Here is a 113,079-nt window from a genome sequence, read left to right as displayed (position 1 = left end):
GCGGCGAGGATGTCGCCGCCGAGGTCTTCGACCATGCGCAGCGCCCAGACCAGCAGCGGGCCCATCGTGTGCTCGGACAGCGGTTCGGTGCTGTTCTCCCCGCCGGTCGTGGTCGCGGCAGGCAGGTAGTCGTCGATGCCCCGGTCTTCCCAGGGCGGGCGGCCGATCCGGCAGGGCCGGGCGCTGAGCTGGTCGAACGCCCACAGCCGCGTCAACGCGAGCAGCAGCTCGTGCAGCCGCGGCCACACCCCGGCTTCGGTCCAGTCACGCAGCCGCCGCCAGCACGTCATGCCCGACCCTTAGCCCAGCTCCTGGGGCAGGAACTCCCACTGGATACCCGTGTAGAGCACGAACAGGATGCCGCACAACGCCTTGCGGTCGTCCAACCGCCGACGACCGGGATACCGGAACCGCCGCTCGACCTTCGGCAACAGCGGCTCGACCAACTCCCACAGCTCGTCCTCGACCTCCCACGGCCGACGCCGGGCCACACCAACCTCCCACCGGACAACACCACATCCGACAAGATCAAAGCATAGCCAAGATCATTCTGTTAGGACCTCTAAAGAACTTGATCCACAGGTCTTGACGATAGCTCCCGCCGAGAATGGGTTGAGGTGCGGTGGCTGGATGCCGATGGCGTTGGGTAGCGGACCTCGTTGGGGGAGGCGGCGCTGGTGCTGTTCGGAATGTGGCCTTGCTTGTGTTGAGGATGAACCGGCGACTTTCCGCAGTTGTGCGGTGTACGTCAGCGGACGAGCCGGGGATGGTATCTCCGTGGGCGGCACGTGAGCCTGGATGGATTGGGGTGAGTGACCGCGGACGACTCCAATGACGATCATGTAGTGGCCGGTGTGCGGCAGGACTCGACCGTGCTTGGGTCCGGGTTGTCGGTGCAGGCTGGCCGAGACGTGACGGTCGTTCATCAGGCGGTTCCGGTACGGGCGGCATGGCCGGTACGGGTCGGGCTACCGCACGCGCTGGCGGAGCACTATCAGGAACGCCGAGCTCACGCGGTGCTGATTGAGACGTTGGAGGCCGGGCGCGCGGTCGTGGTAGTCGGGTCCGGGCGGCGCGCGGATGTGGTGGTGTCGGGGTTGGGCGGGGTGGGCAAGTCGCAGTTGGCCGCTCGCCACGCCTGGTCGGTGTGGTCCGATACGGAACTGGACTTGGCGGTGTGGGTGTCGGCGTTGTCGCGCGACGCGGTGGTCACCGCTTATGCCGAGGCCGCAGCCCGGGTGCTGATCGAGCAGGATCCACAGATCGCCGACCGGCCGCCGGAGGATGCGGCGCGGCTGTTTCGGGAGTGGCTGGCCACGACATCGCGTCGCTGGCTGGTGGTGCTCGATGACGTGCAGGACCCGGCCGACCTGCGCGGTCTCGACCCTCCACCCGGTGCCGGCGGGCAGGTCGTGCTCACCAGCCGACGGCGCGACGTGGGGTTGGGACGCGGCGGACACCGGGTGATCGAACTGGATGTGTTTGCTCCCGACCAGGCCCTGTCCTATCTCACCGAGGCCCTGGCCGGCACCACTAGTAGTGCCGACCGGGAGCAGTGGCAGAGGTTGGCTGAGGAGCTGGGGTGGTTGCCGTTGGCGTTGAGCCAGGCCGCCGCGTACCTGGCCGATCAGCCACTGCTGACCGTCACCGCCTACCGGGCGATGCTGGCAGACTGGCGCCGAACTCTCACCGACCTCACCCCACCCGAACACACCCTGCCCGAACACCAGGCCACGGTCGCCGTGACCTGGTCGGTGTCCATCGACCGCGCCGACCGGATCGGAGATCCGGCCCGGCCACGAGGCGCGGGACTGGCCCGCCGACTGCTGGAGATCGCCGCCCTGCTCGACCCCAACGGCATCCCCCACGATGTATTCACCGTCCAACCCATGCTGGACTTCCTCACCACACTCGCGGGCAGGCCGGTCGCCCCCGATGACGTCTATGACGGACTGACTCGACTGCACCGGTTTAACCTCATCACCCTCATCCTTGACCGACCGGCGCGGGCGGTGGCGGTACACGCCTTGGTCCAACGCGCCGTCCGCGACACCCTCACTTCCGGTCACCTCCACCATCTCGCGCACACCACCGCCAACGCGCTACTCGCCGCCTGGCCTGCCAGCGAGATCTTCTCTCGAGATCTCGTTCAAGCCCTGCGGTCGACCACCACAGCCCTTCACCTTCACACCATCCCCGCCCTGCTTACCCCCACTCTTCATGACGTGTTCGATCGTGTAGGTGGATCACTGAGTTTCAGCGGTCAGATCCAGGCCGCAACTACCTATTGGCGCACGCTGCACGACCACGCCTGCACCCATCTGGGACTCGGCCATCCGGTCGCTCTGACCATCCGACGACAGCTCGCGTTCTTACTGAACGAGGCCGGCGATCGGGTTGGTGCGGTGGCCGGCTTGGAGGCCTTGCTGGCAGACCGCCTACGGGTGCTGGGACCCGAACACCCCGATACTCTGCCCACCCGGCACGGCCTGGCCCGCTGGCGCGGCGAAGCCGGTGATACGACGAGTGCGATCGCCGACTACGAGAGCTTGCTCGCAGAGGTGCAGCTGACGACCAGTCATGATTTTCACGCTCTCGTGGTAATGCGTCGCGGAATCATTCACTGGCAACATTGGCGACACGGAGCGCACGTCGGTGATCCGGCGGACGCGGTGGCCGCCTTTGAAGTCCTGCTCGCAGACCTACTCCAGGGTTCAAGCCCCGACGAGCTTTCCACCATGCATATCCGCCGCGAGCTAGCCAACTGGCGGGGGCGGGCTGGCGACCCGGCGCGTGCGGTGACTGAGCTTGAATCATTACTTGCCGAGGTGCCGCACGTTCAAAATCCCGACAATCCCATTGCCTTCGCTATCCGTCGCAAACTTGCCGGCTGGCGGGGCGAGGCTGGTGACCGGGCTGGCGCAGTGGCAGGGTATGAAGCGTTATTGCTCGATCAGCTGAGAGATCCGGGACCCGACCCCGACCACCCCGACATTCTGACCACCCGCCACAAGCTCGCCCGCTGGCGAGGTGAGGCCGGTGACACGGCCGGCGCGGTCGCTGAATTCGAGGCGGTACTGCCCGACCAGCTACGGGTCCTAGGCCCCGACCACCCCAACACCCTGAACACCCGCAGCAACCTCGACCGATGGCGAAATGCTCTTGAGCAGGAGGGCGTCGACACTGAGACCTGACGCCTGCCGTCGTCGCAGCCGTACGACATGGTCGAGCCACTGCCACTGCCACTGCCACTGCTGCTCGGCGTGAGGGAGGGGTGGACGGCCTGGCGGGAACGTTACGACGACACCGACGTGTGTCTCCTCGGTGTACCGGCGAAACCCCCGTCGACTGCCCGAACAGACCTAGCACGATGTCCGCCCGATGATCCGGAGTAAGGAAGATCGGGTCGCTGGACTGCACCCGACCTCGTCCTCACGTACCACCAGGTCAGCCCAACCGGTCACCAACCCCGCCCCGAGCCGCACCCCATGGCACCCAGAACACACACCACTCCGCCACGTTGCGATTCCCTCTCGACGTGCACCAAAACGCACATCTAATAGGGAATAGTCGTGCTAGACCTATCGAGTCCTTCCGCGCCGGCGGTGGTGACGGGAGGCGGTGGTTCGGCCTCGCCCGGCCGGCGGCATGATCGCGCGGGTCATCGCGGCGGCGTGGCCGGACCACCAGTACGGCGCCTCAGCGGGTCGGGTGCGGGCGGTGTGTTCCCCTCTCAGGTCGGCGTGTTCACCATTCGGGAAGCGTCGTCACCAGGTGGGTGACGACGCTCATGCCCTGGCGCGGCGGCCGGTCAAGGCGTGAGTCGTCGTTTCGTCAGCGGTGCTGGACGTCGGAGGCTTGCGACAGATACGCGCCTGGCAGTGGCGGGGAGCACCGCTTGCAGCGCGGGTCCCTCGCGTTCGGGTTGCGGCGTTCGAGCCGGGCCGCGATGTCGGCGGCGGTCATCCGGCGGGTCTTCGTCCAGCTCTCCCAGTGCCGTTCCAGAAGCCTGTCGATGCTGCCGCAACCGTCCAGTTCGATGGCGTAGGCGTGCAAGGTCGTGAGGTGGTTGACCGGGTTCGCCGTGCTCACGGTCGGACAGTCCCAGGCGTGGATCAGGCTCTTGTTCAGCAGGTACGGGTGGGAGTCGGGGGTCATGGCGTCCTGCTCGTGGCGCCATCGGGAGATCAGGTCGTCCATGAGCTGCCTGGCTTCGGCGTGGCTGTCCACGGCCCAATCGCAATAGGCACAGCAGCCCGAGGTCCAACTGGTGGCCGTCCGCATCCAATCCCGTGCCTGCGCGGCGTCGATCTCGCCGTCGGCGACGCGGTCCAACAGCCATTGGGTGGCCTCGGCCTCGATCAGCCACTGCGTGTCGTGGCTGCGTGACCACTGGGCTTGCACCTCCATCTCGCGCGGGAAGCGATGTGGGCCGATGTGCAACTCGACGTGGCGAGTCGTTCCGATGGACATGACGCGAGATGATCCCATCAGGGTGGCCGCCGTCTGCGCGGCGAGCCGGCTCGATGGAGGTGGTGGTCCGGCCTCGCCCGACTGGCGGCGTGGCCGGACCACCGGTACAGCGCTTCCGCCAGGCGGCGCGCCCGGTCGGTCGCGGTGATCGAGGGACGGGGACGTCGTGGACGTTGCGGTGGCCGACGACGGCGAGCACGACCCGGATCCCCGTGGTTGGCGCGTCGGTCAGTCGGCGGGGTAGAGGCGGAGTTGCTCGTCCTGGTGGCCGTGCCAGGGGTCGGTGTGCTGGCCGGGCGGGGAGATGCGGATCTCCCCGCATCCGGTGCACCTGGTGGCGGTGGCGGTCTCGGGGATGTGGAGCGGTGCGGGGTGGTGGTCGGTGGGATGCTGGCGGAGTTCGGCGCGGGCTTCGAGCAGCGGCACGGGTTCGATGGAGCGGGCCTGGTCGCGGTCGTTGCCGGTGGCGGCTTTGTGGGCGTGGAGCAGGGCCTGGTCGAGTAGGGTTTTGCAGGCGTGCCACTCGTGGTCGCCGCCGTGGGGGACGTCCGTGGCCGCGGCCAGGGCGCGGATCGCGCGCCGTGCTTCCTTGGCCGCGGTGGCGGGGCGGCATCGGGGCAGGTGTTGCAGCGGTAATTCCATGCCGCGCACGGCGTCGGCGGTGAAGTCCGGGTAGCAGTTCTCCAGCAGGTCGGCCGCCGCTTCGGCCAGGAACAGCACGCCGGGTCGTGCGGCGACCTCGGCCAGCGCGAGGGTTGCGCCCGAGATCAGCTTCCGCTCGTTGTCGTAGGCGATGCCGCTGTCGAAGGGCTGGTCCTCGGGTTCCTCGTAGTCGAGGGTGGCTTCGAGGTCTTCGGCGAACTCGACCATGTCCGCGCGGCGCAGCGCCGCGGCCAACCGTCGGCCCGCCGCCTCGGTGTCGAAGATCCGGAACCCGTCCGGGGGTGGCGCGTCGGTGGTGGGGGTGGTGGTGAAGTCGCGCAACGTCTCGGTGTACTTGGCGTCCTCGGTGGCACGGACGTAGGCACGGGCCTTGCGGGCCGCGGTGGACTGCTTCCTGGGCATCGCCGTGTGCTTTCCCGGACATCCCGCGCCTGTCCGCGAGGGCGTGCGGAACCAGGGACGTGGGCCCCGAGAGACCTTGACCGGTGTCGCCGTGCCGGGCGCGGGCCGGGCGGGCGTCGGTGAGCGGCGTGCACGTCCTGCCGCGTGGCCGACACCCTAACCGGTCCGGCCCCTCACCGCACGATCACCCCGACGAGCCGGGTTCGGGGCGGAGTCGTAGCCCTCGGGTCGTGCGCGGCGGTCGAGGAGCAGCCGGCGCGGCTACGGCTGCCCCGCCGGCCTGATCACGCAGGTTCGATCCGAGTCGGCCCGGCGGACTTCCCGCCGGGCCGACACGGCGTTCAGCGGCCGATGCGCCGCAGCGCCGCGTCCAGGATGGGCACCAGGTCCTCGGGCAACGTGTAGTCGTGCACGGTCTGGGACCGCGGCGCGTTCGGGTCGGGGCGGGGGATCGCGACGCGCAGCCGTTCCCCGCTTCCGTCTTGGCGGCCTCCCAGCACCCGGCGCGCGGAGGTGTTCACCGTCAGGGTCATGTGGTGCAGGTTGTGCTGGCCGGTCAGCTCGCGCAGCCGGGCCGCGGTCGCCGTGCCGCCTTGGTCGATCAGCACTCGCAGGAACGTCGAGCCGGCGGGCCGCGCGCCCCGCAGAGCCTGCTCGGCCAGCTCGACCGTCCACAGCACGCCCTCCACGTGCCGGGGCTCGATCCGCTCGTGCGACAGCGTGGTCGGATCCGGGTGTCCATCGACCGCGTCGTGTCCGGTCCCGGGCGTGCCCTGGTCGATCCGGTCATCGTGATCGAGGGCGCGCACTGTGAGGGTGTGTCCGGTGAGCACCAGACGGGTCAGCACCGGGCCCGCGCAACGTTGGCACAGCCGCTGGTCGGCGCCGTTCGGGTGCCGGTGGTGGACGGCCATGTCCGCGTCGAACTGCCCGCAGGAGTCGCAGTCGTCGTGGGCGTGCGGGTAGGGCCGTGGCATGGCGGCATTCTTCCGCGCCACCGCGTCGCGCCGTCCGGCCACCGGACCGTCCGACGCCACGACCGGGTGGCCGCACAGTGTGCCGTCGTGGAGGCGCTGCGGCAGTTGACGGGCGAAGTGGGCTGGCTGACCAGGCTTCCGGCGACGATGAGCACCGTGTTGATCGTGTCGGCCGTGGCCACGTTCGGCGGGAGCCGCGTGCGGAAGTGTGGGCTCGTACTGCGGCACCGGCGTGGTCGGGTGCACATCGGTCACCGTGCCGAGCGGCGGGCGGGTGTCGGTGGCGACACGAACGATCTCCCGGCCCTGACCCTGAGGTGAGGAGTTCTCGTGTCTGGCACGGTCGCTGATCCGGTCGCCTTGGAAGCGGATGCCCGCGCGCGGTGGGCGTCGTTTGAGCCGAGGACGTTGACCGGTGAGGACCGGGACGGGCGGCGGTTGGAGATCCCTCCGGGGGAGATCCTGGCGCCGATCCTGCGGCGGGCGCGGCTGTTCGGCGCGTCGACGTCGTTGTGCGAGGCGGTCGTGGCGCGTCTGGTGGCGGCCGGGGTGGAGGCGGTGGTGGACCGGACGCGTGAGGATGTGCGCGAGGACGACGCGCTGGTGGTGGACGGGCGCGGTCCGGTGCAGGTGATGGCGTTGCGGGCGGGGGAGCGGGTGGTGCCGGTGCGTCCCGGTGCGAGTCTGCTGCGGGTGTGGGCCGTGGACGGAGCCGGGGATCCGGCCGACCCGCCGGTGGCCGAGGTCGTGGTGGACGTCGACGCGGACGGGTGGGTGCCGGCGGGTCGGATCGCCGAAGCGCTCGCCCCCCACCTGGCCTGACCTTCCCGGCACCGGGTGGGCGGGGTGACGTCGCGGCGGTGGTGGACCCGGTGGTCGTTGTCGGTGGTGCTCGCCGTCCGCACTGGCGGGCGTGGCGGGCGCAGCCGACAGCCGGCTCCGCGGTCGACGGGGTGCTCGGCCGTTCAGACCGGCGCGGGTGTCGGCCGGCTGTCCATGCGTGTCGCCTCGGTGAGGCGGTCGATGCGGGGGACCAGAAGTACGCGTCGGGTGCCGGTGAGCACGATCCCGGCGTCGCGCAGTCTGCTGAACGCCTGCTCGGCGGTGCGGGCCCGCATTCCGGCGATGGAGGCCAGCTCGATGTTGGTCAGGTGCAGTTCCAGGCTCCACCGGCCGTCGGGGGTGCGGTGGCCGTACCTGCGCACGAGGTGGTCCAGCACGAGGGCGATGCGGGACTCGGCGGGCAGGGGCACGGCCTGCCGCAGCCGGTTGGCCCAGCGCAGCTCGTCGTTGTTGTCGCGGGCGATGTCGAGCAGCACCTCGGGGTGACGCTGGAGGAACCGGCGGAACTCCTGCGGCGGGATGAGCCGGGCCACGACCTCGCCGCCGGCGATCACGGTGGCCGAGCGGGGGCGGTCGTCCAGCGCGGCCATCTCCCCGACCAGATCACCCGCCGCCCGCACCGCCAGTAACGCCGGGTCGTCGGGTTCGCCGGCCTGGATCTTGACCGCGCCGCGTAGCAGCAACAGCGCGTGGCGGTCCTCACCACCACGGCGCAGGAGCTGCGTGCCGGGCGGGTAGCCGATCGGGTGGCCCAGGGTCAGCATCGCCTGTGCGACGTGGTTGTCCAACCGGCCCAGCAGACCTCGATCCGGTAGATCCTCTATTGCCTTCACCCCCCGACGCCCCGCATCCTGCCCGGCACCGCACACCCCGTTGCCCTGGTGCCATCTCATCACCCGCGCGGGTGCGCGGGGGACACGGTTGCGGAGCGCCGGTCGTGCGGATCGGTGACCGGGGGACCGGGGAGGGGGTAGGTGTGATCGGTTTGACCTGCAAGTACACGCGGGTGAGAATCCCTCGCATCTTCTGGAGTGGCTGATCTTCCCCGTCGGCCGTGGCGTGCGCGGACGGGTTGTCGTGGTGGTCGACGGGTCGGCGGATTCCGCCGTCGGGGTTGTGGCGCGTGGCGGGCGTGTGCACGCGCGGGACGGCTACCGGCCGCCGCAGGACGTGGCCGGGGCGCGGGTGTTGTCGGAGCGGCCGGTCGCGCGGGTGCCGTTCGCCGAGTTGCACGTGCACTCCAACTTCTCTTTCCTCGACGGTGCGAGTTATCCGGAGGAGCTGGTGGAGGAGGCGTCCCGGCTCGGCCTGGACGCGATCGCGTTGACCGATCACGACGGGTTTCACGGGGTGGTGCGGTTGGCCGAGGTGGGGCGGGCGTTGGGCGTGCCGACCGCCTACGGAGTGGAGATGAACCTGGGCCTGGTCGACGGCCGGGCGGGGTCGGCGGACCCCGGCGGCGAGCACCTGCTGGCGTTGGCACGGGACGCGGAGGGGTACCGGCGGCTGTGCCGGGTGGTGTCCGCGGCGCATCTGGCGGGGAGGGCAAGGGTAGGCCGCGCTACGACCTGGAGCAGGTGGTGGACGAGCTAGCCGGGCACGTGCTGGTGCTGACCGGCTGCCGCAAGGGCCGCGTGCGCCGGGCCCTGACCGTCGAGGGTGCGCAGGGCGCGCGGCGGGAACTGGCCTGGCTGACGGACAGGTTCGGGCGAGGGCATGTGGCGGTGGAGCTGGTCGACCAGCGGCTGCCGGGGCATGACGCGGCCAACGACGTGCTGGCCGGGTTGGCGGAGGACTTCGGGGTGCCGCTGGTCGCCCGGGGGCGGGGTGCACTACGCGCACCCGCGGCAGGCGCGCCTGGCGGGGGCGATGGCGGCGGTGCGGGCGCGCGCGAGCCTGGACGAAGTGGCCGGCTGGTTGCCGCCGGGCGCGACACGGCACCTGCGCAGCGGGGAGTTCGCCGCGCGCCGGTTCTCCCGGTTCCGCGGCGCGGTGGCCAACGCGGCGGTGCTGGGGTTGGAGTGCGCGTTCGACCTGCGGCTGGTCGCACCCCGCCTGCCTCCGTTCCCGGTCGGGGACGGGCACACCGAGGACTCCTGGCTGCGGGAGCTGACGATGCGCGGCGCACGCGACCGCTACGGCACGCCGCAAGGCGAGCCGCAGGCCTACGCGCAGCTGGAGCACGAGCTGACCGTGATCGCGCAGCTGGGGTTCGCCGGCTACTTCTTGATCGTCGCGTCGTTGGTCCAGTTCTGCCGGGAGCGGGGGATCTACTGCCAGGGCAGGGGTTCTGCGGCGAACTCCGCGGTCTGCTATGCGCTCGGGGTGACCACCGTGGACCCCGTCAAGTGAGACTTGATGTTGGAGCGGTTCCTCAACTCCGAGCGGCAGGGCTCACCACCGGACATCGACATCGACATCGAGTCCGACCGGCGTGAGGAGGTGATCTAGCACGTCTACGACCGTTACGGCCGCCAGCGGGCGGCGCTGGTGAGCACGGTGATCACCTATCGGGCGCGGTCGGCGGGGCGCGACGCCGCGCGGGCCCTGGGTTACGCGGCCGGGCAGGTGGACACCTGGACCCGGCGGATCGGGCTGTGGCAGCTGCTGTCCGCGCTGACCGGCGCCGACACCCCGACGACCGCCGGTGCGGCCGACGGGAGCGGCGCAGGACGGGAGGGCGGCGTGCGGGACGACGCGCCGCTGCCCGAGGCGGTGCTGGACCTGGCCCGCCAGTTCGAGGACGTCCCGCGGCACCTGGGCATCCACCGCCAGTAGGCGAGGTTGTCGCGGGTGGTCAGTTGTAGGGGTGGCCGGGGCCCAGCACCCGATGGAAGTCGTCGAGCAGCGTCCGTAACTCGGTGGCGGCGCCGACCGGGTCACCCGCCTCACCCCGCCAGTGGGCGAGGTGCCTGCGGGTGTACAGGGTGTCAGGATGGTTGGGGCCCAGCACCCGACGGTAGTCGTCGAGCAGCGTCCGTAACTCGGTGGCGGCGCCGACCGGGTCACCCGCCTCACCCCGCCAGTGGGCGAGGTGGCTGCGGGTGGTCAGGGTTTCGGGGTGGTCGGGGCCTAATACGCGGAGTTGGTCTTCGAGCAGCTCTTGGCACTCGGTGGCGGCGCCTGCCGGGTCACCCGCCCCACCCCGCCAGCGGGCGAGGTGGATGCGGGTGGCCAGGGTGTCAGGGTGGTCGGGGCCCAACACCCGGAGCCGGTCATCGAGCAGCGTCCGGAACTCGGTGGCGGCGCCTGCCGGGTCACCCGCCTCACCCCGCCAGGAGGCGAGGCCGTTGCGGGTGGTCAGGGTGTCGGGGTGGCCGGGGCCCAGCACCCGACGGAAGTCGTCGAGCAGCGTCCGGAACTCGGTGGCGGCGCCTGCCGGGTCACCCGCCTGACCCCGCCAGCGGGCGAGGTGGCTGCGGGTGTACAGGGTGTCGGGGTGGTCGGGACCCAGCACCCGACGGTAGTCGTCGAGCAGCGTCCGAAACTCGGTCGCGGCGCCAGCCCAGTCACCCGCCTTACCCCGCCAGGAGGCGAGGTGGCTGCGGGTCGCCAGGGTGGCGGGGTGGTCGGGACCCAGCAGCCGACGGTAGTCGTCGAGCAGCGTCCGAAACTCGGTCGCGGCGCCAGCCCAGTCACCCGCCTCACCCCGCCAGCGGGCGAGGTGCCTGCGGGTGGTCAGGGTGGCGGGGTGGTCAGGGCCGAGGTGTCGGGTGGTGTCCTCGTAGAGACGGGCGAAGTGGGTGACGACGGCGTGGACCTGGCCTGAGTCGCCGAGCGAGTGTCCGGCGCGAAAGAGCACGACGTGTGCGTCGGGGGTGAGCAGGGCGGGGGTGGTGGTGTCGTGCAGCGTGGTGGTGGCGGAGCGCAGGGCTTGGGCCAGTGCGACGTCGCGGGTGTCGATTTCAGGCCAGGCTTCGACCAGGGCGGTTGCCGCGATGAGGGCCAGTTCAGCGGTGGTGTCGTCGGTGAGGGCGTCGCGGACGGCCCGTTGCAGCAGGGCGTGCATGCGGATCGATCGGTCGGATCCGATGGTGGCCAGGCTGAGTTGGTGCAGGACACCCAACGCGTCGGCCACATCGTCGGAGGTGACGGTGCGGCTGACAACGGTGGCCAGGTGCTCGCGGATGGCGGTGGTGGTCAGCACTGTCAAGGGTGTGCCGTTGGGGTCGAGCAGGCTGAGCAGCCGCAGCACCGGCCGGGCGAGACCCTTGGGTCGCAGGGTGTCGGCGTGTTCGATCGACAGCGACCAGGTCGCGGCGACGGTGTCACGGTGGTGGTCGGGCAGTTCACCGGTGGCAGGCATGAGCTCGGCCAGGGTGCGGCGGCGGTCGGCCAGCCGCTCCCGGTATCCGGCCACGGTAAGCAGGGGGTTGTCGTTGATGAACGCCGCGGCCTGGGCCAGGGCCAGCGGCAGCCCGCCCAGGTCACGGGTCAGCCCGCGCAGGTCCTCGGGGTCTGTGTCGGGTAGGACACCGCGCAGGTAGTCCTCCGCCTCGGTCTCGGTGAACACGTCCAACTCGACGACCACCCGGCCCTGGCCCAGGGCGCTGTCGCGGTGTCGGGTGGTGACCACCACCCGACCACCCCGATGGTGCCGCGGCCAGAGATCTCGTAGGTCGCCGGGGTCCTGGAGATCGTCGAACACGATCAGCCACTGGCGGTCGGTGGCGGCCAGCCAGTCCCGCAGCAACCGCGCCGCGTCCTGCGGGGGCCGCGTGTCGATGTCGGGGTGCCGTTCGCACAACACTTGTTTGGCGGTCTCGGTGTAGGCGGTGAGCACCGCGTCATGGGACAGGGCGCTCACCCACACCGCCACGTCCAGCCCGGGGTCCTTCCACAGCGACCAGGCCAGACGCGCGGCGGTCTGGGATTTGCCCACCCCGCCCTGACCCCGCACCACCGTGCCCGTGCCGGTGGGGGCTCCGACCAGGACCGCCGCGTCCCCGACGGCCAACGCCGCGGCCACCGCGGTGTCGGCGTAGCGGGGTTGGTAGTGGTGGTCCACCGGCGGCGGGGTGCCGACACGGACCGGCCACGTCACCGTCCGCGCCGGGTAGGTGGTGTGCTGGTGGTAGACGTTGGTCTGCGTGTTCCCATTGCCGGCCAGGACTCCCTGGCCGCCGTGCACGACCGTCGACGGCCTCCAGGGTGACTGGTCCGGCTCGTCGGGTTCGGTCATCGGGGCTGGGAGAAGGTGTTGTGCTGGATGTTCCCGTCGCCCACCAGGACTCCCTGGCCGCCGTGCACGACCACCCGGTACTTCCCGTTCCCGGCGCCACTGGGGTCGGCCAACTCCAGCAGTTGCCGGGCCGCCGCGAGCAGTTCGGGGTCGGTGTCGGCGCTGACCCCGTGGAGGGCCGCCGTCAACTCCCCGGCCTGCCCGCCCGTCGCGACGGCGTCGTCCTCCACAGCCCGCACCACCTCACCCGCCACGGACCCGTCACGACGCAGAACACCCAACACGCCTGCCTTGAGGCTCAGGTAGGCGTCCTTCACCGCCGTGGACGCGGTATCGGTCAACCCCGCCGCCGCTCCCGCCGCCAACGCCGTGACCAGTAAGTCCACCGACTCGATCACCGAACCCGCCCCTCATCGCACGTCGACCTTGTTCACCGGGGTGATCGTCGCCACCCGTCCGCCCGCTACACCGGTGACGATCATCGCCCACACCGCCACCGGACGGAAACCACCCGGACGCAGACACACACCGACCGCTAGACCCCGCCGAGATCTTCACCGGCCAACCCGCGACCGGCGTTAGTTCAGAGAAGCAGGCGTGTTCGTGCTTGCAGGGGGTGCCGTAGGGGCGGCCGCATTCGCCGAGTTCGAGCTTGCGGGCCTGGAAGTGCTGCTGGAACTCGCGCCACTCCTGCTCGGTCGGCTACGCACTGCCCGGCACCACCGGCGTCGCACCCGCCCCCGCCCTGCCCGGCATGACCGCGCTGGAGCTGCTGACCGCCGACGCCTGGGCACCGGCATCTCCCCCGACTCCCACCCCGTGAGCCTGCTGCGCGCCCACCTGGCCAAACGCGGCGCGCTGACCACCGCCGAGCTACCCGAGGTCGAGCACGGCACCTGGGTGCTGGTCGGAGGGGTGGTCACCCACCGGCAGCGGCCACCGACCGCGGGCGGCGTCACGTTCCTCAACCTGGAGGACGAGACGGGCATGGCCAACGTCATCTGCTCACCGGGCCTGTGGGACCGCTACCGGGTGCTCGCCTCCTCGGCGACCGCGCTGCTGGTCCGAGGCCGGATCGAGTCCGACCACGGCGGCGCGGTGGTCAACATCCAAGCCGACCAGCTACTAGCGCTCGACCTGGCCGCCGTGCTCTCCCGCTCCCGTGACTACACGTAGCCGAAGGCTTGCTTAATGAACCCCTGGTGCGGTGGACTTGCCGCTAGCGCCCGGGTTTAGAGTGAGAGGGCCGGAACCGGGACGCCACCCGGCTCCGACCACTTAGTGGATCTAGGTGAACAGATCGAATACGGTGTAGTCGCCGTTCTTGACCTGGCTGTACAGGCGCACCAGCCTGAACATCCAGTGGAGCGTCGGCTGCCACTTAGCTGAGAGCCTGGCCGCCGCTGCACGGATGGTGGCCAGGCTCTCGCGCGCCTTGAACGGTGTGGAGTTGGTCTTGACGGCGGCGATCGTTCGCCGATGCTGCTGCGTTCGCCGTGTGCGTTGAACGCGTGCCCGGCGTTTCTTGCGTGGCCGCTTCGGCACCGGGACTCCCTTCTCTAGTGATCTTCCGGTGACGAGATCTCGTCGCCGCAAGTTATGCTGCCAGATCCTGGTTTGGGCGTAAATATTCCGGCAGGGAGCGTTTAGGGCCGCTCGTACCTTGGGGAGCGTTGGGCCGCTCGTCCCTTCTGACCTGGGCGTTCGGGTTCCGCAGCGTGTAGCCGTAGGGCGTGAAGGCTGGTGCATTGCCACGCGCAGGCACGGAGTTGATCCGGTAACAGATGCCGCGTTCACGGTCGCCGTCTTCGTATGCCCGATGCTGGGGATCATGTCGCACACGTAGTAGGGGTAGCGGCGTCGACACGTGGAGTGGCGAAGCAGGGCCGAGGAGGCCGGGTTCGACGTGAGAGTCAAGGACGTTGGCGACGTCGCCGCAGCGTGTGCGTGAGGTAGTCGGTCATCCATTCTGGGCGTCGACGTCGGTGTGGATAGCAGGTTGACGCCGCACGGCGGCCATTGGAACGAGTCCGGCGAGGACCTTGGCGGGGTAGCGGTGGGTGAGGCCTTCGATGACCCATATCTCGTATCTCGGCTTCGTGGAGGGAGTCGCGGGTGGAGTGGAGGTGGCTGGGCCAGTCGGGGTCGCGGTCGGATCGGACGGGGACCATGTAGCGGCCGGAAGGTGCAACCTGCCGACGTGAACCGACATGACGAGGGTGTCGCCCGTCGCGGTCGTGCTGTGACGCCGGGTGGTGGCATGGTCAGGGTCGGACGTAGCCGGTGTGCGGCGGGCAAAGGGGTGGCTGTGGGGGGTCGGAAGGCGAAGGTGTGGACGGCTGCGGGTGGGGCGCGGGCGGCGCGGGAGGCGCGGATCGGGACCGCGCGGTTCCTGGGTGAGGCGCCGATCGCGCGGGCGTGGCAGGCGTCGCGGTTGATGTCGGACTTCGAGGTCAAGATGGAGACCTTGAGCGCGCAGACCGACGCGGGGACGGCGCGGTCGGTGGCCATGTCGTTGCTGCTGGGCGGTCTGGGATACCCGATGTCCTGGCGGCCGGGGCACTGGATGGAGGTCGCCGAGCGGGTGCTGGCCGACGAATCGCGCTGGTTGGGCGAGGCCGATCTCTACATCGTGAGTCCGGAGATGTGCGACGTGGTGGTCGCCGCGGCGCAGACCCTCACGCTGGAGGACTTGAGCCTGCTGTCGGCAGACGACCTGCCCAGCCCGTCGGGTGTGCTGGTGTTGCCGCATCCGTTGCTGGTCCGGGCGATCAACGGCAACCTCGGCGACGACCGCGCCTACCACTGGCATTCGCCGGTGGAGCTGGCGGTGCCCGACCCGGCCGTTGGCGGGTTCGAGCGCAAGCCCGCGGTGCGGTTCTCGGTCTACCACGACACCCACGGCCCGGTGCGGCCCGACTCGTTCCTCGATGTCGCGGCGATGGCTCGCGCTCAGGGGACCCCGCTGCCGCCGTTTATGTTGGACGCCATGCGCTGCTGGGCCTTCGGCCAGACCACGACCGAGGAGCAGCGCCGTGCCCTGGCCGACTTCGGCGAGATCGCGCGCCGGACCGGGCGGCAGGCGCGCGAGGAGGTGCAGGAGCTGGGGTTCGAGGAGGAGCGGGTGATCGGCGAGTACACGCCGGGCAGCGAGATCGACGACCACGACGACACCTTCGCCATGCGGTTCCTCTACGCGTTCTGGCGGCTGTGCGAGCAGCGCATCGTGGTGACCGACCCGGCCGAAGTCCGCCACTCCGCGCGGGTGGCCGCGGCCAAGGCGGGCGTCTCGCCCGAGGTGCGCGTGGCCCGCCTGCGCACCACCGCCTCGCCGGGTGAGGCCGACTCGGGCGCGGGGGAGCCCGGTCGGCAGTGGCGGCACCGCTGGGTGGTGCGGATGCACAAGGTGCGCCAGTGGTACCCCTCCGAGCAACGCCACAAGGTCATCTACCGCGGCCCGTATCCCAAGGGGCCGGCCGACAAGCCGCTGTTGGGCGGTGAGGAAGCCATGACCTCCCGGTGGGACCGTCGGGTCTGCTCCAGTCCGCCGTAGGCCGAGCCGAGGAACGGGACGTCGTCGGTGACGTAGGTGCTCGGCTCGGTGTACTCGGTGCGGACGGTACGGGCGCGGGGCCAGCGGGCGCGGGTGCCGCGGTGGCGGCGTGCCACGGCGCCAACCCAGTCGGTGTGATCGCTGCGCAGGCTTTCCCAGCGGCGTTTCCACGTGCAGGTGGCCTCGGGGGAGGTCTCGCGGGTGGCGGTGAGCACGGCCTGGACGGTGTTCAAGTCAGGCAGGGTGGGGTCGATGAGGAGGTTGGTGAACAGCGCCGGGGGCGCCCGGTGCGTCGGGAGAACTCCTCGGCCGTGAGGCGGCCAGATTGTCGATGAGGTAGGCAAGCGCTGATGCTGTTACTGCGGTGTTCGCACTGAGCCCTTTCCAACCTCATCCGGCGGCGAGGTGGAGTGCGAGAACGGCTCGGGTCAGGTTGGTGATGCGGGTGGTGGAGCAGCGGAGTCTGCGCAGTAGTCGCCAGGTCCTCAGGGTGGAGACGGCTCGTTCGCCGAGTGCGCGGATGCGGGCGTGGGAGCGGTTGACCGCCTGTTGGCCGGGCGAGAGGTTGTGCCACCTGCCTCGGTAGGGCACGCGGATCGGACCGCCCGCGCCTCGATAGGCCTTGTCCGCCCAGCACGGGATGTCCGCTGTGGTCAGGGCGTCGACGATGCCGTGGGTGCGTGCCGCGGTCAGGTCGTGGGCCGAGCCGGGCAGTGCGGGCGAGGTCCACAGCAGGCGTCCGGCCGGGTCGACGAGAACCTGGACGTTCATCCCGTGTCGCTTGTGTTTGCCCGAGTAGTACGGGCGGTCGGTGGCGACTCGGTCGATCCGGAGCAGGGTGCCGTCGAGGATGACGTAGGCCTTGCGCGCGGCGACGTGCACCGCGTCGGCCAGGTCCGGTGCCAGTGCGGCCAGGAGTTCGACCGCTTCGTGGATGTAGCGGCAGACGGTGGCCAGGCCGATGCCGAACCCGGCGGCGAGACGGGTGTAGGTGTCGCCGCAGCGTAAGTGGGCCAGGACCAGCAGGGCTTGGCGTCCGGGATCGAGGCGGCGCCACCTGCTGCCGATCCGGCGCCGATGCACGGTCAGTTCCCGGGCGAGGAAGCGGAGATGCGAACTGGACAGGTCGATCGCGGATGGGTAGACAAGCACTCGAAGCTCCTGGCGATGGCCTTGCTCTTGGTCGAGAAGTCATCTACCAGGAGCTTCGCCACGTCTCCAACCCGCCACCACCAGGTTGGAAAGGGCTCACTGCCTCAGCATCCAGCCGGTTACGGCCATGGAACGGCACCCGCGGCGCTGTCGCGTGAAACAGGAACATGTGCACCGCTTGGGCTGTGGCCTGGTCGTCATGTTGCCGCCAGGTATTCCCGTAGCAGCGGCGGAGAGCTTTTGCTTGGAGTGAGTGGCCAGCCCTCGGTTCGACTGAGGTCGCGGTCGGGGATGACGCTCTCCGCGCGCCGAGGGCTGGCGCGGTGACTCTACCTGCCGCCGACGGCGGCGCATGGCGGCACAACCGCCGTGTGGACGTCGCGGTCACCCTAGGCGACGGCCACTGAATCGCCGTCGAGGTGCAGGATTCAGCCATCGGCGTCGAGGAGGCGAAAGCCCACACCGGGCTCGACCGCCGCCTGGGTTTCCTGGGCGTGTTGTGGGTGTTCACCGTCAAGCGCGCACGCGCTCTGCTCGCCGCCGCGCAGCCCCCAGCTCGGACAAGTACATCGAGGTCCGTGTCTCTAAGGAGATGCTGTCGGTGAACAACCGCTTCAAGCAAGGCGTGTTCGTTCTCGACGTCGATGCTGGCGAAGTATGGCACCTGCGGTTGGGCTCCGCGGTCGAACGCGAGGGCTGTGACCAGGACAGGCAGGCCCACTACTACCAACCCCGCACGCTCAAGCACGTCACTTACACGCCGGCCAGGTTCTACCTGGGCACCCGGCTCGAATGCTACGACAAGGAACGGGCGGTCATCTTCGCGCCATCGTGATCGCTAACCGCGCGCATCACCCGACCAACAACACTCTATCCATTGCCGTGGGACCTGGTCGGCTTTGCTGCGGTTGGATCGGGCGGTGACTGCCCACAGCGCGTCGGGTTCGGCGAGAAACCTAGTAAAGACCGCAGTGCGTTTTGGCAGGGTGTCTCAGAGCGGCTTGGGGGCGAGCGGGTGAGGGTCGCCGGTCAGCGCGGCCAAGGCTTCGGCTACTTCGCTGATGCCGGCGCGTACGTAGGTGGTGGTGACGCCGGTGCGGGTGCTTGAGGCGGCGTGTCCGGCGTAGGCCCGCGCGACGGCGTAGCCGAAGTTGCGTTCTACCCAGGTGAGGGTTGTGTGTCGTAGCCAGTGCGTGGTGATGCCGAGGGTTCTGACGGTGTCGATGTGTTCGCCGATGCGTTCCCAGAGATGGTCATAGCGTCGTGCCGTGATCGGCTTGCCTTTGCGGTTGCGCAGGATCGGGGTGTCGTCGTCGCGGTGGCCGCGGGTCTGTGTCAGGTGTAATAGGTTGGTCATCAGGGTGGGGGAGACCGGTTGCCAACGAGTGATGTCCCCTTTCTCGCGGAGTCGGATCAGTGACCGTTGCGGATCGAGGTCACGTGGTCGGATGCCGAGTCCTCCTGCTCGACGTGCTGCGGTTTCCAGGTGCAGGCGGATGATGATCGCGTCCAAGGCAGGATCGTTGCCGGTTGTGGATGCGACGTCCACGATGTCGCTGAGCAGGCCGTTGTCGATCGCGTGTCTAGTGGATCTGACGGTTTTCGGCTTGGTCACGAGTTCGGTGGGATCGTCTCGTGGGTCGAGCACCCTGTTCCAGATCGCGTATCGGTAGAGGCATCGCAACGCGCGGTAGGCGTGTAGTGCGGCACTGTGCCCTCCGCGGCTGGAACGCCGTACGACCGCGGTCGTACGGGCGTGTCCGATGAACCAGTTGATATCGGTGGCGTTGATCTCGTCGATGCGTACTGCACCCCAGACATGGACGAGTTTGTGCCAGTACGGTGTGTAGGTTCGGCGGGTTCCGGCTGGCACCGCGCCGCTGACGGTCGGAACGAATTCCGCGATTGTGGGCGCCGTCGGTCGCGGATCGGTGTAGGACAATTCTTCGAGGGAAATGCCCATGCGTTCGAGGAATAAGCGCGCCATGGCCAGTTCGTCAGTTGTGGCCAAGAGAGGTCCTTGTGTGTACGTCGTGGTGAATCTGGGACTGGTGGAACCCTCGGGCCATCTCGGCGAGGTTCTGTTGTGGATGGACGATGAGCATGTCATGTTCGACTGCGGCGATCAGTAGAATCTGCCGATTTGTGCTGAGTCCGCAATAGTGCAGCAGGTTGACCGGCAGCAGCAACCGCCCGCGCTTCCCGACGATCAGTTCACCGTCCGGGTCCGGGCGGAGCAGAAGATAGTTGCGCCCCAAGACGGCTGCGAGGCCCTGACCCGTCTGCCAGCCCAAGTGATTGAAGATCTGTTGACTGGCCAGACGTCCACGGTGGTCCGCTGAGGACAACGCGAAGCGCAGTGTGGAGTCGTTGACCCTGGCGTACAAGTCGCCGACATCGAGTCTTCTTGATCGGGCGCGGGATCGACCGGGGAGAACCGCTGGTAGCGACAGTGCCCGGATGACGACGTCTTCGGGATCGGAGTTCGGTAGTGTCATAGGCGTGGGTTGATCGTGAAATGTGTCGGTCCAATTATTCATGCCTCTCCGCTGGTGGATAAGTCGCCGTACGATCTCGTCCGTTCCATAGTGAGACCGTTGGGTGCGATTGGGATGCTTGTGTATCTGCGAGAGGTTGCGGCGGGTGTCAGGCCGGGCGGCGTGGTCGTGATAAGCAGACCGTGCGACTAAAGGCCCGCGCTGCCTGATTCTCCAATGTTGCGGTGCTCCCACAGGAGGTGCGTGGATCGTGCGGGTTTCGCGGCTTCGGAGCCTCCTGTTCGTTCGTCGGGGCAGATACGTCCCTGAGGCGGTCGACTCCGTGCTGCTTTGGAACGGAAGTTTGAGATCATGACTCTAACTGATCCGGTGCGGGTTGCCAAACTTTTCACGCTCTGAAAAAGCGGCTTTCAACGGTCGAAACAGATTGCTGCGTATATTTCGTGGAGTGGAATGGCGGGACACCTCAGGGGCTGGTGAAAGGTCGCAGAGCGACGGTCATCGAGGGTGCCCATGTCAGTCTTGTGGGCGCTCGAAGCCTGCAGGTCAGCCGAAAAGTAGAACGTCATAGGACGTAACGGGTGGCGTAGCTGTGCTCCACCACATCGGCACGCCAGACCGGCCGGGAGCACTGTCTTCGGACGCCGCCGCTGGTCTGCTGACAGTCGACGCGGCCAGCCCGGGCGTTGCGGTACCCGAACCAGGCCATCGTGCCTCCTCTTCCCCCGCCTGGCGCTCACCGCCCACTGGCTTGGTGCCCGTCCCTTGACCCGCCACCAACCTTCCACGTGCCCCTCTCTCCCTGCCGGTCGCCGTCCTGGACGGATACCTTCTGGTCTCCACTCTCGACCTGCTCCAAGACCTTCTCCGATCAGCGACGATGCTCGACGCGGCTCCGGCATAGCGCTGACTGGACCGCCGAGCAGGCTTAATCGCGGCTGTGCACGGGCCGGAGGACGAACTCGGTCGGGATGGAACGCTCACTGGCTCGCACACAACCGTTCGACAGAGTGGGCCCGCAACGTGACAAACAGTCGGTCAGTGGCCTCGCGTCGGACGGTGCGGATGGACCGTTCGGCGTCCGCCTGGCGAGTGGAGACCGGCATGCCCGCCGCCGAGTACCTGGAGCAGCTCGTCGAGAAGCAGCTGGAACTGCGCAACGGCCCGGCGACGGCCGAACGCGTACGCCGGCCACGGTACGACGGATGTCCGTTCGCCAGCCATAATCACGAGTGGCCCGATACTCATGATTACTTCAGTGCTAACTAAAACCTAACTCGATCAGACGGCGCGGATCCGGAGCGGAGTGACCGGGAAGCGGAAACGACGCAACGCGACATCGAGCCGCCCCACAACGGACCCGGAGGTCATGTGGGCGCGGAATTCTTCTTCAGCCCGCAAGGTCGCCGAAGGTCGCCGAGCTCGTCGCGTGGCCACGCAACCAGCCCGATACCCAGGGGTGTTGCGCTGGACCTGTGCCCGATCGGTCCCGACTGCGACGAATGAACCATCTCGCCGGTCAATCAGCCCGCACCCCTCTACAGGCTCGGATGTCCGCCTGCGCCAACCGCACCGCGTGAGCCGTCTCCCCGGTCGCGTCGATCAAAGCACGACGACCCGGCCAAGGCCTCCCCGCCCGCTCGGCCTCCCGACACAACAGTCGGACCCGTTCGACCAGAGCACGTTGCCTCTCGTCCTGCCCCCGCTCCCGCGCGGGCATGTTGAGTCGGGCGAGTGCCCCACGCACAGCAGAAACCGTCACCCCGGTCGCCTCGGCCAACGCCGCCCGGTTCGGCCGAGGCATGCCGGCTGCCTCGGCCTCCTCGCGCAACCGGCGAATCCGCTCGACCAGATCGTCCTGCGCCCGCCGCCTCAGGGCATCGGCGACCTTTCTCTGCGCCGCCCGCACCGCGTACACCGACGCCCCGGTGATCTCGACCAGGACATCACCGTCCGGCCGCGGCTTCCCGGCCCGCTCAGCCTCCTCGTACAGCGCCAGAACCCACTCGAACAGACTCCCCAGCCCGGCGGTCCGGGCATCCTCGGCACGCAACCACTCACGCAACCCCACACGCTCCCGGGAACCGTCGACCACACGCGGCAACCCGACCGCGGTCGACACCCCCTCCACCGCACCCGCCGAGTCCGCCGACGGCGCCAACGGATGACGCTCACCGGTCAACGCCTGCACCGCCGCGGCGACCTCGCCGATACCGGCCTTGACGTAGGTCTGGGTGGACCCGTGCAGACTCGACTGCGACACCACATGCCCGGCGAAGGCCCGGGCCACCGCGTAACCGAAGTTGCGTTCCACCCACGTCAACGTCGTATGCCGCAGCCAATGCGTGCTGACCTGCGCCACCCGCACACTCTCCAGACGCCCGCGCAGCCGATCCCACAACGACCCGTACCGCTTCCTGCTCATCGCAGCACCGTCGAGGCGACGGAACACCTTGTCCCCGTCGTCCCGGGCACCCCGCCGACGCGCATGCTCGAGCAGATGCCCCATCAACGTCGGCGACACCGGCTGCCACCGCCGCGTCCCGCTCTTCTCCCACAACTGGACCAACGACTGGTCGACATCCAGATCCCGCACCCGCAACGCCAACGCACCACCCGTACGCGCAGCGGTCTCCAGATGAAACCGCAACAGCAACACGTCCAACTCCGGATCCACACCCGTCTCCCGGGCCACCCGGAAGATCTCCGAGATCAACTGCGGACTCACGGCATGACGCCGCGACGACTGCTTCCTCGGCATCTCCACCTGCCGCAACACCACCTGCCGCTCACCGATGAACCCACGCTGCACCGCATGCCGATACAGATACGACAACGCCTGATAGGCATTGCGCATCGCGTTCGACCCACCGGTGTTCGACCGCCGCACCACCACCGTGTCCCGCACGTGCCCCAAAAAGTCGCGCACGTCCTCCGGCCGCACCTCGTCCAGACGACGTGACCCCCACACGGCCACCGCCTTGGTCAGATACGAACGGTACGACCGACGCGACGCCTCGCTCGACACCGCCCGCAACGCCTGCGGCACCAGCTCCGCGAACGTCGGAACCCTCGGCGCCACCACCGCACCGACCAGATCGGCCGGCGTCAGCCCCATCTGCTCGAGCACCTGCAGCGCCACCGACACGGCGCCGGGATCGGCACGGCCCCCGGCCGCGACGCCGCCGACGGACCCCACCTCAGTCACCGGCCACCTCCGGCTCACGCCGCGCACCGGCGCCGGCCGAACCGGTCGGCAGGTCCCCCAATTGCTCCCGGACCGGGGACGCCTCCGACACCATCCGCTCCGCGTCGGGCAGCAGCCGGTCCACGACCTCCAGGCCGTGCACCACCAGCGCCGACAACGACGGCACCGCCACCAGCAAGACATGCTCCCGCGATCCGAACCCGCACCACCGCAGCAGCGGGGCAGGCACGGCTACCATGACCCGCTCGGTCAGGGCGGAGCCGCCGTCCGGATCGCGCCGCATCACCAACACCCCGCTGTCGTGCGCGTGGATCGACACCGGCGTCCCGCGATCCCATCCCAGCAATCCGAACAGCGGCCGGTCGGCGATGCGGCCTTTGCCGTCGAACGCGCGCACGGCGTAGCGACGGACCGGCGGTGTGCGCGGTCTCGCGAGAACGCCGGGGCCGGGCGCCTCGGTCCGGCGCAGATCCAGTTCGCGTCGTCGCGGGGTGGATCCCTCGACGTGGGGGAGGGGAGCACCGTCGGGATGGCACCGATTCCCGGGGACGTCGCGGTCGTGACGCGCTGCCGTGGGGTACGGCGGTGGTGCGCCGGCCGCCGGCTCGGGCCCGGAGCCGAACGTGAGGCTGGGGACGATCCGGTCACCCACCGTGGCCCTCCGGAGGGGAAGCGTCCCACCGGGGAGCGGGGGAGTGGGCCGGTCGCGGCGTGGCCGGGACGGTCGGCCGGGCGGCTATCTGGCGTGGGAGGAATCCCACATCGGCGTGTTCGATATCGAGTAGTCGGCCAGGTGGTGCTCGCCCAACCCGTAGAAGCCCAGGTTCAGCTCGTCGGCCAGCTTGATCCGTTCGACGGTCTGCGCGAGCTTGTCCGCCACCGACACGCGCTCGCCCGTCACCGGGTCGGGGTGCCGGTCACCGAAGCTGTAGACGCCGAGCTGCATTCCCTTTGTGGACACGTCAACAATCTAGCGGGCACATTGATGACACGTCAACATGTTGCTAGCGTGACCCACATGGGCGGACCGCGGTGGCTGGACGAGCGGGAGGCGCGGGTGTGGCAGGCCTACCTGGCACTCAACCGCGAGCTGCACAGCGCCGTCGAGCGCCGGCTGCTGCGCGACTCGGGGCTGTCCAACGCCGACTACGCCCTGCTCGTGCCGCTGTCGGAGGCGCCGGACGGCGTGGTGCGGTCGCGTGAGCTGGGCGCGCTCGTCGGCTGGGAGCGCAGCAGGCTGTCCCACCAGATCGGCCGGATGGAGAAGCGCGGCCTGGTCGTGCGCGAGGAGTGCGCCGAGGACGCGCGCGGATCGATGGTGCGCCTGACGGCCGCCGGACGCGCCGCGATCGAGTCCGCCGCACCGGGCCACGTCGCGACCGTGCGCCGTTACGTCTTCGACGACCTGACGCCGGAGGAAGCCACCACCCTGGACCGCGTGTTCCACCGGGTGCTGGACCGGATCGCCGCCGACCCCTGACCGGCCACGACGTGCGGCCGCCGTGCGGCCCGACTCGCTGGAGCGCGCGGACAGGGCCGCGACCAACCCGTTCACCACCGTGCGCGTGGTGCTCGAACCGGCCGACCACCACCCCGACCTGCCGGTTCGCCGGGACCGTGCCGAGCCCGGATCACCCGGTCGGGCGAAGCGTGCAACCTCGGACAACCCGAACCGCATCTCTCACGTTAGCCGGAGAAAACGGCCGGCCCGGCGGCGTCCAGGGCCCGGACCGCTCACGACCCGGACCGCTCACGACCCGGACCGCTCACGACCCGGACCGCTCACGACCCGGACCGCTCACGACCCGGACCGCTCACGACCCGGACCGCTCACGACCCGGACCGCTCACGACCCGGACCGCTCACGACCCGGACCGCTCACGACCCGGACCGCTCACGACCCGGACCGCTCACGACCCGGACCGCTCACGACCCGGACCGCTCACGACCCGGACCGCTCACGACCCGGACCGCTCACGACCCGGACCGCTCACGACCCGACCCGGACCGCTCACGACCCGGACCGCTGACAGCCGACCATCCGGGCCGCCGGCCCCCGGGCGGCCCTCTGGCCCTCGCGCCGGCTCGGGCTCGGGCGAAGGGCTGCGGCTCGGGTGGCTTCCCCGGGCGGGCAGCTCACGCGGCGGGTGCCGCGTCGAGTTCACGCGGCGGGGGTGGCGTGCACGCGGGCGCGGTTCGGGCGTCGGGGGACGATGAGTCCCCGACGGCGGGCCAGCCACAGGAACACCACGGTCAGCGCCGCACCCGCCGCCACGGCGTACACGCTGCCCTCGGGGCCGAAATCGCCGCCGGTGAGCCAGGTCGGACCCGAGAGCGTCGCGTCCAGCAGACCGGTCGCCGTGTCGTTGCCCGACACGTCCGCCCCGAAGACGCCCGCGAGCGCGAAGTTCCAGCCGAAGTGCAGCCCGATCGGCAGCCACAGGGTGCGGGTGGCGGCGTAGGCGGCGGCGAGCATGAAGCCCGCCTCGATCGCGATGGCGGTCGCGCCCCAGGCGGTCGCGTTCGGGTTGGGCAGGTGGGCCAGGCCGAACACCGCGCCGGACAGCGCGAGCGCGACCCAGGTGCCGGTGCGGTGCTCGACGATCCGGAACAGCACGCCGCGGAACAGCAGCTCCTCCGTCACGGCGGCGGCGGCCATGAAGCCGAGCACGGCGGCGGCGCCCGTCAGGGAGCCGAAGCCGTCGATCCGGTAGCCGCCGAGGAACGCGAGGTTGGCGATGACGGCGCCGCACATCGCCAACCCGATCAGCACCCCGCGACCGGTCGCGGCGGCGCCGCCGCCCGGGGCGATCTCGGCGGGCGCGCGGTGTTCGGTCCGCCGCACCACCCAGGCGTAGGCGAGCACCGCCAGCACGGCGGTCGCGACGCCGAGCACCAGCGTGAGCCACGGGTTGCCCGCCACCGCGGCGACGGCCTGGTTGCCCGCGAAGGCGACCGCCGCCACGACCACGAGCTGCAGCACCAAACGCATGAAGACCTCTCCTCCCGGTCCGCGACCGTTCGGCCGCGGACCGGGAGGACGCTACGGATCCGACGCCCTCGGCGCGTCACCGTGCGGTGGACACTCGCGTGTAGCTCGCACGGGGGACAACGCGAGCGGGGCTCAGTCGGCCAGGCCGGCCAGCAACGTGATCAGCTGGTGCCGGCTGGTGATGTCCAGCTTGCGGTAGATGCGGGTCAGGTGCGTGTGCACGGTGGCGGGGGAGATGACCAGCCTGGTGGCGACCTCCGGGTTGGACAGGCCGTCACCGACCAGCCGGGCCACGTTCCACTCGGCCGGGGTCAGGCCGCCGGGGCGGAGGTCCGGAGCGGCGGGCACCTCGTCCAGCACGACGGCCAGCGCCTGCTCCACCGACTCGGCCGGACCGGCGTACGCGCGCGCGTACTCGTCGTCCCCGAGCACCGCCTTCGCCCGTGCCACGGCCTGCGCGGTCATCCACGCGAACGGCACCAGGCCGTCCACGCGCACCCCGGTCACCCGGTGCAGCCCGTGCGCCAGCCCCAGCATCCGGGCCGCCGCGGACCCGTCGCCGGCCCGCGAGTGCGCCCAGCCCAACGCCTCGATCGACCACAGCGGACCCCACTTGTCGCGGATCTCCCGCTGCACGCGCAGACCCTCGATCAGCACGTCCAGCGCGCCCACCGGGTCACCCCACCGCGTCTGCACCACACCGCGGCACCAGTGCGCCCAGCTGATCCCCCACTGCGCCCCGAGCCGCTGGCACTCCGCGTGGAACTCCTCCGCCGCGGGCTCGGCCTGCTCACGCGAGCCGAGCAGCACCAACGACACGGTGAGCATGATGTGCGCGAGGTGGTGGTCCACCGCGAACGCCGGCCCGAGCGCCCCGAACTCCTCGTGCGCCTGCCGCAACAGCTCGACCCCGTCGACCGCGCCCAGCGCCAGCACGGCGTAGGCGCCGCGCACGAACGTCACCGCGGGCACCGGCCCGCCGACCTCGCGCGCCAGGGCGTCGGCCTCGTCCACCCGCCGCGCGACGAGTTCCCGCTCCACGCCCAGGCACAGCGCGATCCACGCGTCGAGGGCGATGGCGCTGGCCCGCAGCGGGTCCGCGGTGGGCGGCGTGGCGGCCAGCGCGCGGCCCAGCCACAGCCGTTCCTCGGGTAATCGACCGGCGTAGGTGTACCAGCGGGTGCGGGCCAGGTCGACGCTCATCTGCAGGCCCGCGTGCGCGGTGGCGGGGTCGCGGATCAGGTCGTTGAGCACGACGCGGTGGTTGGCCATGTCCGCGTCGACCGCGGCCAGCAGCGCGGCCTCGTTGTGCCCGGCGAACGACTCGGCCAGCCGGGCCGCCTCACGCCGGAAGTGGTCGCGGTGCCGCTGCCGCACGCCCTCCTCTTCGCCGGCGGACCGCAGTCGGGCCGCGCCGTGCTGCCGCAACGGCTCCAGCAGGTGGTAGCGGCTGCGGTCGGCGGACGGCAGCGCGATCGACTTGTCCAGCAGCCCGGCCAGCGCGTCCGCGACCTCGTCGGCGGCCAGCCCGTCGCCCGCGCACACGTCCTCCGCCGCGGTGAGGTCGAACCCGCCCTCGAACACCGACAACCGCGCCCACAGCAGGCGTTCGGCGGGTGTGCAGTGCGCGTGGCTCCAGTCGATCAGCGCGGCCATGGTCTGGTGGTGCTCGACCGCGGTGGTGTCGTTGGCGGTGAGCACGCGCATCACGTCGTCGAGCCGGTCGGCCAGCAGTGACACCGGCATGGACCGCATCCGCACCACGGCCTGCTCGATCGCCAGCGGGATGCCCGAGACGCGGCGCAGCACGCGCACCACGTCCGGCCAGTTCTCCGGCGTCACGCGCCAGCCCGGGACGCTCGCCTCGGCCCGGTCCACCAGCAGCGCCACGGACTCGTGGTCCAGGTCCAGCGGCGCGTCCTCGGCGGGCACGTCCAGCGGCGGCACCATCACGAGCACCTCGCCCGGCACCCGCAGCCGGGCCCGGCTGGTGGCCAGCACCCGCACACCGGGCGCGGCGCCGAGCACCGCGCGCACCAGTTGAGCGACCGGCTCGACCAGGTGCTCGCAGTTGTCCAGCAGCAGCAGCACCTGCCGCGGCCGCAGGTAGTCCACCAACGTCTCCAACGGCGTGGTGGTCGCCTGGTCGGGCACGCCGACGGCGCTCAGCACCACCTGGGCCAGCAACTCCGGGTCACCGCCGCGCGCGGACGCCAGCTCGACCACCCGCACGCCGTCGTCGTACGCGCGGTGCACCTGCGCGGCGAGCTCCAGCGCCAACCGGGTCTTGCCGCCGCCGCCCACGCCGGTGAGCGTGATCAGCGGCGCGGCCCCGATCCGCCGGCGCAGCTCGGCCAGCAAGTCCTTGCGTCCGATGAACGAACTCAGCGCCCGCGGCACCGCACCGCCTCCCGCTGCCCGCTCGGTCATCCGGACACCGTACGACATCCGTCCGTGCGCGGTCCGTGAGATCCGGGAAGCGACGAACACGCGGGTAATCTTGCAAAGGCTTGCAAAGATCGCTCGTCATCAGGCCTCGTCAAGCCGTTTACACCTGCGTCGCACCGGGTCTAGCCTGCAAAGAATTGCATTACCTTGCGCAATGGAGCGTGACGGGAGCAGTGATGCGAGCGAGATCGCGACGACTGACAGCTTTACTGGTGGCCTTGGGCCTGGCCGGTGCGACGTGGACCGCGCCGGGCGGTTCGGCCGAGGACCGGGCGCCCGAACCGCCCGCTGTGGCGGCGGGCAACACCACTACGGTCTTCTACCGCCTGCCTTCGGGGTGGCCGGTGGCCAACATCCACTACCAACCGCGCAACGGACCGTGGACGGCTGTACCGGGTGAGCGCATGGAACCGGCGGCGTGCGCGGGCTGGGTGCGCAAGTCCGTGTCGCTGGGCGACGCGACCGGGCTGCTCGCGGTGTTCAACAACGGCTCCGGCACCTGGGACAACAACAACGGGCAGAACTACAGCCTGGGCACGGGCACCGCGACCGTCGCCGGGGGAGTGACCGGCGTCGGCGACCCGTGCGGCACGACACCCGGCCCCGAGCCCGGTCCGACCGACCACGCCGAGGTCTACTACTTCACCAAGACCCGGAACTGGACCGCGACGCGCATCCACTACCAGCCGACCGGCGGCACGTGGACGGCAGTGCCCGGCGTGCCCATGGAGCAGGTCTGCGCCGACTGGGCCCGCGCCTCGGTCGACCTGGGCCAGGCGACCGGCCTGAGAGCCGCGTTCAACGACGGCTCCGGCCAGTGGGACAACAACAACGGCGCCGACTACGCGTTGCGCACCGGGCGCAGCACCGTGAAGGACGGCGTCGTCACGCCGAACGCGACCGACCCCTGCGGACCCCCTGCCCCGCAGGACACGATCGCGCCGAGCGCGCCCACCGGCCTGCGCGCCGCCGCGTCCGCGCTCACCGTCTCGTTGTCGTGGACCGCGTCCACGGACAACGTCGCCGTCGCGGGCTACGAGATCACCCGATCCGGGGGAGCGCTGGGCACGGTCGTGCGCAACACCGGCGCGGTGGGCTTCGCCGACGGGCCTCTCACCGCGAACACGACCTACGCCTACTCGCTCAAGGCCTACGACGCGGCGGGCAACAAGTCGACCTCCACCGCATCGGTCTCCGTGACGACCGGCGACATCCCGCCCGCGCCACCGGGCGGCACGCCCCTGGGCGGCGACCCGCGGGAGGACTCGATCTACTTCGTGATGACCGCCCGTTTCAACGACGGCGTCACGGCCAACAACCGGGGCGGCAGCCAGCACGTGCGCTCCGGCAACGCCGCCAACGACGACCCGATGTTCCGAGGTGACTTCCAAGGCCTGGTCGACAAGCTCGACTACGTCAAGGGCCTGGGCTTCTCCGCGATCTGGATCACGCCGGTCGTGCTCAACCGCTCGGACTACGACTTCCACGGCTACCACGGCTGGGACTTCCACCGCGTCGACCCGCGCCTGGAGACACCCGGCGCGACCTACCAGGACCTGATCGACTCCGCGCACGCCAAGGGCCTGAAGATCTACCAGGACGTGGTCTACAACCACAGCTCGCGGTGGGGCGCGAAGGGCCTGTTCGAGGCGAAGGTGTTCGGCGTCCGCGACAACCAGTGGTCCTGGTACTACGACCAGCCGGTGCAGGGTTTCGAGTACGACGGCCTGACCATCGACCCGAACACCGGCAAGTCCTACTACAACGGCGACCTGTGGTCGACCACCGAACCGGCCGGGAACACCTGCGTCGACTGGGGCGAGCCGACCCGGCACAGCAGCCCGGAGGGCTACCGGATCTACAGCTGCCAGTGGCCGAGCCCCACCTCCGGCATGTTCCCGGCGCAGCTCTACCACCGCTGCTGGATCGGCAACTGGGAGGGCGAGGACTCGCGGTCGTGCTGGCTGCACGAGGACCTGGCCGACTTCGACACCGAGAACCCGATCGTGCAGAAGTACCTGATCGACGCCTACAACCGGTTCATCGACATGGGTGTCGACGGCTTCCGCGTCGACACCGCCGTGCACATCCCGCGGGTGACCTGGAACCGCCGGTTCCTGCCCGCCATCCAGCAGCACGCCACCGCGAGGTTCGGCGAGAAGGGCCGTGACTTCTTCGTCTTCGGCGAGGTGGCGGCGTTCGTCAACGACAAGTGGAACCGCGGTTCGGTCAACCACTCGGCGCAGTTCTTCACCTGGAAGGAGCGGCGCGAGTACAGCGCCGACGACGCGGCGGCGTCGCTGGAGCAGTACACCCACGAGCAGGGGATGGGCACCGGCGGGCAGCCGACCAGCCGCAACGCGTTCCTGGACGGCAACGCCTACCACGTGCCGGACCACTCGGAGTTCTCCGGCATGAACATCATCGACATGCGCATGCACATGAACTTCGGCGACGCGAACAACGCGTTCTGGAACGCGAAGGACTCCGACGACTCCACCAACGACGCCACCTACAACGTGACGTACGTGGACTCGCACGACTTCGGGCCGAACAAGTCCAGCGTGCGCTACGCGGGCGGCACGGACGCGTGGGCGGAGAACATGAGCCTGATGTGGACGTTCCGGGGCATCCCGACGCTCTACTACGGCTCGGAGGTCGAGTTCCAGGCGGGCAAGCCGATCGACTGCGGCCCCACGTGCCCGCTGGCGACGACCGGTCGGGCCTACTTCGGGGACCACCTGGCGGGCCAGGTGACCGCGTCGGACTACGGCGTCGTGTCGTCGGCGTCCGGCACCGTCGCCACCACCCTGCAGAAACCGCTGGTGAAGCACGTGCAGCGGCTCAACCAGATCCGCCGCGCCGTCCCCGCGCTGCAGAAGGGGCAGTACTCGACGGAGGGCGTGTCGGGCGGGATGGCGTTCAAGCGCCGGTACACGTCGGGGACGGTGGACAGCTTCGCGCTGGTCGCGATCTCGGGCTCGGCGACGTTCACCGGCGTCCCCAACGGCACGTACCGCGACGCCGTCACCGGTGACACGAGGACCGTCACCACCGGGTCGCTGACCGCGAACCCCGGCGGCAAGGGCAACGCGCGCGTCTACGTCCTGGACCTGCCGGGCAACCCGGCCCCGGGCAAGGTCGGTGCGGACGGCCCCTACCTGAGGTGACCACCGGCGGGTGGGCGTGCCTCTCCCACCGCCCGCCCGCCGGCCCCACCGGACCGGCGGTGCCCGCCGCGCTCAGATCCAGGCCAGGACCGACTCGACCTCGACGTCCAGCTCGGACACGGGGATGTGGCCCAGTTGCTCCACGACCACCCGGCCGTCACGGCGGCGCCACGTGCCGCGCACCTGCCCGTCGACCACGATGTGCGGGCCGGCGGTCTGGACGAGGGGCGCGTGCAGCGGGTCCAGCAGCAGGGTGCGGTCGGTGTAGCCGAGCAGGAACGTGTCGAACGGGCCGAGGAGGCGGACCGTGCCGTCCAGGTCGGTGGCGTCGGTGGTGGGCAGTTGCCAGCCGTGCTTGCCCTCGACCAGGTCGTCGAACGGGAACGCGGCACGCACGTCCGGTTCCGGCACGCCGCTCCACGCGGTGAAGTCCTCGACGGTCGCGGGACCGTAGGCGCGCAGGTAGCGGCGGACCAGTTCGGCGACGCCGCGCGGCTCGTCGTCGGCGCGGGGGAGCAGCCGGTAGGTGGACTCGCCGGCCACGACCACGCCCTTGTTGGCGGCGTAGGCCAGCAGGTAGGCGGGTGCGGCGGTGGCCGGGTCGAGCGGCACGCCGACGTCGGCGAGCCGGGCGACGACCTCCGGCTTGGTCAGCGGTTCGGTCAGGACTTCCCGCAGTGCGCCCAACGCCCGCGCGCACACCTCGTCGGTCAGGCCGAGCTCCAGTCGCCGACGTCGGGACCGGGCCACGTTCACCGGGCCCAGCAACCCCACCAGCCAGCCGACGTCCTCACGGCGCAGCAGGTGCACCGCCCCGCGCATGGCACAGGTCCGCACCACGTCCCCGGCGTCGAGCGCCGCACGCAGGTCGGCGGGCGTGACGCCGGAGGTCCGGGCCCGCACGGCGAGACCGGCGGCGGTGACGTCCTGCGCCTGCACGGCCAGCACGTCGCGCAGCAGCTCGGACAGCGAGCGGGCGGGGGTGGTCAGGCGTTGCGCCCGCATGCGCAGCGCCCTGGCCCGACCGGCGGTCACCGCGGCCCCGCGCCCGTCGACCCGCGCACCACGAGCTCGGGCAGGAAGACGAACTCCGCGTGCGGTGCGGGCGTGCCGCCGATCTCCTCCAGCAGCGCGTTGACCGCGGCCTGGCCCATCGCCTCCACGGGCTGCCGCAGCGTGGTCAGCGGCGGGTCGGCGAACACGATCAGCGGCGAGTCGTCGAACCCCACCACGGACACGTCCTGCGGCACGCCCAACCCGCGCTGCCGCGCCGCCCGGATCGCGCCGAACGCCATCAGGTCGCTGCCGCAGATGATCGCCGTGCACCCCTTGTCCAGCAGCGCCGTCGCGGCGGACTGCCCGCCCTCCACGGTGAACAGCGAGTGCTGCACCAGCGCCTCGGCCTGCTCGGCGGTGTAGGGGAGGGCGGTGCGCATGTGCTGCACGAAGCCCTCGATCTTGCGCAGCACCGGCACGAACCGCCGCGGTCCGACGGCCAGGCCGATGCGCTCGTGCCCCAGCTCCACCAGGTGCGACACCGCCAGCCGCATCGCCGCGCGGTCGTCGGTGGACATGAACGGCGCGGAGATCTTCTCCGTGTAGCCGTTGATCATGACGAACGGGATGCCGCGGCCCGCGAGCTTGGTGTAGCGGCCCATGTCGGCGGTGGAGTCGGCGTGCAGGCCGGACACGAACACGATCCCGGCCACGCCCCGGTCCACCAGCATCTCGGTCAGCTGGTCCTCGGTCGACCCGCCCGGCGTCTGCGTGCACAGCAGCGGCGTGTAGCCGGCGCTGGTCAGCACCTGCTCCACGACCTGCGCGAGCGCGGGGAAGATCGGGTTGCCCAGCTCGGGCGTGATCAGCCCGATGAGCCCGGCGCTGCGCTGCCGCAGCCGGGGCGGGCGTTCGTAGCCGAGCAGGTCCATCGCGGCCACCACCGCCTGCCGGGTGGCCGTCGACACGCCCGCCTTGCCGTTGAACACCCGGCTGACCGTCGCCTCGCTGACCCCGGCCTGCGCGGCGATGTCGCTCAACCGGGCGGTCACGCCGTCCATGTCGGTCCTTTCCGTCGCGGCGACACGCGCACCCGAGGAAAGACCTTGCAAAGCCTTTCAGCAAGACCTTGACAGTCACATTTCGGGCGCCAACCCCGCTGAACCGAGGCAGAGGGCCGCCTGCCGAGCGCCGGCGGCCATCGCCGAGGGCACGTCCGCGCCCGCGAGGTGGGCGACCAGGAACCCGGAGAAGAAGGCGTCGCCGGCGCCGTTGGTGTCCACGATCTCCTCGATCGGCACCGCGGGCACCCGGTGGACGGTCCCGTCGACCAGGGCCAGCGCGCCGTCCGCGCCGAGCGTGGCCACCGCAGGCTTGCCGAGCGACCGGAGGAACGCGACCAGCGCGTCGTGGTTCGCGCTGTGCTCGTCCTTGAAGGCGTCGTCGTTGAGGAACACGTGGTCGGCGGCGTCGAGGAAGTCGCGGTGGAACTCCGCGACGCCGTCGTAGTCGTGCACGTCGCACCACACCGGCACCCCGGCGTCACGTGCGGCGCCCAGCAGTGGACGGGCGTGGTCGGCCAGGTCGATCACCGCCGCGTCGGCGGACGCCAACGCGGCCAGCGCCCGGTCGTCGTGCTCGGCGTGGTGCAACCGGGGGAGTTCGAGGTAGATCGACACCCGCCCGCCGTGGGGGTCCATCAGGTTGAGGTGCTGTTCGGTGGCGGTGTCGACCACCTCGGCGATCACGTCGACCCCGGCCCGGTCGAGCACGTCCAGCACCGACCGCCCGGCTTCGTCGTCCCCGACGACGGTCCGCAGCGTGACGTCCGCGCCGAGCGAGGCGAGGTTCAACGCCTTGCCCGCCGACGTGCCGCCGACGGTCACCCGGTGGCCGCCGGCGAACGTGGTGTGCGGCCTGGCCCGCGGCAACCGGTCCAGCAGCACCAGGCGGTTCCACGACACCGGTCCCGCGACGAACACCTTCGGTCTGCGCATGGGCGCCAGTGTGAGGGGAGATCGACGAACCGGCGAGCGGCGGGCACGCAACCCTGCAAGCGCTGTCTTGCATATCTCTATAGCTTCAGTGTTGACTGAAATTAATCACTCACCGTGGTCCGGCGGACAGCAGGGCAAAAAACAGCACGGACGCCTGAGCCCGCACGGGCTCAGGCGTCCGTGGGAGACTCAGGACTGCTCGGACCACCAGCGGCGGCCCGCGTCGCCCAGGGTGGAGATCGGGTCGTAGTAGGGGTACCGGCGGTCGAGTGCCTCGGGGTCGTCGAGTTCGATGCCGGTGCGGTAGTTCTTGGTCCAGTAGGAGATGCCCAGCTCGCGGTCGTACTCGTGGAGCTGGTGGACCCAGCGCTTGCCGACGTAGGGGACGTCGCAGACGATGCGGGGCGTGGCGTAGCCGGGCAGGTAGCCCATGATCGCGTGCTGGAGTTCCTGGGCCTCCCAGACGGCGACGCGCCAGTGCTCGGCGTTGGGGATCATGTCGCACATGTAGAAGTAGTACGGCAGGATGTTCGCCTCGCCTTGGAGCGCGAAGCACAGGTCCAGCAGGTCGTCGGGGGTGGCGTTGACGCCCTTCATGAGCACGCCCTGGTTGCGGACGTCGCGGACGCCGATCTCGAGGGCGGTGCGGGCGGCTTCGGCGACGAGCGGTGTCACGGACTGCACGTGGTTGACGTGGGTGTGGATGGCGAGGTTGACGCCGCGGCGGCCGGCGGTGCGGGCGACGCGTTCGAGGCCTTCGACGACCTTGGGCTGGAGCCAGTGCTGGGGCATGCCGGCGAGGGCCTTGGTGGCGAGGCGGACGTCGCGGACGGTGTCGATGTCGAGCAGTCGCATGAGGAACGACTCGAGCTGGGGCCAGGGGACGTTGGCGACGTCGCCGCCGGAGACCACGACGTCTCGCACGCCGGGTGTGCGCTTGAGGTAGTCGATCATCCGGTCCTGGCGGTCGACGGGTTTGAGGGTGAGCTTGTGCTTCTGGACCAGGGGGGTGGAGTTGCCGACGAGGTCCATGCGGGTGCAGTGGCCGCAGTACTGGGGGCAGGTGGAGACGAGTTCGGCGAGGACTTTGGTGGGGTAGCGGTGGGTGAGGCCTTCGACGACCCACATCTCGGCTTCGTGGAGGGAGTCGCGGGAGGAGTGGGGGTGGCTGGGCCAGTCCGGGTCGCGGTCTGATCGGACGGGGATCATGTAGCGGCGGACGGGGTCGGCGAGGAAGGCCTCGGTGAAGGTCTCGGGGTCGGGTCCGGCGTCCGGTGCCATGGTGTTGAGCATCTGGGGTGGCACGAGCATGGACATGGTGGCGGTGTGCTGCTGGTCGGCGGCGAGGTCGTCGTAGAACCGCTCGGTGAGCAGGTCGCCCATGAGGGTGCGCAGTTGTTTGGGGTTCTTGACGCAGTTGACGCGTTGCCACTGGGCGTCGCGCCACTGGGTTTCGGTGACGTGGCGCCAGCCGGGGAAGCGGCGCCAGTCGGGTTCGACGAGTTCCTGGCGCGTGTAGGTGTAGGGCTGGAGGTCGGCCCTGTGCTGCGTGGGTGTGACCTCGTGCAGCGCGGTCATCCATGCTCCCTATCGGTCGAGTGGCGTGAAGATATGCTGCCAGATGGCCGGTTGGGCGTAAATATTTCGGCGGGGAGCGTTTCGGGGCGTTCGTTCGTTGGGTGGGGTATGCGCGTGTTGGCGGTTGTGCTGGTGGGTCTGGCCGTGGAGGTCACCGCTCTGGTGGCGGCGTTCGGGGCGTGGGGTCTGTTGCCGACCCTGGGTCTGCTGGTGCTGGGTGGTGTGGTGGGTTCGGTGTTGCTGCGCCGCGAGGGTGTCCGGGCTATGGCGGCGTTCTCGGAGGCGGTGCGGACGCGGCGTGCGCCGCACCAGGAGTTGGCGGACGGTGTGTTGATCGCGGCGGCCGGGGTGTTGATCGTGTTGCCGGGGTTCGTGAGCGATGTGGTGGGGTTGTTCCTGTTGTTCCCGCCGACGCGGCGGTTGGTGAGCGGGCGGATGGCGCGGCGTGCGGCGGAGCGTGAGCGGTCGGTGGTGTTGAACCTGCGGTACGGGCAGCACCCGGCGGCCGGTGGGGCGGTGGTCGACGGTGTGGTGGTGGAGGGTGACGTGGTGGATGTGCGTCCGGAGTCGGTGGAGCGTCGCGAGTTGCCGTGATCGGTTGGTGGGGCGTGTCGGCGGGGGGTGGCTTGGGTATGTGAAGCGGCATGACCGTCATCGGTGTGCACGCTTCGCATGAGCAGGTTCACCCGTCGCGGCTGTTGGCGGCGGTGCGGCGGGCGGAGGAGGTGGGGTTCGACGCCGCGATGAGTTCGGACCACTTCTCGCCGTGGAGTGCGCGGCAGGGGCAGAGCGCGTTCGCGTGGTCGTGGTTGGGTGCGGCGCTGGAGGCGACGAGTCTGCCGTTCGGGGTGGTGAACGCGCCTGGTCAGCGGTACCACCCGGCGATCATCGCGCAGGCGATCGGGACGTTGGGTGCGATGTACCCGGGTCGGTTCTGGGCGGCGTTGGGCAGTGGTGAGGCGAGCAACGAGCACATCACGGGTGGGGGTTGGCCGCGCAAGGAGGTGCGGAACGCGCGGTTGCGGGAGTGCGTGGACGTGATCCGGGCGTTGTTGGCGGGGGAGGAGGTCAGTCACGACGGCCTGGTGACGGTGGACCGGGCGCGGTTGTGGACCAGGCCCGAGGAGCCTCCGCTGTTGATCGGTGCGGCGGTGAGCGAGGCGACGGCGCGGTGGTGTGCGGGGTGGGCTGACGGGTTGATCACCGTGAACGCGCCGACGGAGCGGTTGGAGCGGGTGGTGGCGGCGTACCGGGACGCGGGTGGTCGGGGGAAGTTGCACCTGCAGGTGCACGTGAGTTGGGCGGAGTCGGAGGACGAGGCGCGGTCGGTGGCGCACGAGCAGTGGCGGAGCAACGTGTTCCCGCCGCCGGTGTGCTGGGACCTGGACACGGCGGAGCACTTCGACCTGGTGTCGGAGGACGTGTCGGTGGAGCAGGTGGCGCGGGTGGTGAACGTGTCGTCGGACCTGGGGGTGCACGCGAAGACGATCCGGGAGTACGCGGAGTTGGGGTTCGAGGAGATCTACGTGCATCACGTGGGGCAGGAGCAGGAGCGGTTCCTGGACGCGTTCGGTGAGCGCGTGCTGCCGGAGGTGCGGTCGTGAAGTTGACCAGGACCGCGGATCTGTGGTGGAAGAACGCTGTCGTGTACTGCTTGGACGTGGAGACGTTCCACGATTCGAACGGTGACGGGTTCGGTGATTTCCGGGGGTTGATCGACAAGATCGACCACTTGCACAAGATGGGTGTGACGTGCTTGTGGTTGATGCCGTTCTTCCCGACGCCGGATCGCGATGACGGTTATGACATCACGGATTTCTACAGCGTGGACCCGCGGTTGGGGACGTTGGGTGATTTCGTGGAGTTCGTGCGGACGGCGCGGGACCGGGGCATGCGGGTGATCGCGGACCTGGTGGTGAACCACACGTCGGACCAGCACCCGTGGTTCCAGGCGGCGCGGGATCCGGGGAGTCCGTTCCACGACTGGTACGTGTGGCGGGACGAGCCGCCGGCGGACGCGGCGGACGGGGTGGTGTTCCCGGACAAGGAGAAGTCGCTGTGGACGTACGACCGGAAGGCGAAGCGGTACTACCTGCACCGGTTCTACCGGCACCAGCCTGATCTGAACGTGGCGAACCCGGCGGTGCGGGACGAGATCGCGCGGGTGATGGGGTTCTGGATGGAGTTGGGGTTGTCGGGGTTCCGGGTGGACGCGGTGCCGTTCTTGTTGGAGGCGCCGATCGAGGCGTTGCCGGATCCCCATGATTATCTGGCGGATTTGCGGGCGTTCCTGTCGCGGCGCAACGGTGAGGCGATCCTGTTGGGTGAGGTGAACCTGCCGTACACGGAGGCGATGGCGTTCTTCGGGAAGTCGGACGGTGTGGGCGACGAGTTGCACATGTGTTTCGACTTCATCGGGATGCAGCAGATGTACTTGTCGTTGGCGCGGGGGGACGCGAGTCCGTTGACGCACGCGTTGAGGGAGCGTCCGAATCCTCCGCGTGATTGTCATTGGGCGACGTTCGTGCGCAACCACGACGAGTTGACGTTGGACAAGTTGACCGAGCCGGAGCGGCAGGAGGTGTTCGCGGCGTTCGGTCCGGACGAGGACATGCAGTTGTACGGGCGGGGTTTGCGGCGGCGGTTGCCGTCGATGCTCGGCGGGGACCTGGGGTGGATCAAGATGGTCTACAGCCTGTTGTTCTCGTTGCCGGGTACGCCGGTGCTGTTCTACGGCGAGGAGGTCGGGATGACCGAGGACTTGTCGTTGGAGGGCCGGTTGGCGGTGCGGACGCCGATGTGGTGGGACGCGGTGGCCGAGCAGCGTGGTGATCCGGATTCGTTGTTGGCGTGGGTGCGGTTGTTGGTGGAGCGGTACCGGGAGTGCCCGGAGTTGGCGTGGGGGTCGTTCTCGACGATCGACACGGCGGCGCCGTCGGTGTTGGCGCACCGGTGCGAGATCGACGGCGGGGTGGTGGTCGCGGTGCACAACTTCGCGGGTGAGGACGTGTCGGTGGAGGTGCCGAAGGTCGAGGGTGTGCTGACGGATCTGCTGGTGGACGGCACGGTGGAGCCGGGGAAGGACGGGACGGCGGTGGTGGAGCTGGGTCCGTACGGGTGTCGGTGGTTCCGTCAGGTGAGCCGGTAGCCGTGGGCGGGCCGGTTGGCCATGCCGTAGCGGGGTTGGACCTCGGCCTTGCCGGTGGTGACGAGGTGTTCGAGGTAGCGGCGTGCGCTGACGCGGGAGAGGCCGGCGCGGTCGCCGACTTCTTGGGCGGACAGGTCGTGGTCGGTGGTGCGCAGGGTGTCGACGACGAGTTTGAGGGTGACGGGGGAGAGGCCCTTGGGCAGGGCGGTGCGGGGTCGGTGGTGGAGTAGTTGGTCGACTTCGTCCTGGTCGAGCCAGGGGCCGAGGCGTTGGACCTCGGTGCGGCGGGCGAGGTATTCGCGCATGCGGTCGAGGAAGGCGGTGCGGGTGAAGGGTTTGACGAGGTAGTGGTCGACGCCGCGGGACATGGCCTGGCGGACGGTTTCGCGTTCGCGGGCGGCGGTGACGGCGATGACGTCGACGGGTGGTCCGGGGCGGGCGCGGAGTCGGGTGAGGACTTCGAGTCCGGAGATGTCGGGCAGGTGGATGTCGAGCAGGACGAGGTCGGGGTGCAGGGTGTCGACGGCGCGGAGCGCTTCGCCGCCGCCGTGGGCTTCGCCGATGACGGTGAAGTCGGGGAGTGCGTCGAGGAAGCCGCGGTGGACGGCGGCGACGGCGAAGTCGTCGTCGACGACGAGGGTGCGCACGGGGTGGTGGGTCATCGGGCGGCCTCCGGGAGCCAGACGTCGAACGAGGCGCCGCCGAGTTCGGAGTCGGTGAGGTGGAGTCGCCCGCGGCGTCGGGTGACGACGCGGGAGACGAGGGCGAGGCCGATGCCGCGGCCGTGTGCGCCTCGGGGTGCTTTGGTGCTGACGCCGAGGGTGAAGATGTGGCGGCGTTGGTCGTGGTCGACGCCGGGTCCGTCGTCGTCGACGACGACGCGGACGCCGGTGGTGTCGGAGTGGACGAGGACGCGGACGGTGCCGCCGGGGTCGACGGCGTCGACGGCGTTGTCGACGAGGTTGCCCAGGACGGTGAGGGCGTCGTCGCCGGTGCGGGCGTCGACGGTGGTGGCGGGGTCGAGGCGGAGGGCGACGCCGCGTTCGTGGGCGGTGGAGGACTTGGCGAGCAGGAGTGCGGCGAGGGCGGGGTCGGTCATGGCGCCGCCGATGATGTCGGAGGTGACGGAGCCGGCGCCGCCGACGCGTTCGATGTAGCGGACGGCGTCGTCGCGTCGGTCGAGTTCGACCAGGCCGCTGATGACGTGCAGGTGGTTGGTGAACTCGTGGGCTTGGGCGCGGAGGACTTCGGTGACGGTGCGTTGGCCGTCGAGTTCGCGCAGGGCGTCGTGGAGTTCGGTGCGGTCGCGGAGGGTGAGCACGACGCCGACGGGGCGGCCGTGGGTCTTGGCGGTCATGCGGTTGGCGACGAGGACGCGTTCGCCGGCGAGGACGAGGCGGTCGGCGATGTCGTCGTGGGTGCGGGCGAGGTCGAGCAGGCCGCCGTTCTCGAGGACGGTTTCGGCGGGTTGTCCGGTGGGGTCGTCGGTGAGGCCGAGCAGGCGGAGGGCTTCGTCGTTGACCAGGACGAGGCGTTCGCGGTCGTCGAGGGCGACGACGCCTTCGCGGATGCCGTGGAGCATGGCGTCGCGGGTTTCGAGGAGGTGGGCGATCTCGTCGGGTTCGAGGCGGAAGGTGCGTTTGCGGACCATGCGGGTGACGAGGGTGGCGCCGAGGACGCCGACGAGGGCGGCGGCGGCGAGCCAGCCGATGAGTTCGGGGAGGTCTTCGGCGAGGTCGGCGGCGAGTTCGCTTTCGAGGATGCCGACGGAGGCCATGCCGATGATGGTGCCGGTGGCGTCGCGGATGGGGACCTTGGCGCGGAGGCTGGTGCCGAGGGTGCCGGTTTCGGTGCCGACGAAGACGTGGCCGGACAGGGCGGTGCTGGGGTCGGTGGAGACGGGTTCGCCGATGCGGTCGGGGTCGGGGTGGGCGTAGCGCACGCCGGTGCGGTCGGTGACGACGACGTAGGTGACGCCGGAGGCTTTGCGGAGCAGTTCGGCGAGGGGCTGGATGGTGGCGGCGGGGTCGGGGGAGGTGAAGGCGTCGACGACGGTGGGCAGGCGGGCGACGCTTTCGGCGACGGAGAGCATGCGGTCCTTGTAGGCCTCGCGGATGCGGTCGCTCTGGAGCTTGGCCGCCAGCAGGCCCGCGGTGCAGGTGGTGGCGAGGACGATGACGACCTGCAGGACGAGCAGGGTGACACCGAGGGGGACCGAACGGCGGCGCATGGCAGAGCATTCTGGCCCAGCGCGTGTGAGCGGGGCCACGACCAAAACGACCAATACGTGTTTTACGACCTTTGCCCGCTGGTGTGGTGGGTGTGCTCTTAGCGTTCCGGCCCACCGCGGTGACAGTGCCGCGGTGTCGGTTGGACCGTGGAGGACCCGATGGCAGGACAGCACACCCGACTTCTCGCGGCCGTGGCCGCCGCGGGCCTGGTGCTCGCGGGGTGTGGGGGCGGTGGCGGCGCGAAGGGCGACGACGTCGGCAGGTTGGAGATCATGGCGCCGGCGGACCCCGGGGGTGGGTGGGACCAGACGGCGCGGGCGATGCAGGCGGCGATCGACGGTGCCGGGTTGGCCGATTCGGTGCAGGTGAGCAACGTCGGTGGCGCGGGCGGCACGGTGGGGTTGCAGAAGTTGGCGACCGAGAGGTCCGAGAGCTACCTGATGGTGACCGGTCTGGTGATGGTCGGCGCGGTGGAGACCAACGGGGTGGACAAGCGGTTGGAGGACACCACGCCGATCGCGCGGTTGACCGCGGAGGACGAGGTGGTGGTCGTGCCCGCCGACTCGCCGTACCGGACGATCGAGGACTTGTTGGCGGCGGTGGACGCCAAGGGCCAGGGTGTGACGATCACCGGTGGTTCGGCGGGCGGCACGGACCACGTCCTGGCGGGGATGCTGCTGCAGGCGTTGGACATCGACCCGGGGAAGCTGAACTACGTGCCCTACTCCGGTGGCGGTGAGTCGTTGGCGGCGTTGCTGGGCGGGAAGGTCGACGCCGGGATCTCCGGGGTGGGCGAGTACGTGGAGCAGATCAAGGCGGGCAAGCTGCGGGCCCTGGGCACGTCGGGTCCGAAGGAGCACCCGGAGCTGAAGGCGCCGACGTTCAAGAAGCTGGGCAAGGGCGTGGAGCTGATCAACTGGCGTGGTGTGGTGGCGCCGGGGTCGATCTCGGTGGCGGCGAAGGACCGGCTGGTGAAGCTGGTGACCGACATGCACGCCAGCCCGCAGTGGCAGGAGGAGTTGAAGAAGAAGGGCTGGACGGACACGTTCCAGACCGGGCACGACTTCTCCACGTTCCTCACGGTGGAGATCGGCCGGATCAAGCCGGTGCTGCAGGAGATCGGCCTGGTCCAGTGACCTCTCCCGACACGACCCCGACACCGGGGGCGGAGCGGTCGGGGTCGGCGAAGGCGGAGGAGTACGTCTTCGCCGGCCTGGTGGTGGCGTTGGGCGTGTTCACGCTGGTGGACGCGACCACGATCGCGACCCGGGGTTCGCTGGGCACGGTGGGGCCGCGGGCGTTCCCGTACGCGGTGGGGGCGCTGCTGGTGGCGACGGGGGTGGCGACGATCGTGGCCACCCTGCGCGGCCGGCTGGGCCCGGCCGAGGACGCCGAGGACGTCGACACCTCCGTGCGCACCGACTGGGTGACGGTGGCGAAGCTGGTCGCGGTGCTGGTGGCGCACCTGGCGCTGATCGACGTGGCCGGGTGGCCGGTGGCGGCGGTCGTGCTGTTCTTCGGCGCGGCGTGGACGTTGGGCGCGGTGTGGTGGAAGGCGCTGGTCGTGGCGGTGGCGCTGGCGCTGGTGGTGCAGGCGCTGTTCGCGTCCGGGCTGGGGCTGTCGCTGCCGGCCGGCGTGCTGGAGGGGGTGCCGTTGCTCGATGGGTAGCCTCACCGCCCTGCTGGAGGGCTTCGCGACCGCCGCGCAGCCCGAGTACCTGCTCTACGCCCTGCTCGGCGTCACCCTGGGCACCGCCGTCGGGGTGCTTCCGGGCATCGGGCCCGCGATGACGGTGGCGTTGCTGCTGCCGTTGACCTACTCGCTGGAACCCACCGCCGCGTTGATCATCTTCGCGGGCATCTACTACGGCGGCATGTACGGCGGGTCGACCACGTCGATCCTGCTGAACACGCCGGGCGAGTCGTCGTCGGTGGTCACGGCGCTGGAAGGCAATCGGATGGCGCGTGCCGGGCGGGGCGCGGCGGCGCTGGCCACGGCGGCGATCGGGTCGTTCGTGGCGGGCACGATCGCCACGGTCCTGCTCACCGCGCTGGCGCCGGGCATCGCCGAGCTGGCCGTGACGCTGGGTCCGGCGGACTACGTGGCGTTGATGGTGGTGGCGTTCACCACGGTCGCGGCGCTGCTGGGCGCCTCGCCGGTGCGCGGGCTGGCGTCGTTGGCGCTGGGCCTGTTCATCGGCCTGGTGGGCACCGACACGCTGACCGGGCAGCAGCGGTTCACGCTGGGTGTGCCGACGTTGTCGGACGGCGTCGACGTGGTCGTGGTCGCGGTGGGGGTGTTCGCGGTCGGCGAGGCGCTGTACGTGGCGGCGCGGATGCGGCACGGCCCGGTCCAGGTGGTGCCGGTGGGCGGGAAGTGGATGACCGGCGAGTTCTGGCGGCGGTCGTGGAAGCCGTGGCTGCGCGGCACCGCGATCGGGTTCCCGATCGGCACCATCCCCGCGGGCGGGGCGGACGTCTCGACGTTCCTGTCCTACGCGGCGGAGAAGAAGCTGTCGAAGCGGCCGGAGGAGTTCGGGCGCGGGGCGATCGAGGGCGTGGCCGGGCCGGAGGCGGCCAACAACGCGGCCGCCGCCGGGGTGCTGGTGCCGCTGCTGACGCTGGGGCTGCCGACCACGGCGACCGCTGCGGTGATCGTGGCCGGGTTCCAGAGCTACGGCATCCAGCCGGGGCCGCTGCTGTTCGCCAACGACTCGGCGCTGGTGTGGGCGCTGATCGCGTCGCTGTACATCGGCAACGTGATGCTGCTGGTGCTGAACCTGCCGCTGGTCAAGATCTGGGTGAAGGTGCTGCAGATCCCGCGCCCCTACCTGTACGCGGGGATCCTGCTGTTCGCGGCGCTGGGCACCTACGCGGTGAACTTCGTGGTGGACGACCTGATCGTGCTGCTGGTGATCGGCGTGGCCGGGTTCTTCATGCGCCGCCACGGCTACCCGGTCGCGCCGCTGGTGGTGGGGCTGATCCTGGGGCCGATGGCCGAGGAACAGGTGCGGCGCACGTTGCAGATCAGCGAGGGGGATCCGGTGGCGTTGGTGGCCGGCCCGTTCGCGGCGGTGGCCTACGGGCTGCTGGCGGTGACGCTGGTGGCGGCGGTCGTGCTGCGGATGCGCCGCCGGACCTGACCCCTCCGGCTGCTCGGTGCCCGGCCCGGGCGCGTGTCCCGGGCCGGGCACCGCCGCGTCCGGCGGTCCTGGCGTCCGGGGTTCGTCGCGTTCGGGGTTCGGACGTCCACAGCGCGTCCCTTGCGGAATCTCGCCCGCTCACGTGAAGATATCCGCGTCCTGGCCCTGTAGACCGAAGGATTTCCATGACGTCGCCGTACGGTGCGCACCGCGTCCTCGACCCCGCCGGGGTGCTGCCGCAGCAGGCGCACCGGTTGGACGCCACCCCCGTGTGCGGACCCGACGAGGTCCTGGTCGACGTCACCCGGCTCAACCTCGACGCCGCCTCCTACCGCCAGCTGCGCGAACAGCACGGCGTGCACGGCGTCCGGCAGGCCGTGCTGGACATCGTCGCCGAGCGCGGCAAGATGCAGAACCCCGTCACCGGATCGGGTGGCATGCTGCTGGGCACCGTCCGCGAGGCCGGCCCCGACTCGCCGCTGGGCCTGCGCCCCGGCGACCGCATCGCCAGCCTCGTCTCGCTCACCCTCACCCCGCTGCGCCTCACCGACGGCCTCGCCCGCTGGGACGGCGCCGACGAACAGGTCCCCTGCGCGGGCACCGCCGTGCTGTTCGGCCGCTCCATCGCCGCCGTCCTGCCCGACGACCTGCCCGAACAGCTCGCCCTGTCGGTGCTGGACGTGTGCGGCGCGCCCGCCCTCACCGACCGGGTCGTGCGCCGCCGCCACGCCCCGTCCGTGCTGGTCCTGGGCGGCGGCGGGAAATCCGGGTCGCTGTCGCTGGCCGCCGCCCGCCGCGCCGGCGCGTCCCGACTGGTCGCCCTCGTGCCCACCGACCGCGAAGCCGCCGCCGTCCGCGACGCGGGCCTGGCCGACACCGTCGTCGTCGCCGACGCCCGCGACCCCCTGGCCGTCGCCACCGCCGTGGGCGGGCAGGCCGACGTCACCGTGGTGTGCGTGGACGTGCCCGGCTGCGAACACGGCGCGATCCTGGCCACCGCCGACGGCGGCACCGTCGTGTTCTTCTCCATGGCCACCTCCTTCCCCGCCGCCGCCCTGGGCGCCGAAGGCCTCGCCGCCGACGTCGAGATGCTCGTCGGCAACGGCTACGTGCCAGGTCACGCCACGTTCGCCCTGGACCTGCTGCGCACCGAACCTGCCGTGCGGGCCCTGTTCGAGCACCGGCAGACTCAGCAGGCGTGACTACAGTGAACGGCGCCCCCGCGGCCACGCGTCTGCTCGTCGGGGGACGCATCCACTCCCCGACCGCCCCCGACGCCACCGCCATGGCGATCACCGACGGCACCGTGGTGTGGCTGGGCCAGGACGGCGTTGGCCGCGCCCTGCACCCCGACGCCGAGGTCGTCGACCTCGACGGCGCGTTCGTCGCGCCCGCGTTCGTCGACGCCCACGTGCACGCCACCTCCGCCGGGCTGTTGCTCACCGGCCTGGACCTCACCGGCTGCCGCTCCCTGACCGAGCTGCTCGACGCCGTGCGCGCCGCGGGCGGCGACTTCGTGTGGGGCCACGGCTGGGACGAGACCCGCTGGCCCGAGCAGCGGCCACCGAGCCGCGCCGAGCTCGACGACGCCGCCCGCGGCGCCCGCGTCTACCTCTCCCGCATCGACGTGCACTCCGCGCTGGTGTCCACCGCGCTGCTCGACCTCGCCCCCGCCGCCCGCGACGCCGACGGCTACACCCCCGACGGGCCCCTGTCCCGCGCCGCCCACCACCACGTGCGCCGCGCCGCCAAGGACGCCATCCCCGTCGCCCGCCGCCGGGACGCCCAGCACGCCTTCCTCACCCACGCCGTCTCGCGCGGCATCGCCTCGGTGCACGAATGCGCCGGACCCGACATCTCCGGCCGCGACGACCTCGCCGACCTGCTGGCCACCGACCTGCTCGACGTCGTCGGCTACTGGGGCGGCCTCGACCCCGTCGACCTGCCCGTGCGCGGCCTGGCCGGAGACCTGTTCGTCGACGGCGCGCTGGGCTCCCGCACCGCCGCCCTGTGCGAGCCCTATGCCGACGCCGACACCACCGGCGCGCTCTACCTCGACCCCGACGCCATCGCCGAGCACCTCGTCACCTGCACCCGCGCCGGGCTGCAGGGCGGGTTCCACGTCATCGGCGACGCCGCCGTCGCCGCCGTCGTCGACGGCTTCGCCCGCGCCGCCGACCTGGTCGGCACACCCGCCCTGGCCGCCCGCAAGCACCGCCTCGAACACCTCGAGATGATCACCCCCGACCAGGCCGCGCGCCTGGCCTCCTGGGGCGTCGTCGCCTCCGTGCAACCGCTGTTCGACCACGCCTGGGGCGGCCCCGACGGCATGTACGCCCGACGCCTGGGCCCCGACCGCGGCACCGCGCTCAACCCGTTCTCCCGCCTGGCCGCCGCCGGCATGGTCCTCGCCCTGGGCTCCGACGCGCCCGTCACCCCCGTCGACCCGTGGGCCACCGTCAAAGCCGCCGTCCACCACCGCACCGACGGTCACGGCATCTCCGCGCGCGCCGCGTTCACCGCCCACACCCGCGGCGGCTGGCGCGCCGCCGGCGTCGACGACGGTCTCACCGGCACCCTGCAACCCGGCGCCCCCGCCACCTACGCCGTCTGGGACGCCGCCCACCTCGAAGTCGCCGCCCCCGACACCCGCGTCCAACGCTGGTCCACCGACCCCCGCTCCCGCGTCCCCGCCCTCCCGGCCCTCGACGGCCCCACCCCGACCTGCCTGCGCACGGTCCTGCGCGGCCGCACCCTGTTCGACCGGGGTGAGCTGGGGTGAAGGTCTGCCTCTCCCGGTCCGGCGACGCCGGGAAGACGTTCGCGAGGTTCCCGCACGGCCGGCTGCCGCGGGTGATCCAGTCGGTGCAGCCCCGGATGGTGAAGCCCCGGATGTCGGACATCGCCATCGCCGAGGGCAGCCAGAGCCCGCGCGACCTCGAAGGCACGTCGTTCGGGATCGTCGTGGTCTCCGCGGCGAACCGGACACCCCGGTCGGGCCCGGTGCGCATCCACCTCCGCGAACCCGACACCACCGAGATCCGCTTCCCGTCCGAACAGGAGTGAACCCGATGGCGTTGCTCGACCTCGACCCCGCGGTGGTCGCCACGGCGCGCGAACTCGCCGCCAAGGCCGCCGAACCGGTGGTGGCCCTGGCCAAGGCCCACACCACGGTGGCGGTCGAGCGCGCCACGCTCCGGCTGGCCGGCATCACCGGCGCCGACACCACCCACCGCGCCGGCGACGTGCCGTGGGTCAACCGGGTCGTCGACACCGTCCGCGAGCACTGCGGCCTCGAACACGGCGTCGCCCTGCCCGTCTTCCACGCCCTGCGCCACCACGACCTGCCCAGCCTCACCCACCTCGCCGAAGCCACCGCCGCAGGCCAGGTCCGCTACACCCTGCCCACCGGCCGCGACCGCGACCGCGCCCGCAGAGCCGCCACCACCGCCATCACCCGCGGCCTGCGCACCGTCGACCGCAACCGCGCCCGCCGCGACAAGCTCGTCGCCACCCTCGGCGACCCGCCCCGCCGACCCTGGATCTACCTCATCGTCGCCACCGGCGACATCGACGAGGACGTCGTCCAGGCCGCCAACGCCGCCCGCGCCGGAGCCGACATCATCGCCGTCATCCGCTCCACCGGCCAATCCCTGCTCGACTATGTCCCCGAAGGCGCCACCCACCACGGCTTCGCCGGCACCTACGCCACCCAGGAGAACTTCCGCATCATGCGCGCCGCCCTGGACCAGGTGTCCAAGGAAGTCGGCCGCTACGTCCGCCTCACCAACTACGCCTCCGGCCTGTGCATGCCCGAGATCGCCGTCCTGGCGGGCCTGCAACGCCTCGACATGATGCTCAACGACTCCATGTACGGCATCCTGTTCCGCGACATCAACCCCATCCGCACCTTCGTCGACCAGCGCTTCTCCCGCCAAGTCCACGCCCGCGCCGGCATCGTCATCAACACCGGCGAGGACAACTACCTCACCACCGCCGACGCCGTCGACGCCGCGCACACCGTCACCGTCTCCCAACTGCTCAACGAGCACTTCGCCCACGAAGCCGGCCTGCCCGACCACCTCCTCGGCCTCGGCCACGCCTTCGAGATCAACCCCGGGGTCCCCGAGTCGTTCCGCCTCGAACTCGCCCACGCCCTGCTGGCCCGCGAACTGTTCCCCGACGCGCCGCTGAAGTGGATGCCCCCCACCAAGCACATGACCGGCGACGTGTTCCACGGCTACCTGCTCGACGGGTTCTTCAACCTCGCCGGCCTGCTCACCGGCCAGTCGATCCTGCTCGTCGGCATGATGACCGAAGCCGTCGTCACCCCCTTCCTGTCCGACCGCGACCTCGCCCTGCGCAACGTCCGCTACGTCCTCGACGCCGCCGGCGGCCTGCGCGAGGACTTCCGCCCCGCCCCCGACGGCCTCATCGTCAAACGCGCCCACCAGGTCCTCGGCGAAGCCGTCGACCTGCTGACCCGCATCGTCGACGACGGACTGCTCAACGCCATCGCCGACGGCACCTTCGGCCTGATGAAACGCCCCGCCACCGGCGGCAAGGGCGCCGACGGCGTCGTGGAGAAAGCCGACGACTACCTCAACCCCGCCGCCGACCTGCTGGAGGCACACCCGTGAAGCGCCACGTCCGCCCCTACGGCGACACCACCGGCGATGGCATGGTGCAGACCTCGTTCACCCTGCCCGTCCCCGCCGGCCCCCGAGCCGACGGCGCCGCCCGACAACTGGCCAACAAGATGGGCATCGACCCCGCCATGGTCGTGCACTCCCACCCCATCGGCGACGACTTCACCTTCTTCGTCGTCTACGGCTCCGTCCGCCACATCGTCGACCTCGACGACGTGCGCGTCGTCGAACGCGAATACCCCCTCCTGCCGCCCGCCGAGGTCAACACCACCATCCGTCGGATCCTGCGCCGCAAACTCGTCGTCGTCGGCGCCTGCATCGGCACCGACGCCCACACCGTCGGCATCGACGCCATCCTCAACATCAAGGGCTTCGCGGGGGACAAGGGCCTGGAGTACTACCGCGAACTCAAGGTCGTCAACCTCGGCGCCCAGGTCAGCGTGCCCGAACTCGTCCGCCGCGCCCGCGCCGAGAAAGCCGACGCCGTCCTGGTCTCCCAGGTCGTCACCCAACGCGACGCCCACCTGCTCAACACCCGCGAGATGTCCGCCGCGTTCCGCGAAGCCCTGGGGGAGCGGCGCCCGCTGCTCATCGCCGGCGGACCCCGCTTCGACCCGCTCATGGCCGCCGACCTCGGCGTCGACCGCGTCTTCGGCCGCGGCACCACCCCCGGCGAAGTCGCCAGCTACCTCGTGCACGCCATCCAGACCACCAAGGCCGCCCCCGCGAAGACGGCCACCCCCGCGAAGAAGAAGGAGAACGCGTGAGCCCCACCGAAGGCACCACCGTCACCCACCGCCGCTACGTGCCCCACTCCCACGCCCACTACGGCGGCAACCTCGTCGACGGCGCCTACGGACTCGGCCTGTTCGGCGACGTCGCCACCGAACTGCTCATCCGCACCGACGGCGACGAAGGACTCTTCGCCGCCTACTCCTCCGTCGAGTTCCTCGCCCCCATCCAGGCCGGTGACGTCATCGAAGCCACCGCCACCCTCGTCCGCGTCGGCACCCGCTCCCGCGAGATCGACTTCGAAGCCCGCGTCGTCTGCCGCTCCGCACCCGACCGCGGCCCCTCCGCCGCCGACGTCCTCGACCCGCCCGTCGTCGTCACCCGCGCCCGCGGCACCGTCGTCGCCCCACCCCGCTGACCACACCCACCCCGCACCGGGCCGCTCAGCCGACGTCCTGCGGCTCCTCGCACACGTCCACCACGTTCACCCGGTACTGCCGGCGCAGCTCGTCGGCGAACTCCTCCACGTCCACCCCCAACCCCTCCACCACCCGCAACGACGCGGGCGTCCGATCCACCCGCGCCGCGTCGGCCAGGTCGTCGCGCCCCGCCTCCCGCAACGCCTCGGTCAACCGCTCGTGGTTCTGCGCCTGCGTCCGCTCGTCACGCACCTCCCGCACCCGACGATCACCCCGCAACTCCTCCGCGGCCCGCCACATCCGCTCGTCGGAGTCGAACAACACCCCCACCGCCGTGCAGTACGGCGTCGGCGACCCCGTCACGTGCCGCCCGGGCGCGAACAACACCACCGACGCGGCCACACCCGTGACCAACGCCAGCACCACGGTCGACAACAACGGACGGCGCACCACGCCCACCACACTGCCACGCGGCGTGGCCGGCCTGCGACCCCCGCGTCACCACCCCGGCGCGCCCCACCCCGCACGGCCCGCTCTGCCACTATCGACGGCGTGATCAGCATCGACCCAGCCTCGTCCGCGCCGCCCTACGAACAGGTCCGGTCCCAGCTCGCCCGCGCCATCACCGACCGCGACCTCGCCGTCGGCACCCGCCTGCCCACCGTGCGCGCCCTGGCCGCCGACCTCGGTCTCGCCGTCAACACCGTCGCCCGCGCCTACCGCGAACTCGAGGAAACCGGCCTCATCGAAACCCGCGGCCGCGCCGGCACCGTCGTCAGCGCCGCCGGGCAGCGCGGCCGCGAACGCGTCCTGCGCGCCGCCCACACCTACGCCGCCACCGCCCGCGAACAAGGCCTCACCAGCGACGAAGCCCTCGACATCGTCCGCGCCGCCCTCACCGACACCCCCCACCCCTAAGGTGACGCCGATGGCCACCGAACACCCCGGCGACCCCGCCCGCACCCTCGCCGTGCTGTGGCGCACCGGCGACCGCACCGCCCGCAAAGACCTCGGCGTGGACCGCATCGTGGCCGCCGCCGTCACCCTCGCCGACACCGAAGGCCTCACCGCGCTGTCCATGCGCCGCGTCGCCGACACCCTCGGCGTCGGCACCATGTCGCTCTACACCCACGTCCCCGGCAAGGCCGAACTGCTCGACGCCATGGTCGACGCCGTGCACGCCGAGACACCCCGCCCCGACGACGTGCCCGGCGGCTGGCGCGGCCGCCTGGCACGCATCGCCCGCGACAACCTCGACCTGCACCTGCGCCACCCCTGGCTGCTGCAGGTGCCCACCCACCGCGCCGTCCTGGGCCCGCACGTCGTCGCCAAGTACGACTACGAACTGCGCGCCGTCGACGGCATCGGCCTCACCGACCTGGAGATGGACTCCGTCCTGACCCTCGTGCTGGGCCACGTCCGCGCCGCCGCCCGCATCGCCGTCGACGCCGACCTCACCCGCCGTGACACCGGCCTGACCGACGAGCAGTGGTGGCAGGCCGCCGGGCCCCTGCTGGCCCGCGTCCTGGACCCGGCCCGGTTCCCCACCGCCGCCCGCGTGGGCGCCGCCGCCGGCCAGACCCACGGCGCCGCCCACGACGCCGACCACGCCTTCACCTTCGGCCTGGACCGCATCCTCGACGGCATCGACGCCCTCGTCGCCTCCCGTCAGTAGGGCCGCTTGGGCATCATCACCCACAACGCCAGGTAGATCAGGAACTGCGGCCCCGGCAACAAGCAGGACAGCACGAACACCCACCGCACGGTGCTCGCCCGCCACCCGTACCGGGCGGCCAGCCCCGCACACACCCCCGCGATCACTTTCCGGTCCTGAGGCCTGGTCAACGTCGTCATGACTCCACCCTCCCCGCACTGACCACCGCCGACATCGGTGGGAACCCTGATTTCCTACCCCCACCGGCCACGCCCCAACCCCAGGGCAACCCCACCCCGCCCCACACGTCCACCCACCCCCGCCGTCACCCGTCCGTGTGATGCTTCGGGGGTGCGAGAGGTCTTACAGGGCGTGCTCGACGCCCAACGCGAGTTCAGCGACGAGTACACCGATGCCATGCGCCGACGCGGCGAACTCGTCCGCGACCGGATGACCGACTGGCTGCGAGCCCGCCTGCCGCTGCTGCGCGCCGTCTCGGTCGACGACCTCGACGTCGATGCGAGCGACGGCATCGGCCGCCGCGCGGAGATACCGTGGGCCCGCGTCCACTCCGCGAGCCGCTCACCACGACCCCGCGACGGCTGGTACGTCGTCTACCTGTTCGACGCCCGCGGCGAGAGCGTCTACCTCACCCTGATGCAGGGCACCACAACCTGGAACGGCAACTCGCCCGTCGACCGGCCCGCCGCCGAACTGCTCGCCGCCGCCGGCCGGGCCCGCGCCGCGCTCGCCGCCGAACTGGCCAGACGCCCCGACCTGCGCCCGGCGATCGCGCTGAAGGGCAACCGCGGCAAGCGGGCGCGGGGATACGAACACGGCACCGTCACCGCCCTCGAATACCGCCGTGACGCCATTCCCACCGAGGACGTCCTGGACGCCGACCTGCTGTTCCTCGTCTCCGTGCTGGGTCGGCTGCACGCGGTGGACGAAGGCCCGCCCGGTCCCGCCGACCGCCCGACCCCCGAGTTGGCCGACGCCACCGCCTCCACCGCACGCGCCGCCGGTCGCCGCTCCACGGGCCAGGGCTTCGGCCTCGACCAGGCCGCACGCACGGCGGTCGAGTCCCACGCCGTGGCCCGCGCCGTCCTCTACCTGCGGGCCCAGGGTTTCGCCGTCCGGGACGTCGGGGCGGTCGAGTCCTACGACCTCGACGCCACCCGACCCGGCGAACGGGTCTACGTGGAGGTCAAGGGGACCACGTCGACGGGTGCGGAGGTCGTCCTCACCCACAACGAGGTCCGGCTCAACGCCGACCGGTACCCGCACACCATGCTGATCGTCGTCAGCGACATCGACCTGGACCGCGACGCGACACCGCCACGCGCCCAGGGCGGCCGGATGCGGGTGGTGCACCCGTGGCACGCGGCAGGGGAGGACCTGACACCCCTGGCCTACCGCTACCGCGTCCCGTGGCCGCACGCGCAACGGCCTGGTCGCGGGTTCGTGACCGGGGGCTCGTAGGCTGATCCGGTGGTCGCAGCCCCCGTGACGCCGGATCAACCCGTCGCCGACACGCCCGCCCGACGCCGGGACGTGCGCGGCACGCTGCTGCGCACGCTGCTCGCCGCCGCCGGTGGCGCCGCGGTGTTCCTCAGCTTCCCCCCGCGCACCACCTGGTGGCTCGCACCCGTCGGGTTCGCCGTGCTCGGCGTCCTGCTGCACGGCCGCCGGGCCCGCGCCGGCTTCGGCCTCGGCCTGGTCTGGGGACTGGCGTTCATGGCACCCCTGCTGCGGTGGACCGGCGAGTTCGTCGGCCTCATCGCCTGGCTGCCCCTGGCGCTGCTGTGCGCGCTGCTCATCGCCGTGGGCACCGCCGCCATGGCCGTGGTCTCCCGCCTGCCCGGGGCACCGGTCTGGATGGCGCTGGTGTGGGTCGCCGACGAGGCGCTGCGCTCCGTCGTGCCCTTCGGCGGCTTCCCCTGGGGCAAGATCGCCTTCGGCCAGCCCGAGGGCTGGTACCTGCCCCTGGCCTCCGTCGGCGGCGCGCCGCTGGTCGGGTTCGCCGTCGCCCTCACCGGCCTGGCCGCCGCCCACCTCGCGCGCGACTGGAAACTCGCCGTGCCCGCCCTCGTGCTGCCCGTCGCCGCCGCCCTGGCCGCCACCGGGCTGGTGCACACCGACCCCGACCAGGGCACCGCCACCGTCGCCGCGGTCCAGGGCAACGTGCCCCGCGCCGGCCTGGACTTCAACGCCCAACGCCGCGCCGTGCTCGACAACCACGTCGCCCGCACCCTCGAGCTCGCCGAGGACGTCAAGGCCGGCCGCGCCGCACAACCCGACCTGGTCATCTGGCCGGAGAACTCCTCCGACATCGACCCGTTCCGCAACGTCGACGCCGCCAACCAGATCCAACGCGCCACCGAGGCCATCGCCGCGCCCATCGCCGTCGGCGCCGTCGTCATCGACCCCGACGACAAGCTGCCCCGCAACACCGTCGTGCTCTACGAACCCGGCGTCGGCCCCACCGACACCTACACCAAGCGGCAGCTGCAGCCCTTCGGCGAGACCATGCCCTACCGCGAGTTCTTCCGGATCTTCACCCCCGCCGTCGACCGCGCGGGCACCTTCCAACCCGGCACCGACCCCGAGGGCTTCGCCATGGGCCCGGCCAAGGTGGCGTTGGACACCTGCTACGAGGTCGCGTTCGACAGCGTGGTGCGCGACTCCATCACCGAAGGCGCGAACCTCATCGCCATCCCCACCAACAACGCCACCTTCGGCTACACCGAGATGACCTACCAGCAACTGGCCATGTCCCGGGTGCGGGCCGTCGAACACGGCAAATCGGTGATCGTCGCCGCCACGAGCGGCGTCAGCGCCGTCGTCGCCCCCGACGGCTCGGTCACCCGGCGGACCGGCCTGTTCACCGCCGACGCGCTGGTGGCGACGGTCCCGCTGCGCGGGGAGGCTACGCTGGCCACCCGGCTCGGCGCATGGCCCGAGTGGGTGATGACCGCTCTGGGCCTGATGGCCGTGGCGATCGCCTTGACAGTGACACGACGACGGACGCGTCCGACCCCCGGTGCTGGGGTCGGCGAGGAGGAAACGGATGGCGGACCAGCAGGCGCAGCCTGACCGCGAGCTCGGGCCGGTGCTGGTGGTGATCCCGACCTACAACGAGCGGGACAACATCGGGAAGATCGTGAAGCGGCTGCACACCGCGCTGCCCACCGTGCACGCCCTCGTGGTGGACGACGGCAGCCCCGACGGCACAGGACAGCTGGCCGACGAGATGGCCGCCGCCGACGACCGCGTGCACGTGCTGCACCGCACGGAGAAGGCCGGGCTCGGCGCCGCCTACATCGCCGGCTTCGGCTGGGGCATGGACCGCGGCTACCAGGTGCTCGTGGAGATGGACGCCGACGGCTCCCACGCACCCGAGGACCTGCCCCGCATGCTCGACGCCCTGCACGACGCGGACCTCGTGATCGGCTCCCGCTACGTGCCCGGCGGCACCGTGGTCAACTGGCCCAAGAAGCGCGAGATCCTCTCCCGCGGCGCCAACCTGTACTCGCGGCTCGCGCTGGGCGCGTCGGTCAAGGACATCACCGCGGGCTTCCGCGCCTACCGCACCGACGTGCTGCGCAACCTCAAGCTGCACAACGTCGCCTCCGCGGGCTACTGCTTCCAGATCGACCTCGCCTGGCGCACCATCGAACTGGGCTACCGCGTCGTCGAGGTCCCCATCACGTTCACCGAGCGTGAGATCGGCGTGTCCAAGATGAGCGGCGACATCGTCCGCGAAGCGCTCATCCGCGTCACGAAGTGGGGCCTGCGCCGCCGCGGCACCCAGCTGCGGGACCTGGTCGCGCCCAAGAAGGCCAAGACCACCAGCAACCGCTAGACCCCCGCACGTGCGAAGGGGCCCACCGGACGGGCATCCGGTGGGCCCCTTCGCACGTCACGGGCTCAGGCGGTGCGGGTGCGCCGCCCCTTCAGCTCCTCCAGCCGCTCGTCCAGCAGCTCCTCGAGCTCCGGGATCGTGCGCCGCTCCAGGAGCATGTCCCAGTGCGTGCGCGGCGGCTTGATCTTCTTCTGCTCCGGCTCGGCGCCGTCGATGATCTTCGACTCCTGGCCGTGCAGGCGGCACTCCCAGGTGTGGGGGATCTCGGCGTCGTCGGAGAACGGGACCTCGAAGTCGTGGCCCTTGGGGCAGGCGTACCGCACCGACCGGCGCGGGGCGAGGTCGTGATTGCGGTCGGTCTCGTAGCTGACTGCTCCGAGCCGGCTACCCCGTAGAACGCGGTCGGCCATGGCGGTGTCCTTTCGCTCGGCTCAGGGCCGGGGCCCAGGCTTGTTGCTCACCGAGTGCAACGATCGGACTGCTCCGTTCGTTCCCGGCTTCACGGTCATCGTCGCCCACAGTGACGTCTTTCACCCGTCAACGAAGGCTTCCTCCTAAGGGATGCAATCGCGGCCGGTTCGTGACGCGTTATCAAGCTACCGGGCGACTCCATCACACTGATGGAGCAGTCCTGGCAGAAGTCGTGCGGCTGCGACAGCTTAGACCGACCACGCAGGGCGACGTTACGGCGGGTTTAACTCGCCGGTAGTGACGTCCGTCATGGTTGCGGTCACGCAAAGTCATTCCAACGGCGGAGGGGTCTGCCGCCACGCTGGGTGGCGGCACGAGTGTGTTCGGTGGCGGACATGAGGATGAATCACCCGTCCGGACCGCACCCAAACGTCCAATCGGACGCTTTATCCGATCGATGACTTCAGTGTCACTCGAAAGAGTGCATTTCCGCGAGGCGGTCGAGCAGTTCGCGTTGGGCCTTCACCACTTTTACCCGCGCTTCGGCCAGCGGAAACCAGGCCACCCGGTCCACCTCCGGGAACTCGCGGACCGTGCCGGACCCGCGGGGCCACTCCAGGGTGAACGTGCCGGGAATCACCTGATCGGGGTCGAGGTCGGCGGCCAGCGCCCACGCCGTGACCACCTTGCCCCCGGACTGGCGCACCTCGCCCAACGGCACCAGCTCGCCCTCGGGCACCGGCACGCCCAGCTCCTCGGTGAACTCGCGCCGCGCCGTGGCCTCCGGCTCCTCGTCGCCGTCGGGCTCACCCTTGGGAATCGACCAGGCGCCGTCGTCCTTGCGCGCCCAGAACGGCCCGCCCATGTGCCCCAGCAGGACCTGCCGTCCGCCGTCGACCACCCGGTGCAGCAGGATCCCGGCGCTGCGCCGCCCGCCCGTCACGCGTGTCCACCCCTCATCCGCACAGTGTGACGGCAGCGGCCGGTCAGTCCTTGCGGCGGGTGCGCATGTGGATCTGCTCGCCCTGCTTGCCGAACAGGCTCAGGATCTCCACCGGCTCGGGGCCCGCGGGGCCGAACCAGTGCGGCAGGCGCGTGTCGAACTCCGCGGCCTCCCCGGCCACCAGCACCACGTCGTGGTCGGCCAGGATCAGCCGCAGCCGCCCCGACAGCACGTAGAGCCACTCGTAGCCGGTGTGCGTGCGCGGATCCGGCTCACCCCGGTCCGGGATGATCATCTTGAAGGCCTGCAGGCCGCCCGGTTGCTGGGTCAGCGGCAGCACCGTCATGCCGTTGCGCCGCACGGGCACCGGCCGGATCCGCGGATCGCCCACCGGCGGCGCGCCCACCAGCTCGTCCAGCGGCACGCGGTGCGCGCGGGCGATGGGCAGCAGCAGTTCCAGGCTCGGCCGCCGCTGCCCGGACTCCAGCCGCGACAGCGTGCTCTTGGAGATCCCGGTCGCCGCCGACAGGTCGGCCAGCGTCGCGCCCCGGCTGGTGCGGATGTGCCGCAGCCGCTCGCCGACCCTGTCCAGCACCTCGTCGGTCAGGTCGTCGGCGGGGGTGGCGTCGTCGCTCATGTGGTGTCCCGATATCGGCAACAGGGGATTGCCCATTGTGGGACGGCGGGGCGGGAGGAGTCCAGCCGGGGCCGGCCGGGTCGGGTCAGGCCAGGCTGAGCTGGTGGCCGTCCACGGCGTGGGGACCGAGGTCGCCGGTGCGGTAGTGGGTGCGGCACAGCACCTGGTAGCGGAACTCGGCGAGGTCGGCCGCGACGGTGTCGGCGACCAGCACGGTGTCCCCGGCGCGCACCACGTCGCCGTCGTGGACGCGGGCGTTGAACCGGCCCGGCCGCCCGCACCAGCACAGCACCTCGACCTGGATCGCGTTGAGCTCGTCGGCCAGCTCGAACAGCCGCTGCGAGCCCGGGAACAGGCAGCTGCGGAAGTCGGTGGCCAGGCCGAAGCAGTAGACCTCCAGGTGGGCGTCGTCGGCGAGCTCGGCGAGCTGGTCGACCTGCTCGGCGGACAGGAACTGCGCCTCGTCGACGATCACGTAGTCCACCCGGCTGCCGCGCGACCAGTGCTCGCGCACCAGCCCGCACAGGTCCATGTCCTCGTGCACCTCCAGCGCGTTGCGGGCCAGGCCCATGCGGCTGGAGATCGTGGGCGTCCCGGACCGGTCGTGGCGCACGAGCAGCAGCCCGCGCCGTCCCTGTCGTGCCTGGTTGTGGTCGATCTGCAGCGCCAGCGTCGACTTGCCGCAGTCCATCGGCCCGAAGAAGAACCGCAGCCGCCCGGTGGGCGCGAGCCCGCGGCCCGCGCCGGCGGCGGGCACGGAGGACAGCGCGTCGGTCGGGTCCGGGGCGGGGATGATCGGTTCCACGGGCGGCCACCCTAACGGGCGAGGCCCGGGATCGGCCCGCCGGCCTTCCGCGCGCCCCGGCCCCGCACGCCCGCCGGCCTCGTCGCGGACGCGGTCGAGCACGGGCGTGGACCTCGGCGGGGGACCGGGCGGCGCGGTGCCCGGCCCGGGGGCTCAGCGCGCGGCGACGGCGTCGACCTCGAACAGCATGCCGGGCAGGGCGAGCGCGGCGACGCCGATCAGCGTCTGCGCCGGCGGCCGGTCGCCCCAGATGCGCACGACGTGGTCGCGCAGCACGGCCAGCCGGTCGGGGTCGTGGTCGACGACGTAGGTGCCCAGGCGGGCGACGTGGCGGTAGTCCAGGCCCGCGGCGCGCAGCGCGACGCCGAGGTTGTCGTAGGCGCGGGCGACCTGGGCGGCGAAGTCGTCGGACACCAGGCGGCCGTCGGTGTCGCAGCCGTACTGGCCGGCGACGAACACCAGCTCGCCGGTGGTGGCGGCGACGTGGCTGTAGCCGTAGCCGGTGGGGTCGGGCAGGCCGTCGGGGTTGGTCAGGGTGTGCGGCACGGTCGGTTCCTTCCGGTGGAGGGGTCAGGTGAGTCGGGCGCGGGTGGCGGCCGGGGCGTCGGGGTCGGCGCGGCGCACGTCGGCGTCGAGGTCGGCCAGGGTGCGGGCGGCCAGTTCGCGGCGCCACGCGGTCTCGGCGCGGGTCATGGCGGTGTCGATGGCGCACCGGGTGGGGTGCGGGCCGCCGGGGCGGATCTCGGTGCAGCGGAACGCGGGGTCGGGGCCGTCCACGGCCGCGACGACGTCCATGAGGGTGACGGTGTGCGCGGGACGGTCGAGGAGGTAGCCGCCGCGGGGGCCGGGGGTGGAGCGGACGATGCCGGCGCGCCCCAGCGCCTGCAGCTGCTTGGTCAGGTAGGCCGGGGGCAGGCCGTGCAGCGCGGCGAGGCGGGCGGCGGGCACGGGGGTGCCGTCGGCCCAGGCCAGGTCCAGGCAGCAGTGCAGGGCCCACTCGACGCCCTCGGTCATCCTCACGGTCGCCGACCCTACCCGATCTTGGACATCGATTATCCAGATTCCTTGCCGAGATATATCGCAAAGCGGTATAACCTGCGGTGTGAGAGGTATGTCGGAGCAGGTGTTCCTGGTGCTCACCGCGTTGGCGGAGGAGCCGTTGCACGGCTACGCGATCGTGCGCGCGGTCGACGGGCTGTCGGAGGGCCGGACGCGGCTGCGGGTCGGCACCCTGTACGGGGTGCTGGACCGGCTGGTCGCCGAAGGCCTGGCCGAGCGGGACCGGGAGGAGGTCCACCAGGGCAGGCTGCGCCGCTACTACCGGTTGACCGACGCCGGGGTGCGGGCGTTGTCGGCGGAGGTGGCCCGGCTGTCGGCGAACGTGCGCGCCGCATCGTCGGTGCTCAAGGCGAGGGGTGCGCTGTGAGGTGTGGGCTGTGAGGTCGAACCTGGAACGCCGCTACCGGGCGCTGCTGCGGGTGCTGCCCGCCTGGTACCGGGCCGAGCGCGAGGAGGAGATGGTCGGCATCTTCCTCGCCGACCGCACCGACGGGCTGGACCTGGAGCACGGCTGGCCGGGATGGGGTGAGACGGGGGCGACGCTGGCGCTGTCGGTGCGGGTGCGGCTGGGCGCGCGACGCGCGGCGGGCACCGTGCTGCGGGCGGTGGCGTTGACGGGTCTGCTGGGCCAGTTGGTGGCGGCGGCGCAGTCGTGGACGGTGACCGCGCGGGTCGGGTTCTTCGGCGACGTGCAGGGCTGGTGGTACGACGTGGCGGCCGCGGTGGCGTTCGCGGCGCTGGTCGCGGGCCGGCGCGCGACCGGCCGGGTCGTGGCGGGGCTGCTGGGCCTGATGGCGCTGGTGCCGGCGGTGTGGTCGGTGGCGGTCGGGTTCCCGTCGTGGTGGGCGCTGGTGTGGCACGGCCCGGCGCTGGTGACCGCGGCGGCGGCGGTGGCGGGGTTCCACCGGGAGGCGCCGCCGGTGTCGCGGCGCTGGTGGCTGGTCGCGCCGGTCGGGCTGGTGGCCGGGATCGCGTCGGTGGTGTTCACCCCGGGCCTGTCCACGCGGACGATGCTGGCGGCGTGGCTGATCGCCGCGGTCGTGGTCGCGGTGTTGCGGCCCTGGTCGGTGCGGGAGCCGGTGTCGGCGACGTGAGCGGAGCGGCCGCCCGGGACTCGCGTGCCCGGGCGGCCGGTCGCGTCACACCTTGGCGGGCACGGGGTTGCCGGAGGCGGCGATGGCCTTGCGGACCGGCACGAAGATCATCAGCACGAACCCGACCACGAAGAAGATCACCAGCGAGATGATCGCCAGCCGGAACGAGCCGGTGGCCTGCCCGACGCCGGCGAACACCAGCGGCCCCAGCCACGAGGTGGAGCGCTCGCCGACCTCGTAGAGGGAGAAGTACTGCGCCTCGCGGCCGGGCGGGATCATCTGGCTGAACAGCGACCGCGACAACGCGTTCGTGCCGCCCAGCACCAGCCCGATCCCGGCCGCCAGGGCGTAGAACTGGGTCTGCTGCCCGGCTTGGACGAAGAACGCCGCGCCGATCACCACAATCCACACGCACAGGCTGACCATGATGGTGCGCTTGGCGCCCCACGACTTCGCCACCCGGCCGTGCAGCATCCCGCCGAAGAACGCGACGAACTGCACGATCAGGATCGTGGTGATCAGCACCGTCTCGTCCAGCTTGAGCTCGTCGCGCCCGTACTGGGCGGAGACGTTGGCGACGGTGGCGATGCCGTCGGTGTAGATCAGGTAGGTGCCCAGGAACGCCAGCGTCAGCGGGAACAGCCGCGCCTGCTTCACGGTCTGGCGCAGCTCGGCGAACCCGGCGGTGATCACCGACGCCCCCGACTCGGTGCCGTGCGGCGGCTGGTGGCGCTTGAGCCGCGCCAGCGGGATGAGGGTGAACCCGGCCCACCACAGCCCCGACAGCACGAACCCGACCCGCACCGCCGCGCCCTCGCTCAGGCCGATGGCGTCGTGGCCGATGAACAGCGCCAACTGCACGGCCAGCGCCAGGCCGCCGCCGAGGTAGCCGAACGCCCAGCCGCGCGAGGACACCGCGTCGCGCTCGTCGGGGGCGGCGATCTCGGGCAGGAACGCGTAGTACACGACGACCGACGCGCCGTAGCAGATGTTGCCGAGGATGAACAGCGCGACGCCCAGGTGCCAGTTGTCGCCGCCGACCGCGGCCAGCGCGATCGTGGCCGCCGACCCGGTGAACGCCAGCCCGCCGAGCATGCGGCGCTTGTTCTGGGTGCGGTCGGCGATCGCGCCCATCACCGGCAGCACCACGACCTGCACGACCGTGGCGATCGACAGCAGGTAGCCCCACAGCGACCCGGCGGGGAAGTAGGCGCCGAACAGGGAGATGTCGCACTGCTTGAGCGACCCGTCCGCACAGGGGGTGGGGCCGTTGCGGGCGGTGTCGGCCAGCGCCGCCTCCTTGGCCACCGCGGTCAGGTAGCCGGACAGGAACACGGTGACCACCGAGGTCGGGAACACCGAGTTCGCCCAGTCGTACCAGGTCCAGCCGCGTTGTTCCCGCTTGCGGTCCACGGCGGGTGCGGTGCTGTCGGCCACGCTCATGGGGGCGGACTGTATATCGCGGGCCACCCGTTGGTGGTGATCACCACCAACCTGTTGCCAACCGGCCTCCCGCCCGCCACCCGGGGCCCGTCAGCCCGCCCAGGCCCCCCGGTCGGCCAGCACGTCGCGCAGCCGGTCGGGCCGGTCGGTGACCAGACCGTCCACCCCCAGGTCCAGCAGGCGCCGCATCTGCGGCTCGTCGTCGACGGTCCACACGTGCACCTCCAGGCCGCGGCGGTGCGCGGCCCGCACGAACCGGCCGTCGACCACGAGCAGCCGGCCCTGGTTCACCGGCACCTGCGCCACCATGCCCCGCACCGGCAGCCCCACCAGCGGCACCCGGCCCGCCGCCCACAGCGCGCCCGCCGACCGCGGCCCCATCGACGTCAGCAGCCCCGGCCCGGCCAGCCGGCGCAGCCGCGCCAGCCGCTTGTCGGAGAACGACGCCAGGCACACCCGGTGCAGCGCGTCGGTCCGGCGCAGCGCCTCCAGCACCGGCACCACCGCCGAGTCGGCCTTGACGTCGATGTTCACCCGCGCCTCGGGCAGCTCCTCCAGCAGCTCCTCCAGCCGGGCGATCGGCTCCCGGCCGCCGACGTTGGCCCGCCGCACCGCCGACCACGGCTGCGCCGCCACCGGACCCGTGGCGTCGGTGGTGCGGTCCAGCGTCGCGTCGTGGTGCACCACCACCACCCCGTCGGAGGTGGCGTGCACGTCGGTCTCCAGGTACCGGTACCCCTCCCGCGCGGCACGGCGGAACGCCGCCAGCGAGTTCTCCATGCCCGCCAGCTCGTCGAGGTGCCAGCCCCGGTGGGCGAACGCGCGGGGGTGCGGTCCGGACAGGTACGGGTGGTTCTCGGTCACACCCGGAGTCTGCCCTGGCGGCGTGGCGCGGGGGTGACCGGTGGGTAGCGGGATACCGTCGCCCGCCATGGAGTTGGTGACCGAGGCCGTCGCGGCGCGCCGTGAGGAAGCCAGGCACTGCGCCTGGTGCGGACGCCGCCTGCCCGACAGCGGCCGGATCGGGCGGCCCCGCCGCTACTGCGCGCAGCCCTGCCGGCAACGCGCCTACGAACGCCGTGCCGCCGTGCAGCGCGGCGGGCTGCCCGAGGACGCCGTGGTGCTGTCCGCGGGGGAGCTGGCCGACCTGCAGGACCGGTTGTTCCAGCTGCGGTGCGCCGCGGAGGACGTCGCGACGGCGGCCGCCGACGGCGCGGACGGCGCGGAGCTGCGGCGGCTGGCGGGGGAACTGGTCGACACCGCACGGGGTCTGGAGCGGTTGCGCTGAATCGTGTCGGCTTGCCCACCGCGTGTGGTCTCGACCATCATGACGCGCGGGTGGGCGAGGAGGGGCGCGTGAACGGCAACGGCGCGTTGCACCGCGAGGTGCTCGACCGGGCCGACGTCGGTTTCGGTGTGACGGACGCGAACGGCAGGCTGGCCTGGGTGAACCCGGCACTGGCCGAGATCCTCGGCGTGCCCGCGGACCACGTCGTGGGCCGGTCGCTGCCCGCGCTGCTGCCCGGCGCGCCGGAACGGCCCCGCTCGGGCCTGGCGCTGCTCACCCCCAGCGCCTACCGCAAGGGCCACCGCTGGCTGGAGGTCACCTGCCAGCACCTCGACCCCGCCGACACCGGCGCGGACGCCGAACCGGGCGAGCAGCTGCTGTACCGGGTGGTGGACGTCACCGCGTGGCGGGACCGGGAACTGGAGGCCACCCACGAGGCCGACGCGCTGCGCCGCGCGCAGGTGCTGGGCCGGATGGGCACGTGGGAGTGGCACGTCACCGAGGACCGCGTGGTGTGGTCGGACACGCTGCTGGAGATGTTCGGGTTCTCGCCCGACACCGAACTGGACTTCGACGGCTACGCCGCCCTCGTGCACCCCGAGGACCTGGCGATGATCCAGGCCACCCTGGAAGAGGCCATGCGGTCGGGCGCCGGGTTCTCCTACACCCACCGCATGCTGCTGGCCGAGGGCACCGTGGAGCGGTGGTTCGAGTGCTTCGGCGAGGTCGTCGCCGACGAGGACGGCTCGCCGCTGCGGGTGCTGGGCACCGCGCACGACATCACCCGCGCCCGCCGCGTGCACGACGAACTGCTGGCGCTGGCCGAGCAGGACCCGCTGACCGGGCTGGCGAACCGGCGCGCGGTGACCCGCGAACTCGAACGGCAGCTCGCGAGCGGCGGTCCGGGCGCGATGCTGCTGCTGGACCTGGACAACTTCAAGGACGTCAACGACCTGCGCGGCCACGCCGTGGGTGACCGGCTGATGAAGACGCTGGCCTCCGCGCTGCGGTCACGGCTGTCGTCGTCGCAGCTGATCGGCCGGCTCGGCGGCGACGAGTTCGCCGTCGTGCTGCCCGGCGCGACCCCCGCCGACGCCGCCCGCGTCGCCGAGGGACTGCGCGATGCCGTAGCGGCGTTGCCGCTCGTGGGCGCGGCCCGCAGCCTCACGGTCTCCACCGGCGTGGCCGAGTACGGCCCCGGCGACACGTGGGAGCTCGTGCTGGCCAACGCCGACCTGGCGCTGTACGCGTCCAAGGCCGCCGGCCGCAACCGGGTCACCGTCTACGAGCCCGGCCACTACGCCGACACCGCGAAACGGGTGTCCGTGCTGGACCGGCTGCGCGCCGCGCTCGACCACGGCGGCCTGGCCCTGCACGCCATGCCGATGGTGGAGCTGGCCACCGACAAGACCCTGGGCCACGAGCTGCTGCTGCGGCTGGAGGACGGCCAGGACCCCTACCTGGGGCCGGCTGAGTTCCTGCCCGAGGCCGAACGCTCCGACCTGGTGCTCGACATCGACCGGTGGGTGCTGTCCACCGCCATCGACGCCCTGGTCGGCCACCCCGACCCCGACCTGCGGTTCAACGTCAACATCTCCGGCCGCACCCTGGAGGACGAGGACTTCGGCGGGTTCGTGCTGGACCGGCTGGCCACCGCGGGCGTCGCGCCCGGCCGGCTCGGCCTGGAGATCACCGAGACCGCCGCGGTCACCAACCTCGACGCCGCCCGCGCCCTGGCGCTGCAGCTGCGCGGGTTCGGCTGCCGGATCATCCTCGACGACTTCGGCTCCGGGTTCGGCTCGTTCGTCCACCTCAAGCACCTGCCCATCACCGGCATCAAGATCGACGGCGAGTTCGTGCGCGGCATCGACGAACGCTCCACCGACGCCGTCCTGGTCGCGGGCATCGTGCAGATCGCCCGCGGCCTGGGCCTGTCCGCCGTCGCCGAGTGGGTCGAACGCCCCGCCCAGGTCGACGCGCTCGTCCGCCTGGACGTCGGCATCGGCCAGGGCTTCCACCTCGGCCGGCCCCTGCCGCTCGCGCACGTGCTGTCGGCCCAGTCACAGCGGCCGAACGGCGCATTGTCGCCACGCATGGCCGGTGCGGAGGATGGGGCGCGTTCCTCCAACCGCTGATCCGTGCCCGCTGATCCCTGCCCGCTGATCTCCGCCGCCCAGCCCCCGATGGGAAGCCACCGCCGTGCCCGGTACCCCCGACAGCCCCGCACGCGGTGTCCGCCGCGTCGAGCTCAGCACCACCAACCCCGAACCGATCGCCGAGTTCTACGCCCACCTGCTGGGCTGGGTGATCATCGCCGAGCCCGACGGCTCCTTCACCGGCTGGGTCGGCGACCGCCTCGCCACCCACGTGCGCCCCGGCGGGTCCGGCTGGCGCGTCGTGTTCGCCGGACCGCGGGCCCGTGACCTCGAGCCCGGCGCCGCCGTCGACACCGGCCGCGTCCTGCACGGCCCGTGGGCGCCGCAACCCCGCCCGGGCGAGCCGTGCTGGGTCGAGCTCATGGCCGACCCGGCCGCCGACGACCGCTGGGCCGCCGCACTGGGCTGGCAGGTCCGCGACCCCGGCGCCGAGTTCACCCTCTACGACGCGGGCGCCGACGACGACCGCCGCCCCGTAGCCGGCCGCCTCACCGCCCCCGGCGGCTGGACCTGCTACTTCGCCGTCCCCGACCTCGCCCACGCCATCGCCGAGACCACCGACATGGGCGGCACCGTCCTCATCGGCCCCCGTGATGTCCCCACCGGCGCCGTCGCCGCCGTAGCCGACCCCGCCGGCTCGGTGTTCGCCCTGCTGGAGAACCCGGTCGGCTGGGGCGGCACCTGGTGCGCCACCGCCCGGGCCCACGCCTGACCGCCGACCACCCAGGCCGCCGACCACCCAGGCCGACCGCGGGCGACGCCCCGGATGCGGGGGAGCGGGGTCAGCCCACCAGCTCGGGCGGGAAGCCGCCGGTCGCGATCGGCCCCCACCGGTCGACCGTGACGCGGATCAGGGACTTGCCCTGGCGGCGCATCGCCTCCCGGTACTCGTCCCAGTCCGGGTGCTCACCCGCGACGCACCGGTAGTAGTCCACCAGCGGCTCCAGGGCGTCCGGCAGGTCCACCACCTCGGCACGGCCGTCGACCTGCACGTAGGGGCCGTCCCAGTCGTCGGACAGCACGCACAGCGTCACCCGCTCGTCCCGGCGCGCGTTGCGGACCTTCGCCCGCCGCGGATACGTCGACACCACCACCCGGCCCTCGCCGTCCACCCCGCACGTCACCGGCGACACCTGCGGCCGCCCGTCGGCGCGCGCGGTGACCAGCAGGGCACGGTGGCGGGGCCGCAGGAACGCGACCAGCTCGTCTCGGGACACGGTGTCGGCGGTGGCGATCCTCGGCATGCCACCAGCCTAGGAGAAGACCGCCCGGGAGAGGATGACCCGCATGCCCCGCTTCACCGCCCACGACGGCACCACCCTGGCCTACCACGAGACCGGCGACGGCCCGCCGCTGCTGTGCGTGCCCGGAGGCGCCGGCCGCGCCTCGACCTACCTCGGCGACCTGGGCGGCCTGCACCGCCACCGCACCCTGCTGCTGCTGGACAACCGCGGCACCGGCGACTCCGACGCCCCCGCCGACCCGGCCACCTACCGGCGCGACCGGCTCGCCGCCGACATCGACGCCCTGCGCGCCCACCTGGGCCTGGAGCGGATCGACCTGCTCGGCCACTCCGCCGGCGCGGGCATCGCCATGGCCTACGCCGAACAGCACCCCGACCGGCTCACGTCGCTGATCCTGCTCACCCCGGCGCTGCGCGCCATCGGCGCCTCACCCACCGAAGCCGACTGGGGCGAGCACCTGCGCGTCCACGCCGACCAGCCCTGGTTCGCGCAGGCCGCGGCCGCGTTGAAGGCCTGGAGCGACGGGGAGGACACCCCCGCCAACCGGCTCGCCGCCGCACCCCTGTTCTACGGCCGCTGGGACGACCGCGCCCGCGCCCACGCCGCCGCCGAACCCGCCGAAGCCTCACCCGCCGCGCAGGCCGGCTACTCCGCCGACGGCGCGTTCCGACCCGGCCACACCCGCCGCGCCCTGGCCGCCCTCGACCTGCCCGTCCTGGTCTACGCGGGCGGCGCCGACCCCGTGTCCCCGCCGCACCTGGTGCGCCAACTCGTCGACCTCATCCCCGGCGCCACCTACGTCGAGCACCCCGCCGCCGGGCACTTCCCGTGGCTGGACGACCCGGAACTCCTCGTCGAGCACCTGCGCGGCTTCCCGCCCCGCTGACCCGGCTCACGCGTCGAGCAGCGCGGCGACCGCGTCCCACCCCAACGCGGCGCCGCGCGCCACCACCTCACCGAACACCGCCACGCCCAACGCCTCCCGCGCCGCCGCCTCCACCGCCACCACCTCCGGGTCGAGCACCGCGCCCCCGCCCCGCAACCCCCGCGCCGCACCCGCCAACAACGCGGCCCGCGCCGCGTCACCGTCCGCCACCGCCGCGTGCGCCCGCGCGTCCACCACCCGCGCCAACACCACCCGGTTGTCCCACTCCCGCGCCACCGCCACCGCCGACCCCCACGCCCCGGCCGCCGCCACCCGGTCACCACACGCCCACTCCACCAGCCCCGCCACCACCAGGATCGACGCACGCACCTCCTCCGGCCCGAACCAGCCCCGGGGACACACCCGCAACGCCTCCGCGCACCACCGCCGCGCACCACCCAGGTCACCGCGCCGCCGCGCCACCTCCGCCGCACCCAACCACGCCTGCGCCACCGCCTCCACCGCGCCCTGCGACCGCGCCACCACCGCCGCCTCCTCCACGTCGGCCGCCGCACCGTCCAGGTCACCGGACCGGCACTTCCACTCCGACCGGCGGCACAACAGCGCCGCCGTGTGCTCGGTCGCCCCGAACTCCCGCGACAACGCCAACGCCTCGTCCAGGAACCCCACCGCCCCCACCGGATCCCCGTCCTCCCGCGCCGACCCCGCCAGCTGCGCCAACGCCAACGACGCACCCCACCGCTCACCCACGGCCCGGAACCCCGCCAACGCCGCCGCGAACTCCTCCCGCGCCTGCCGCACCCGCCCCTCGTACCGCGACTGGATCCCCGCCCCCAGCAGACCCAACGCCCGGCTCCACGGATCCGGGCCCAACAACCGCTCCCGCACCACCGCCAACCCCGCCACGTCCACCCGCGGCGCACCGTGCGCCATACCCCACAACACCGTCAAGAACGGCCGCGACGGCGGACCCGCCAACCCCGACGGCCACAGCTCCCGCGGCGACGGCGACCCCGGCAACCCCGCCACCCCCGTCGACGACGCGTTCACCAGGCACAACAAGTACTCCTCGGCCAACCCCTCCGGCGGCGTCGGACCCACCGCCCGCACCACCTCCGCCGCCAACGACGCACCCTGCGACCGCAACCCCCGCAACCACAACGGCCACCCCAGATCCGCCGCCAACCGCAACGCCACCGCCCGGTCGTGCCCCACCGCCCACCGCAACGCCGCCACCAGGTTGTCGTGCTCGGCCGCCAACCGCCCCAACCACACCAACTGACCCTCCCCGTACAGGAACGGCGCCGCCCGCGCCGCCAACGCCGCGAAATGCGCCGCGTGCGCCCCCACCACCTCCCGCTCCTCACCCGACTCCACCAACCGCGCCGCGCAGAACTCCCGCACCGTCTCCGACATCCGGTACCGGTCCCCGACCACCTCCACCAACGACTTGTCCGCCAACGACGGCAACACCTCATCCGACCCCGCCACCCCGCACACCGCCGCCGCGGCACCCAACGTCACCCCACCCCGGAACACCGTCAACCGCCGCGCCAACACCCGCTCGTCCTCGTCCAACAACCCCCAACTCCACTCCACCACCGCGTGCAACGTCCGATGCCGGGCCACCGCCGACCGGCTGCCCCGCGACAACAACCGGAACCGGTCACCCAACCGCGCCGCCACCTCCGCCACCGGCAACGACCGCACCCGCGCCGCCGCCAACTCGATCGCCAACGGCAACCCGTCCAACGCCCGACAGATCCCCACCACCACCTCCGCCGTCGCCGGATCCAACCGGAACGACGGGTTCACCGCCCCCGCCCGATCCGCGAACAACCGCACCGCCGCCGACCCCACCCCACCCACGTCCAACGGCGCCACCGGCCGCACCACCTCCCCGGTCACCCCCAACGCCTCCCGCGACGTCGCCAACACCCGCAACCCCGCACACGCCACCAACAACCCACCCACCAACCCCGCCACGTCCTCCACCACGTGCTCGCAGTTGTCCAACACCACCAACACCGACCGGTCCTGCAACGCCGCCACCAACCGCGCCACCGGATCCGCCACCGCCGCCACCCCGTCCTCCCGCAACCCCAACGCCGCCATCACCGCCCGCGGCACATCCCCACCCACCACCGGCGCCAGATCGACGAAGCACACCTCACCCGGCCGCACCGCCGCCGCCTCCACCGCCAACCGCGTCTTGCCCGCACCACCCGCACCCGTCAACGTCACCAACCGCGACGACCCCAACGCCCGCCCGACCAGCCGCACCTCCTCCTCACGCCCCACGAAACTCGTCAACTGCGCCGGCAACACCCGCCGCGCCGCCGGCCGCTCACCCCGCACCACCTCACCGTGCGCCGCCGCCAACACAGGGGAGGGGTCCGCACCCAACTCCCGCACCAACACCCGCCGCGTCCGCTCCACCAGCGCCAACGCCTCCGCCTGCCGCCCCTCCCGGTGCAACACCCGCACCAACCGCGCCACCAACCGCTCCCGCGTCGGATGCGCCGCCACCAACTCCCGCAACAACCCCACCGACGCCCCGTCGTGCTCCTCCACCGCCCGCAGCCGCAACTCCTCCCACCGCGCCACGCACACCGCCGCGAACGGCGCGTCACCCACATCCGGCAACGCCGGACCACGCCACAACGCCAACGCCTCACCCGGCAGACCCCGCGCCACCAACTCCTCGAACCGCAGCACGTCCACCTCACCCGGATCCACCACCAGCCGATACCCGGCGGGGGAGCGCTCCACCTCCACGTCCAGCAACGCCCGCAACCGCGACACCTGCGACTGGATCGCGTTCGCCACCCCCGCCGGCGGACACGGCCCGTACAACGCCTCACTCACCCGGTCGACACCCACCACCCGCCCCGCGTCCACCACCAACACCGCCAACAACGCCCGCAACCGCGGCCCACCGACCCGGACCTCCGACCCGTCCGCACGCCGCACCACCATCGGACCCAACACCCCGAACCGCACCCGCGCATCCTCCCGCACCACACCCCGACGCCGGGGGAGCGCCCGATCAGGCCCGACCCAGGATGTCGGCCACCACACCGGCCTTCGCGTCCGCGTACTGCTGCACGTACACCCAGTCCCGCGCCGCCAACTCCCGCTTCGTCCGCTCGTACAACACCCGATCCGCCACCGAAGCCCGCAACCGGTCCCGGAACGCCACCATCCGCCCCACCTCCGGCTCACCCGCCGTGAACACGTGCAGGTTCACGTTCACGTCCGGCCCCTTGAACATCCGGTGCTGCAACCACTCCGGCTCCCGGATCCGCAGCACGTACCCCACCGCCTCCAACGCCGGCACGTACGACGCCTCATCCGCCGAATCCGCCACCTCCAGCACCACGTCCACGACCGGCTTCGCCGCCAACCCCGGCACCGACGTCGACCCCACGTGCGCCAACCCCACCACCCCGGCACCCAACGCACCCCGCACCCGCTCCGCCTCACGCTCGTACAACGCAGGCCACTCCGGGTCGTAGTCCACCAACACCACCCGACCGTTCACCACCGGCGCCACACCCACGTGCACCGCCCGGATCCGCTCCTCCGACAACCCCACGACCCGCCCCCTCCCACCCGCCGACAGGCCAGCCTAGAACGCTCACCGCGGCAACGGCGACGGCTTTCCCACCGCGAACAGATCACCGTCCGCAGCCACCCGCTCCCGCACCTCGTCAGCCAAGAACACCAGGTCCTCCACCACCCGACACGCCTCCACCTCCGCCCACGACACCGGCGTCGACACCGAAGGCCGCCCACGAGCACGCAACGAGTACGGCGCCACCGTCGTCTTCGCCGGGTTGTTCTGCGACCAGTCGATCAACACCTTCCCCGTCCGCTGCGCCTTCGCCATCCGCCACACCACCTCCTCCGGCCACTCCCGCGCCAACCGCTGCGCCACACCCCGCGCGTACTCCGACGTCCGCTCCGGCGACGACACCGACACCGCCGCGTACACCTGCAACCCCTTCGACCCCGACGTCTTCACCACCGGCACCAACCCGTCCGCCTCCACCACCTCCCGCACCCGGCACGCCACCCGACAACACTCCACCACCGTCGCCGGCTCACCCGGATCCAGGTCGAACACCACCAGGTCGGGGGAGCGCCGCCCACCCCGCGCACCCACCACCCACTGCGGCACGTGCAACTCCAACGCCGCCAGGTTCGCCACCCACACCAACGTCGCCAAATCCTCCACCACCACGAAGTCCGCGTACTCCGCACCCCGCGACGACCCCGGCGTCTCCACCCGCACCGTCCGCACCCACTCCGGCGCGTGCGCCGGCGCGTTCTTCTCGAAGAACGACTTCCCCTCCACCCCGTTCGGATACCGGCGCACCGTCAACGGCCGACCCGCCACGTGCGGCAACAACACCGGCGCGATCCGCGAGTAGTAATCGATCACCTCCGCCTTGGTGAACCCCACCTCCGGGTACAGCACCTTGTCCAGGTTCGTCAGCTTCACCCGACGACCCTCCACCGCCACCACCGCGTCAGCCGCCACCACGCCGCACCTCCCCGGACACCCGATCCGGCCGCAACCCCCGCCACGTCGGGAACCGCCCGGTCGAACCCCGTCCCCACCGACCCCGCGAACACCAACCCACCCCCACCGTCCGGGATGCCCAACAACAACGACCCCACCAGCCCCGCACGCTTGCCCCCACCCGGCCGCCACCCCCCGACCACCACCTCCTGCGTCTCCACCGACGTCACCTTCACCCAGTGCGGCGACCGCCGACCCGGCACATACCGCGAGTCCAGCCGCTTCGCCACCACCCCCTCCAACCCCTGCTCCCGACTCGCCGCCAACACCGCCGCACCCGCACCCGGGAACGCCTTCGGCGTCAACCAATGAGCCCCCCGCACCCCCAACCCCTCCAACAACTCCCGCCGCCGCGCATACGGCAACCCCACCGTGGGGGAGCCGTCCAGGTGCAACACGTCGAACACCAGGAACGTCACCGGCACCCGCCCCACCAACCGCCGCGCCTGCGCCGCCGACGCGTGCATCCGCTCCTGCAACGCACCGAAACTCGGCCGACCACCCTCCAACGCCACGATCTCCCCGTCCAACAACACCTCCGTCGCACCCAACTGCGCACCCAACCCCTGCAACTCCGGATACGTCCCCGTCACGTCTTTGCCCAACCGGCTCGTCAACCGCACCCGCCCACCCTCCACCCGCGCCACCGCCCGCACCCCGTCCCACTTGAACTCGAACGCCCACTCCGACGCGGGCCCCGGCAACTCCACCGCCGCCGTCGCCAACATGGGGGAGACCGACTCCGGCAACGACACCCAACCCGCCCGCACCGCCTCGTGCCGCCGCCGCACCATCCAGTCCCCGCCCGCCCCCTCCGCACCACCAGCCGCACCACGGCGGAAGAACACGAACTCACCCTCCACCCGCGCACCGTGCAACACCACGTCCACCTCGCGGTCGGACCACTTCACCGTCTCGTACCGACCCTGATCCCAGATCACCATCCGCCCCGCCCCGTACTCACCCTTCGGAATCACCCCCGAAAACGACGCGTACTCCAACGGGTGATCCTCCGTGCGCACCGCCAACCGGATCGTCCCCGGCTCCGACGGCAACCCCTTCGGCACCGCCCACGACACCAACACCCCACCCCGCTCCAACCGCACATCCCAGTGCAACCGCGACGCGTGGTGCTCCTGGATCACGAACGTGTCATCACCACCACGCGGCAACACCACCCCCTCACCCGGCACCGGCTCCGGCGTCCGCCCCGCATCCCGCTTCCGCCGGTACTCCGAAAGATCCCCGCCCATCCCCACCGCCACGCCCTCAGGCCGGCTTCGCCTTCTTCTTCGCCGGCGCCTTCCGCTCCGCACCCGCCGACCCCTTCGCCGCCGGCGCCTTCTTCGCCGCGGGCTTGCGCCCCGCCGACTTCCCACCCCGCGCCGACTTCGCCTGCTCCACACTCCGCTCCAACGCCGTCATCAGATCGATCACCTCACCGGACTCCTCGGCCTCCGGCCGCTCCGGCAACTCCGCACCCTCCGCCTTCGCCTCGATCACCTTCTGCATCGCCTCGGTGTAGTCATCGGTGAAATCAGCCGGATCGAACGACCCCGCCATGCTGTCCACCAACGACGACGCCATCTTCAACTCCTGCGGCCGAACCTCCACCTCACCACCCAAGAACTCGAAATCCGGCTTCCGCACCTCATCCGGCCACAACATCGTGTGCATCACCAACACGTCATCACGCGCCCGCAACATCGCCAACGTCTCCCGCTGACGAATCGTGATCTTCACCACCGCCAACTGCCCACTGCGCTCCAACGCCGTCCGCAACAACACATAAGGACGCGTCGCAGCCTTGTCCGGCTCCAGATAATAAGACTTCTGAAAATAAATCGGATCGACCTCGTCCACCGGCACGAACTCCAACACGTCGATCGCGTGATCGGTGTTGATCGGCAACTTGTCGAAATCCTCGGTGTCCAACACCACGACCCGACCGTCGTCCAGCTCGTAACCCTTCGCGATATCGGCGTAAGCGACCTCCTCGCCGCACACCTGGCACACCCGCTTGTACCGGATGCGCCCACCATCCTCCCGGTGCACCTGGTGGAACCGGAAGTCGTGCTCCTCCGTGGCCGTGTACAACCGGACACCGATCGTCACCAACCCGAAGGAGATCGCCCCACGCCACACGGACCTCATGCCACGTGACTACCCGCGAACAGCGCAATCCGCACCAGCACGTCACCCGAACGGGCTAACAACCAGCCGAGCCGGCACCCACCCCGCAGGACCCCCTACTCCCGATGCGGCAACCGCGCCAACGACACATACGTCCGATTGCCCGCCACCGCCGCCCGCCGCTCACGAGCCGTCGCCTCGATGTAGTTCTGCGACGTCGCCAACGACGCGTGCCCCAACAACGCCATGATCTCCGACGCCGACGCACCGTCCTCCGCCAACCGCGTCGCGAACGTGTGCCGCAACGCGTGCAGGTTCGCCCCCGACGGCACCCGGTCGTGCAACCCCGCCCACCGGAAGCACGACCGCACCAAGTACTCCAACCCACCCCGCCCGATCGGCTCACCGTGCCGATCACGCAACAACGCCGACCCCCGATCGAACCGGCCCTGCGGAAAACGCCGCCGACACGACACCAGGTACTGCTCGATGATCCGATCCATCGCCGGCTCGATCGGCACCGACCGATCCCGATTCCCCTTGCCCGCCACGTGCAACCGACGCTCACCCGGCCGACCCACCACCGACGCCAACGTCAACGTCCTCATCTCCGCCGACCGCAACCCCGCCACCAACCCCAACGCCAACACCAGCACGTCCCGCTCCGGCCACGGATCACGACCCCGCCGTGCCCCCTCGGCCGCGGCCGCCAACAACCGCTCCGGCGTGTCCTCACCCCGCAACGGCTTCGGCACCAGCGGCGGCGTCTTCGGCCGCGCCACCGCACCCATCGGGTTGCCCGCCACCAGCTCCTCCGCCACGCAGAACGTCAGGAACTGGTTCCACGTCGACCACGCCCGCAGCACCGACGACTTCGCGTGCGAATCCGCGAACACCCCGAACGCCGCACGCAGGTTGCGCGCCGTCAGGTCCGCCATCACCAGTCGATCCGGGGGAGTGCCCGTCACCTCCGCCAACAACGCCGTGACACCCGCCAGGTCCCGCCGGTACGCCGCCGTCGTGTGCGGCGAATCCTTCCGCGGCCGACGAGCGAGGAAGAACGACTCCTGAGCGGCAAGCACCAACATGTCGATCTTCCTACCGCACCCCACCGACAATCCGCCGCGACCGCGGCCGCCGGCCGGGGGAGCGGCCGCCCGGACCGGCACGCCGCGGACCGGGCGGCCGACGCGAGCAGAGACCGGAAACGGCAGGTCGCGCGGGCACTCGGCGGTCCTGTGCGGTGCCCGGGACCAAGGTGGTGAGACGATGTCCGGGCGTCGAGCACCGCGTGCCCTCGATCCCCAGATCAAGATCAACTCATGGATAATGGCAATTATCCATGAATAGCCGATCCGGAAGGGGTTCGGGCCCCGACCGGGGGATGCCACCCCCGAACGGTCCCGCCGCCGGCCGATCCACCCCCTGGAACGCACATCGTTCGCCGTGCGCACACGCGACCGTCCCGTGCACCCGGTCGAGCCGGTACAGCCCGGAGTCCGGCCGGGTGCGAGGGCCGGACCGCCTTCGATGATCAACCGCTGGCGGGAACTCGGCGTGCGCGCCGGTCCGACATCCTCGGACACCACCCGTGATCCGTCACTGTGACGTTTCTACGGTGGTGTGTCGGCGTGGCCGTCTCGCATCCGCCGTCGGCCTTCCCGGTTCGGCGAGCGACTCGGGCCTTTCCCCGGGCCGCTCGCCGGCCGCCGGTCTCACGGGCGTCGCGCGGCGCGTGCGGCGTGCCGGGCGCGCCGGCGAGGCGTGCGTGCGTCGCGTGGAACGTTGTGTCGTCACGGTGGCTGATCGGCCGGTCTCGTCGCTGTTCCGGCCTCTGTCGACCAGCCTGTCCGTAACGCCGATAATCTACATTATGTTAAGTAAGAGGTTCGGCGACGACCCTGGGCGCTTCCCTGCCCACTCGCCCGGCCTCGGCGGTGATGACGTCACCCCACGTGCGCCACAGGCCGGCGAGCCGTGACGTGACGACGACGCGCTGCACCGCGTTGTCCGGCAGCGGGACCTGCAGCCCGATCGCGTGGTGGCGTTCGTGCGGGCCCGCGGCCTTCTCCAGGACGTCGGCGTCGAAGTCGATCAGCACGCTGCCGTCGGGCAGGTCCGGGATGTCGTCGCCGCAGCCGATGACGCACACCGGTCCCCCGGCGTCCGCGGCGTGGTGTTCGATCTCCGGTCGGACGTCGAGGGTGCGTGCCCGGTCGGTCCACGCGGTGAGGGCGTGGTGTTCGGCTTCGGCGATGAGCGGGTCGTCGCGTTCGAGGGCGGCCCAGACGAGTTCGACGTCGGGTTCGTGGGTCTGGTCGAGGAACTGGCGCATGGTGCGCTTGGCGCCGGCGAGCATCTCCCCCGTGTCCCGGTCGTGGGGTGGTTCGACGGCCCAGGCGGTGAGGTCGAAGCGGGTGGCGAGGCCGTGGCGGCGCAGGCGGTAGCCGAGTTCGATGTCTTCGGTCCCCCAGCTGGTGAAGCGTTCGTCGAAGCCGCCGACGGCGTCGAAGTCGGTGCGGCGCACGGAGAGGTTCATGCCCCAGGCGTAGAGCCAGGGGAACGGGAGGCGGTCGGGCTGGAAGTCGACGGCGGCGAGGGGTTCGTGGCGGATGTCGCGGAAGCCAGGGTGGTGCTGGAAGTCGTGGTGGAGTTGCTTCGGGGTTCGGGTGGTGAGGGCGTCGGCGAGTCCGGGTGTGGGGTCCCAGGGTCGGTAGCCGTGGACGTAGCCGAGGTTGAGGACGGGGTGGGTGGTGTGGGCGTCGGCGTGGGCTCGGGTGAAGTCGGGGCCGGCGAGGGTGCCGCTGTCGAGGAAGGCGAGGACGGGTGCGGTGGTGAGGCGTGCGCCGGCGTTGCGGGCGTGTGCGACGCGTCGGCCGTGGTCGGGTTGGTGGTGGTAGTGCAGGTGGAGGCGGTTTTGGTAGGTGGTGACGACGTCGGCGGTGTGGTCGTGTGAGCCGTCGTCGGCGACGACGACGTCGAAGTCGTCGGGTGGGAGGGTTTGGTCGGTGAGGCTGTCGAGGGTGCGGCGGAGCAGTTCGGCGCGGTTGTAGGTGGGGATGACGACGGAGATCCGCGGGGGCATCCGGGCTCCTCGGGCGCTGGTGGTGCGGGCGCTGGGCGGGAGCGGACTGTATCGGGGTTGTCGGAACCGATACAGCCCCTTGCTTCGGTGGTCAGGCGGTGTGGTGGTGGTGAGTCGGCGGAGCGTGGTTCCTCTTTCGTGGTGTGGGGTCTGTCGGTGCCTGCTTTCGTGGTCGAAGTGCTCATGTGGTGAGCACTTTTGTGGCGAGATTGGGGTCATGCGTGCGGACCGGTTGGTGGCGGTGTTGTTGGTGATGCAGGCGCGGGGGCGGGTGACGGCGGCGGAGTTGGCCGGGGAGTTGGAGGTGTCGGTGGCGACGGCGCGGCGGGATCTGGAGGCGTTGTCGTCGGCTGGTGTGCCGGTGTACCCGCAGCGGGGGCGTGGTGGGGGTTGGCGGTTGGTGGGGCGTGCGCGGACGGATTTGAGCGGGTTGACGTCGGCGGAGGCGCGGGCGTTGTTCTTGTTGGTGGGGCCTGCGGCGTCGGTGTCGGGGTCGCCGGAGGTGCGGGCGGCGTTGCGGAAGTTGGTGCGGGCGTTGCCGGAGACGTTCCGGGAGGGTGCGCGGGCGGCGGCGGACGCGGTGGTGGTGGACGTGGCGGCGTGGGGTGGGGTGGGTCGGGTGCGGCCGGGGTTGGTGGGTGTGTTGCAGGAGGCGGTGGTGGGGCGTCGGCGGGTGGTGTTGGTGTACGAGGGGCGTGGGCGGGTGCGGTCGGAGCGGGTGGTGGAGCCGTGGGGGTTGGTGGACAAGGGTGAGGTTTGGTACTTGGTGGCGGGGACGGGGGCGGGTGAGCGGACGTTCCGGGTGGATCGGGTGGTGTCGGTCCGGGTGACGGATGAGGTGTTCGTGCGGCCTGAGGGGTTCGATCTGGCGGTGGCGTGGGAGGGGGTGGTGTCGGAGGTGGAGCGGCGGCGGTCGTCGGTGTCGGCGGTGGTGTCGGTGGAGTCGCGGTTCGCGCGCGTGCTGGGTGATCAGTTCGGGCGGCATTGCGAGGTGGTGGGTGAGGGTGGTGGGCGGTCGCGGTTGCGGTTGTCGGCGGCGACGCCGTTGATGATCGCGCAGGTGTTGGCGGGGTGGGGTGGGTTGGTGGAGGTGGTGGAGTCGGTCGAGGTGCGGGCGGAGTTGGCGCGGTTGGGTGCGGAGTTGGTGGCGTTGTACGGGGGTGGGTGAGGGTGCTCGTCCCCCGTTCACATGTGTTCGGTGATGCGGTCGCGCAGGGGTTTGTCCCCCAGTGCGCGCAGGGCGGCGTCGATGAGGGTGGTGAGGGGGTAGGGCAGTTCGGTGTCGAGGTCGCGGGCGGCTGCGGTGGTGGCGGTCCACTCGGCGTGGAGGGTGGGGAGCAGGGTGCGGGCGTGGTCGGTGAGGTGGACGATGCGGTGGCGGGCGTCGTCGCCGGGTTTGAGGTCGACGAGGCCGTCGCGGCGCATCTGGTTGACGGTCTGGCTGATGGCGGAGTGGGTGACGCCGATGGTGTCGGCGAGGTCGCGGATGGACTGGGGTCCCCTGGTGTGGACGAGTCGGATGACCGGGGTGTAGCGGGGGCGGAAGTCGGGGAGGCCGAGGTCGGTGTAGACGCGGGCGACGTCGGTTTCGAGGAGGTCGAGGAGGTGGCGCAGGCGGGTGCCGAGGAATTGGCCGGCGGGTGTGTGGTCCACTCCCCTAATGTAACAGTGCTGTTGTATCCGTGAGGAGGGGTGGATGTACCCGGAGATCGAGCCGTACGCGCAGGGGATGGTGGACGTCGGTGACGGCAACCTCGTGTTCTGGGCGGAGTGCGGCAACCCGGAGGGCAAGCCGGTGGTGTACCTGCACGGCGGTCCGGGCACGGGCTGCTCCCCCGGCGCGGCGCGGCAGTTCGACCCGCGGGCGTACCGGGTCGTGCTGATGGACCAGCGCGGGAGCGGGCGCAGTCGGCCGCACGCGAGCGAGTACTCGACGGACCTGTCGGTGAACACGACGGCGCACCTGGTGGCCGACATCGAGCGGTTGCGGGAGCACCGGGGCATCGAGCGGTGGATGGTGTTCGGCGGGTCGTGGGGTTCGACGTTGGGGTTGCGGTACGCGCAGTCGTTCCCGCACCGGGTGACGGAGGTCGTGCTGGTGGCGGTGACGACGAGCCGGTACGCGGAGCTGGACTGGCTGTACCACGGGTTGGGGATGTTGTTCCCGGAGCAGTGGGCGAGGTTCCGGGAGGGTGCGGGCGAGGGTGCGACGGACCTGGTGGCGGCCTATGACGCGCTGCTCAACGACCCGGACCCGGCGGTGCGGGGGAAGGCGGCGACGGACTGGACGGACTGGGAGTCCTCGATCGTGTCGCTGGACCCGGACTACCGGCCGGGGCCGCGGATGGCGGATCCGGCGTGGCGGATGGCGTTCGCGAGGTTGTGCGCGCACTACTTCCGGCACCGGGTGTGGTTGGCCGACGGTGAGGTGATGCGGGACGTGGAGCGGTTGCGCGGCATCCCGGCGATCCTGGTGCACGGTCGGCTGGACCTGCAGGGTCCGCTGGGTACGGCGTGGGAGCTGGCCCGCAGGTGGCCGGACGCGGAGTTGGTGGTGGTGCCGGGCGCGTCGCACGCGGCGTCGGACCCGGGGATGGCGGAGGCGGTGGTGGCGGCGACGGACCGGTTCGCGCGGCGATGACGGTCGGGTCAGGGGCGCCAGACGGTGGTGGTGCGGACCTCGACGCCTTCCAGGTCGCGGGGAACCGGCACCGGGTAGGCGTCGACGCGGGTCCAGCCGCGGGGCATGAAGGAGCGGTGGGGGTCGCCGACGAGCACGAGGGTGCCGCGGCGGTGCGCGGCGTGCAGGAACGGTTCGACGCGGGCGGCCATGTCGCGGTCGTAGAACACGTCGCCCGCGAGCAGCACGTCGGTGTCGGGTTCGGTGTCGAGCAGGTCGGCGGTGGTGATGGTGACGGTGACGTCGTTGGCGCGGGCGTTGAGCGCGATGGCGGTCGCGGCGACCGGGTCGATGTCGTTGGCGGTGACCAGGCCGCCCGCGCGGGCGGCGGCGACGGCGACCAGGCCGGAGCCGGAGGCGAGGTCGAGGACGCGGCGGCCGGCCACGAGCCCGGGGTGGTCGAGCACGTGCCGGGCCAGGGCTTGGCCGCCGGCCCACGGGAACGCCCAGAACGGTGGTTCGGGTGCGCCGGTGCGCTCCCACAGGGCGGTCACGTCGTCGGCGGTGTGCAGCACGATGTCCGGGGTCAGCGGCACGGGCCGCGCGGTGGTCGCCGAGCGGACGAAGTGCTCCACTACGCGGAGAGCCGCTGTGGTTCCAGGGCCCGTGACAGGCCGTCCAGGGACAGTCCGACGGCGTCGCACAGCGCCGCCACGGTGAAGAACGCGGGGGTGGGCACGCGGCCGCGTTCGATCTTGCGCAGGGTTTCCACGGAGATGCCGGCGGCCGCGGCGACCTCGACCGTGCTGCGCTGCCCCCGGGCCCGGCGCAGCAGCTCGCCGAGGCGTTCGCCGCGGTCGCGGTCGGACTGGGTGAGGGGCTGTCGCACCATGCCGTGATACTAATACCAGGATAGAAATACCGGCAGCGCGGTGGGAGCACGTGGTGATCGAGTTGAAGAGCCCCGGCGAACTGGACGCGATGCGCGCCGCCGGCCTCGTGGTGGCGGACGCGCTGACCGCGGTCCGCGAGCACGCCCGCGTCGGGGTGTCGCTGCTGGAGCTGGACGAGATCGCCCACGGGGTGATCCGCGACGCCGGGGCCGGGTCGTCGTTCCTGCACTACCTGCCCCCGTTCGCGCCGACCCCGTTCCCCGGTGTCATCTGCGCCTCGGTCAACGACCTGATCGTGCACGGCATCCCCGACGGCTACCGGCTGCGCGACGGCGACCTGGTCAGCATCGACTGCGGCGCCCACCTGGACGGTTGGCACGGCGATTCCGCCATCAGCTTCGTGGTCGGGTCGGCCGACCCGGCGGACCTGCTGCTCGTCGACACCGCCCGGCGCGCGCTGGACGCCGGGATCGCCGCCGCCGTGCCCGGCGCGCGCCTGGGCGACGTCTCCCACGCCGTCGGCGCGATCGGCCGGGCCGCCGGCTACGGCATGCCCGCCGACTTCGGCGGCCACGGCATCGGCCGCGCCATGCACGAGCCGCCCGGCGTGCCCAACGAGGGCGTGCCCGGCCGGGGTCTCACCCTGCGCCCCGGCATGGCCATCGCGATCGAACCGATGTTCCACGCCGGCGGGCGCGACGCCTACTACGCCGCCGAGGACGGCTGGGCCCTGCACACCGTCGACGGCAGCCGCGCCGCCCACGTCGAGCACACCGTCGCCGTCACCGAGGACGGGCCGCGCGTGCTCACAGCCCTCCGGCGACCCGCAGCACCGCGCCCGTCGTGAACGACGCGGCGTCGCTGAGCAGCCACGCCACCGCCTCGGCGATCTCCGCCGGCTCGCCCGGCCGGCCCAGCGGGATGACCGACGCCACCCGGTCGGGCCGGTCCGGCACGCCCGACAGCTCGTGGATCGCGGTGCGCACCGTGCCCGCCGCCACCGCGTTGACCCGGACGCCCCGCGGTCCCAGCTCCTTGGCCAGGCCGACGGTCATCGCGTCCACCGCCGCCTTGCTCGCCGCGTAGTGCACGTACTCGTTCGGCGAGCCCAACGTCGCCGCCGCCGACGACAGCGACACGATCGACCCGCCCGCGACCAGGTCCCGTGCCGCCCGCCGCGCGCACAGCAACGCGCCCACCACGTTCACGTCGACCACGCGCCGCAGGTCCTGCACCCGCAGCTGCGCCAACGGGCCCACCGGGCTGGTGATGCCGGCGTTGATCACCACCCCGGTCACCTGCCCCAGCGCGGCGGCGGCGTCGAACAGGGCGTCCACGTCCGCCTCGTCGGACACCTCGGCCCGCACCGCGACCCCGCCCACCTCCCGCGCCAACGCCTCGGCCCGAGCGGCCGCGGCCCGGTAGCCGATCACCACCCGGTGCCCGTCCGCGGCCACCCGCCGCACCACCGCCGCGCCGATGCCCCGACTCCCGCCGGTCACCACGATCAGGCCAGCCACGCCGTCACCTCCGCGTCCACCACGTCCCGTGCCGTCACCAGCATGTGCGCCAGCCCCGGCACGTCCACCAGCCGGGCGCGCGGAGCCGCCGCGCACAACGCCGCCTGCACCGGCCGGAACGCCGGGTACTCCTCCTCGCCCCGCAGCACCAGCAGCGGCACGTCCAGTTCGGCGGCCCGCGCGAGCACGTCCAACGGCTCCACCGCCGCACGCGCCGCGTCCGTCCAGGTGTAGGACCCGATCGCGCCCCCGTCGATCGACGCCCGCACCACCGCCTCCACCCGCACCGCCGGGTTCACCACGGCCACCCGCCGCACCGGCACCACGCCCCGCACGGCCGTCGTCAGGGCGATGTGCCCGCCCGCCGAACCGCCCACCAGGTCCACCGGCCCGTGCTCGCACCCCCAGCGCTCCCGCGCCGCCCCGACCAGCGCGGGCATGGCGGCCACCGCCGACTCCACCATCGCCGCGTACCCGTCGACCACCTGGTCGGCGCCCTCGCCCCAGGGCGGCAACGCCGCGTACAGCCGCCACGCGTCGACCCCCGTCAACGGCATCGCCTCCGCCATCGCCTCCGGCGTGCCCGGCTCGCCCATCAGGTGCCACACCACCACCAGCCGCCGACCGCCCCGCGCCGGCGGCGCGGCCACGAACCGCACGCCCGACGCCTCACCCGTGATCATCATGACCCCGAACCTACGACCCCGGCGCCCCCGACGGCGTCCACCCAGCGCGAACACCACGCACCCAGCGCCACCACAAGCCGCCCGAACGCGTGAATCCGCACCCCGGTGTCACTCGAACGGCCCCGCCAGGGCACCCTGGGGACGTGACCGAGCCGCGTTGCGCCGCGATCTCCGCGGACCTGGAGGAACCCCAAGCGGGCACCGCCGCCACCGCCGCCGCCTGGATCTGCCTCGAGCAACCCGGACCCTGGGGGCGCGACGCCCTCACCCAGAGCAGGCTCGACCCCGCCCTCGGCGCCGAACTCGCCCGCCGCGCCGCCGACACCGACGTCCGCGTGCTGCTCATCCGCCGCCCCGGCCGTCACGCCGACACCCACCACGACGCGCCCCGCCGCGTCTACCTGGCCGCCACCACCCCCGGCCGGCCCCGGCTCGAACGCGCCGACCTCGCCGATCCCGCCGCCCTGCTCGACCTGGACTTCGCCGCCCTGGCCGCCGGGGAACCCACCGGTATGGGCGTCGCCGTCGCCGACCCGCTGCTGATGGTGTGCGCCAACAGCCGCCGCGACGTCTGCTGCGCCCTGCTCGGCCGGCCGCTGGCCGAAGACCTCGCCGCCACCCGACCCGACGCCGTCTGGGAGTGCACCCACACCGGCGGCCACCGCTTCGCCCCCACCGGCGTGCTGCTGCCCGGCGGCTACACCTACGGCCGCCTCGACACCGACTTCGCCGCCCGCCTGCTCGACCACGCCGCCCGCGGCCACGTCGTCACCGAACGCTGCCGCGGCCGCTCCACCCACACCGCGCACGGCCAGGTCGCCGAACTCGCCGTCCGCGACCTGATCGGCGAGCACCGCGACGTGCTCACCGTGCGCGGCGACACCGTCCACCACGCCGACGGCCGCGCCTGGCACGTCACCGTGGACACCGCCGAGCTACCCGTGAGCCGGCCCGCCGGCTGCGGCGCGGCCCCCACCCCCGCCACCGGGCTCGTCGCCACCGCGGTGCGCCGACTCGTCCCCGTCTCCTGACCGGGCCCGATCCCGGTCCGGCACCGCCGCCCGGAACAACCCCGACCCGACCGCCTCCGGGTCGTCCAGGCCCACCTCGCGCAACGCCTCCTCGGGCAACGCCAGCAACGACACCGCCACCCCCAGGAAGTAGGCGTCCAGCAAACCCGCGTCCCGGGCCGTGCTCGACAACCCCGCCGCCGCGTGCAACCCCGCGCCGGCCCGCGCGTTGGACACCGCCATCCGCCCCAACGCCGCCCGCACACCCGGCCGCCGCACCGCCTCCAGGTACAGCTCCGCCATCGCCAACAACTGCGTGGGGTCCTCCACCACCGCCCGCCGCAACAACGCCGGGTACAGCCGCTCCACGTCCGCGGGCGTGATCCGCTCCGGCGTCGTCTCCCGCAACCGCCGCACCGCCGCCGCGTGCAACGCCGTCATCCGCGCCGCCGCCGCGCCCAACAACGCGTCCCGCGACGGGAAGTAGTTCTTCGTCGTGCCCTCCGGCACCCCCGCCGCCCGGTCCACCGCCCGGTGGGTCAACCCGCGGCCGCCCTCCGCCGCCAACACCGAGATCGCACAGTCGCACAGCAGGTCCCGACGGCTCGTCACGGGGACGGGACCCTAGCCGATCACGGCCGACCCATCACCCCGCCCGGCCCACATCACACCGGCCGGCCCGCCGCCGCCACCACCCGACCCGACTCCACCACCAGCCACACCCCGCACACGCACCGCACGTAATCCACCGTCCCGTGCGACGACACCGGATACACACGCTCGGCACTGGGCCACCCGCAACAAGGGCAACTGGTGTTCACCCCACCAGCGTGATGTCATGGTTCAGTGCATTTCAACCCTTACGGTGGGGCCGCGGCGGAACTCGCCGCCGCCCTCGTCAACGCCGACCCCGACAGCACCGCCGACGACCTGCTCACCCTGCTGCGCGACCACGGCTACAAACCCCTCGGCCACCTCGACGAGCACCAGGCCCGCGAGCTCACCGCCTGGGCCGCCCGCCTCTCACCCGTGTTCGACCACACCCCCGACCAGGTCGACCTGGTCAACGACCTGCTCGCCGAGGCCGCCGCCAAGCCCTACATCTCCACCCACGACGACCGGCCGCCCCACCTGCACTTCGCCCCCGAACACGCACCCACACCGCACCGCGTCCGCGCCTTCACCGCCGCCGGCCTCGCCCACGCCGTCTGCGCCGACCTCGCACGGCTCGGCCGCTGCGCCCGCCCCGGCTGCCGCACCGTCTACGTCGACACCTCCCGCAACGGCCGCCGCCGCTTCTGCACCACCCGCTGCGCCAACCGCGTCCACGTCGCCGACCACCGCACCCGCACCGCCTGACCCGACCGGGCGGACCTACTGCATCACGCGACGGCCGAAGCGGGCGTTGCCGAACTCCGCCGCCTCGCCGATCAACGCCGCCCCCACGTCCGTCCGACCCCGGAACCAGGCGTGCCGGAACCACGCGTCCTGCTGGAACACCACCTCGGCGAACAGCGCCCGACCCCCGAACCGCACGTGCCGGAAGTCCGCCCGCCCCGACACCTCCGCCGCCCGCAGGTCCGCCCGCCCCGACACCTTCGCCCGCGCGAACACCAACTGGTCGGCCACCTGCGCCGCCCGCAACGACACGTTGCCCGCGAACACCGCCAACCCGAACGACGCCGACCGCGCGAACAACGCCTCGGTGAACACCGCGTGCCGCAGGAACCGCGCACCCGCGAACGTCGCGTCCCCCGTCACCGTCATCGCCTCGAACCGCGCGTCACCCACGAACACCGCGCCCGTCAGGTCCACCCGGTTCACCCGGCACCCCGACAGGTCGAAGTCCACCAGGATCGCCCCCGGCGCCACCACGTCCATCCCCGGCCAGAAATCCGCACCCGGCCGCAGGTGCGACACCAGCTCCCGCTGCACCGCCACCCGCCACGGCGCGTCCAACCCCAGGCTCACCCCGCCCCGCAACGCCGCCAACCACGTCGTCACCACCGCCTGCCGCCGCTTCGGCGCCTGCCGGCCGATCTCGGCCAGCAACAACAACCCCTCCCGCTCACCCGCCCGGAACAACCGGTTGGCCTCCCGCCACACCGACACCGGCCCCGGAACCTGCGCACCCGGCCCCACCCGCCGCCGCGCGTGGTCGTCCAACAACGTCTCCGAACGCGACGCGCGCGCATGGCGCACGCCAATCCAGACGATGACCACCGCCACCGCCACCGGCATCAGCCACGACGACATACCCCCGATCATGCCCGTCCCGCGTACGTCCACGGACGTACTTCCCGTCACCGCTTCGTGGCCGATGCCGCGACACGCACCCACCCGGAGCATCGACGACATGGAACCGACCCACACCCCGCCCCGGCGCGCCTCCGACGCCGACCGCGAGCACACCGCCGCCCGGCTGCGCGACGCCGTCGGCGAAGGCCGCCTCACCCTCGCCGAAGCCGACGAACGCATCACCGCCGCCTACACCGCGGTGCACCACCACGACCTCGCCGCCCTCACCGCCGACCTGCCCGCCCCACCACCACCGCCCGCCCCGCCCGCCCCGCCCGCCCGCACACGGCCACCACTGCTGCCCGTTCTCGCGCTGCTGCTCACCGCCGCCTGGATCGCCTCACCCCTGCCCTTCCCGTGGCCGCTGCTGCTGATCGCCCTGCTCGTGCACCGCGCCCGACGCCGCCACACCCCGATCACCCCCGCCGCCTGATCCACACCCGCCCGCCGCTGCCCTAGAGTCCGCCCCATGGACCTGACCGACGCGTGCTTCGCGGGCGCCGCCCGACAGGCCGAACTGCTCCGATCGGGCGCGTTCACCTCGCGCGACCTCGTCGCCGAGTGCCTGCGCCGCATCGACCGGCACGACCGGCGCCTCAACGCGTTCCGGCTCGTGTTCACCGACCGCGCCCTCGCCGACGCCGACCACGCCGACGCCCGCCGCGCCCGCGGCGACGACGCGCCCCTGCTCGGCGTGCCCGTCGCGGTCAAGGAAGACCTCGCCCTCGCCGGCCTGCCCACCACCAAGGGCACCGCCGCCGTCGACACCACCGCCCCCGACGACGCCGAGATCGTCCGCCGCCTGCGCGCCGCCGGCGCCGTCATCGTCGGCCGCACCCGCATGCCCGAACTCGGCCTGTGGCCCCACACCGAGTCCACCTGGGCCGGCGCCACCCGCAACCCCTGGTCACCCGACCACTCACCCGGCGGGTCCAGCGGCGGCTCGGCCGCCGCCGTCGCCGCGGGCCTGGTCGGCGCCGCCATCGGCACCGACGGCGCCGGCTCCATCCGCATCCCCTCCGCCTGCACCGGCCTGTTCGGCCTCAAACCCCAACGCGACCGCGTGCCGCTGACCCCCGACCGCGACGTCTGGAACGGCCTGGTCGTCGCCGGACCCATCACCCGCCACGTCGCCGACGCCGCCCTGCTGCTCGACGTCCTCGACCCCGGCCACGACCACACCGCCGCCGTCACCGACACCCGCCGCCTGCGCATCGCCGTGTCCCTGCGCACCTGGGGCCCCGGCATCGGTGTCCACCCCGAGGTCCGCGACGCCGTGCTCGACACCGCCGGCCTGCTCGCCGACCTCGGCCACGACGTCACCCGCGTCGACCGCGACCTGCACGACATCTCCGGACCCGCCGGGTTCGCCGTGCGCTACCTGCACAGCGCCGCCACCACCGAACAGGCCCTCGACCGACCCGACCGGCTCGACGCCCGCACCCGCGCCGTCGCCGCCCTGGGCCGCGCCCTGCCCGCACCCGCCGTGCGCGCCGCCCTGGCCCACACCACCCGGCTCACCCGCGCCACCGACCGGCTGTTCGCCGAGCACGACCTGCTGCTCACCCCCGTGCTGACCCGGCCACCCCTGCGCATCGGCGAGTGGGACCGACGCCCCACCCTCGCCGCCCTGCTCGCCGCCGCCCGCATGACCACGTTCCTGCCGCTGTGGAACATCACCGGCAACCCCGCCGCCGCCGTCCCCGCCGGCCACACGAGCACCGGCCTGCCCCTGGCCGTCCAACTCGTCGCCGCCACCGACGACGACCGCACCATCCTCACCGCCGCGGGTCAACTCGAACGCGCCCACCCCTGGACCGACCGCCACCCCTGACCCCCGCGAGCCCCACGTCCAGCACCCCCGAGGTCAACGCTCAGGACCCGCCCGTCCCCCGCCGCCGCACCAGCTCCGCCCGCAACCGCCCCACCCACCCCGGCGGACCACCGGGCACCGCCGACTCCGCCTCCACCACCTGCCACAACACCTCGTCCGCGACCCCCACCAGCCCCGTCAACACCTCCTCGCACACCGCGGACCAGTCACCCGCCGACGACGCCACCGCCCGCAACCGCGCATACCCCTCCCACCCCGGATGCGCCTCGAACGCCCTCCGCCGCAACCCCACCGCCCGCCGCACCCACCCCGCGCGCAGGCACTCGTCCACCCCCAAGTCCACCAACCGCGTCGCCGCCCCACGCCCACCCGTGGCCGCCAACCCCCGCTCCACCCACGCCACCGCCTCCGCCGACCGGCCCGCGTCCCGCAACACCGTCGCCACCTGCAGGTAGTGCCACCCCGACGACAGGTCCTTCGACAGCACCACCACCTGCAGGTCCACGTCACCGGTGTGCTCGGCCAGCTCCTCCATCACCCGCAGCAGCGCCCACCGCTCCCGGTCGTAGCGCCCCGTCTCCCCGAACCCGATCACCGGCAACCGCTCGAACCGCGCCACCGCCCGCTCCCGGTAGAACGCCAACCCGTCCTCGCCCAACGCCGACGCGTACGCCGCCAACCGCACCTCCGGCGGCTCGGCGAACCCGGTCTGCAACCACAACAGCCACGCCGCCAGCTCCCGCCCGTCCACCGGCGCCCCGCCACACGCCACCGCGTGCAGGTCCAGCACCCGGTCCACCAACCCCGCCAACGCCGCCCGCCGCGCCCCGCCCTGCGCCGCCGACACCAGCACCTCGACCAGCTCGCGCGCCACCGACGCACCCGACCCGGCCCGCACCACCGCCGACAGCTCCGCCACCACCGCCGCCAACTCGTCCCACCGCACCGACCACGGAACGTCGACACGGGCCAACGCGGCCGCCGCACGACCCGCCAAAGCGTCCACCGCGCCATCCAACCGCACCCCGACCCGCCCCACGAGACCCCACCCGGACGCCCATCCCGTGATCACCCGCCCCGACCACGCGAAAGGGGCGCCGGCACCCACGCCGACGCCCCACCACTGCGTCCAAGATCACCAACCGCGGCCGGTCACTCCCGCGGCTGCCCCGCCTCCCCGGCACCCACCTCACGCGCCACCGACCCCGACCCCAACGCGCCGACGTCCGCCCCGCGCTCCACCGACGGCTGCTCCAACGGCCCCGGCACCTCCTTGCGCGCCACCGCCTCGGCCGCGCGCACCGCCTCGGCCACCGCCGGGTCCGGCGCCGTGTCGAACCAGTCCGCCACCGACGGGTCGTCCCGCTCCGGCGCCGACGTCGCCGGCTGCTCGTAGGCGGGCGGCTCGTAGCGGAACACGCCGTCCTCGCCCGGCGCGCCCAGCATCTTCGCGAACCCCTCCAGCGCCTTGCCGTAGTCCGACGGCACCAGCCACACCTTGTTCGCGTCACCCTGCGCCATCTGCGGCAACGTCTGCAGGTACTGGTAGGCCAGCACCTCCGGCGTCGGCCTGCCCGCCTTGATCGCCGCGAACACCTTCTCGATCGCCTTCGCCTGACCCTGCGCCTGCAGGTACCGGGCCGCCCGCTCACCCTGCGCCCGCAGGATCGCCGACTGCCGCTCGGCCTCCGCGCCCAGGATCGCCGCCTGCTTCGCGCCCTCAGCCGACAGGATCTGCGCCTGCTTCTGACCCTCCGCGGACTTGATCGCCGCCTCCCGCTGGCCCTCCGCGTTCAGGATCATCGCGCGCTTCTCCCGGTCCGCGCGCATCTGCTTCTCCATCGAGTCCCGGATCGAGGGCGGCGGGTCGACCGCCTTCAGCTCCACCCGCGCCACCCGGATGCCCCACCGGCCCGTCGCCTCGTCCAGCACACCGCGCAACTGGTTGTTGATCTGGTCACGGGAGGTCAGCGTCTCCTCCAGGCTCATCCCGCCCACCAGGTTGCGCAGCGTCGTGGTCGCCAACTGCTCCACGCCCACGATGTAGTTCGAGATCTCGTACACCGCCGCCCGCGGGTCGGTCACCTGGAAGTAGACGACCGTGTCGATCGACACCGTCAGGTTGTCCCGGGTGATCACCGGCTGCGGCGGGAACGACACCACCTGCTCGCGCAGGTCGATCCGCGCCCGCACCCGGTCGAAGAACGGCACCAGGATGTTCAACCCCGGCGCGGCGGTCGTGCGGTACCGGCCCAGCCGCTCGATCACCGCGGCCGTGGCCTGCGGGATCACCAGCACCGACTTCACCATGACGACCAGCACGAACAGCACCAGGACCGCGATGACGATCAGCGTCGTGGTCAACTCTCCCCGCCTCCACTCAGGCCCCGGACAGCACCACTGCCGTCGCGCCCGAGATCTCGACGACAGTGACTTCGGCGCCGGGCTCGATGACCTCGCGGTCCAACGACCGCGCCGACCACACGTCGCCGCCGATGCGCACCCTACCCCCGTGGCCGTCCACAGTGGACACCACGATGGCCGTGCTGCCCACCAGCGCCTCCACGCCCGACTTGTGCCCGGACCCCAGCGCCATCCGGCGCTTGATCGCGGGCCGCGCGCCCGCCACCAGCCCCAACGACACCAGGCCGAACACGATCGCGCTGATGACCGCGTCCGCGCCCAACGCCGACGCGCCCGCCGCTCCGAACGCGGCCAGACCCAGCATGACCAGCACGAAGTCGCCCGACAGGATCTCGGCCGCCACCAGGACGACACCGAGGACCAACCAGATCAGCGCGGCCACCGCTCCATCCTCGCACTTTCCGCGACCGCCGGTGGGTGTTTCAGGCCGCCGGCTCGGTCACGAAGTCGATCAACCGCTCCACCGCGCCGATCAACGGCGTCTCCAGGTCCCGGAACCCCGACACCCCCGCCAGCACCCGACGCCACCCCTCCCACGGCTCACCCCAGCCCAACGCGGCGCACACCCCCTCCTTCCACGGCACGCCCCGCGGCACCACCGGCCACGCCGCGATCCCCACCGACGACGGCTTCACCGCCTGCCACACGTCCACGTACGGATGACCGGTGACCAGCACGTTGTCGTCCCGGACCGCCGAGACCAGCCGCGACTCCTTGCTGCCCGCCACCAGGTGGTCCACCAGCACACCCAGCCGCCGCCCCGGGCCCGTGCCGAACTCCGCGATCCGGTCGGCCAGCACGTCCACCCCGTCCAACGGCTCGACCACGACGCCTTCCACCCGCAGGTCGTGCCCCCACACCCGCTCCACCAGCTCCGCGTCGTGCACGCCCTCCACCCAGATCCGGCTGTCCCGGGCCGTGCGGGCGCGCAACCCCTCGACCCTCACCGACCCCGACGCCGAGCGCGCCGGTGCCGCCGCCGAGGGCGCGGGCCGCACCAACGTCACCGGCTGCCCGTCCACCAGGAACCCCGCCGGGCGCAGCGGGAACAACCGGTGCCGCCCCTGCCGGTCCTCCAGCACCACCTGGCCGTGCTCGAAGCGCACCACCGCGCCGCAGAACCCCGACGCCGGGTCCTCCGCCACCAGGCCGACCTCGGCCACCACCTCGGGCACCGTCCTGCGCTTGCGGCCCGACAGCACGTCGCGGCCGTAGTCGTGTGATCGCACGGCCGGCGACGTTACCGGCCCGCGGCCACCGAGGGGTGCTCGGGGAAGAACCCGGCGAACACCGCGCACCACGCCGCCAACCGGTCGCCGTCCACCACCGCCGACCAGCGCTCGATCCCGTCACGCAGATCCGGCGAGGCGTAGGCGAAGTCCACCGCGTCCACCGCCGGGTCGCCCACGCACGGCCGCGGGTCGATCGCCACCGACCCGCGCGCACCCGCGTCCAGCACGTTGCCGAAGTGCAGGTCACCGTGCAGCAGCGTGGCCGGTACCCGGTCGCGGGCCAGCTCCGCCGCCCGCGCGTGCGCCGCGTCGTGGTCACCGGGGTGCCGCCGGCGCAGCACACCGAAGATGAAGTCCACCCGCTCGCTCAACGGCGGGAACCCCTCCGGCGGCGCCACGTGCAGCTCGCGCAGCACCTCGGCCAACCCCGGACCGTCCGCGGCCGGTGTGCCCGGCACCAGGCCCTCCAGCAGCAACGCGCCCCGCGCCGGGTCGGCCGCCAGCACCCGCACCATCCGCGGCGACGGCTCCCACGCCCGCAGCGCCGCCAGCTCCTGCGCCGCGATCGGCGGCTCCGGCGTCACCTTCAGCACCACCGGCTCACCGTCGCGCGTGCACCACACCGCGTGCGAGGTGCCCCCGGACAGCGGCCGCACCACCCGCAGGCCCCAGTCCCGGCACAACCCCGCCACCAGCACGTCCAGCCCGGACAGCCACGACCGCACCCCCGGGCCGAACCGCCGCGCCATGCGGTCGGACAGCGACCCCGTCACCGGTCCAACCTCAGGATGAACTCCTCCACGTCCTCACCGCGCCCCTCGGCGAACCCCACGTCCTCGCCGACCGCCACGAACCCGCACTTCTCCAGCACCCGCAGCGACCCCAGGTTGTCCACCGCCGCCCGCGCGTACAGCGGACGCCGCGGCTCCGACCGCAGGAACAGCTCCAACCCCGCCGTCGCCAACCCCTTGCCCCAGTGCTCCCGGTCGATCCAGTACGTCACCTCCGGCTCACCGAACCGGGTGAACCGCGCGACGTGACCCACCACCTCGCCGTCGAACACCACCGTCCGCGCCACCGCCGAGTCGTCGGCCAGGATCCGCGCCCACCGCACCAGGAACGCCGCCCGGTCCGACGGGTCGGCCGACGTGAACGCGGCCATCCGCACCGCCTCCGGATCGCGCTGGTGCTCGAAGAACGCCAACACGTCGGCAGCGGTCACCTCGCGCAGTTCGACGCCCACGCGGCAAGTACACAACACCGACCCGCCCCGGAAGAAGATCCCCCTCCCCGGATCCGCCCGGCGGGTTCGCCCCGGTCAGAACGCGGGCCAGGGGATCGCCGGCCAGTCGTTGGACGGCTCCGGGTACACCCCCGCCGCCAGCAGCTTCTCCACCCGCTCGGTCAACGCCCGCACCTCCGCGCGCGTCAGGTGCTCGTGCAGCCGGTCCGACAACCCGCCGTCCAGCCCCGACCGCAGCCGCCGCAGCGCCTCCACCGCCTCCTCGGGCAGCTCCTCGCCCAACCAGCCCCACAGCACCGTGCGCAGCTTGTCGTCGGAGTGCAGGCAGATCCCGTGGTCCACCCCGTACACCGCGCCGTCGACCGCGTGCAGCACGTGACCGCCCTTGCGGTCGGCGTTGTTCACCACCACGTCGAACGCCGCCATCAACCGCACCCGCGGGTGCTCGGCGTGCACCAGCACCGCCGGCTCCCCGTACCGGTCGTGCGCCCGCAACACCGAACGCCACCCCGGCCGCACCTCGTCCACCGGCACGATGTCCACCAGGTCGTCGTCCTCGCGGGTCTCCACCCACAGCTGCACCATGCCCGACCCGAACGGACCCTCCCGCAGCACCGTCGGCGGCACCAGGTGCACCCCGGCCGCCTCCGACACCAGGAACGTCGCCACCTCGCGGCCCGCCAGCGTGCCGTCGGGGAAGTCCCACAACGGCCGCTCGCCCCGCACCGGCTTGTACACGCACTGCGCGGTCACGCCGTCCAGCGCGATCCCGCAGAACAACGTCGCGTTCGACGCGTCCACCAACCGGCCCTCGACCTCGATGCGGCCGCGCCGCAGCAGCTCGAGCACCCCGTCGTCAGCCGGACCCACCGCCGCGCTCAGCCCTCGTCCGAACGACGGTAGCCGTTCTGCCGCGGGCACACGTGCCCCTCCGGGTCCAACGGCTCCGCGCACAACGGGCACGGCTTGCGGCCCGCCCGCACCACCCGGTCGGCGCGCTCGGCGAACGCCCGCGCCTCCACCGGGCTCAGGAACACCCGCACGGCGTCCGGACCCTCCTCGGTGTCGTCGAGCACCACCGCCTCGTCGACCTCCTCCTCGGTGATCGCGAGCAGTTCGATGACCACCGCCCGGGACTCGGCGTCCCAGCCCAGCCCCATCGTGCCGACCTTGAACTCCTCCTCGACCGGCACCGCGAGCGGTTCGGTGTCCCGGAGGTCCTCGGGGACCGCGTCGGGCACCTCCGCGCCGAAGCGCCGGTGCACCTCCTCCAGCAGCGAGCCGATGCGCTCGGCGAGTACGGCGACCTGTTGCTTCTCCAGCGCCACGCTGACCAGCCGGGCCTCCTCGGAGGCCTGCAGGTAGAACGTGCGCTCGCCAGGCTGCCCGACGGTGCCGGCGACGAACCGGTCGGGCTGGCGGAATACGTGGATGACGCGTGCCATGACAACGAAGACCCTAGGCCACGCGTGCAAGATCGGCAGCCCTGCCCCCGCGCTTTTCCCCGACGGCGAACGCCACCGGAGCCGATCGGCGCCGACCGGTCCGCCGCGCGCCCCGCTAAGGTCGCCGCGTGGTGAAGATCGCACCGTACGGAACGTGGACATCGCCCATCGGCGCGGCCGACGCCGCCGCCGCCGGCGGGGGCCTGCACTGGGTCGACCTGCACAACGGTCGCCCCTGGTGGGCCGAGGGACGCCCCGCCGAGGGCGGCCGGGTCGCGCTGGTGCGCGACGGGCAGGACCTGCTGCCGCCGCCGTGGAACGCGCGCAACCGCGTCCACGAGTACGGCGGCCGGCCGTGGGTCGTGCTGGACACCCCCGAGGGGACGCGCGTGGCGTTCACCAACTGGGACGACCAGCGCGTCTACGTGTTCGACCCCGACGACCCGCGGCCCGTCCCGCTCAGCCCCGAGCCCGAGCGCCACCACGGTCACCGCTACGCCGACCTCACCGCCGGGCCCGGCCACGCCGAGGTGTGGTGCGTGCGCGAGACCGTGACCGGTGACGCGCGCACCGACGTGCGCCGCGACCTGGTCGCGCTGCCGCTGGACGGCTCGCCGCCTCGGGTGCTCGCCGCCAGCCACCACTTCATGACCGGGCCCCGGCTCTCGCCCGACGGCCGCCACTACGCCTGGATCGGCTGGGACCACCCGCGCATGCCGTGGGACGGCACCGAGCTGTGCGTGGCCGAGGTCGGCTCCTCCGAGTACCGCGTGCTGGCCGGCGGGGAGACCGAGGCCGTGTGCCAGGTCGAGTGGGAAGGCGACTCGCTGCTGGCGCTGACCGACCCCGACGGCTGGTGGAACCTGTTCCGCATCGGCCTGGACGGCACGGCGAAGAACCTCGCGCCGTGCGCCGAGGAGCTCGGAGGGCCGATGTGGCGGCTGGGCAACCGCTGGTTCGCCGCCATCGGCGCGGGCCGCTACGCCGTGCTGCGCTCCGGCGCGCTGGCCGTGCTCGACGAGCGCAGCGGCACCGTCACCGACGTCGACGTGGACCTGCCGGTCTGGCACGCGCACCTGGCCGTGCACGACGGCGTGGTCGTCAGCGGCGCCGCCGGGCCGCTGGCCGAGTCCGCCGTCGTGTCGCTGGACCTGTCCACCGGCGTGCTCACCGAGCACACCTCCGGCGAGTCCGCGTTGCCGGTCGACTACCTTCCCGTGCCCGAGGAACGCGTGTTCCGCGGACCGGACGGCGACGTCCCCGCCTACGTCTACCCGCCGCGCAACCCCGACTTCGCCGGGCCCGACGACGAGAAACCGCCCTTCGTCGTGCACGTCCACGGCGGGCCCACCGGCCGTTCGTCGGCCGTGCTCGACGCGGAACTGGCCTATCTGACCAGCCGCGGGATCGGCGTGGTCGCGGTCAACTACGGCGGCTCCACCGGCTACGGGCGGGCGTTCCGCGAACGGCTGCGCGAGCAGTGGGGCGTGGTCGACGTGCGGGACTGCGCCACCGTCGCCCAGGCGCTGGCCGACTCCGGTGCCGCCGACGGCGACCGGCTCGCCATCCGCGGCGGCAGCGCCGGCGGCTGGACCTCCGCGGCGTCGCTGACCTCGGTGAAGACCTACCGGTGCGGCATGGTCGCGTTCCCCATCCTCGACCTGGCCGGCTGGACCGGCGCGGGCGGCGAGACCCACGACTTCGAGTCCCGCTACGTCGAGGGCCTGGTCGGGCCGTGGCCCGCGACGGCCGACCGGTACGCCGAGCGGTCGCCGTCGCACCGCGTGGACCGGCTGGCCGGGCCCGTGCTGCTGCTGCAGGGGCTGGAGGACGAGATCTGCCCGCCCGAGCAGGCCGACCGGTTCGCCTCGGCGCTGGACGGCAGCGGCATCCCGCACGCCTACCTCACGTTCGAGGGCGAGCAGCACGGGTTCCGCAAGGCCGAGACCATCGTGGCCGCGCTGCAGGCCGAGCTGTCGTTCTACGGGCAGGTGTTCGGGTTCACGCCCGAGGGCGTGCCGGTGCTGGAGCTGCGCCGGTGACGTCCGACGCGCCGGGGGCGGCCGCGGTCGCCCCCGGGCCGGGCCGGCTGCGCCCAGGCGACCGCGTGGTGGTGGTCAGCCCCGCCGGGCCGTGCGCGGCCGGACTCCTCGACGCGGGCACGGCGTGGCTGCGCACGTGGGGACTGGACGTGCGGGTCGACGCCCATGCCCTGGACACCCACCCGACGCTGGACTACCTCGCCGGGACCGACGCCGACCGCGCGCGTGCGTTCGAACAGGCCTGGCTCGACCCGTCCGCGGCCGCCGTGCTGTGCGCCCGCGGCGGGTACGGCAGCCTGCGCATGGTCGACCTGGTCGACTGGACCGCCCTCGCGGCGCACCGCAAGGTGTTCGTCGGCTCCAGCGACACCACCGTGCTGCACGAGCGGTTCTGGGCGCACGGCCTGCCCACGTGGTTCGGGCCGATGGTCGGCACCCGGGCGTTCGTGGAGGACGCCGAGGCCCGCGAACGGCTCCGCGCCGCCCTGTTCACCGGCGTCACGGCCTACCGCGGGGTCGGTCGGGTCGGGGGTGTGGCCCGCGGCCCGGCCGTCGGCGGCAACCTCAGCCTGCTGACCGCGCCGCCACCGCCCGGCGCGGTCGTGCTGCTCGAAGACGTCAACGAGGAGCCCTACCGGCTCGACCGGATGCTCACCGGCCTGCTGCGGACGGGCTGGTTCGACCAGGTCGCCGGGCTCGTCCTGGGCTCGTGGACGGGGTGCGGCGACCCGTCCGCCGTGCTCGCCGACCGACTGGGCGGCCTCGGCGTGCCGATCGTCGCCGACGTCCGGTTCGGGCACTGCGCGGGTCAGCTCACCGTGCCGCTGGGCGTGCCCGTCGAGATCGACGGCGACACCGGCACGGTGACCGTGCGGGCGTGACCGTGCCGCCTCGACCGGGCCGGCCGTTGACGCCGGTGAAGTCCCGGATCGTGTCGTAGGTCCACAGCACCCGGCCGTGCCCGCGCCGAGTGCGCCCGCGGTCCGCCGTCGTTGCCTCCTTCTCGGGACCAGGCCGGGACTTGCTGGTCACCGCCGGGCCGTGACCCGGCGAGCTGATGCCGGGGTGTGCCGCCGTCGGCCGGTGACGCGGCGGCACAGCACCCGCTGCCCGTGGCCGGGTCCACCGCGCACACCGCGCCCGGGCCGGCGAAGTGGGTCGCGAGGTCGAGCCGGTGGCCGTCCAAGCTCGTGCCCCACCGGTTGCCGGGGATCCCGCCGCTGGACAGCGGCACACCCAGCCGCCGACGCCACACCACCTCGCCGGCCCTCGGGTCAGCGGTCGTCGCGCAGCGGCTGGTTCTCCCGCAAGGTCCGGGTGTCGCGGCGCACCTCCTCCGCCCGGTCGCTGACGGCCTGGACCTCGGCGGCCAGGTCCGGGTGGGAGCCCCGCAGCTTGGCCAGCGCCGCCGTCAACGGCTCCAGCAACGCCACCGCGTCGTCCTCCGCCAACGCCTCCCGCACCACGACGTCCATCCGCCCCACCTGTCCGGCGAGGCTGCGCAGCGACGCGGCGTTGTCGCGCGCCCACCGCGACACCGCGCGGTCGGCCGCCCGCTTGTCCCGTTCGGCACGCACGCGGCCCTCGGCCGTCGCGCCCAGGTCCGACGGGCGCAACCTCAGGTACCGGCGCTCCGCCGCCTGTCTGCTGGCCACGCCCAACGCGGGCGCCAGCTCCGCCCAGCTCGTGCCCAGCTCCCGCGCCGCGGCGATCAGCTGTGGTTCCCACCCGGCCAGCTCGTCGCGCAACCGCCGCAGGAGGACCAGCGCGGACAGCACCTGCCCCGGGCTGAGGTCTTCCCCCGTCGCCGCCGCTCGGACGGTCTCGTAGTCCCCGATCGCCATGGCGTCAACTTACTGACGACATTCGGGGTTGTCAACGGATTGACGACGTGCTACAACTGTGTCGGCAGCGCAACACCAGCGCATTGACCACACAGACCAGGAGGTGTTCCCGATGTTGATGCGCACGGACCCGTTCCGCGAGCTGGACCGGCTGGCGCAGCAGTTCTTCACCGGACCGGGCACCTGGTCGCGGCCCACGCCCATGCCGATGGACGCCTACCGCACCGGGGACGAGTTCGTGGTGGAGTTCGACCTGCCCGGCGTCACGCCCGACGCCATCGACCTCGACGTCGAGCGCAACGTGCTCACCGTGAAGGCCGAGCGGCGCCCCAACCGCACCGACGACGTCGAGATGCAGCTGTCCGAGCGTCCGCTGGGCGTGTTCTCGCGCCAGCTGTTCCTCGGCGACTCGCTCGACGCCGACCGGATCAAGGCCGACTACGACTCCGGCGTGCTGACGCTGCGCATCCCGATCGCGGAGAAGGCCAAGCCGCGCAAGATCGCCATCGGCCAGACCGACGGCGCACCGAAGGAGATCAACGCCTGACCGTCCACCGCCGTCGGATACCGGATGTGCGCCGGGTCTACGGCAGGTAGGCCCGACGCACGTCATCCGACCACCACCACGACAACACCGCCACGACAACACCAGGGCGGCAGCGCACGCAGGCGCTCCCGACCGCACCGACACCCGACACGGACCGGGCGGCGGGTCCGGCGCGGCGAGTCGCCGGATCGGGCCGGTCGCCCGCCGGCAGGATCGTCGGCCATGCGACCGGCACCGGGGGAAGTGCTGCACTTCTCCGAAGACCCGACGATCACCCGGTTCCGCCCGCACGTCGCCGCCACCGCCCGACAACCCGGGGCCTACGTGTGGGCCGTGGACCACGCACGAGCCCCCGACTACTGGTTCCCTCGCCAGTGCCCGCGTGCGATGGCGTGGGTGGAACCCGCCACCACCGCCGAGGACCGGGCGTGGCTGGGCGCGGGCCGGGTGCACGCGATCGAGATCGGCTGGCTGAGCCGGATGCGGACGACACGCCTGTACGCCTACCGGTTCGACGCCGGGGCGTTCCGGCCGTTCGGCGACCCGCCCCACGCGCACGTCGCCACCGAGCCGGTCGACCCACTTGGCCCGCCCGAGCCCGTGGGCGACCTGCCGGCGTTGCACGAGGACGCCCGCATCGAACTGCGACTGACGGCCAACCTGTGGCCCTTCTGGCGTCGGGTCACCACGAGCACCCTCGCCTTCAGCGGCATCCGCCTGCGCAACGCCATGCCCGAACCGGACTGACGGACCCGGACCCGTGCGTCGCCGCGTGGGAGGGTTGCCGACATACCGACCGGTCGGTACCCTCGCGACGTGGACGAACGGCGCATCGACGCGGTGGTGCTGGACTGGGGAGGCGTGCTCACGGTCTCCGTGCCCGCCTTCATCGACGACTGGCTGACCTCGGAGAACATCGACCGGAGTCACTACGGCCGGACCATGCGGACCTGGATGGGCCGGGAAGCGGCCCCCGACAACCCGGTGGACCGACTCGAGACCGGCGACCTCACGCCCGCCGAGTTCGAAGCGCTCCTGGCCGCCGAGCTGATCACCCTCGACGGACGCGAGGTGGCGTCGAAAGGCCTGCTGCGCCGCATGTTCGGCAGCGCCCACCCCGACCCGAAGATGGTCGACCTGGTCCGCGAACTGCGCGCCGACGGCCTGCGGACCGTGCTGCTGTCCAACAGCTGGGGCGAGGGCTACCCCGAAGAACTGCTGCTGGAGCTGTTCGACACGATCGTGATCAGCGGCCGGATCGGCCTGCGCAAGCCCGACCCGCGCATCTTCGAGCACACCCTCGACCGGATCGGCCTGCCCGCACACCGGTGCGCGTTCTTCGACGACGCGCCGGTCAACGTCGAAGCGGCGCAGGCGGTCGGCCTGCACGCGCACCGGCACACCGACGCCGACACGACCCGTGCGGTGATCGCCCAGCTCAGGGGAGTCGCCGCATGACCGAACTGCCCGGCCTGGACCTCGACCGGCTCGCCACCCACCTGGGCACCGGCCCGTTGACCGGCGAACTCATCCCCGGCGGGCGGTCCAACCTGACCTACCGCGTCACCGACGGCGGCCGGCGCTGGGTGCTGCGCCGGCCGCCACTGGGCCACGTGCTGGCCACCGCGCACGACATGTCCCGCGAGCACCGGGTCATCAAAGCGCTGGCCGACACCGCCGTGCCCGTGCCGCGGGTCGAGCTGCTGTGCGAGGACACCGACGTCATCGGCGCCCCGTTCTACCTGATGGAAGAGGTACCGGGGGTGGCGCTGCGGCACCGCGACCAGTGCCCGTGGCTGACCCCGGACCAGGCCCGCGCGCTGTCCGAACGGCTGGTCGACGTGCTCGCCGACCTGCACGCCGTCGACCCCGAGGACGTCGGACTGGCCGACTTCGGCCGACCGGACGGCTTCCTCGAGCGCCAGGTCGCCCGCTGGGGCAAGCAGCTCGACGCCTCCCGCAGCCGCGACCTGCCCGGCATCGACGACCTGCGCGACCGGCTCGCCGACAGCGTCCCCGACTCGGCCCGCGACACGATCGTGCACGGCGACTACCGGCTGGACAACGTCCTGGTCACCCAAGACCCGCTGAACATCAGCGCGGTGCTGGACTGGGAGATGGCCACGCTGGGCGACCCGCTGGCCGACGTCGGCCTGCTGTGCGTGTACTGGAACGGCGTCGGCGCGCACGAGGACGACCCGATCACCGGCACCGTGCCCACGCTGCCCGGGTTCGCCAGCACCGACGAGCTGGTGCGCCGTTACGCCGAGCGCAGCGGCGCCGACACCAGTGGTCTTGCCTGGTACACGGCGTTCGCCTACTTCAAGCTCGCCGTGATCCTCGAAGGCATCCACTTCCGCTTCACCCGCGGCAAGACCGTGGGCGCGGGGTTCGACCAGATCGGCCAACTCACCCTGCCGCTGGTCCGGCAGGGACTCGCCGCGACCTCAGGGGAGCATTGATGGACTTCGCCTACGACGCCAAGACCGAGGAACTGCGCGAGAAGCTGCTGCGGTTCATGGACGAGTTCGTCTACCCCGCCGAACCGGTCGCCGAGCGGCAGCTGCGCGACGCCGAGGACCCGTGGGCCCGTCCCGCGGTGCTGGAGGAGCTCAAGGCCGAAGCCCGAAGGCAGGGCCTGTGGAACCTGTTCCTGCCCGACCCCGAGCACGGCGGCGGTCTGACGAACCTGCAGTACGCGCCACTGGCCGAGATCACCGGCCGCAGCCCGCACCTGGCTCCCGAGGCGCTCAACTGCGCCGCGCCGGACACCGGGAACATGGAGGTGCTGGCGATGTTCGGCACCGAGCAGCAGAAGGAGCAGTGGCTGCGGCCCCTGCTGGACGGCGAGATCCGGTCCGCGTTCTGCATGACCGAGCCGGACGTCGCGTCCTCCGACGCCACCAACATCGCCACGAGCATCGTGCGCGACGGCGACGAGTACGTCATCAACGGCCGCAAGTGGTGGTCGTCGGGCGCGATGAACCCCCACTGCGCGATCTTCATCGTGATGGGCAAGACCGACCCCGACGCCGAACGGCACCGCCAGCAGGCCATGATCCTGGTGCCGCGCGACACGCCAGGCGTGCACGTGAAGCGCGGCATGCACGTCTTCGGCTACACCGACGCCTCCCACGGCGGGCACGCCGAGATCGTCTTCGACAACGTCCGGGTGCCCGCGGACAACCTCATCGCCGGCGAGGGCGAGGGCTTCGCGATCGCCCAGGCGCGCCTCGGCCCGGGCCGCATCCACCACTGCATGCGGCTGATCGGCATCGCCGAACGCGCGCTGGAGCTGATGTGCCGTCGTGCGATCTCGCGGGTCGCGTTCGGCCGGCCGATCGCGCACCAGGGCGTCGTGCAGGAGTGGATCGCCGAGTCTCGGGTGCGGATCGAGCAGGCGCGGCTGCTGGTGCTCAAGACGGCGTGGCTGATGGACACCGTCGGCAACAAGGGCGCGCACACCGAGATCCAGGCCATCAAGATCGGCACGCCGCTGATGGCGGAGTGGGTGCTGGACAAGGCGATCCAGGCGCACGGCGCGGGCGGGGTGAGCCAGGACTTCCCGCTGGCCGAGCTGTGGGCCTCGGCGCGGACCCTGCGCCTGGCCGACGGTCCCGACGAGGTGCACCGGATGTCGTTGGCGAAGCGAGAGCTCAAGCGGTATTTGTGACGGGGTGAGCGACTACGACGTGTTCCTCGCCGACTGCCCCGCCCGCACGACCCTGGAGGTCGTCGGGCACACCTGGTCGGTGGTGGTCGTCGTCGCCCTCGGCGACGGACCGCTGCGCTACGGCGAACTGCTGGACCGCATCGGCGGCATCAGCAACAAGATGCTGACCCAAACCCTGGCCCGCCTGCGCAGCAACGGCCTGCTGACCAGCGACGACGGCTGGCACACCCTCACCGCCCTCGGCCACTCGCTCCTCACCCCGGTCCGCGCGCTCGCCGCCTGGGCCGAGGAACACACCGGCGACCTCCTCGACGCCAGGCACGCAGCCGCCACCCACCCCACCACCGACCGCACCCCGAACCCCACCGCGTCCGATCCCAGCCAACCCGATCCGAGCCAACCCGACCACGACCGGCTCGACGCAACGGGCCCGACCGATCCCCGACCGATCCACCACTCCGGCACGCGACCCGCCGCACAGCGCCACCACACCCAGGCCGATCCGCTCGACATCCGGCAGCACGCGATGGGGTCGGGCGCCGCCGCGGGGTGAGCCGGGCGGTGACGGTGAGAACCGCATCGCACGGAAGCGAGCCGGCGCCGAGGGCTCGTGGGCATCGATGGCCGCACGGCAGGACACGGGAGAGCGGTGGCGCGGCCCCGAGCGTGCGCACCCTGGCGAGCAGGTGCCCGCTGGTCGTGCCTGATCAACGCGCGCAGGTGCGTTCGGGCCCGGCTGGCGGCCACCTCCGAGTGGGCTGCCCGGGCGGCGGCATCCCGAGGCCGGGGCGCCGTGGTGGGCGTGCCGGTGAGGGGCGGCGTCCGGCGGGGCACGAGGGCGGGGGTTGGTTGGCGGCCTCGTTGTTTCAACCGACGTCCGAGGGCGATAGTAACGGTGTTATCGACGACAGTCGGGGGCAGGTTCACCCGATCGGGGAGCTAGCCGTTGGCAAAGCCGCAGGTCAACAGAGTGCACGAGGAACCGATCGGTTCCCGGGACTGCGCGATCATGTGCGCATGACCCGCATCTCCGTCGTCACCGGCGCGAACCAGGGCCTGGGTTTCGCCCTCGCCGAAGGCCTCGCCCACCGCGCCGCCCCCACCGACGTCGTCTACCTCACCGGCCGCGACGCCGGACGCGTCACCGATGCGGCCGCCGCGATCGGCCACGACGCCATCCGCACCGCGGTGCTGGACGTCAGCGACGCGCAAGCCGTCACCGCCTTCGCCGACGACCTGCGCGAACGCCACGGCGGAGTGGACGTCGTGCTCTCCAACGCCGCCGCACGCCTCACCCCCGGCGCGTCGTGGGGCGAGCAGGTCGGCCCGTTCGTCGACACCAACAACCTCGGCACCTCCCACATCCTCCGCGCCTTCACGCCCCTGCTGCGCCCCGGCGGCGCGTTGCTCGTCGTCGCCAGCTCCTTCGGCACCCTGCGGCAACTCCCCCGCCCCCTGCACGAGCACTTCGCGCCGGACGCCTCGCTGGACGACGTCGACGCCACGATGCTGGCCTGGCGCGACGCGGTGCTCGACGGCACGGCCGCCGGTCGGGGCTGGCCGGACTGGATCAACATCCCGTCCAAGGTCGGACAGGTCGCGGCGGTGCGCGCGGTCGCCGCGCGGCGTCGGGAGGCGGACGCGGAGACCGGCACGCTCATCGCCGCCGTCTGCCCCGGCCTGGTCGACACCGACGCGTCCCGCCCGTGGTTCTCCGACATGAGCGGCGCGGCCAGTCCGGCGGAGGCGGCGAAGCCGCTGCTCGACCTGGCGCTCGGCGCGCGCCGCCCCGAGCACTACGGCGAGCTGGTCCAGTTCGGCCGGGTGCTGCGCTGGTCGTGAGGTACGGCGGCGAGCAGGGTGCGCGTGTAGTCGTGCCGCGGTGACAGCAGGACCTGTTCCACCGCGCCCTGCTCGACCAGCTCGCCCCGGTACATCACGGCGACCCGGTCGGCGATCGTCCACGCCAACCCCAGGTCGTGGGTGATCACCAGCGCGGCGAGGTCCAGCTCGCGGCGCAGCCTCAGCAGCAGCGCCAGGATCTCGCCGCGCACGGACGCGTCCAGCGACGCCACCGGCTCGTCCGCCACCAACAACCGCGGCCCCAGCGCCAACGCGCCCGCGATCACCACGCGTTGGCGCTGGCCCCCGGACAGCTCGTGCGGCAACGACGGGAAGAACAGCTCCGGCGGGCGCAGCTCGGCCTGCGACAACGCCTCGGCGACCCGCGCGGACTCGTCGCCCTCCACCCGGTGGATCCGCAGACCTTCCGCGACGGCCTCGTACACCGAGTGGCGGGGGTTCAGCGCGCTCGTCGGGTCCTGCAGCACCAGCTGCACCTGCCGCCGATAGGCGCGCAGACCGGCCGTCGACCGGGGGAGTTCGACGCCCTCGAACAGCACCCGGCCCGCGGTCGGTTCCTGCAGGCCGAGCAGCGTGCGGGCCAACGTGGTCTTGCCCGAGCCGGACTGGCCGACCAGGGCGACGATCTCCCCGGCCCGCACCTCCAGGTCCACCCCGGCCACGGCCTCCGTCCCGCCGAACGACACCCGCACGCCCTCCGCGCGCAGCAGCACCGGCCCGTCCGGGGCGACCTCCGACGGCGTCACCTGCCGTGACGCCGGATCGCCCACGGTCGGGAACGCCGCCGCCAACGCCTGCGTGTGCGGGTGGGTCGGCGACGTGATGACCTCCCGCGCCGGACCCTCCTCCACCACCTGCCCGTGCCGCATCACGACCAGCCGGTCGCACGTCGACGCCAGCACCGACAGGTCGTGGCTGATCATCACCAGCCCGATGCCCCGCTCGGCCACCAGCCGCTTGAGCACGGCCAGCACCTGCGCCTGCACGACCACGTCCAGCGCGGTCGTCGGTTCGTCGGCGATCACCAGGCGCGGCTCGCACGCCAGCGCCATCGCGATCATCACCCGTTGCTTCTGCCCGCCCGACAGCTCGTGCGGGTAGGCCCGGGCCGCGCGGGCGGGCAGCTCGACCTGGTCCAGCAGCTCCGCCACCGACCCGGTCACGCCGTGCAGCCGCATCGGCTCGGCGATCTGCTCGCCGACCCGGTGCACCGGGTTCAACGCGTGCATCGCGCCCTGGAACACCACCGACGCCGCCGCCCACCGCACCGCCCGCAGCCTGCCCCACGACATGCCCCGCACGTCCTCGCCGTCGAGCAGCACCCCGCCCTCGACGCGCGCGGTGCGCGGCAGCAGCCGCAGCACCGACATGGCCACGGTCGACTTGCCGCACCCCGACTCGCCGGCCAGCCCCAGCGTCTGCCCCGCCTCCAGACCGAGCGACACCGACCGCACGGCCGTCACCTCGCCGCGCGCGGTCCGGTAGTGCACGCTCAGGTCCCGCAGTTCCAGCAGGCCGCTCACCGCTCCCCCTTCAGCCGCGGGTTGAGCACCGTCTCCAGGGCCCGCCCGCACAGCGTGAACGCCAGCACCACGAACACCACGCCCAGCCCGGGCGGGATGAGGAACCACCAGGCCCGCTGCGACACCGCGCCGTGCATGTTCGCCGCGTGCAGCAGCGATCCCCACGACACGCGCGTCGGGTCGCCCAGCCCCAGGAACGACAGGGTCGACTCCGACACGATCGCGCTGGCCACGGTCAACGTCGTGTTCACGAACACCAGCGGCAGCACCGCGGGCAGCACGTGCCGCCCGATCACGTGCCCGTGCCCGCCGCCCAGCGCCCGCGCCCGCTCGATGAACGGACGCGCCTCCACCGCCAGCGTCTGCGCGCGCACCAGCCGCGCCGTCGCCGGCCACGACGTCACCCCGATCGCCAGCACGATCGTGCCCAGCCCGCGCGGCAGCACGGTCGACAGCGCGATGGCCAGCACCAACGACGGCAGCACCAGGAAGAAGTCGGTGAAGCGCATCAGCACCGCCGACACCCACCCGCCGAAGTGCGCCGCCGCGATCCCGACCACGGTGCCGATCAGCACCGACAACACCGTGGCCGCGAGCCCCACGACCAGCGAGATCCGGGTGCCCCACCACGTCAGCAGCAGCACCGAGCGCCCGTTGTGGTCGGTGCCCAGCCAGTGCGACGCCGACGGCGGCTCCCACGGCCGCGCGGTCACCCGCGTCACGTCCAGCCCCGACGCGTCGGTCACCCACGGCGCCAGCACCGCGAGCAGCACGATCACCGCCAACCCGACCAGCCCGACCAGGCCGCCGCGCTGGGAGGCGAACTCCCGCCACGTCGCCCGCGCCGCGGCCCGCCGCCGCTGCCACACGATCGCCGTCACGCCGCACGCACCCTCGGGTCCAGGACCCGGTACAGCAGGTCCGCGAACACGTTCATGGTGATCACCGCTCCCGCCAGCACCACGAACGTGCCCTGCAGCAGCGGCAGGTCCGGTCCGGTCAGCGCCTCGTAGGTCAGCAGCCCCAGCCCGGGCCACGAGAACACCGTCTCCACCGTGATCGCCCCCGACACCACCAGCCCCAGGTGCAGGAACACCAGCGTCACCGTCGGCAGCAACGCGTTGGGCACGGCGTGCCGCCGCCGCACCAGGTCGTCGCGCAGCCCCTTGGCGCGCGCCGTGGTCAGGTAGTCCGCGTGCATCTCCTCCAGCAACGACGACCGCATCACCAGCAGGTACTGCGCGTAGACGACCGCGATCATGGTCAGGCACGGCAGCACCATGTGGTGCGCGACGTCCACCGCCTGCGACAGGAAGTCCGGCGGCGTGTCCGGGTAGCGCATGCCGCCGCTGGGGAACAGGTCTCCGGTGGCCAGCGACAGCAGCATGCCCAGCCAGAACGTCGGCATCGCCCACTGCGCCAGCGCCAGGCCGGTGGAGATCCGGTCCGACCGCGACCCGCGCCGCCACGCGCCCCGGATGCCCAGCCACAGGCCGATCACCACGGCCAGCACGGTGGACGTGCCGGTGAGCAGCACGGTCGGCCACAGCCGTTCGCCGATCAGCTCCAGCACCGGCCTGCTGTAGACGTAGGACGTGCCGAAGTCGCCGCGCACGGCCGCGGCCAGGTAGTCCACGAACTGCTCGGTCAGCGGCTTGTCCACGCCCAACCGGGCGCGCAGCTCGGCGAGCTGGTCGTCGGTGACCGGGCGGCCCCGCGTCATCGCGACCACGGGGTCGCCCGGGATGACCCGGAACAGCAGGAACCCCAGCGCCACCACGAACAGCAGGCTGACCAGCGCGCCGCCGACCTTGCCCGCCAGGTGCCGGATCACTCGCGGTCCTCCGCGCGCTGCCCGCGCCGCCGACCCAGCAGCCACACGGCGCCGACCAGCACGACCACCGCGCCGCCCACCACGCCGAGCACGAGCCCGGTGGTGGAGCCGGCCGACTCGCCCGCCGACGCCGCCGGTGTCGCGCCGTAGTACCCCCACACGCCGTTCTGCGCCATGATCACGCCGCCCGGGTCGGGCTGCACGGGGAACGAGGCGAACTTGTCGCTGCGGTAGGCCTCCAGCGCGTTGTCGTAGCCCAGCACCACGGCGGGCACCTGGTCGTAGAACCGCTGCTGCATCCTGCGCACGAGCTCGCGCCGCTTGGCCGGGTCGAACTCGGCGCGCTGCTGCGCGTAGAGGGCGTCGTACTCCGCGTCGCAGAAGAACGTGTCGGTGGTGCCGCCCTTGCCGTCGGCGTTGGGCCGCTGGCCGCAGGTGTGCAGCGACAGGATGAAGTCCGGGTCGGGGTTGGTGCCCCAGCCGGAGAACTGGAGGTCGAACGTGCCGGCGGTGCCGGACTCGTTGAGCTGGTTGTCCGACACGATCTGCACGTCCACCACGATGCCCAGGTCGGCCAGGGACCGCTTGACGAACTCGGCGGTCTGCTCGTCGTAGGCGCGGCTGGCGTGACCGAGCAGCCGCAGTTCCATGCGCCTGCCCTCGGGCGAGACGCGGATGCCGTCCGCGCCGCGCGCGTACCCCGCCCGGTCCAGTTCGGCGTTGGCCGCGGCCGGGTCGTAGGGGCGCACCGACTCGGGCGTGAAGTGGTAGTCGGCGAACACCGGCGGGATCGGGCCGGTGCCGCGCTGCGCGTAGCCGCCGTTGACCTTGGCGATGATCGCGTCCAGGTCCAGCGACTGGGCGATGGCGCGGCGCACCACGACGTCCTTCAACGCCGGGTGCCCGTCGCCGATCGGCTCGCCGGTGCGCGTCGCCGCGCCCGAGTTGATCACGATCTCGTTGAACCGGCGGCCCTGCGCCTGGTTGCGCGTGATGCCGTCCTTGTCCTTGAGCGAGTCGAACTGCGCCGGCCCCATCCGGTTCACCAGGTCGACCTCGCCCTTGCCCAGCGCCTGCACGGCGGCGTCGGAGGTCTTGTAGTAGGTGAAGGTCAACTCGTCGTACTTGGGCGCGCCGCGCCAGTAGTCCTTGTTGGCCTTGAACCGGATGAACTCGTTGGCCCGGTACTCGGTCAGGACGAACGGCCCGCTGCCCACCACGGGCGTCTGGTCGTTGCGGTACTCGCCGATGTCGGTGACCTCCGACCACACGTGCGCGGGCACGATCGGCACGTCCAGCGCCAGCATGGTCGCCTGCGGCTGCTTGGTCCTGATCACCAGCGTGCGGTCGTCGGTGGCGGTGACGGACTCGAAGTCGGCGGTGAAGCTGCCGTTGGCCGTCGCGGCGACCTCGTCGCGCATCATCAGGTCGTAGGTGAACGCCACGTCCTTGGCGGTGACGGGCTGCCCGTCGGACCACTTCTTGCCCTCCGGCACGTGGAACGTCCACGTCAGCCGGTCCGCCGAGGACTCCCAGCGGTCGGCCAGGCCCTCCACCGGGCGCTGGTCCTTGACGTCGTAGGCGGTCAGGTAGTCGTACATCAGCCTGCCGACCTCGGTGCCCGCCTGGAACACCGACAGGAACGGGTTGAGCGAATCCACCTGCTGGGTGATCGCCACCCGCAGGGTGACCGCCTGTTGCGCGTGCGCCGGTACGGGCGCGAGCAACACCACCAATGCCATCGCCGCCGTGACCGCGCCGAACCGCCGGATACCCACAGTGACCGCCTCCCGCCCGTGAGTGGAAGTCAAGAAGTAACCACTACGTTGTGGCGCGCGTCAAGAACCGACATCGGCTCGGTACGGTGAACGCATGCGGATCTTGATCTCGGCGGACATGGAGGGGGCGACCGGCGTCACGTGGACCGCCGACGTCGTCCCGCAGACCGAGCAGTGGCAGCGGTTCCGACGGCTGTTCACCGGTGACGTCAACGCCTGCGTCGCGGGCCTGCGCGCGGGTGGCGCCACCGACGTGCTCGTCAACGAGGCGCACAACTCCCAGCGCAACCTGCTGCTCGAGGACCTCGACCCGGGCGCGCGGCTGCTGACCGGCCGGCACAAGCCGCTGTCGATGATGCAGGGCGTCGACTCCGGTGTGGACGGCGTGGTGTTCCTCGGCTACCACGCGGGCGCGGGTCAGGAGGGCGTCCTCGCCCACACCTACCTGGAGAACTCGATCACCGGCGTGTGGCTCGACGGCGTACCCGCGAGCGAGGGCAGGCTCAACGCCGCGCTGGCCGCCGAGCACGGCGTGCCCGTCCTGCTGGTGACCGGCGACGACAAGGCGTGCGACGACGCCCGCGACTACGCGCCCGACGCCGCGCTCGTCGCCGTCAAGGAGTGCGTGAGCCGCTACGCCGCCGTCTGCGCGCCCCCGCAGGTGACCTCCGAGCTGATCACGGCGGCCGCCGAGGCCGCCACGGGCCGCGCCGGACGGGGGCGGGGCGCCGTCGCGCCACACCACGTCGAGGTGGAGTTCGACGCCACCCACCTGGCCGCCGCCGCGGCCGTGGTACCCACCGTGGAGCAGGTCGCACCACGCCGGGTCGGGTTCGACGCCGAATCCATGACGTCGGCGATGCAGGCGTTCAAGGTCGTCACGGCGATCGCGGCGGGAGCGGTGGAGGGCATCTATGGCTGAGGACGTCGTCGACCTGTGCGCGGCGCTGCTGCGCTTCGACACCACCAACCACGGCGGCGGTGAGTCCGCGGGCGAACGCGAGGCCGCCGAGTTCGTCGCCGCGCACTTGGACGCCGTCGGCGTGCCGGCCACCGTGCTCGAACCCGCGCCCCGCCGCGGCAACGTCCTGGCCCGCGTGCCCGGCACCGAACCCGACCTGCCCGCGCTGCTCGTGCACGCGCACCTGGACGTGGTGCCCGCCGACGCCGCCGAGTGGAGCGTGCCACCGTTCGCCGGGATCGAGCGCGACGGCTACCTGTGGGGCCGCGGCGCGGTCGACATGAAGGACATGATCGCCATGGTGCTGGCCGTGCTCGGCACCTGGTCGCGCGAGGGGCGACGGCCGCGCCGCGACATCGTGCTGGCGTTCGTCGCCGACGAGGAGGACCGCGGCGCGCACGGCGCGCACTGGCTGGTCGACCACCACGCCGACTTCTTCGCGGGCTGCACCACCGCCATCGGGGAGTCCGGCGGCTACTCCCACCCCGTCGGCGACCGGCGCGTCTACCCCGTCGGCACCGCCGAGCGCGGCACCTCCCACCTGCGGCTCACCGCCACCGGGCGGGCCGGGCACGGCTCGCGGCGCAACGACGACAACGCCGTGGTCAAACTGCTCGCCGCGCTCGCCCGGGTCGGCGCCATCGAGCACCCGGTCCGGCTCACGCCGACCGTGCGGGCGTTCATCGAACGGGTCGGCGCCGCGCTGGACGTGCCGGTCGACCTGGCCGACGTCGACGCCACCATCGCCCGGTTCGGCCCCGCCGCCCGCCTGGTCGAGAACACCATCCGCACCAGCGCCACGCCGACCGTGCTCAAAGCCGGCTACAAGGTGAACGTGATCCCCGGCAGCGCCACCGCCGAGTTGGACGTGCGCACCCTGCCCGGCGCCGTGGACGACCTGATGGCGTCGATCGACGCCGCGCTCGGCCCGGACGTGCGCCGCGAGTTCCTCGCCGACGAGCCACCCGTGCAGGCCCCGGTCGACTCGCCCTGGTTCGACGCCATGGCCGCCGCGCTGCGCGCCGAGGACCCCGAAGCGGTCGTCGTGCCCTACTGCATGGGCGGCGGCACGGACGCCAAGGCGTTCAGCCGGTTGGGCATCGACTGCTACGGCTTCGCGCCGCTGTCCCTGCCGGCCGGCTACGACTACCGCGCCATGCCCCACGGCGTCGACGAGCGCGTGCCCGTGGAAGGGCTCCGGTTCGGCGTCCGCGTGCTCGACCGGTTCCTCTCCTCGTGACCGCCTCACCCGATCGGGTCGTTGAGCTTCCCCCAGGTCGACGTCCGCCGGCCTGCGCCTGTCCGCCGGGGTCGGGGCCGAGCACTTCCCGATCTCCGACGGCCGGGCCCGCGACCGGAACACCGCGACCGCTACCGGCCCGGGTCGGTGATCTCGCGCAACCGGGCGAGCGCGTCGAGCAGCGCCGCCATCCGCGGCCTGCCCAGGTGCGCGGTCCACTCCCGCTCCACGTCGGCGGCCGCGGCCAGGCACACCGGGATCGCCGCGCGGCCGCGCCCGGCGACCCGGATCAGCCGGGCCCGCGCGTCGGTCGGGTCCGGGCCGCGCTCCACGTACCCGGCGCGTTCGAGCTGGTCGACCAGGAAACCGGCGGTCTGCTTGGTGATCCGCGCGGCCTCCGCCAGCTCCGTCAGCCGCGACCCGTCGCGGTCGATCCGGTGGAACACCCGGGCCTGTGCGGGCGTCACGTCGTCGAACCCCGCCGCCGCCAGGGCGGCGAACACCCGGTTCTCCAGCTCGCGGTGCGGCAGGTACAGCAGCAGGCCGAGGTCGTCGGGCACGTCACTCCTTGACATCGGTCAGAGAAGTTGATCACCCTAGCGTGTCCGGCCGGCCGGGTGGCCGCGTTGACCGAAGCTGCTGTGCGTCACCGAAGTGCCCGAGCCGCCCCAGGTCGACCGACGCTCACGGACGCCGCGCCAGCCGGACGAGCTTGAGCGCCAGGTGCAGCTCCAGCCGCGCGCCGCCGTCGGACAGGTCCCGGCCGGTCAGCTCGGCGATCCGGCCCAGCCGGTAGTACAGGCTGGTGCGGTGCAGGTGCAGCC

General features: G+C 72.1%; 113 protein-coding genes and 3 pseudogenes (1 of these 116 only partly in view). 53 read left to right on the top strand and 63 right to left on the bottom strand.

Features of this window, described 5'->3' with window-relative positions; all coding sequences use genetic code 11:
• Positions 1 to 187: 187 nt before the first annotated feature.
• Positions 188 to 491, bottom strand: a pseudogene (locus FHX81_RS02055) (transposase); the annotation flags it as partial.
• A 321-nt stretch (positions 492 to 812) separates the two neighbouring features.
• Between FHX81_RS02055 and FHX81_RS02050 the strand changes: the two are divergent.
• Positions 813 to 3,194 (top strand): tetratricopeptide repeat protein, encoded by a 2,382-nt coding sequence (locus FHX81_RS02050; RefSeq protein WP_141974945.1) that lies wholly within the window; start codon positions 813 to 815, stop codon positions 3,192 to 3,194.
• Between the two features lie 640 nt (positions 3,195 to 3,834).
• Here the strand turns inward: FHX81_RS02050 and FHX81_RS02045 are convergent.
• The 3 genes from FHX81_RS02045 to FHX81_RS02035 all read right to left on the bottom strand — a co-directional run bounded on the left by FHX81_RS02045 (position 3,835) and on the right by FHX81_RS02035 (position 6,515).
• Entirely contained in the window at positions 3,835 to 4,473 is a 639-nt protein-coding gene (locus FHX81_RS02045) for a hypothetical protein (RefSeq protein ID WP_141974944.1), read from the bottom strand.
• Between the two features lie 228 nt (positions 4,474 to 4,701).
• Entirely contained in the window at positions 4,702 to 5,538 is an 837-nt protein-coding gene (locus FHX81_RS02040) for a hypothetical protein (RefSeq protein WP_141974943.1), read from the bottom strand.
• Between the two features lie 341 nt (positions 5,539 to 5,879).
• Positions 5,880 to 6,515 (bottom strand): hypothetical protein, encoded by a 636-nt coding sequence (locus tag FHX81_RS02035; RefSeq protein ID WP_141974942.1) that lies wholly within the window; start codon positions 6,513 to 6,515, stop codon positions 5,880 to 5,882.
• An 87-nt stretch (positions 6,516 to 6,602) separates the two neighbouring features.
• Between FHX81_RS02035 and FHX81_RS02030 the strand changes: the two genes are divergently transcribed.
• Together FHX81_RS02030 and FHX81_RS02025 are read left to right on the top strand one after the other, a co-directional pair.
• Entirely contained in the window at positions 6,603 to 6,836 is a 234-nt protein-coding gene (locus FHX81_RS02030; RefSeq protein WP_141974941.1) for a hypothetical protein, read from the top strand.
• 9 nt (positions 6,837 to 6,845) lie between these two features.
• A complete protein-coding gene (locus FHX81_RS02025; RefSeq protein ID WP_141974940.1) occupies positions 6,846 to 7,337 on the top strand; it encodes a hypothetical protein in 492 nt (163 codons plus the stop codon).
• Positions 7,338 to 7,480: 143 nt separating this feature from the next.
• Here FHX81_RS02025 and FHX81_RS02020 read toward each other — a convergent pair whose 3' ends face one another.
• Entirely contained in the window at positions 7,481 to 8,191 is a 711-nt protein-coding gene (locus tag FHX81_RS02020; RefSeq protein WP_170231890.1) for a Crp/Fnr family transcriptional regulator, read from the bottom strand.
• A 226-nt stretch (positions 8,192 to 8,417) separates the two neighbouring features.
• On the opposite strand from FHX81_RS02020, the gene FHX81_RS42775 reads away from it, so the two are divergent.
• Positions 8,418 to 8,951, top strand: coding sequence for a PHP domain-containing protein (locus FHX81_RS42775; RefSeq protein WP_342787156.1), 534 nt, complete (start codon positions 8,418 to 8,420; stop codon positions 8,949 to 8,951).
• A gap of 123 nt (positions 8,952 to 9,074) precedes the next feature.
• Positions 9,075 to 10,136 (top strand): annotated as a pseudogene (locus FHX81_RS02015) (hypothetical protein).
• 19 nt (positions 10,137 to 10,155) lie between these two features.
• On the opposite strand, the gene fxsT reads toward FHX81_RS02015, so the two are convergent.
• A complete protein-coding gene (gene fxsT, locus FHX81_RS02010; protein ID WP_141974938.1) occupies positions 10,156 to 12,540 on the bottom strand; it encodes an FxSxx-COOH system tetratricopeptide repeat protein in 2,385 nt (794 codons plus the stop codon).
• Positions 12,537 to 12,938: a hypothetical protein gene (locus FHX81_RS02005; RefSeq protein ID WP_141974937.1), complete on the bottom strand. Its 402-nt coding sequence runs from the start codon at positions 12,936 to 12,938 to the stop codon at positions 12,537 to 12,539. Before FHX81_RS02005 ends, fxsT begins: the two co-directional genes overlap by 4 nt.
• 254 nt (positions 12,939 to 13,192) lie before the next feature.
• Between FHX81_RS02005 and FHX81_RS40225 the strand changes: the two genes are divergently transcribed.
• Entirely contained in the window at positions 13,193 to 13,363 is a 171-nt protein-coding gene (locus FHX81_RS40225; protein ID WP_170231889.1) for a hypothetical protein, read from the top strand.
• Positions 13,360 to 13,716, top strand: a complete 357-nt coding sequence (locus tag FHX81_RS01995; RefSeq protein ID WP_141974936.1) for an OB-fold nucleic acid binding domain-containing protein — start codon at positions 13,360 to 13,362, stop codon at positions 13,714 to 13,716. The genes FHX81_RS40225 and FHX81_RS01995 overlap by 4 nt, the downstream gene beginning before the upstream one ends.
• Before the next feature lie 111 nt (positions 13,717 to 13,827).
• Here FHX81_RS01995 and FHX81_RS01990 read toward each other — a convergent pair whose 3' ends face one another.
• Positions 13,828 to 14,085: a hypothetical protein gene (locus FHX81_RS01990; protein ID WP_141974935.1), complete on the bottom strand. Its 258-nt coding sequence runs from the start codon at positions 14,083 to 14,085 to the stop codon at positions 13,828 to 13,830.
• A gap of 478 nt (positions 14,086 to 14,563) precedes the next feature.
• A pseudogene (locus tag FHX81_RS41715) lies at positions 14,564 to 14,726 on the bottom strand (lysine 2,3-aminomutase); the annotation flags it as partial.
• Between the two features lie 122 nt (positions 14,727 to 14,848).
• Here FHX81_RS41715 and FHX81_RS01980 point away from each other — a divergent pair.
• Positions 14,849 to 16,093 (top strand): hypothetical protein, encoded by a 1,245-nt coding sequence (locus tag FHX81_RS01980; RefSeq protein WP_141974934.1) that lies wholly within the window; start codon positions 14,849 to 14,851, stop codon positions 16,091 to 16,093.
• A 390-nt stretch (positions 16,094 to 16,483) separates the two neighbouring features.
• Here FHX81_RS01980 and FHX81_RS01975 read toward each other — a convergent pair whose 3' ends face one another.
• Positions 16,484 to 17,245, bottom strand: coding sequence for a transposase family protein (locus FHX81_RS01975; RefSeq protein WP_141974933.1), 762 nt, complete (start codon positions 17,243 to 17,245; stop codon positions 16,484 to 16,486).
• 601 nt (positions 17,246 to 17,846) lie between these two features.
• Between FHX81_RS01975 and FHX81_RS01970 the strand changes: the two genes are divergently transcribed.
• Positions 17,847 to 18,080 (top strand): hypothetical protein, encoded by a 234-nt coding sequence (locus FHX81_RS01970; protein ID WP_141974932.1) that lies wholly within the window; start codon positions 17,847 to 17,849, stop codon positions 18,078 to 18,080.
• 156 nt (positions 18,081 to 18,236) lie between these two features.
• On the opposite strand, the gene FHX81_RS01965 is transcribed toward FHX81_RS01970, so the two are convergent.
• Together FHX81_RS01965 and FHX81_RS01960 are read right to left on the bottom strand one after the other, a co-directional pair.
• Entirely contained in the window at positions 18,237 to 19,256 is a 1,020-nt protein-coding gene (locus FHX81_RS01965) for a tyrosine-type recombinase/integrase (RefSeq protein ID WP_246107575.1), read from the bottom strand.
• Positions 19,243 to 19,632, bottom strand: a complete 390-nt coding sequence (locus tag FHX81_RS01960; protein ID WP_141974931.1) for a hypothetical protein — start codon at positions 19,630 to 19,632, stop codon at positions 19,243 to 19,245. Before FHX81_RS01960 ends, FHX81_RS01965 begins: the two co-directional genes overlap by 14 nt.
• A gap of 1,215 nt (positions 19,633 to 20,847) precedes the next feature.
• Here FHX81_RS01960 and FHX81_RS40220 point away from each other — a divergent pair.
• Positions 20,848 to 21,012 (top strand): hypothetical protein, encoded by a 165-nt coding sequence (locus FHX81_RS40220; protein WP_170231888.1) that lies wholly within the window; start codon positions 20,848 to 20,850, stop codon positions 21,010 to 21,012.
• 250 nt (positions 21,013 to 21,262) lie between these two features.
• On the opposite strand, the gene FHX81_RS01955 is transcribed toward FHX81_RS40220, so the two are convergent.
• The 3 genes from FHX81_RS01955 to FHX81_RS01945 form a co-directional block, all read right to left on the bottom strand.
• Positions 21,263 to 22,951 (bottom strand): tyrosine-type recombinase/integrase, encoded by a 1,689-nt coding sequence (locus FHX81_RS01955; RefSeq protein ID WP_246107574.1) that lies wholly within the window; start codon positions 22,949 to 22,951, stop codon positions 21,263 to 21,265.
• The gene (locus tag FHX81_RS01950; protein ID WP_141974930.1) at positions 22,944 to 23,603 is read right to left on the bottom strand and encodes a hypothetical protein; all 660 of its coding nucleotides are present in this window, start codon (positions 23,601 to 23,603) and stop codon (positions 22,944 to 22,946) included. Before FHX81_RS01950 ends, FHX81_RS01955 begins: the two co-directional genes overlap by 8 nt.
• Positions 23,604 to 23,687: 84 nt before the next feature.
• Positions 23,688 to 23,912: a hypothetical protein gene (locus FHX81_RS01945; protein ID WP_246107573.1), complete on the bottom strand. Its 225-nt coding sequence runs from the start codon at positions 23,910 to 23,912 to the stop codon at positions 23,688 to 23,690.
• A 57-nt stretch (positions 23,913 to 23,969) separates the two neighbouring features.
• Between FHX81_RS01945 and FHX81_RS01940 the strand changes: the two genes are divergently transcribed.
• Positions 23,970 to 24,431 carry a MarR family winged helix-turn-helix transcriptional regulator gene (locus tag FHX81_RS01940; RefSeq protein ID WP_141974929.1) on the top strand — a complete coding sequence of 154 codons (462 nt, stop codon included), beginning with the start codon at positions 23,970 to 23,972 and terminating at the stop codon, positions 24,429 to 24,431.
• Between the two features lie 681 nt (positions 24,432 to 25,112).
• Here the strand turns inward: FHX81_RS01940 and FHX81_RS01935 are convergent.
• Together FHX81_RS01935 and FHX81_RS01930 are read right to left on the bottom strand one after the other, a co-directional pair.
• Complete coding sequence (locus FHX81_RS01935; protein WP_141974928.1) at positions 25,113 to 25,943, bottom strand: CPBP family intramembrane glutamic endopeptidase; 831 nt, start codon at positions 25,941 to 25,943, stop codon at positions 25,113 to 25,115.
• 132 nt (positions 25,944 to 26,075) lie between these two features.
• Complete coding sequence (locus FHX81_RS01930) at positions 26,076 to 28,373, bottom strand: helix-turn-helix transcriptional regulator (RefSeq protein ID WP_170231887.1); 2,298 nt, start codon at positions 28,371 to 28,373, stop codon at positions 26,076 to 26,078.
• A 230-nt stretch (positions 28,374 to 28,603) separates the two neighbouring features.
• On the opposite strand from FHX81_RS01930, the gene FHX81_RS01925 reads away from it, so the two are divergent.
• Entirely contained in the window at positions 28,604 to 31,561 is a 2,958-nt protein-coding gene (locus FHX81_RS01925) for a carbohydrate binding domain-containing protein (RefSeq protein ID WP_211363348.1), read from the top strand.
• Between the two features lie 72 nt (positions 31,562 to 31,633).
• Here the strand turns inward: FHX81_RS01925 and FHX81_RS01920 are convergent, their stop codons facing one another.
• From FHX81_RS01920 to FHX81_RS01905, 4 genes are all read right to left on the bottom strand, one after another.
• Positions 31,634 to 32,596, bottom strand: coding sequence for a winged helix DNA-binding domain-containing protein (locus tag FHX81_RS01920; protein ID WP_141974925.1), 963 nt, complete (start codon positions 32,594 to 32,596; stop codon positions 31,634 to 31,636).
• The gene (locus FHX81_RS01915) at positions 32,593 to 33,618 is read right to left on the bottom strand and encodes a LacI family DNA-binding transcriptional regulator (protein ID WP_141974924.1); all 1,026 of its coding nucleotides are present in this window, start codon (positions 33,616 to 33,618) and stop codon (positions 32,593 to 32,595) included. Before FHX81_RS01915 ends, FHX81_RS01920 begins: the two co-directional genes overlap by 4 nt.
• Positions 33,619 to 33,693: 75 nt before the next feature.
• Positions 33,694 to 34,554 (bottom strand): carbohydrate kinase family protein, encoded by an 861-nt coding sequence (locus FHX81_RS01910; RefSeq protein ID WP_141974923.1) that lies wholly within the window; start codon positions 34,552 to 34,554, stop codon positions 33,694 to 33,696.
• A 189-nt stretch (positions 34,555 to 34,743) separates the two neighbouring features.
• Positions 34,744 to 36,132, bottom strand: a complete 1,389-nt coding sequence (locus FHX81_RS01905) for a KamA family radical SAM protein (protein ID WP_141974922.1) — start codon at positions 36,130 to 36,132, stop codon at positions 34,744 to 34,746.
• 108 nt (positions 36,133 to 36,240) lie between these two features.
• Between FHX81_RS01905 and FHX81_RS01900 the strand changes: the two genes are divergently transcribed.
• The 3 genes from FHX81_RS01900 to FHX81_RS01890 are packed head-to-tail and all read left to right on the top strand — an operon-like array spanning position 36,241 to position 39,280.
• Entirely contained in the window at positions 36,241 to 36,726 is a 486-nt protein-coding gene (locus tag FHX81_RS01900) for an FxsA family protein (RefSeq protein ID WP_141974921.1), read from the top strand.
• Between the two features lie 50 nt (positions 36,727 to 36,776).
• Positions 36,777 to 37,736 (top strand): TIGR03885 family FMN-dependent LLM class oxidoreductase, encoded by a 960-nt coding sequence (locus FHX81_RS01895; RefSeq protein ID WP_141974920.1) that lies wholly within the window; start codon positions 36,777 to 36,779, stop codon positions 37,734 to 37,736.
• Positions 37,733 to 39,280: an alpha-amylase family protein gene (locus FHX81_RS01890; RefSeq protein ID WP_141974919.1), complete on the top strand. Its 1,548-nt coding sequence runs from the start codon at positions 37,733 to 37,735 to the stop codon at positions 39,278 to 39,280. Before FHX81_RS01895 ends, FHX81_RS01890 begins: the two co-directional genes overlap by 4 nt.
• Here the strand turns inward: FHX81_RS01890 and FHX81_RS01885 are convergent.
• Both FHX81_RS01885 and FHX81_RS01880 read right to left on the bottom strand, forming a co-directional pair.
• Positions 39,265 to 39,942: a response regulator gene (locus tag FHX81_RS01885; protein ID WP_141974918.1), complete on the bottom strand. Its 678-nt coding sequence runs from the start codon at positions 39,940 to 39,942 to the stop codon at positions 39,265 to 39,267. The two genes, FHX81_RS01890 and FHX81_RS01885, sit on opposite strands and share 16 nt — an antisense overlap.
• Positions 39,939 to 41,549 (bottom strand): ATP-binding protein, encoded by a 1,611-nt coding sequence (locus FHX81_RS01880; protein ID WP_246107572.1) that lies wholly within the window; start codon positions 41,547 to 41,549, stop codon positions 39,939 to 39,941. The genes FHX81_RS01885 and FHX81_RS01880 overlap by 4 nt, the downstream gene beginning before the upstream one ends.
• Before the next feature lie 120 nt (positions 41,550 to 41,669).
• Here FHX81_RS01880 and FHX81_RS01875 point away from each other — a divergent pair, with 120 nt between their 5' ends.
• From FHX81_RS01875 to kal, 9 genes are all read left to right on the top strand, one after another.
• The gene (locus FHX81_RS01875; protein WP_141974917.1) at positions 41,670 to 42,647 is read left to right on the top strand and encodes a Bug family tripartite tricarboxylate transporter substrate binding protein; all 978 of its coding nucleotides are present in this window, start codon (positions 41,670 to 41,672) and stop codon (positions 42,645 to 42,647) included.
• The gene (locus FHX81_RS01870) at positions 42,644 to 43,180 is read left to right on the top strand and encodes a tripartite tricarboxylate transporter TctB family protein (protein ID WP_141974916.1); all 537 of its coding nucleotides are present in this window, start codon (positions 42,644 to 42,646) and stop codon (positions 43,178 to 43,180) included. Before FHX81_RS01875 ends, FHX81_RS01870 begins: the two co-directional genes overlap by 4 nt.
• Positions 43,173 to 44,654: a tripartite tricarboxylate transporter permease gene (locus tag FHX81_RS01865; protein ID WP_141974915.1), complete on the top strand. Its 1,482-nt coding sequence runs from the start codon at positions 43,173 to 43,175 to the stop codon at positions 44,652 to 44,654. The genes FHX81_RS01870 and FHX81_RS01865 overlap by 8 nt, the downstream gene beginning before the upstream one ends.
• A gap of 185 nt (positions 44,655 to 44,839) precedes the next feature.
• Positions 44,840 to 45,856 (top strand): L-erythro-3,5-diaminohexanoate dehydrogenase, encoded by a 1,017-nt coding sequence (kdd, locus tag FHX81_RS01860; protein ID WP_141974914.1) that lies wholly within the window; start codon positions 44,840 to 44,842, stop codon positions 45,854 to 45,856.
• On the top strand, positions 45,853 to 47,436 hold the full coding sequence (locus FHX81_RS01855; RefSeq protein WP_170231886.1) for an amidohydrolase: 1,584 nt from the start codon (positions 45,853 to 45,855) through the stop codon (positions 47,434 to 47,436). Before kdd ends, FHX81_RS01855 begins: the two co-directional genes overlap by 4 nt.
• The gene (locus FHX81_RS01850; protein WP_141974913.1) at positions 47,433 to 47,720 is read left to right on the top strand and encodes a hypothetical protein; all 288 of its coding nucleotides are present in this window, start codon (positions 47,433 to 47,435) and stop codon (positions 47,718 to 47,720) included. The genes FHX81_RS01855 and FHX81_RS01850 overlap by 4 nt, the downstream gene beginning before the upstream one ends.
• Before the next feature lie 5 nt (positions 47,721 to 47,725).
• On the top strand, positions 47,726 to 49,294 hold the full coding sequence (gene kamD, locus FHX81_RS01845; protein ID WP_141974912.1) for a lysine 5,6-aminomutase subunit alpha: 1,569 nt from the start codon (positions 47,726 to 47,728) through the stop codon (positions 49,292 to 49,294).
• Positions 49,291 to 50,070 carry a lysine 5,6-aminomutase subunit beta gene (gene kamE, locus FHX81_RS01840; protein WP_141974911.1) on the top strand — a complete coding sequence of 260 codons (780 nt, stop codon included), beginning with the start codon at positions 49,291 to 49,293 and terminating at the stop codon, positions 50,068 to 50,070. The genes kamD and kamE overlap by 4 nt, the downstream gene beginning before the upstream one ends.
• Positions 50,067 to 50,453, top strand: coding sequence for a 3-aminobutyryl-CoA ammonia lyase (gene kal, locus FHX81_RS01835; protein WP_141974910.1), 387 nt, complete (start codon positions 50,067 to 50,069; stop codon positions 50,451 to 50,453). Before kamE ends, kal begins: the two co-directional genes overlap by 4 nt.
• A 25-nt stretch (positions 50,454 to 50,478) precedes the next feature.
• Here kal and FHX81_RS01830 read toward each other — a convergent pair whose 3' ends face one another.
• Positions 50,479 to 50,904 (bottom strand): hypothetical protein, encoded by a 426-nt coding sequence (locus FHX81_RS01830; RefSeq protein WP_141974909.1) that lies wholly within the window; start codon positions 50,902 to 50,904, stop codon positions 50,479 to 50,481.
• A 102-nt stretch (positions 50,905 to 51,006) separates the two neighbouring features.
• Between FHX81_RS01830 and FHX81_RS01825 the strand changes: the two genes are divergently transcribed.
• Complete coding sequence (locus FHX81_RS01825) at positions 51,007 to 51,372, top strand: GntR family transcriptional regulator (RefSeq protein WP_141974908.1); 366 nt, start codon at positions 51,007 to 51,009, stop codon at positions 51,370 to 51,372.
• A gap of 10 nt (positions 51,373 to 51,382) precedes the next feature.
• Positions 51,383 to 52,129, top strand: a complete 747-nt coding sequence (locus FHX81_RS01820; protein ID WP_141974907.1) for a TetR/AcrR family transcriptional regulator — start codon at positions 51,383 to 51,385, stop codon at positions 52,127 to 52,129.
• Here the strand turns inward: FHX81_RS01820 and FHX81_RS01815 are convergent.
• The gene (locus FHX81_RS01815) at positions 52,123 to 52,308 is read right to left on the bottom strand and encodes a PspC domain-containing protein (RefSeq protein WP_141974906.1); all 186 of its coding nucleotides are present in this window, start codon (positions 52,306 to 52,308) and stop codon (positions 52,123 to 52,125) included. The genes FHX81_RS01820 and FHX81_RS01815 overlap by 7 nt on opposite strands.
• A gap of 151 nt (positions 52,309 to 52,459) precedes the next feature.
• Here FHX81_RS01815 and FHX81_RS01810 point away from each other — a divergent pair, with 151 nt between their 5' ends.
• From FHX81_RS01810 to FHX81_RS01800, 3 genes are read left to right on the top strand one after another with little or no spacing between them, the layout of a single operon-like run.
• A complete protein-coding gene (locus FHX81_RS01810; protein ID WP_141974905.1) occupies positions 52,460 to 53,590 on the top strand; it encodes an MrcB family domain-containing protein in 1,131 nt (376 codons plus the stop codon).
• 9 nt (positions 53,591 to 53,599) lie between these two features.
• Positions 53,600 to 55,204 carry an apolipoprotein N-acyltransferase gene (gene lnt, locus FHX81_RS01805; protein WP_246107571.1) on the top strand — a complete coding sequence of 535 codons (1,605 nt, stop codon included), beginning with the start codon at positions 53,600 to 53,602 and terminating at the stop codon, positions 55,202 to 55,204.
• The gene (locus tag FHX81_RS01800) at positions 55,179 to 55,973 is read left to right on the top strand and encodes a polyprenol monophosphomannose synthase (protein ID WP_141974904.1); all 795 of its coding nucleotides are present in this window, start codon (positions 55,179 to 55,181) and stop codon (positions 55,971 to 55,973) included. The genes lnt and FHX81_RS01800 overlap by 26 nt, the downstream gene beginning before the upstream one ends.
• A gap of 65 nt (positions 55,974 to 56,038) precedes the next feature.
• Here the strand turns inward: FHX81_RS01800 and FHX81_RS01795 are convergent, their stop codons facing one another.
• The 6 genes from FHX81_RS01795 to FHX81_RS01770 all read right to left on the bottom strand — a co-directional run bounded on the left by FHX81_RS01795 (position 56,039) and on the right by FHX81_RS01770 (position 59,789).
• The gene (locus FHX81_RS01795) at positions 56,039 to 56,383 is read right to left on the bottom strand and encodes an RNA polymerase-binding protein RbpA (RefSeq protein WP_073887511.1); all 345 of its coding nucleotides are present in this window, start codon (positions 56,381 to 56,383) and stop codon (positions 56,039 to 56,041) included.
• Positions 56,384 to 56,853: 470 nt separating this feature from the next.
• Positions 56,854 to 57,327, bottom strand: a complete 474-nt coding sequence (locus FHX81_RS01790; protein WP_246107570.1) for an NUDIX hydrolase — start codon at positions 57,325 to 57,327, stop codon at positions 56,854 to 56,856.
• A gap of 43 nt (positions 57,328 to 57,370) precedes the next feature.
• Positions 57,371 to 57,964 (bottom strand): helix-turn-helix domain-containing protein, encoded by a 594-nt coding sequence (locus FHX81_RS01785; RefSeq protein ID WP_141974903.1) that lies wholly within the window; start codon positions 57,962 to 57,964, stop codon positions 57,371 to 57,373.
• 85 nt (positions 57,965 to 58,049) lie between these two features.
• A complete protein-coding gene (locus FHX81_RS01780; RefSeq protein WP_141974902.1) occupies positions 58,050 to 58,769 on the bottom strand; it encodes a thymidine kinase in 720 nt (239 codons plus the stop codon).
• Between the two features lie 153 nt (positions 58,770 to 58,922).
• Positions 58,923 to 59,315 carry a RidA family protein gene (locus FHX81_RS01775; protein WP_141974901.1) on the bottom strand — a complete coding sequence of 131 codons (393 nt, stop codon included), beginning with the start codon at positions 59,313 to 59,315 and terminating at the stop codon, positions 58,923 to 58,925.
• Positions 59,316 to 59,339: 24 nt separating this feature from the next.
• Entirely contained in the window at positions 59,340 to 59,789 is a 450-nt protein-coding gene (locus FHX81_RS01770) for an RrF2 family transcriptional regulator (RefSeq protein ID WP_170231885.1), read from the bottom strand.
• 91 nt (positions 59,790 to 59,880) lie between these two features.
• Here FHX81_RS01770 and FHX81_RS01765 point away from each other — a divergent pair, with 91 nt between their 5' ends.
• A complete protein-coding gene (locus FHX81_RS01765; protein ID WP_141974900.1) occupies positions 59,881 to 60,195 on the top strand; it encodes a PadR family transcriptional regulator in 315 nt (104 codons plus the stop codon).
• Between the two features lie 10 nt (positions 60,196 to 60,205).
• On the top strand, positions 60,206 to 60,922 hold the full coding sequence (locus tag FHX81_RS01760) for a hypothetical protein (protein ID WP_141974899.1): 717 nt from the start codon (positions 60,206 to 60,208) through the stop codon (positions 60,920 to 60,922).
• 45 nt (positions 60,923 to 60,967) lie between these two features.
• On the opposite strand, the gene FHX81_RS01755 is transcribed toward FHX81_RS01760, so the two are convergent.
• Together FHX81_RS01755 and FHX81_RS01750 are read right to left on the bottom strand one after the other, a co-directional pair.
• Positions 60,968 to 62,365: an MFS transporter gene (locus FHX81_RS01755; RefSeq protein ID WP_141974898.1), complete on the bottom strand. Its 1,398-nt coding sequence runs from the start codon at positions 62,363 to 62,365 to the stop codon at positions 60,968 to 60,970.
• A gap of 90 nt (positions 62,366 to 62,455) precedes the next feature.
• Positions 62,456 to 63,229 (bottom strand): glycerophosphodiester phosphodiesterase family protein, encoded by a 774-nt coding sequence (locus FHX81_RS01750; RefSeq protein ID WP_246107569.1) that lies wholly within the window; start codon positions 63,227 to 63,229, stop codon positions 62,456 to 62,458.
• Positions 63,230 to 63,296: 67 nt separating this feature from the next.
• On the opposite strand from FHX81_RS01750, the gene FHX81_RS01745 reads away from it, so the two are divergent.
• The 3 genes from FHX81_RS01745 to FHX81_RS01735 all read left to right on the top strand — a co-directional run bounded on the left by FHX81_RS01745 (position 63,297) and on the right by FHX81_RS01735 (position 66,521).
• A complete protein-coding gene (locus FHX81_RS01745) occupies positions 63,297 to 63,653 on the top strand; it encodes a hypothetical protein (RefSeq protein ID WP_141974896.1) in 357 nt (118 codons plus the stop codon).
• 68 nt (positions 63,654 to 63,721) lie between these two features.
• Positions 63,722 to 65,788, top strand: coding sequence for a putative bifunctional diguanylate cyclase/phosphodiesterase (locus FHX81_RS01740; RefSeq protein WP_246107568.1), 2,067 nt, complete (start codon positions 63,722 to 63,724; stop codon positions 65,786 to 65,788).
• 64 nt (positions 65,789 to 65,852) lie between these two features.
• On the top strand, positions 65,853 to 66,521 hold the full coding sequence (locus tag FHX81_RS01735; protein ID WP_141974895.1) for a VOC family protein: 669 nt from the start codon (positions 65,853 to 65,855) through the stop codon (positions 66,519 to 66,521).
• A gap of 70 nt (positions 66,522 to 66,591) precedes the next feature.
• Here FHX81_RS01735 and FHX81_RS01730 read toward each other — a convergent pair whose 3' ends face one another.
• Positions 66,592 to 67,053 carry a PPOX class F420-dependent oxidoreductase gene (locus FHX81_RS01730; RefSeq protein WP_141974894.1) on the bottom strand — a complete coding sequence of 154 codons (462 nt, stop codon included), beginning with the start codon at positions 67,051 to 67,053 and terminating at the stop codon, positions 66,592 to 66,594.
• A 43-nt stretch (positions 67,054 to 67,096) separates the two neighbouring features.
• Here FHX81_RS01730 and FHX81_RS01725 point away from each other — a divergent pair, with 43 nt between their 5' ends.
• Positions 67,097 to 67,939, top strand: coding sequence for an alpha/beta fold hydrolase (locus FHX81_RS01725; RefSeq protein WP_141974893.1), 843 nt, complete (start codon positions 67,097 to 67,099; stop codon positions 67,937 to 67,939).
• 6 nt (positions 67,940 to 67,945) lie between these two features.
• Here FHX81_RS01725 and FHX81_RS40215 read toward each other — a convergent pair whose 3' ends face one another.
• The 7 genes from FHX81_RS40215 to FHX81_RS01685 all read right to left on the bottom strand — a co-directional run bounded on the left by FHX81_RS40215 (position 67,946) and on the right by FHX81_RS01685 (position 77,745).
• Positions 67,946 to 70,942, bottom strand: a complete 2,997-nt coding sequence (locus FHX81_RS40215; RefSeq protein ID WP_170231884.1) for an AfsR/SARP family transcriptional regulator — start codon at positions 70,940 to 70,942, stop codon at positions 67,946 to 67,948.
• 46 nt (positions 70,943 to 70,988) lie between these two features.
• Positions 70,989 to 71,537 (bottom strand): GrpB family protein, encoded by a 549-nt coding sequence (locus FHX81_RS01710; RefSeq protein ID WP_211363347.1) that lies wholly within the window; start codon positions 71,535 to 71,537, stop codon positions 70,989 to 70,991.
• A 42-nt stretch (positions 71,538 to 71,579) separates the two neighbouring features.
• Positions 71,580 to 72,488, bottom strand: coding sequence for a non-homologous end-joining DNA ligase (ligD, locus tag FHX81_RS01705; protein ID WP_425473795.1), 909 nt, complete (start codon positions 72,486 to 72,488; stop codon positions 71,580 to 71,582).
• Positions 72,443 to 73,780, bottom strand: coding sequence for a DNA polymerase ligase N-terminal domain-containing protein (locus FHX81_RS01700; RefSeq protein ID WP_141974890.1), 1,338 nt, complete (start codon positions 73,778 to 73,780; stop codon positions 72,443 to 72,445). The genes ligD and FHX81_RS01700 overlap by 46 nt, the downstream gene beginning before the upstream one ends.
• Positions 73,781 to 73,796: 16 nt before the next feature.
• A complete protein-coding gene (gene ku, locus FHX81_RS01695) occupies positions 73,797 to 74,681 on the bottom strand; it encodes a non-homologous end joining protein Ku (protein ID WP_141974889.1) in 885 nt (294 codons plus the stop codon).
• Positions 74,682 to 74,776: 95 nt separating this feature from the next.
• Positions 74,777 to 75,748, bottom strand: coding sequence for a tyrosine-type recombinase/integrase (locus FHX81_RS01690; RefSeq protein ID WP_141974888.1), 972 nt, complete (start codon positions 75,746 to 75,748; stop codon positions 74,777 to 74,779).
• Between the two features lie 788 nt (positions 75,749 to 76,536).
• Complete coding sequence (locus FHX81_RS01685) at positions 76,537 to 77,745, bottom strand: glycosyltransferase (protein ID WP_170231883.1); 1,209 nt, start codon at positions 77,743 to 77,745, stop codon at positions 76,537 to 76,539.
• A 217-nt stretch (positions 77,746 to 77,962) separates the two neighbouring features.
• Here FHX81_RS01685 and FHX81_RS01680 point away from each other — a divergent pair, with 217 nt between their 5' ends.
• On the top strand, positions 77,963 to 78,913 hold the full coding sequence (locus tag FHX81_RS01680) for a helix-turn-helix transcriptional regulator (RefSeq protein WP_141974886.1): 951 nt from the start codon (positions 77,963 to 77,965) through the stop codon (positions 78,911 to 78,913).
• A 17-nt stretch (positions 78,914 to 78,930) separates the two neighbouring features.
• On the opposite strand, the gene FHX81_RS01675 is transcribed toward FHX81_RS01680, so the two are convergent.
• A complete protein-coding gene (locus FHX81_RS01675; protein WP_141974885.1) occupies positions 78,931 to 79,398 on the bottom strand; it encodes a MarR family winged helix-turn-helix transcriptional regulator in 468 nt (155 codons plus the stop codon).
• A 43-nt stretch (positions 79,399 to 79,441) separates the two neighbouring features.
• On the opposite strand from FHX81_RS01675, the gene pip reads away from it, so the two are divergent.
• Positions 79,442 to 80,386 (top strand): prolyl aminopeptidase, encoded by a 945-nt coding sequence (gene pip, locus FHX81_RS01670; protein WP_141974884.1) that lies wholly within the window; start codon positions 79,442 to 79,444, stop codon positions 80,384 to 80,386.
• A gap of 8 nt (positions 80,387 to 80,394) precedes the next feature.
• Here the strand turns inward: pip and FHX81_RS01665 are convergent, their stop codons facing one another.
• Complete coding sequence (locus FHX81_RS01665; RefSeq protein ID WP_141974883.1) at positions 80,395 to 81,000, bottom strand: class I SAM-dependent methyltransferase; 606 nt, start codon at positions 80,998 to 81,000, stop codon at positions 80,395 to 80,397.
• Positions 81,000 to 81,257, bottom strand: coding sequence for a helix-turn-helix domain-containing protein (locus tag FHX81_RS01660; protein ID WP_141974882.1), 258 nt, complete (start codon positions 81,255 to 81,257; stop codon positions 81,000 to 81,002). Before FHX81_RS01660 ends, FHX81_RS01665 begins: the two co-directional genes overlap by 1 nt.
• Positions 81,258 to 81,310: 53 nt before the next feature.
• Here FHX81_RS01660 and map point away from each other — a divergent pair, with 53 nt between their 5' ends.
• Positions 81,311 to 82,105, top strand: coding sequence for a type I methionyl aminopeptidase (map, locus tag FHX81_RS01655; protein ID WP_141974881.1), 795 nt, complete (start codon positions 81,311 to 81,313; stop codon positions 82,103 to 82,105).
• On the opposite strand, the gene FHX81_RS01650 is transcribed toward map, so the two are convergent.
• Both FHX81_RS01650 and FHX81_RS01645 read right to left on the bottom strand, forming a co-directional pair.
• A complete protein-coding gene (locus FHX81_RS01650) occupies positions 82,065 to 82,778 on the bottom strand; it encodes an SDR family oxidoreductase (protein ID WP_141974880.1) in 714 nt (237 codons plus the stop codon). The genes map and FHX81_RS01650 overlap by 41 nt on opposite strands.
• Positions 82,766 to 83,464, bottom strand: coding sequence for an alpha/beta fold hydrolase (locus FHX81_RS01645; RefSeq protein WP_141974879.1), 699 nt, complete (start codon positions 83,462 to 83,464; stop codon positions 82,766 to 82,768). The genes FHX81_RS01650 and FHX81_RS01645 overlap by 13 nt, the downstream gene beginning before the upstream one ends.
• A 143-nt stretch (positions 83,465 to 83,607) precedes the next feature.
• Here FHX81_RS01645 and FHX81_RS01640 point away from each other — a divergent pair, with 143 nt between their 5' ends.
• A complete protein-coding gene (locus tag FHX81_RS01640) occupies positions 83,608 to 84,495 on the top strand; it encodes a ferredoxin family protein (RefSeq protein ID WP_141974878.1) in 888 nt (295 codons plus the stop codon).
• Here the strand turns inward: FHX81_RS01640 and FHX81_RS01635 are convergent.
• The gene (locus FHX81_RS01635) at positions 84,400 to 85,086 is read right to left on the bottom strand and encodes a TetR/AcrR family transcriptional regulator (RefSeq protein ID WP_141974877.1); all 687 of its coding nucleotides are present in this window, start codon (positions 85,084 to 85,086) and stop codon (positions 84,400 to 84,402) included. The genes FHX81_RS01640 and FHX81_RS01635 overlap by 96 nt on opposite strands.
• A 234-nt stretch (positions 85,087 to 85,320) precedes the next feature.
• Here FHX81_RS01635 and FHX81_RS01630 point away from each other — a divergent pair, with 234 nt between their 5' ends.
• Positions 85,321 to 85,833 (top strand): CGNR zinc finger domain-containing protein, encoded by a 513-nt coding sequence (locus FHX81_RS01630; RefSeq protein WP_141974876.1) that lies wholly within the window; start codon positions 85,321 to 85,323, stop codon positions 85,831 to 85,833.
• Between the two features lie 15 nt (positions 85,834 to 85,848).
• Here FHX81_RS01630 and FHX81_RS42545 read toward each other — a convergent pair whose 3' ends face one another.
• Positions 85,849 to 86,730: a pentapeptide repeat-containing protein gene (locus FHX81_RS42545; RefSeq protein ID WP_141974875.1), complete on the bottom strand. Its 882-nt coding sequence runs from the start codon at positions 86,728 to 86,730 to the stop codon at positions 85,849 to 85,851.
• Positions 86,731 to 86,830: 100 nt separating this feature from the next.
• On the opposite strand from FHX81_RS42545, the gene FHX81_RS01620 reads away from it, so the two are divergent.
• Both FHX81_RS01620 and FHX81_RS01615 read left to right on the top strand, forming a co-directional pair.
• Positions 86,831 to 87,205 carry a DUF1707 SHOCT-like domain-containing protein gene (locus FHX81_RS01620; protein WP_141974874.1) on the top strand — a complete coding sequence of 125 codons (375 nt, stop codon included), beginning with the start codon at positions 86,831 to 86,833 and terminating at the stop codon, positions 87,203 to 87,205.
• A gap of 36 nt (positions 87,206 to 87,241) precedes the next feature.
• Positions 87,242 to 88,606, top strand: a complete 1,365-nt coding sequence (locus FHX81_RS01615; protein ID WP_141974873.1) for an amidase family protein — start codon at positions 87,242 to 87,244, stop codon at positions 88,604 to 88,606.
• Between the two features lie 40 nt (positions 88,607 to 88,646).
• On the opposite strand, the gene FHX81_RS40210 is transcribed toward FHX81_RS01615, so the two are convergent.
• From FHX81_RS40210 to FHX81_RS01575, 8 genes are all read right to left on the bottom strand, one after another.
• Positions 88,647 to 89,678, bottom strand: coding sequence for a hypothetical protein (locus FHX81_RS40210; RefSeq protein ID WP_170231882.1), 1,032 nt, complete (start codon positions 89,676 to 89,678; stop codon positions 88,647 to 88,649).
• Positions 89,679 to 89,758: 80 nt separating this feature from the next.
• Positions 89,759 to 90,916, bottom strand: a complete 1,158-nt coding sequence (locus FHX81_RS01605; RefSeq protein ID WP_141983659.1) for an SPFH domain-containing protein — start codon at positions 90,914 to 90,916, stop codon at positions 89,759 to 89,761.
• Positions 90,917 to 90,986: 70 nt separating this feature from the next.
• Complete coding sequence (locus tag FHX81_RS01600) at positions 90,987 to 91,412, bottom strand: NfeD family protein (protein WP_141974872.1); 426 nt, start codon at positions 91,410 to 91,412, stop codon at positions 90,987 to 90,989.
• Positions 91,413 to 91,452: 40 nt separating this feature from the next.
• Positions 91,453 to 92,259, bottom strand: coding sequence for a DUF3097 domain-containing protein (locus FHX81_RS01595; RefSeq protein ID WP_141974871.1), 807 nt, complete (start codon positions 92,257 to 92,259; stop codon positions 91,453 to 91,455).
• Positions 92,260 to 92,270: 11 nt separating this feature from the next.
• Positions 92,271 to 93,035 carry an aminoglycoside phosphotransferase family protein gene (locus tag FHX81_RS01590; RefSeq protein WP_141974870.1) on the bottom strand — a complete coding sequence of 255 codons (765 nt, stop codon included), beginning with the start codon at positions 93,033 to 93,035 and terminating at the stop codon, positions 92,271 to 92,273.
• Positions 93,032 to 93,505 carry a GNAT family N-acetyltransferase gene (locus tag FHX81_RS01585; RefSeq protein ID WP_141974869.1) on the bottom strand — a complete coding sequence of 158 codons (474 nt, stop codon included), beginning with the start codon at positions 93,503 to 93,505 and terminating at the stop codon, positions 93,032 to 93,034. The genes FHX81_RS01590 and FHX81_RS01585 overlap by 4 nt, the downstream gene beginning before the upstream one ends.
• A 75-nt stretch (positions 93,506 to 93,580) precedes the next feature.
• Entirely contained in the window at positions 93,581 to 94,375 is a 795-nt protein-coding gene (locus FHX81_RS01580) for an SCO1664 family protein (protein WP_141974868.1), read from the bottom strand.
• An 8-nt stretch (positions 94,376 to 94,383) separates the two neighbouring features.
• The gene (locus FHX81_RS01575) at positions 94,384 to 94,950 is read right to left on the bottom strand and encodes a DUF3090 domain-containing protein (protein ID WP_073893192.1); all 567 of its coding nucleotides are present in this window, start codon (positions 94,948 to 94,950) and stop codon (positions 94,384 to 94,386) included.
• Positions 94,951 to 95,078: 128 nt separating this feature from the next.
• Between FHX81_RS01575 and FHX81_RS01570 the strand changes: the two genes are divergently transcribed.
• Together FHX81_RS01570 and FHX81_RS01565 are read left to right on the top strand one after the other, a co-directional pair.
• Positions 95,079 to 96,992, top strand: a complete 1,914-nt coding sequence (locus FHX81_RS01570; protein ID WP_141974867.1) for a S9 family peptidase — start codon at positions 95,079 to 95,081, stop codon at positions 96,990 to 96,992.
• On the top strand, positions 96,989 to 97,873 hold the full coding sequence (locus FHX81_RS01565; RefSeq protein WP_141974866.1) for a S66 peptidase family protein: 885 nt from the start codon (positions 96,989 to 96,991) through the stop codon (positions 97,871 to 97,873). Before FHX81_RS01570 ends, FHX81_RS01565 begins: the two co-directional genes overlap by 4 nt.
• 393 nt (positions 97,874 to 98,266) lie before the next feature.
• Here FHX81_RS01565 and FHX81_RS01560 read toward each other — a convergent pair whose 3' ends face one another.
• Entirely contained in the window at positions 98,267 to 98,836 is a 570-nt protein-coding gene (locus FHX81_RS01560) for an HSP18 transcriptional regulator (RefSeq protein ID WP_141974865.1), read from the bottom strand.
• 112 nt (positions 98,837 to 98,948) lie between these two features.
• Between FHX81_RS01560 and FHX81_RS01555 the strand changes: the two genes are divergently transcribed.
• The 7 genes from FHX81_RS01555 to FHX81_RS01525 all read left to right on the top strand — a co-directional run bounded on the left by FHX81_RS01555 (position 98,949) and on the right by FHX81_RS01525 (position 104,898).
• Positions 98,949 to 99,383, top strand: coding sequence for an Hsp20/alpha crystallin family protein (locus FHX81_RS01555; RefSeq protein WP_141974864.1), 435 nt, complete (start codon positions 98,949 to 98,951; stop codon positions 99,381 to 99,383).
• A gap of 222 nt (positions 99,384 to 99,605) precedes the next feature.
• The gene (locus FHX81_RS01550; protein ID WP_141974863.1) at positions 99,606 to 100,130 is read left to right on the top strand and encodes a DUF6886 family protein; all 525 of its coding nucleotides are present in this window, start codon (positions 99,606 to 99,608) and stop codon (positions 100,128 to 100,130) included.
• Between the two features lie 69 nt (positions 100,131 to 100,199).
• Positions 100,200 to 100,841: an HAD family hydrolase gene (locus FHX81_RS01545; RefSeq protein WP_141974862.1), complete on the top strand. Its 642-nt coding sequence runs from the start codon at positions 100,200 to 100,202 to the stop codon at positions 100,839 to 100,841.
• Complete coding sequence (locus FHX81_RS01540) at positions 100,838 to 101,845, top strand: phosphotransferase family protein (protein WP_141974861.1); 1,008 nt, start codon at positions 100,838 to 100,840, stop codon at positions 101,843 to 101,845. Before FHX81_RS01545 ends, FHX81_RS01540 begins: the two co-directional genes overlap by 4 nt.
• Complete coding sequence (locus FHX81_RS01535; RefSeq protein WP_141974860.1) at positions 101,845 to 103,056, top strand: acyl-CoA dehydrogenase family protein; 1,212 nt, start codon at positions 101,845 to 101,847, stop codon at positions 103,054 to 103,056. Before FHX81_RS01540 ends, FHX81_RS01535 begins: the two co-directional genes overlap by 1 nt.
• A 4-nt stretch (positions 103,057 to 103,060) precedes the next feature.
• The gene (locus FHX81_RS01530) at positions 103,061 to 103,609 is read left to right on the top strand and encodes a winged helix-turn-helix transcriptional regulator (RefSeq protein ID WP_141974859.1); all 549 of its coding nucleotides are present in this window, start codon (positions 103,061 to 103,063) and stop codon (positions 103,607 to 103,609) included.
• Positions 103,610 to 104,073: 464 nt separating this feature from the next.
• Positions 104,074 to 104,898, top strand: coding sequence for an SDR family NAD(P)-dependent oxidoreductase (locus FHX81_RS01525; protein ID WP_141974858.1), 825 nt, complete (start codon positions 104,074 to 104,076; stop codon positions 104,896 to 104,898).
• Here FHX81_RS01525 and nikE read toward each other — a convergent pair.
• The 4 genes from nikE to FHX81_RS01505 are packed head-to-tail and all read right to left on the bottom strand — an operon-like array spanning position 104,853 to position 110,018.
• Complete coding sequence (gene nikE, locus FHX81_RS01520; RefSeq protein ID WP_141974857.1) at positions 104,853 to 106,442, bottom strand: nickel ABC transporter ATP-binding protein NikE; 1,590 nt, start codon at positions 106,440 to 106,442, stop codon at positions 104,853 to 104,855. The genes FHX81_RS01525 and nikE overlap by 46 nt on opposite strands.
• A complete protein-coding gene (locus FHX81_RS01515) occupies positions 106,439 to 107,323 on the bottom strand; it encodes an ABC transporter permease (RefSeq protein ID WP_141974856.1) in 885 nt (294 codons plus the stop codon). The genes nikE and FHX81_RS01515 overlap by 4 nt, the downstream gene beginning before the upstream one ends.
• A complete protein-coding gene (locus FHX81_RS01510) occupies positions 107,320 to 108,321 on the bottom strand; it encodes an ABC transporter permease (RefSeq protein WP_141974855.1) in 1,002 nt (333 codons plus the stop codon). The genes FHX81_RS01515 and FHX81_RS01510 overlap by 4 nt, the downstream gene beginning before the upstream one ends.
• On the bottom strand, positions 108,273 to 110,018 hold the full coding sequence (locus FHX81_RS01505) for an ABC transporter substrate-binding protein (RefSeq protein WP_425473871.1): 1,746 nt from the start codon (positions 110,016 to 110,018) through the stop codon (positions 108,273 to 108,275). Before FHX81_RS01505 ends, FHX81_RS01510 begins: the two co-directional genes overlap by 49 nt.
• A 130-nt stretch (positions 110,019 to 110,148) precedes the next feature.
• Here FHX81_RS01505 and FHX81_RS01500 point away from each other — a divergent pair, with 130 nt between their 5' ends.
• Together FHX81_RS01500 and FHX81_RS01495 are read left to right on the top strand one after the other, a co-directional pair.
• Complete coding sequence (locus FHX81_RS01500; protein WP_141974853.1) at positions 110,149 to 110,976, top strand: M55 family metallopeptidase; 828 nt, start codon at positions 110,149 to 110,151, stop codon at positions 110,974 to 110,976.
• A complete protein-coding gene (locus FHX81_RS01495; protein WP_141974852.1) occupies positions 110,969 to 112,255 on the top strand; it encodes a M20/M25/M40 family metallo-hydrolase in 1,287 nt (428 codons plus the stop codon). The genes FHX81_RS01500 and FHX81_RS01495 overlap by 8 nt, the downstream gene beginning before the upstream one ends.
• A 131-nt stretch (positions 112,256 to 112,386) precedes the next feature.
• Here FHX81_RS01495 and FHX81_RS01490 read toward each other — a convergent pair whose 3' ends face one another.
• Together FHX81_RS01490 and FHX81_RS01485 are read right to left on the bottom strand one after the other, a co-directional pair.
• Positions 112,387 to 112,815 carry a MarR family winged helix-turn-helix transcriptional regulator gene (locus FHX81_RS01490; protein WP_246107566.1) on the bottom strand — a complete coding sequence of 143 codons (429 nt, stop codon included), beginning with the start codon at positions 112,813 to 112,815 and terminating at the stop codon, positions 112,387 to 112,389.
• Positions 112,816 to 112,939: 124 nt separating this feature from the next.
• Positions 112,940 to 113,079 carry the 3' portion of a helix-turn-helix domain-containing protein gene (locus FHX81_RS01485; protein ID WP_141974850.1) on the bottom strand. Its footprint extends 703 nt past the window's final position, so 140 of the gene's 843 nt are visible here — the last part of the coding sequence; the start codon falls outside the window, past its right edge; its stop codon occupies positions 112,940 to 112,942.

It is taken from the genome of Saccharothrix saharensis, assembly GCF_006716745.1.
Lineage (GTDB): Bacteria > Actinomycetota > Actinomycetes > Mycobacteriales > Pseudonocardiaceae > Actinosynnema > Actinosynnema saharense.
This window is presented reverse-complemented; position numbering and strand designations above follow the sequence as displayed.

What these genes read in the sequence shown, in the direction of transcription:
- FHX81_RS02045 (WP_141974944.1), bottom strand. Translation starts at nt 4,473, where the DNA reads ATGTCCATCGGAACGACTCGCCACGTCGAGTTGCACATCGGCCCACAT.
- FHX81_RS02040 (WP_141974943.1), bottom strand. Translation starts at nt 5,538, where the DNA reads ATGCCCAGGAAGCAGTCCACCGCGGCCCGCAAGGCCCGTGCCTACGTC.
- FHX81_RS02035 (WP_141974942.1), bottom strand. Translation starts at nt 6,515, where the DNA reads ATGCCACGGCCCTACCCGCACGCCCACGACGACTGCGACTCCTGCGGG.
- fxsT (WP_141974938.1), bottom strand. Translation starts at nt 12,540, where the DNA reads ATGACCGAACCCGACGAGCCGGACCAGTCACCCTGGAGGCCGTCGACG.
- FHX81_RS40220 (WP_170231888.1), top strand. Translation starts at nt 20,848, where the DNA reads ATGCCCGCCGCCGAGTACCTGGAGCAGCTCGTCGAGAAGCAGCTGGAA.
- FHX81_RS01940 (WP_141974929.1), top strand. Translation starts at nt 23,970, where the DNA reads ATGGGCGGACCGCGGTGGCTGGACGAGCGGGAGGCGCGGGTGTGGCAG.
- FHX81_RS01935 (WP_141974928.1), bottom strand. Translation starts at nt 25,943, where the DNA reads ATGCGTTTGGTGCTGCAGCTCGTGGTCGTGGCGGCGGTCGCCTTCGCG.
- FHX81_RS01930 (WP_170231887.1), bottom strand. Translation starts at nt 28,373, where the DNA reads ATGACCGAGCGGGCAGCGGGAGGCGGTGCGGTGCCGCGGGCGCTGAGT.
- FHX81_RS01915 (WP_141974924.1), bottom strand. Translation starts at nt 33,618, where the DNA reads ATGGACGGCGTGACCGCCCGGTTGAGCGACATCGCCGCGCAGGCCGGG.
- FHX81_RS01910 (WP_141974923.1), bottom strand. Translation starts at nt 34,554, where the DNA reads ATGCGCAGACCGAAGGTGTTCGTCGCGGGACCGGTGTCGTGGAACCGC.
- FHX81_RS01905 (WP_141974922.1), bottom strand. Translation starts at nt 36,132, where the DNA reads ATGACCGCGCTGCACGAGGTCACACCCACGCAGCACAGGGCCGACCTC.
- FHX81_RS01900 (WP_141974921.1), top strand. Translation starts at nt 36,241, where the DNA reads ATGCGCGTGTTGGCGGTTGTGCTGGTGGGTCTGGCCGTGGAGGTCACC.
- FHX81_RS01895 (WP_141974920.1), top strand. Translation starts at nt 36,777, where the DNA reads ATGACCGTCATCGGTGTGCACGCTTCGCATGAGCAGGTTCACCCGTCG.
- FHX81_RS01885 (WP_141974918.1), bottom strand. Translation starts at nt 39,942, where the DNA reads ATGACCCACCACCCCGTGCGCACCCTCGTCGTCGACGACGACTTCGCC.
- FHX81_RS01875 (WP_141974917.1), top strand. Translation starts at nt 41,670, where the DNA reads ATGGCAGGACAGCACACCCGACTTCTCGCGGCCGTGGCCGCCGCGGGC.
- FHX81_RS01865 (WP_141974915.1), top strand. Translation starts at nt 43,173, where the DNA reads ATGGGTAGCCTCACCGCCCTGCTGGAGGGCTTCGCGACCGCCGCGCAG.
- kdd (WP_141974914.1), top strand. Translation starts at nt 44,840, where the DNA reads ATGACGTCGCCGTACGGTGCGCACCGCGTCCTCGACCCCGCCGGGGTG.
- kamD (WP_141974912.1), top strand. Translation starts at nt 47,726, where the DNA reads ATGGCGTTGCTCGACCTCGACCCCGCGGTGGTCGCCACGGCGCGCGAA.
- FHX81_RS01820 (WP_141974907.1), top strand. Translation starts at nt 51,383, where the DNA reads ATGGCCACCGAACACCCCGGCGACCCCGCCCGCACCCTCGCCGTGCTG.
- FHX81_RS01815 (WP_141974906.1), bottom strand. Translation starts at nt 52,308, where the DNA reads ATGACGACGTTGACCAGGCCTCAGGACCGGAAAGTGATCGCGGGGGTG.
- FHX81_RS01800 (WP_141974904.1), top strand. Translation starts at nt 55,179, where the DNA reads ATGGCGGACCAGCAGGCGCAGCCTGACCGCGAGCTCGGGCCGGTGCTG.
- FHX81_RS01795 (WP_073887511.1), bottom strand. Translation starts at nt 56,383, where the DNA reads ATGGCCGACCGCGTTCTACGGGGTAGCCGGCTCGGAGCAGTCAGCTAC.
- FHX81_RS01785 (WP_141974903.1), bottom strand. Translation starts at nt 57,964, where the DNA reads ATGAGCGACGACGCCACCCCCGCCGACGACCTGACCGACGAGGTGCTG.
- FHX81_RS01765 (WP_141974900.1), top strand. Translation starts at nt 59,881, where the DNA reads ATGTCGGAGCAGGTGTTCCTGGTGCTCACCGCGTTGGCGGAGGAGCCG.
- FHX81_RS01755 (WP_141974898.1), bottom strand. Translation starts at nt 62,365, where the DNA reads ATGAGCGTGGCCGACAGCACCGCACCCGCCGTGGACCGCAAGCGGGAA.
- FHX81_RS01745 (WP_141974896.1), top strand. Translation starts at nt 63,297, where the DNA reads ATGGAGTTGGTGACCGAGGCCGTCGCGGCGCGCCGTGAGGAAGCCAGG.
- FHX81_RS01730 (WP_141974894.1), bottom strand. Translation starts at nt 67,053, where the DNA reads ATGCCGAGGATCGCCACCGCCGACACCGTGTCCCGAGACGAGCTGGTC.
- FHX81_RS01725 (WP_141974893.1), top strand. Translation starts at nt 67,097, where the DNA reads ATGCCCCGCTTCACCGCCCACGACGGCACCACCCTGGCCTACCACGAG.
- FHX81_RS01700 (WP_141974890.1), bottom strand. Translation starts at nt 73,780, where the DNA reads ATGGGCGGGGATCTTTCGGAGTACCGGCGGAAGCGGGATGCGGGGCGG.
- ku (WP_141974889.1), bottom strand. Translation starts at nt 74,681, where the DNA reads ATGAGGTCCGTGTGGCGTGGGGCGATCTCCTTCGGGTTGGTGACGATC.
- FHX81_RS01690 (WP_141974888.1), bottom strand. Translation starts at nt 75,748, where the DNA reads ATGTTGGTGCTTGCCGCTCAGGAGTCGTTCTTCCTCGCTCGTCGGCCG.
- FHX81_RS01685 (WP_170231883.1), bottom strand. Translation starts at nt 77,745, where the DNA reads ATGCCCCCGCGGATCTCCGTCGTCATCCCCACCTACAACCGCGCCGAA.
- FHX81_RS01680 (WP_141974886.1), top strand. Translation starts at nt 77,963, where the DNA reads ATGCGTGCGGACCGGTTGGTGGCGGTGTTGTTGGTGATGCAGGCGCGG.
- pip (WP_141974884.1), top strand. Translation starts at nt 79,442, where the DNA reads ATGTACCCGGAGATCGAGCCGTACGCGCAGGGGATGGTGGACGTCGGT.
- FHX81_RS01660 (WP_141974882.1), bottom strand. Translation starts at nt 81,257, where the DNA reads ATGGTGCGACAGCCCCTCACCCAGTCCGACCGCGACCGCGGCGAACGC.
- FHX81_RS01645 (WP_141974879.1), bottom strand. Translation starts at nt 83,464, where the DNA reads ATGATGATCACGGGTGAGGCGTCGGGCGTGCGGTTCGTGGCCGCGCCG.
- FHX81_RS42545 (WP_141974875.1), bottom strand. Translation starts at nt 86,730, where the DNA reads ATGTCGTCGTGGCTGATGCCGGTGGCGGTGGCGGTGGTCATCGTCTGG.
- FHX81_RS01620 (WP_141974874.1), top strand. Translation starts at nt 86,831, where the DNA reads ATGGAACCGACCCACACCCCGCCCCGGCGCGCCTCCGACGCCGACCGC.
- FHX81_RS01615 (WP_141974873.1), top strand. Translation starts at nt 87,242, where the DNA reads ATGGACCTGACCGACGCGTGCTTCGCGGGCGCCGCCCGACAGGCCGAA.
- FHX81_RS01605 (WP_141983659.1), bottom strand. Translation starts at nt 90,916, where the DNA reads ATGGTGAAGTCGGTGCTGGTGATCCCGCAGGCCACGGCCGCGGTGATC.
- FHX81_RS01575 (WP_073893192.1), bottom strand. Translation starts at nt 94,950, where the DNA reads ATGGCACGCGTCATCCACGTATTCCGCCAGCCCGACCGGTTCGTCGCC.
- FHX81_RS01560 (WP_141974865.1), bottom strand. Translation starts at nt 98,836, where the DNA reads ATGGCGATCGGGGACTACGAGACCGTCCGAGCGGCGGCGACGGGGGAA.
- FHX81_RS01555 (WP_141974864.1), top strand. Translation starts at nt 98,949, where the DNA reads ATGTTGATGCGCACGGACCCGTTCCGCGAGCTGGACCGGCTGGCGCAG.
- FHX81_RS01550 (WP_141974863.1), top strand. Translation starts at nt 99,606, where the DNA reads ATGCGACCGGCACCGGGGGAAGTGCTGCACTTCTCCGAAGACCCGACG.
- FHX81_RS01540 (WP_141974861.1), top strand. Translation starts at nt 100,838, where the DNA reads ATGACCGAACTGCCCGGCCTGGACCTCGACCGGCTCGCCACCCACCTG.
- FHX81_RS01535 (WP_141974860.1), top strand. Translation starts at nt 101,845, where the DNA reads ATGGACTTCGCCTACGACGCCAAGACCGAGGAACTGCGCGAGAAGCTG.
- FHX81_RS01525 (WP_141974858.1), top strand. Translation starts at nt 104,074, where the DNA reads ATGACCCGCATCTCCGTCGTCACCGGCGCGAACCAGGGCCTGGGTTTC.
- FHX81_RS01505 (WP_425473871.1), bottom strand. Translation starts at nt 110,018, where the DNA reads ATGGCATTGGTGGTGTTGCTCGCGCCCGTACCGGCGCACGCGCAACAG.
- FHX81_RS01500 (WP_141974853.1), top strand. Translation starts at nt 110,149, where the DNA reads ATGCGGATCTTGATCTCGGCGGACATGGAGGGGGCGACCGGCGTCACG.
- FHX81_RS01495 (WP_141974852.1), top strand. Translation starts at nt 110,969, where the DNA reads ATGGCTGAGGACGTCGTCGACCTGTGCGCGGCGCTGCTGCGCTTCGAC.